The sequence below is a fragment of the Guyparkeria hydrothermalis genome, assembly GCF_023555375.1.
GTDB lineage: Bacteria > Pseudomonadota > Gammaproteobacteria > Halothiobacillales > Halothiobacillaceae > Guyparkeria > Guyparkeria hydrothermalis.
The window spans coordinates 55434-169814 of sequence record NZ_JAJSEE010000002.1 but is presented as its reverse complement, the minus strand read 5'-3'; the positions used below and the strand labels follow the sequence as shown (position 1 = coordinate 169814).

General features: G+C 67.1%; 103 protein-coding genes and 1 tRNA gene (2 of these 104 running past the window's edge). 33 read left to right on the top strand and 71 right to left on the bottom strand.

Going from position 1 to position 114381, the window contains the following annotated elements; translation table 11 throughout:
* From hyoA to phoB, 3 genes are all read right to left on the bottom strand, one after another.
* Positions 1-2088: the 5' end (the start) of an NACHT domain-containing antiphage protein HyoA gene (hyoA, locus tag LV475_RS03390; RefSeq protein WP_488592952.1), read on the bottom strand. 2250 nt of this gene lie to the left of the window's left edge; the window shows 2088 of its 4338 coding nt (coding positions 1-2088); it begins with the start codon at positions 2086-2088; its stop codon lies off the left edge, out of view.
* A gap of 425 nt (positions 2089-2513) precedes the next feature.
* Positions 2514-3905 carry a phosphate regulon sensor histidine kinase PhoR gene (gene phoR, locus LV475_RS03385; protein WP_250105762.1) on the bottom strand — a complete coding sequence of 464 codons (1392 nt, stop codon included), beginning with the start codon at positions 3903-3905 and terminating at the stop codon, positions 2514-2516.
* Positions 3906-3973: 68 nt separating this feature from the next.
* Positions 3974-4660 (bottom strand): phosphate regulon transcriptional regulator PhoB, encoded by a 687-nt coding sequence (phoB, locus tag LV475_RS03380; RefSeq protein WP_250105761.1) that lies wholly within the window; start codon positions 4658-4660, stop codon positions 3974-3976.
* Between the two features lie 265 nt (positions 4661-4925).
* Between phoB and nadC the strand changes: the two genes are divergently transcribed.
* Entirely contained in the window at positions 4926-5762 is an 837-nt protein-coding gene (nadC, locus tag LV475_RS03375; RefSeq protein WP_250105760.1) for a carboxylating nicotinate-nucleotide diphosphorylase, read from the top strand.
* A gap of 23 nt (positions 5763-5785) precedes the next feature.
* Here nadC and LV475_RS03370 read toward each other — a convergent pair whose 3' ends face one another.
* On the bottom strand, positions 5786-6070 hold the full coding sequence (locus LV475_RS03370; protein WP_250105759.1) for a cytochrome c: 285 nt from the start codon (positions 6068-6070) through the stop codon (positions 5786-5788).
* A gap of 187 nt (positions 6071-6257) precedes the next feature.
* On the opposite strand from LV475_RS03370, the gene LV475_RS03365 reads away from it, so the two are divergent.
* Both LV475_RS03365 and dapE read left to right on the top strand, forming a co-directional pair.
* Positions 6258-6602 (top strand): ArsC family reductase, encoded by a 345-nt coding sequence (locus LV475_RS03365; RefSeq protein ID WP_211238816.1) that lies wholly within the window; start codon positions 6258-6260, stop codon positions 6600-6602.
* A complete protein-coding gene (gene dapE, locus LV475_RS03360; protein ID WP_250105758.1) occupies positions 6599-7753 on the top strand; it encodes a succinyl-diaminopimelate desuccinylase in 1155 nt (384 codons plus the stop codon). The genes LV475_RS03365 and dapE overlap by 4 nt, the downstream gene beginning before the upstream one ends.
* A 61-nt stretch (positions 7754-7814) precedes the next feature.
* Here the strand turns inward: dapE and proB are convergent, their stop codons facing one another.
* The 5 genes from proB to LV475_RS03335 all read right to left on the bottom strand — a co-directional run bounded on the left by proB (position 7815) and on the right by LV475_RS03335 (position 12548).
* Positions 7815-8933 carry a glutamate 5-kinase gene (proB, locus tag LV475_RS03355; protein ID WP_250105757.1) on the bottom strand — a complete coding sequence of 373 codons (1119 nt, stop codon included), beginning with the start codon at positions 8931-8933 and terminating at the stop codon, positions 7815-7817.
* Between the two features lie 2 nt (positions 8934-8935).
* Entirely contained in the window at positions 8936-10006 is a 1071-nt protein-coding gene (gene cgtA, locus LV475_RS03350; RefSeq protein WP_250105756.1) for an Obg family GTPase CgtA, read from the bottom strand.
* A 128-nt stretch (positions 10007-10134) separates the two neighbouring features.
* Positions 10135-10392 (bottom strand): 50S ribosomal protein L27, encoded by a 258-nt coding sequence (gene rpmA, locus LV475_RS03345; RefSeq protein WP_136867311.1) that lies wholly within the window; start codon positions 10390-10392, stop codon positions 10135-10137.
* Positions 10393-10424: 32 nt separating this feature from the next.
* Positions 10425-10736, bottom strand: a complete 312-nt coding sequence (rplU, locus tag LV475_RS03340; protein ID WP_136867310.1) for a 50S ribosomal protein L21 — start codon at positions 10734-10736, stop codon at positions 10425-10427.
* A gap of 405 nt (positions 10737-11141) precedes the next feature.
* Positions 11142-12548, bottom strand: a complete 1407-nt coding sequence (locus LV475_RS03335; protein WP_250105755.1) for a KamA family radical SAM protein — start codon at positions 12546-12548, stop codon at positions 11142-11144.
* Positions 12549-12766: 218 nt separating this feature from the next.
* Between LV475_RS03335 and LV475_RS03330 the strand changes: the two genes are divergently transcribed.
* The 6 genes from LV475_RS03330 to LV475_RS03305 all read left to right on the top strand — a co-directional run bounded on the left by LV475_RS03330 (position 12767) and on the right by LV475_RS03305 (position 21424).
* Complete coding sequence (locus LV475_RS03330; protein ID WP_250105754.1) at positions 12767-13534, top strand: CPBP family intramembrane glutamic endopeptidase; 768 nt, start codon at positions 12767-12769, stop codon at positions 13532-13534.
* Between the two features lie 55 nt (positions 13535-13589).
* Complete coding sequence (locus tag LV475_RS03325) at positions 13590-14672, top strand: PQQ-dependent sugar dehydrogenase (protein WP_250105753.1); 1083 nt, start codon at positions 13590-13592, stop codon at positions 14670-14672.
* A gap of 59 nt (positions 14673-14731) precedes the next feature.
* Positions 14732-15064: a hypothetical protein gene (locus LV475_RS03320; protein ID WP_136867307.1), complete on the top strand. Its 333-nt coding sequence runs from the start codon at positions 14732-14734 to the stop codon at positions 15062-15064.
* A gap of 85 nt (positions 15065-15149) precedes the next feature.
* Positions 15150-16403: a TolC family protein gene (locus tag LV475_RS03315; RefSeq protein WP_136867306.1), complete on the top strand. Its 1254-nt coding sequence runs from the start codon at positions 15150-15152 to the stop codon at positions 16401-16403.
* Positions 16400-18139, top strand: a complete 1740-nt coding sequence (locus LV475_RS03310) for an efflux RND transporter periplasmic adaptor subunit (protein ID WP_250105752.1) — start codon at positions 16400-16402, stop codon at positions 18137-18139. The genes LV475_RS03315 and LV475_RS03310 overlap by 4 nt, the downstream gene beginning before the upstream one ends.
* Positions 18140-18148: 9 nt before the next feature.
* Complete coding sequence (locus LV475_RS03305) at positions 18149-21424, top strand: efflux RND transporter permease subunit (protein ID WP_136867304.1); 3276 nt, start codon at positions 18149-18151, stop codon at positions 21422-21424.
* Positions 21425-21498: 74 nt separating this feature from the next.
* On the opposite strand, the gene LV475_RS03300 is transcribed toward LV475_RS03305, so the two are convergent.
* The 5 genes from LV475_RS03300 to LV475_RS03280 form a co-directional block, all read right to left on the bottom strand.
* Positions 21499-21966 (bottom strand): DUF302 domain-containing protein, encoded by a 468-nt coding sequence (locus tag LV475_RS03300; protein WP_136867303.1) that lies wholly within the window; start codon positions 21964-21966, stop codon positions 21499-21501.
* 61 nt (positions 21967-22027) lie between these two features.
* The gene (locus LV475_RS03295) at positions 22028-23581 is read right to left on the bottom strand and encodes a DNA recombination protein RmuC (RefSeq protein WP_197039145.1); all 1554 of its coding nucleotides are present in this window, start codon (positions 23579-23581) and stop codon (positions 22028-22030) included.
* Positions 23578-24576, bottom strand: a complete 999-nt coding sequence (gene ribF, locus LV475_RS03290; RefSeq protein WP_136867302.1) for a bifunctional riboflavin kinase/FAD synthetase — start codon at positions 24574-24576, stop codon at positions 23578-23580. Before ribF ends, LV475_RS03295 begins: the two co-directional genes overlap by 4 nt.
* A gap of 39 nt (positions 24577-24615) precedes the next feature.
* On the bottom strand, positions 24616-26202 hold the full coding sequence (gene murJ / locus LV475_RS03285) for a murein biosynthesis integral membrane protein MurJ (RefSeq protein ID WP_136867301.1): 1587 nt from the start codon (positions 26200-26202) through the stop codon (positions 24616-24618).
* A 549-nt stretch (positions 26203-26751) separates the two neighbouring features.
* Positions 26752-27444 carry an arylesterase gene (locus LV475_RS03280; protein WP_250105751.1) on the bottom strand — a complete coding sequence of 231 codons (693 nt, stop codon included), beginning with the start codon at positions 27442-27444 and terminating at the stop codon, positions 26752-26754.
* Positions 27445-27449: 5 nt separating this feature from the next.
* On the opposite strand from LV475_RS03280, the gene LV475_RS03275 reads away from it, so the two are divergent.
* Together LV475_RS03275 and LV475_RS03270 are read left to right on the top strand one after the other, a co-directional pair.
* Positions 27450-28181 carry an ABC transporter ATP-binding protein gene (locus tag LV475_RS03275; protein WP_136867299.1) on the top strand — a complete coding sequence of 244 codons (732 nt, stop codon included), beginning with the start codon at positions 27450-27452 and terminating at the stop codon, positions 28179-28181.
* Positions 28181-30643, top strand: coding sequence for an ABC transporter permease (locus LV475_RS03270; RefSeq protein WP_136867298.1), 2463 nt, complete (start codon positions 28181-28183; stop codon positions 30641-30643). The genes LV475_RS03275 and LV475_RS03270 overlap by 1 nt, the downstream gene beginning before the upstream one ends.
* A 160-nt stretch (positions 30644-30803) precedes the next feature.
* On the opposite strand, the gene LV475_RS03265 is transcribed toward LV475_RS03270, so the two are convergent.
* The 7 genes from LV475_RS03265 to LV475_RS03235 form a co-directional block, all read right to left on the bottom strand.
* Positions 30804-31547: a ParA family protein gene (locus LV475_RS03265; RefSeq protein WP_250105750.1), complete on the bottom strand. Its 744-nt coding sequence runs from the start codon at positions 31545-31547 to the stop codon at positions 30804-30806.
* Between the two features lie 110 nt (positions 31548-31657).
* Positions 31658-33112 carry a nitrogen regulation protein NR(I) gene (gene ntrC, locus LV475_RS03260; protein ID WP_250105749.1) on the bottom strand — a complete coding sequence of 485 codons (1455 nt, stop codon included), beginning with the start codon at positions 33110-33112 and terminating at the stop codon, positions 31658-31660.
* A gap of 7 nt (positions 33113-33119) precedes the next feature.
* The gene (gene glnL, locus LV475_RS03255) at positions 33120-34223 is read right to left on the bottom strand and encodes a nitrogen regulation protein NR(II) (protein WP_156575135.1); all 1104 of its coding nucleotides are present in this window, start codon (positions 34221-34223) and stop codon (positions 33120-33122) included.
* 213 nt (positions 34224-34436) lie between these two features.
* Entirely contained in the window at positions 34437-35081 is a 645-nt protein-coding gene (locus tag LV475_RS03250; protein WP_250105748.1) for a DUF4124 domain-containing protein, read from the bottom strand.
* Positions 35082-35143: 62 nt separating this feature from the next.
* On the bottom strand, positions 35144-36337 hold the full coding sequence (locus LV475_RS03245; RefSeq protein ID WP_250105747.1) for a 5-(carboxyamino)imidazole ribonucleotide synthase: 1194 nt from the start codon (positions 36335-36337) through the stop codon (positions 35144-35146).
* A 4-nt stretch (positions 36338-36341) separates the two neighbouring features.
* The gene (purE, locus tag LV475_RS03240; protein WP_250105746.1) at positions 36342-36839 is read right to left on the bottom strand and encodes a 5-(carboxyamino)imidazole ribonucleotide mutase; all 498 of its coding nucleotides are present in this window, start codon (positions 36837-36839) and stop codon (positions 36342-36344) included.
* Positions 36836-37252 (bottom strand): SirB2 family protein, encoded by a 417-nt coding sequence (locus LV475_RS03235; RefSeq protein WP_136867292.1) that lies wholly within the window; start codon positions 37250-37252, stop codon positions 36836-36838. The genes purE and LV475_RS03235 overlap by 4 nt, the downstream gene beginning before the upstream one ends.
* A gap of 140 nt (positions 37253-37392) precedes the next feature.
* Between LV475_RS03235 and LV475_RS03230 the strand changes: the two genes are divergently transcribed.
* Together LV475_RS03230 and LV475_RS03225 are read left to right on the top strand one after the other, a co-directional pair.
* Positions 37393-38061 (top strand): energy-coupling factor ABC transporter permease, encoded by a 669-nt coding sequence (locus tag LV475_RS03230; RefSeq protein ID WP_250105745.1) that lies wholly within the window; start codon positions 37393-37395, stop codon positions 38059-38061.
* Between the two features lie 227 nt (positions 38062-38288).
* Positions 38289-38627, top strand: a complete 339-nt coding sequence (locus LV475_RS03225; protein WP_136867290.1) for a c-type cytochrome — start codon at positions 38289-38291, stop codon at positions 38625-38627.
* A 121-nt stretch (positions 38628-38748) separates the two neighbouring features.
* Here the strand turns inward: LV475_RS03225 and LV475_RS03220 are convergent, their stop codons facing one another.
* The 3 genes from LV475_RS03220 to LV475_RS03210 form a co-directional block, all read right to left on the bottom strand.
* Positions 38749-39549, bottom strand: coding sequence for an ABC transporter permease (locus LV475_RS03220; protein ID WP_136867926.1), 801 nt, complete (start codon positions 39547-39549; stop codon positions 38749-38751).
* A complete protein-coding gene (locus LV475_RS03215) occupies positions 39536-40138 on the bottom strand; it encodes an ABC transporter ATP-binding protein (RefSeq protein WP_156575145.1) in 603 nt (200 codons plus the stop codon). Before LV475_RS03215 ends, LV475_RS03220 begins: the two co-directional genes overlap by 14 nt.
* Positions 40139-40279: 141 nt before the next feature.
* Complete coding sequence (locus LV475_RS03210; RefSeq protein ID WP_250105744.1) at positions 40280-41539, bottom strand: c-type cytochrome; 1260 nt, start codon at positions 41537-41539, stop codon at positions 40280-40282.
* On the opposite strand from LV475_RS03210, the gene recG reads away from it, so the two are divergent.
* Both recG and LV475_RS03200 read left to right on the top strand, forming a co-directional pair.
* The gene (gene recG / locus LV475_RS03205; protein ID WP_250105743.1) at positions 41528-43771 is read left to right on the top strand and encodes an ATP-dependent DNA helicase RecG; all 2244 of its coding nucleotides are present in this window, start codon (positions 41528-41530) and stop codon (positions 43769-43771) included. The two genes, LV475_RS03210 and recG, sit on opposite strands and share 12 nt — an antisense overlap.
* Positions 43772-43977: 206 nt before the next feature.
* Positions 43978-46155, top strand: coding sequence for a transporter substrate-binding domain-containing diguanylate cyclase (locus tag LV475_RS03200; RefSeq protein WP_250105742.1), 2178 nt, complete (start codon positions 43978-43980; stop codon positions 46153-46155).
* Between the two features lie 6 nt (positions 46156-46161).
* On the opposite strand, the gene LV475_RS03195 is transcribed toward LV475_RS03200, so the two are convergent.
* Together LV475_RS03195 and LV475_RS03190 are read right to left on the bottom strand one after the other, a co-directional pair.
* On the bottom strand, positions 46162-47412 hold the full coding sequence (locus LV475_RS03195; RefSeq protein ID WP_250105741.1) for an MFS transporter: 1251 nt from the start codon (positions 47410-47412) through the stop codon (positions 46162-46164).
* Between the two features lie 212 nt (positions 47413-47624).
* A complete protein-coding gene (locus tag LV475_RS03190) occupies positions 47625-48479 on the bottom strand; it encodes a sensor domain-containing diguanylate cyclase (protein ID WP_136867921.1) in 855 nt (284 codons plus the stop codon).
* A gap of 148 nt (positions 48480-48627) precedes the next feature.
* Here LV475_RS03190 and LV475_RS03185 point away from each other — a divergent pair, with 148 nt between their 5' ends.
* Positions 48628-48954 (top strand): transcriptional regulator, encoded by a 327-nt coding sequence (locus tag LV475_RS03185; RefSeq protein ID WP_347709471.1) that lies wholly within the window; start codon positions 48628-48630, stop codon positions 48952-48954.
* The gene (locus LV475_RS03180) at positions 48951-49241 is read left to right on the top strand and encodes a helix-turn-helix domain-containing protein (RefSeq protein ID WP_250105740.1); all 291 of its coding nucleotides are present in this window, start codon (positions 48951-48953) and stop codon (positions 49239-49241) included. The genes LV475_RS03185 and LV475_RS03180 overlap by 4 nt, the downstream gene beginning before the upstream one ends.
* Positions 49242-50141: 900 nt before the next feature.
* Here LV475_RS03180 and LV475_RS03175 read toward each other — a convergent pair.
* The 7 genes from LV475_RS03175 to doeB2 form a co-directional block, all read right to left on the bottom strand.
* A complete protein-coding gene (locus LV475_RS03175) occupies positions 50142-50312 on the bottom strand; it encodes a hypothetical protein (protein ID WP_169303684.1) in 171 nt (56 codons plus the stop codon).
* A gap of 100 nt (positions 50313-50412) precedes the next feature.
* Positions 50413-50910: a PH domain-containing protein gene (locus LV475_RS03170; RefSeq protein ID WP_136867951.1), complete on the bottom strand. Its 498-nt coding sequence runs from the start codon at positions 50908-50910 to the stop codon at positions 50413-50415.
* 39 nt (positions 50911-50949) lie between these two features.
* The gene (locus LV475_RS03165; protein WP_136867950.1) at positions 50950-51399 is read right to left on the bottom strand and encodes an Sbal_3080 family lipoprotein; all 450 of its coding nucleotides are present in this window, start codon (positions 51397-51399) and stop codon (positions 50950-50952) included.
* Between the two features lie 188 nt (positions 51400-51587).
* Positions 51588-52964, bottom strand: a complete 1377-nt coding sequence (locus tag LV475_RS03160; protein ID WP_136867949.1) for an NAD-dependent succinate-semialdehyde dehydrogenase — start codon at positions 52962-52964, stop codon at positions 51588-51590.
* Positions 52961-54286: an ectoine hydrolase gene (gene doeA, locus LV475_RS03155; RefSeq protein ID WP_136867948.1), complete on the bottom strand. Its 1326-nt coding sequence runs from the start codon at positions 54284-54286 to the stop codon at positions 52961-52963. Before doeA ends, LV475_RS03160 begins: the two co-directional genes overlap by 4 nt.
* Positions 54287-54289: 3 nt before the next feature.
* Positions 54290-55564 (bottom strand): aspartate aminotransferase family protein, encoded by a 1275-nt coding sequence (locus LV475_RS03150; RefSeq protein ID WP_247709545.1) that lies wholly within the window; start codon positions 55562-55564, stop codon positions 54290-54292.
* Positions 55565-55677: 113 nt separating this feature from the next.
* On the bottom strand, positions 55678-56847 hold the full coding sequence (gene doeB2, locus LV475_RS03145; RefSeq protein WP_136867947.1) for a N(2)-acetyl-L-2,4-diaminobutanoate deacetylase DoeB2: 1170 nt from the start codon (positions 56845-56847) through the stop codon (positions 55678-55680).
* Positions 56848-57184: 337 nt separating this feature from the next.
* Here doeB2 and LV475_RS03140 point away from each other — a divergent pair, with 337 nt between their 5' ends.
* Positions 57185-58612 carry an MBL fold metallo-hydrolase gene (locus LV475_RS03140; protein ID WP_136867946.1) on the top strand — a complete coding sequence of 476 codons (1428 nt, stop codon included), beginning with the start codon at positions 57185-57187 and terminating at the stop codon, positions 58610-58612.
* A gap of 115 nt (positions 58613-58727) precedes the next feature.
* Here LV475_RS03140 and LV475_RS03135 read toward each other — a convergent pair.
* The 6 genes from LV475_RS03135 to ssb form a co-directional block, all read right to left on the bottom strand.
* A protein-coding gene (locus tag LV475_RS03135; protein WP_250105739.1) for an IS3 family transposase occupies positions 58728-59878 on the bottom strand; the annotation gives its coding sequence in 2 pieces (ribosomal slippage) (positions 58728-59629 and positions 59629-59878; 1152 coding nt in all).
* A gap of 91 nt (positions 59879-59969) precedes the next feature.
* Positions 59970-60380, bottom strand: a complete 411-nt coding sequence (locus tag LV475_RS03130) for a very short patch repair endonuclease (RefSeq protein WP_136868026.1) — start codon at positions 60378-60380, stop codon at positions 59970-59972.
* 12 nt (positions 60381-60392) lie between these two features.
* Positions 60393-61478 (bottom strand): DNA cytosine methyltransferase, encoded by a 1086-nt coding sequence (locus LV475_RS11170; RefSeq protein WP_136868025.1) that lies wholly within the window; start codon positions 61476-61478, stop codon positions 60393-60395.
* Positions 61475-62428 carry an O-methyltransferase gene (locus LV475_RS03125; protein ID WP_250105738.1) on the bottom strand — a complete coding sequence of 318 codons (954 nt, stop codon included), beginning with the start codon at positions 62426-62428 and terminating at the stop codon, positions 61475-61477. The genes LV475_RS11170 and LV475_RS03125 overlap by 4 nt, the downstream gene beginning before the upstream one ends.
* On the bottom strand, positions 62428-63786 hold the full coding sequence (locus LV475_RS03120) for an ATP-binding protein (protein WP_136868023.1): 1359 nt from the start codon (positions 63784-63786) through the stop codon (positions 62428-62430). The genes LV475_RS03125 and LV475_RS03120 overlap by 1 nt, the downstream gene beginning before the upstream one ends.
* A gap of 108 nt (positions 63787-63894) precedes the next feature.
* The gene (gene ssb, locus LV475_RS03115; protein ID WP_250105737.1) at positions 63895-64464 is read right to left on the bottom strand and encodes a single-stranded DNA-binding protein; all 570 of its coding nucleotides are present in this window, start codon (positions 64462-64464) and stop codon (positions 63895-63897) included.
* A 497-nt stretch (positions 64465-64961) separates the two neighbouring features.
* Here ssb and uvrA point away from each other — a divergent pair, with 497 nt between their 5' ends.
* Positions 64962-67793: an excinuclease ABC subunit UvrA gene (gene uvrA / locus LV475_RS03110; RefSeq protein ID WP_136867749.1), complete on the top strand. Its 2832-nt coding sequence runs from the start codon at positions 64962-64964 to the stop codon at positions 67791-67793.
* 226 nt (positions 67794-68019) lie between these two features.
* Here uvrA and LV475_RS03105 read toward each other — a convergent pair whose 3' ends face one another.
* The 5 genes from LV475_RS03105 to LV475_RS03085 all read right to left on the bottom strand — a co-directional run bounded on the left by LV475_RS03105 (position 68020) and on the right by LV475_RS03085 (position 71998).
* Complete coding sequence (locus tag LV475_RS03105; RefSeq protein ID WP_136867748.1) at positions 68020-68562, bottom strand: PRC-barrel domain containing protein; 543 nt, start codon at positions 68560-68562, stop codon at positions 68020-68022.
* A gap of 21 nt (positions 68563-68583) precedes the next feature.
* Positions 68584-68934: a TraR/DksA family transcriptional regulator gene (locus LV475_RS11125; RefSeq protein WP_136867747.1), complete on the bottom strand. Its 351-nt coding sequence runs from the start codon at positions 68932-68934 to the stop codon at positions 68584-68586.
* A gap of 6 nt (positions 68935-68940) precedes the next feature.
* Positions 68941-69438, bottom strand: coding sequence for a hypothetical protein (locus LV475_RS03095; RefSeq protein ID WP_136867746.1), 498 nt, complete (start codon positions 69436-69438; stop codon positions 68941-68943).
* Positions 69439-69848: 410 nt separating this feature from the next.
* Positions 69849-70847, bottom strand: coding sequence for an MBL fold metallo-hydrolase (locus LV475_RS03090; RefSeq protein WP_211238834.1), 999 nt, complete (start codon positions 70845-70847; stop codon positions 69849-69851).
* A 167-nt stretch (positions 70848-71014) separates the two neighbouring features.
* Positions 71015-71998 carry an aldo/keto reductase gene (locus tag LV475_RS03085; protein WP_136867744.1) on the bottom strand — a complete coding sequence of 328 codons (984 nt, stop codon included), beginning with the start codon at positions 71996-71998 and terminating at the stop codon, positions 71015-71017.
* Between the two features lie 136 nt (positions 71999-72134).
* On the opposite strand from LV475_RS03085, the gene LV475_RS03080 reads away from it, so the two are divergent.
* A complete protein-coding gene (locus LV475_RS03080) occupies positions 72135-72599 on the top strand; it encodes a phosphate-starvation-inducible protein PsiE (RefSeq protein ID WP_136867743.1) in 465 nt (154 codons plus the stop codon).
* A 66-nt stretch (positions 72600-72665) separates the two neighbouring features.
* On the opposite strand, the gene phoU is transcribed toward LV475_RS03080, so the two are convergent.
* Positions 72666-73388: a phosphate signaling complex protein PhoU gene (gene phoU, locus LV475_RS03075; protein ID WP_136867742.1), complete on the bottom strand. Its 723-nt coding sequence runs from the start codon at positions 73386-73388 to the stop codon at positions 72666-72668.
* 185 nt (positions 73389-73573) lie between these two features.
* Between phoU and ppk1 the strand changes: the two genes are divergently transcribed.
* The 4 genes from ppk1 to LV475_RS03055 all read left to right on the top strand — a co-directional run bounded on the left by ppk1 (position 73574) and on the right by LV475_RS03055 (position 79073).
* Positions 73574-75649 carry a polyphosphate kinase 1 gene (gene ppk1, locus LV475_RS03070; protein ID WP_136867741.1) on the top strand — a complete coding sequence of 692 codons (2076 nt, stop codon included), beginning with the start codon at positions 73574-73576 and terminating at the stop codon, positions 75647-75649.
* 123 nt (positions 75650-75772) lie between these two features.
* Entirely contained in the window at positions 75773-76051 is a 279-nt protein-coding gene (locus tag LV475_RS03065) for a PP0621 family protein (RefSeq protein ID WP_136867740.1), read from the top strand.
* Positions 76048-77718 (top strand): sensor histidine kinase, encoded by a 1671-nt coding sequence (locus LV475_RS03060; RefSeq protein WP_136867739.1) that lies wholly within the window; start codon positions 76048-76050, stop codon positions 77716-77718. Before LV475_RS03065 ends, LV475_RS03060 begins: the two co-directional genes overlap by 4 nt.
* Entirely contained in the window at positions 77715-79073 is a 1359-nt protein-coding gene (locus LV475_RS03055) for a sigma-54-dependent transcriptional regulator (RefSeq protein ID WP_430886861.1), read from the top strand. The genes LV475_RS03060 and LV475_RS03055 overlap by 4 nt, the downstream gene beginning before the upstream one ends.
* A 76-nt stretch (positions 79074-79149) precedes the next feature.
* Here LV475_RS03055 and sixA read toward each other — a convergent pair whose 3' ends face one another.
* The gene (sixA, locus tag LV475_RS03050; protein ID WP_136867737.1) at positions 79150-79656 is read right to left on the bottom strand and encodes a phosphohistidine phosphatase SixA; all 507 of its coding nucleotides are present in this window, start codon (positions 79654-79656) and stop codon (positions 79150-79152) included.
* Positions 79657-79932: 276 nt separating this feature from the next.
* On the opposite strand from sixA, the gene LV475_RS03045 reads away from it, so the two are divergent.
* Together LV475_RS03045 and LV475_RS11120 are read left to right on the top strand one after the other, a co-directional pair.
* Positions 79933-80469, top strand: a complete 537-nt coding sequence (locus LV475_RS03045) for an FHA domain-containing protein (RefSeq protein ID WP_211238833.1) — start codon at positions 79933-79935, stop codon at positions 80467-80469.
* Positions 80470-80476: 7 nt separating this feature from the next.
* Positions 80477-82174: a protein kinase domain-containing protein gene (locus tag LV475_RS11120; protein WP_136867736.1), complete on the top strand. Its 1698-nt coding sequence runs from the start codon at positions 80477-80479 to the stop codon at positions 82172-82174.
* 27 nt (positions 82175-82201) lie between these two features.
* On the opposite strand, the gene LV475_RS03035 is transcribed toward LV475_RS11120, so the two are convergent.
* The 13 genes from LV475_RS03035 to LV475_RS02975 all read right to left on the bottom strand — a co-directional run bounded on the left by LV475_RS03035 (position 82202) and on the right by LV475_RS02975 (position 96697).
* Complete coding sequence (locus LV475_RS03035) at positions 82202-83230, bottom strand: LysM peptidoglycan-binding domain-containing protein (RefSeq protein ID WP_197039154.1); 1029 nt, start codon at positions 83228-83230, stop codon at positions 82202-82204.
* A gap of 30 nt (positions 83231-83260) precedes the next feature.
* Positions 83261-84079 (bottom strand): PP2C family protein-serine/threonine phosphatase, encoded by an 819-nt coding sequence (locus tag LV475_RS03030; RefSeq protein WP_156575191.1) that lies wholly within the window; start codon positions 84077-84079, stop codon positions 83261-83263.
* 142 nt (positions 84080-84221) lie between these two features.
* Complete coding sequence (locus LV475_RS03025) at positions 84222-86138, bottom strand: ABC-F family ATP-binding cassette domain-containing protein (protein WP_136867734.1); 1917 nt, start codon at positions 86136-86138, stop codon at positions 84222-84224.
* A gap of 856 nt (positions 86139-86994) precedes the next feature.
* Positions 86995-87071 (bottom strand) — tRNA-Pro (locus tag LV475_RS03020).
* Between the two features lie 23 nt (positions 87072-87094).
* Positions 87095-88072, bottom strand: a complete 978-nt coding sequence (locus tag LV475_RS03015) for a polyprenyl synthetase family protein (protein WP_250105849.1) — start codon at positions 88070-88072, stop codon at positions 87095-87097.
* An 80-nt stretch (positions 88073-88152) separates the two neighbouring features.
* Positions 88153-89547, bottom strand: coding sequence for a hypothetical protein (locus LV475_RS03010; protein ID WP_250105736.1), 1395 nt, complete (start codon positions 89545-89547; stop codon positions 88153-88155).
* Entirely contained in the window at positions 89544-91373 is a 1830-nt protein-coding gene (locus LV475_RS03005; protein WP_250105735.1) for a tetratricopeptide repeat protein, read from the bottom strand. Before LV475_RS03005 ends, LV475_RS03010 begins: the two co-directional genes overlap by 4 nt.
* A 7-nt stretch (positions 91374-91380) precedes the next feature.
* Positions 91381-92337 (bottom strand): VWA domain-containing protein, encoded by a 957-nt coding sequence (locus LV475_RS03000; RefSeq protein WP_250105734.1) that lies wholly within the window; start codon positions 92335-92337, stop codon positions 91381-91383.
* Positions 92334-92837: a hypothetical protein gene (locus LV475_RS02995; RefSeq protein ID WP_250105733.1), complete on the bottom strand. Its 504-nt coding sequence runs from the start codon at positions 92835-92837 to the stop codon at positions 92334-92336. Before LV475_RS02995 ends, LV475_RS03000 begins: the two co-directional genes overlap by 4 nt.
* Positions 92834-93910 (bottom strand): DUF58 domain-containing protein, encoded by a 1077-nt coding sequence (locus tag LV475_RS02990; protein ID WP_250105732.1) that lies wholly within the window; start codon positions 93908-93910, stop codon positions 92834-92836. Before LV475_RS02990 ends, LV475_RS02995 begins: the two co-directional genes overlap by 4 nt.
* Positions 93907-94869, bottom strand: a complete 963-nt coding sequence (locus tag LV475_RS02985; RefSeq protein ID WP_156575205.1) for an AAA family ATPase — start codon at positions 94867-94869, stop codon at positions 93907-93909. The genes LV475_RS02990 and LV475_RS02985 overlap by 4 nt, the downstream gene beginning before the upstream one ends.
* Positions 94866-95567: an ArsR/SmtB family transcription factor gene (locus LV475_RS02980; RefSeq protein WP_156575207.1), complete on the bottom strand. Its 702-nt coding sequence runs from the start codon at positions 95565-95567 to the stop codon at positions 94866-94868. Before LV475_RS02980 ends, LV475_RS02985 begins: the two co-directional genes overlap by 4 nt.
* A gap of 20 nt (positions 95568-95587) precedes the next feature.
* Entirely contained in the window at positions 95588-96697 is a 1110-nt protein-coding gene (locus tag LV475_RS02975; protein WP_250105731.1) for a YeeE/YedE family protein, read from the bottom strand.
* A gap of 247 nt (positions 96698-96944) precedes the next feature.
* Between LV475_RS02975 and LV475_RS02970 the strand changes: the two genes are divergently transcribed.
* From LV475_RS02970 to LV475_RS02955, 4 genes are all read left to right on the top strand, one after another.
* Positions 96945-97670: an MBL fold metallo-hydrolase gene (locus LV475_RS02970; protein ID WP_250105730.1), complete on the top strand. Its 726-nt coding sequence runs from the start codon at positions 96945-96947 to the stop codon at positions 97668-97670.
* A 25-nt stretch (positions 97671-97695) separates the two neighbouring features.
* A complete protein-coding gene (locus LV475_RS02965) occupies positions 97696-98184 on the top strand; it encodes a rhodanese-like domain-containing protein (RefSeq protein ID WP_250105729.1) in 489 nt (162 codons plus the stop codon).
* A 131-nt stretch (positions 98185-98315) separates the two neighbouring features.
* Complete coding sequence (locus LV475_RS02960; protein WP_250105728.1) at positions 98316-99581, top strand: MFS transporter; 1266 nt, start codon at positions 98316-98318, stop codon at positions 99579-99581.
* A 180-nt stretch (positions 99582-99761) separates the two neighbouring features.
* Positions 99762-100355: a DUF4124 domain-containing protein gene (locus LV475_RS02955; protein ID WP_156575217.1), complete on the top strand. Its 594-nt coding sequence runs from the start codon at positions 99762-99764 to the stop codon at positions 100353-100355.
* Between the two features lie 36 nt (positions 100356-100391).
* Here LV475_RS02955 and argB read toward each other — a convergent pair whose 3' ends face one another.
* The 3 genes from argB to coaBC form a co-directional block, all read right to left on the bottom strand.
* Positions 100392-101279 carry an acetylglutamate kinase gene (argB, locus tag LV475_RS02950; protein WP_156575218.1) on the bottom strand — a complete coding sequence of 296 codons (888 nt, stop codon included), beginning with the start codon at positions 101277-101279 and terminating at the stop codon, positions 100392-100394.
* A 98-nt stretch (positions 101280-101377) separates the two neighbouring features.
* Entirely contained in the window at positions 101378-101833 is a 456-nt protein-coding gene (gene dut / locus LV475_RS02945) for a dUTP diphosphatase (RefSeq protein ID WP_250105727.1), read from the bottom strand.
* A 4-nt stretch (positions 101834-101837) separates the two neighbouring features.
* Positions 101838-103052 carry a bifunctional phosphopantothenoylcysteine decarboxylase/phosphopantothenate--cysteine ligase CoaBC gene (gene coaBC / locus LV475_RS02940; protein WP_250105726.1) on the bottom strand — a complete coding sequence of 405 codons (1215 nt, stop codon included), beginning with the start codon at positions 103050-103052 and terminating at the stop codon, positions 101838-101840.
* A 118-nt stretch (positions 103053-103170) separates the two neighbouring features.
* Between coaBC and LV475_RS02935 the strand changes: the two genes are divergently transcribed.
* Positions 103171-103752 (top strand): redoxin domain-containing protein, encoded by a 582-nt coding sequence (locus LV475_RS02935; protein ID WP_136867439.1) that lies wholly within the window; start codon positions 103171-103173, stop codon positions 103750-103752.
* Positions 103753-103784: 32 nt separating this feature from the next.
* On the opposite strand, the gene tal is transcribed toward LV475_RS02935, so the two are convergent.
* The 4 genes from tal to ykgO form a co-directional block, all read right to left on the bottom strand.
* On the bottom strand, positions 103785-104882 hold the full coding sequence (gene tal, locus LV475_RS02930) for a transaldolase (RefSeq protein WP_136867438.1): 1098 nt from the start codon (positions 104880-104882) through the stop codon (positions 103785-103787).
* 97 nt (positions 104883-104979) lie between these two features.
* Positions 104980-105882 carry a DnaJ C-terminal domain-containing protein gene (locus LV475_RS02925; protein WP_136867437.1) on the bottom strand — a complete coding sequence of 301 codons (903 nt, stop codon included), beginning with the start codon at positions 105880-105882 and terminating at the stop codon, positions 104980-104982.
* Between the two features lie 180 nt (positions 105883-106062).
* Complete coding sequence (locus LV475_RS02920; RefSeq protein WP_136867436.1) at positions 106063-106527, bottom strand: Hsp20/alpha crystallin family protein; 465 nt, start codon at positions 106525-106527, stop codon at positions 106063-106065.
* 148 nt (positions 106528-106675) lie between these two features.
* The gene (gene ykgO, locus LV475_RS02915) at positions 106676-106801 is read right to left on the bottom strand and encodes a type B 50S ribosomal protein L36 (protein ID WP_058574874.1); all 126 of its coding nucleotides are present in this window, start codon (positions 106799-106801) and stop codon (positions 106676-106678) included.
* Positions 106802-106966: 165 nt separating this feature from the next.
* Here ykgO and rdgB point away from each other — a divergent pair, with 165 nt between their 5' ends.
* Both rdgB and hemW read left to right on the top strand, forming a co-directional pair.
* Entirely contained in the window at positions 106967-107599 is a 633-nt protein-coding gene (gene rdgB / locus LV475_RS02910) for an RdgB/HAM1 family non-canonical purine NTP pyrophosphatase (RefSeq protein WP_136867435.1), read from the top strand.
* Positions 107600-107606: 7 nt separating this feature from the next.
* Positions 107607-108776, top strand: a complete 1170-nt coding sequence (gene hemW, locus LV475_RS02905) for a radical SAM family heme chaperone HemW (RefSeq protein WP_250105725.1) — start codon at positions 107607-107609, stop codon at positions 108774-108776.
* Between the two features lie 21 nt (positions 108777-108797).
* Here the strand turns inward: hemW and glmU are convergent, their stop codons facing one another.
* The 5 genes from glmU to atpA all read right to left on the bottom strand — a co-directional run.
* Positions 108798-110183: a bifunctional UDP-N-acetylglucosamine diphosphorylase/glucosamine-1-phosphate N-acetyltransferase GlmU gene (gene glmU, locus LV475_RS02900; RefSeq protein ID WP_250105724.1), complete on the bottom strand. Its 1386-nt coding sequence runs from the start codon at positions 110181-110183 to the stop codon at positions 108798-108800.
* Positions 110184-110277: 94 nt separating this feature from the next.
* Positions 110278-110721 (bottom strand): ATP synthase F1 subunit epsilon, encoded by a 444-nt coding sequence (atpC, locus tag LV475_RS02895; RefSeq protein ID WP_136867432.1) that lies wholly within the window; start codon positions 110719-110721, stop codon positions 110278-110280.
* 15 nt (positions 110722-110736) lie between these two features.
* The gene (atpD, locus tag LV475_RS02890) at positions 110737-112125 is read right to left on the bottom strand and encodes a F0F1 ATP synthase subunit beta (protein WP_136867431.1); all 1389 of its coding nucleotides are present in this window, start codon (positions 112123-112125) and stop codon (positions 110737-110739) included.
* Between the two features lie 42 nt (positions 112126-112167).
* Positions 112168-113028 carry a F0F1 ATP synthase subunit gamma gene (atpG, locus tag LV475_RS02885; RefSeq protein WP_136867430.1) on the bottom strand — a complete coding sequence of 287 codons (861 nt, stop codon included), beginning with the start codon at positions 113026-113028 and terminating at the stop codon, positions 112168-112170.
* Between the two features lie 15 nt (positions 113029-113043).
* Positions 113044-114381 carry the 3' portion of a F0F1 ATP synthase subunit alpha gene (gene atpA, locus LV475_RS02880; RefSeq protein WP_156575233.1) on the bottom strand. 201 nt of this gene lie beyond the right edge of the window, so only the last 1338 of its 1539 coding nucleotides appear in the window; its start codon lies beyond the right edge, outside the window; its stop codon occupies positions 113044-113046.

The window sequence follows — 114381 nt, the reverse complement described above, 5'->3', positions numbered from 1 at the left end:
TTCCATTCGACTATCAAGGCGCAGCCGCAGGGCGACGACGGACGAATGCAATAGCGCTGTGTCCTCAAACCCACCTTCCCGAATCAGCCGAAGACAGACTGAAGCGATAATCGAAACCAAATGGCCGTGATTTTTCGAAATTTGAACCTGCCGCTGCTCCCAGCCAAGTTCACTGATGACCTTGGTTGCCAAGCGCTCACGAAGGATCTCCAAGTAGCCCGGCCGAAAATCAGCCTGTGCAACAAGGCGAGGGATGTGCCATTCGAACTCATCAAGCACCCCATCTGAGCTCTCAACGACTTCCAGAAGGTCACACATCTGCTCTGCATCGATGTGCTGCGGAAACAAACGTGCAACCGCAGCCCTAACAAGAGCGCTGTTCCAGCGACTTTTAGAGTCCAGCATGGACTGCACGACGAGGCTGACCCTCGGATCACCAAGGCGGATCAGGGCATCAATGGCGGCCACACGCTCCACATTCTGGGCGAGCTGGTTCCGGGCAGTTTCATAAACCAGATCCGCCCCTTCGGGCATTGGTCCGGCACCAATCAGTTCAAGTAGAAACTCCCTAACCTCAAAGCTCTCTACATCTTCGAACCAAAGGTCCATCACGTCCCCCGCCAACTCTGGGGAAGCGAAGCGTTCCACTTGAACACGTGGCGTATGAATGCCCCACCACGAACCATCCCGGTAGCGATGCACATACGAACGCAAAGCCTCGGCACGTTGGGACAAAGAGAGAGACTCCGGATCAGCAAAGTCCAGTAAGACTTCAGGCTCACGCTGACACAGCTCTGAAAAAATATTTTGCTGCTCTCGAGCCAACCAGGCCGCCACCGGACGCATGGTTGGCCGAACCACTTGAAACCCATCCGAGGTGTCGGCAAACAGGAGCCGCTTAACTGAACGAATGGGCATACCTTGCGTTAAGCGACTCGCAAGCCATTTAGCTGCCAAAAATTCGGTGATCGAGCGGTGATGAAATCGAACACGCCCATAGCTCGCAAAACCGAATAGTGGGCGCTCCAGCAAGGCTTGGCGTTCTACTCGTGTCCAGTCACTCAGGATTAGCTCTGGATCAAGGGCAGTCCCCGGCTCTCCTCCCCGATCCGCCTCCACGCTAAACCGAATAGTTAATTTGCGACTCAGTAAGGTAGCGAAGGCCAGGCGGCAAGCCCCCGCTAAGGCCTTCTCTGGCGACAGTTCAGCTGGCTCACGGCGACCACTGCGAACCCTCAGCTTGGATTGAATATTCTGTAGAACTTGTTCCCGGTGAGTCGGGATAGAACGGTCTGCACGCCATGTCGCACATAATTCCACGAGGTCTTGCGGACGACGCGCAAACTCCTCGGCATTTGTTGCATGGATGTGGTCGAGCAGTGCTTTGGGATGCTCAACGCCCTCGCTCACCGCCATTTGCTCTATCTGAGCATCTGACAAGGGCATCAAGGTCACATGACGCCACTCAAGAACAACTTCCTCATCTGACTTTTTCTTCTGCCGTTTTCGCCCCATCACCACATCAGCAAAGGCATCCCCGCCGGTCATGACCAGTTCTTCTTGCGGCGGTATCGGCAGGTACTGCTCAATAAGGGCCTGATCGATCTCAATGGGGCGAGTTGTGATGATTACGCGCACACGACCGAGGCGACCAACCACAGCCCTTCGGAGCCGCCTTAGTGCCATTTCGAATGTACTGAGCGTCAGATTAAGTTCGTCGATCGAATCAAGAAAAAACGTAGCGACTTCAGACTGCGCCGATCGCCATGCCTCTAGCCGTTCCTCATATTCCGGGCATAGCAACTCCTCCAAGCGCTCATTTGCAAGCGCCGACAACTCCAGATAGAAGGCCGCTTCCCCTTGGTTCCAGAGCATCTCGGCCTGACGCTGGCACTCGAATGTCTTACCGGCCCCGGCTTCCGAAATGATCAGAACCCGGCGTGATTTGAGAAGTTCCTGCCATCCGAACGAATCCAACCACCCCATACGAGCCAAAGTTGTCGCACGCTCAACGTCAGCCATCTCGCGCTGGGATAGGTCACGAAAAGTTCGCTCGATGCGGGATGTCAACTCGTTTGACGGTTTCATCGGAGGTCACGGCTCGGAAAGCAATTGTCTCGGGAAAGCGTGAGGCGCATTAACCCTCTCGCGGAAGCCCCCCACCTTACCTTCAAGACCAAGCCTCTGTTCACATCGAGCTGGCAGAAAGATTCCGCTGCAAGTGAGACTTTTGTCTACACACAGCAAGACCGATGAGACTCGAGCTCAAGCTGGGAAGGCATTGACAAAGAGGTGCAGGGGCAAGTTACTCAGCCAAATGTGAGTAACGAAGTGAGTAACAAACGCTTCGCTCAGGGCTAACTTGCTGTTTCTAAGCGTTTATATCGACTATGTCGGAGTTCCGTTCCAGAATTCGGACATCGGCTGGCTCGCGCCCCTTGTGGCTAATCGGGTCAGTCTAGCGCATGTCCCCGGGGCGAACCCGGGTCACCCCCGGGTCCACTGATCGGCCGTCACGACCCCGGAAAGATCACGCGAAAACAGCTGCCCTCGCCCGGCGTGCTGTCGATCTCGAGCCGCGCCCCGTGGCGCAGGGCCACGTGCTTGACGATGGCCAGTCCCAGCCCGGTACCGCCACGCGAACGCGACCGCCCCACGTCGATGCGATAGAACCGCTCGGTCAGGCGCGGGATGTGGCGCGCCTCGATACCGATGCCCGAGTCGCACACGGAGAAGACCGCCCGCCCCTGCTCGTCGCGCCCCCAGCGCACCTCGACGCGCCCGCCGGCCGGGGTGTACTTGACCGCGTTGAAGACCAGGTTGGAGAGCGCCGACTGCAGCTCGCGCGGCACGCCCCACAAGGTCAGGGTCGGGTCGAGATCGGCGCGGATGTCGTGCCCCTCCTCGCCGGAGACCAGGCGCGCGTCATTGAGGATCGGCTCGAGCAGGCGCGCCACGTCGATGGTCTCGAACCAGTCGGCGTCCGGCTGCGAGGTCTCGAGCCGAGAAAGCAGCAGCAGGTCCTCGACGATGCGCCGCATGCGATCGGCCTGCTGGTGCATGTTCGACAGGATGCGGTGCATCTGCGGATCCTGTCCCTCGTCGGTGTCGAGCAGGGTCTCGACGTAACCGGCCAGCACGGTAAGCGGGGTGCGCAGCTCGTGCGAGACGTTGGCGACGAAGTCCTGGCGGACCCCCTGCAACCTGTGCAACGCGGTCACGTCACGGCCGATCAGCAGGTAGCGGTCCGAGCCGTAGGGCTCGATCCGCAGGCTCAGGGTGCGGGTCTCGTCTGCCGGCGCGACCAGCTCCAGGGCCGGCCGGTCACTGCCCTGCTTGAGCCAGGCGATGAAGGCCGGGGTGCGCCAGAGATCGTCGAGGCGCAGGCCGATGTCGGAGCGGTTGAGGCCCAGCATGTCGATGGCGGCGCGGTTGAGCCACTCGATCTCGCGCTCGGTGGTGAGCACCACCATGGCGTCCGGCACGGTCATCGCCGAGTGGTGATAGCGCTTGAGCAGACCGATCAGGCGCCGCTGGCGTCGCGACCATCGCCGGCTCAGGCGTCGCTGGCGCACCTGAATCAGCCCGGGTAGCCCCCAGACGCGGCGCGGCTGCGAGGTGATCGGCAGGGCGCGCGCCAGGTAGATCACCCGCCAGAGCAGCGCGGCCGTGTAGATCACCAGCGCCGTGACCGGCGCCAGCACCCAAGCAAGCCCCCAGCCGGTCACCGCACCGACCCAGGCGACCACCGAACCCAGCGCCAGCACGGCCAGCACGAGGATGCCCTCCTCGCGCCAGGCCCGCTGGCGGGCCTCGACCAGGCGCAACTGCCGCAATTGGGCGCGACGCTCGACTCGCGTCGCGCGGGCGGCATGCTGGGGATGGGAGGATTGCGGGTCGGTCATGGACGGCTCAATGCAAGAACGGTCGGGCCAAGTCTCACCGGGTCGGCCCGGGGTGCGGGCCACGCGCCTCAGCGGGGCGAGAGTCGGTAGCCCACGCCACGCACGGTCTGGATCAGGCCATCATAACCGCTGGGCGCGAGCACCTTGCGCAGGCGCAGGATGTGCACGTCGACGGTCCGCTCCTCGACGTAGGCGTTCTGCCCCCAGACGCGGTCGAGCAACTGCGCCCGGGTGAACACCCGATCCGGGTGCTTCATGAAGAAGGCGAGCAGGCGGAACTCGGTCGGGCCGATGTCGATCGGCTCGTCGGCGGCCGTCACGCGGTAGCTTTCCTGGTCGAGCTTGAGTCCCGCGACGTCCAGCACCGGGTTCTCGGTCTCCGGGGACACGCGACGCAGCACCGCCTTGATGCGGGCCATCAGCTCACGCGGCGAGAACGGCTTAGTGACGTAGTCGTCGGCGCCGGCCTCCAGTCCGCTGACCTTGTCCTCTTCCTCGCCACGCGCGGTGAGCATCACGATCGGCACATCGCGGGTGAGCTCGTCGCGCTTGATGCGTCGGGCGAACTCGATGCCGCTGGCACCCGGCAGCATCCAGTCGAGCAGGATCAGGTCGGGCTGCTTTTCCGCCAACCGCTCGTAGGCCTCCTGCACGTCGGCGGCCTCGACTAGGTCGTAGCCGGCGCGCCCCAGCGCGAAGGCGACCATCTCGCGGATCGGCTTCTCGTCCTCGACAATCAATATGGTCTTCTGCATTCGGTCATCCCGGCCAACGCCGGTCCTCGCAACAATCGATGTGAGCGGGACGTCGGGGCACCGGGCGGCACCCCGACCATCTGCCGGCATTAAACGCCGCCGCGATGACAGCAGCATGACAAGATGACAGCGTGACGGGAAGCCTACGAATCCGTCACCGCAGGTGGCCAGGCGTCCGGATGGAAGGGGCAGCGCTTGCTTGCGGAAAGAACTTGCTAGACTTGCCAACCCGATCAATCGAGCCTCGACAGCGACCAGGAGCCCCATGAGCAAAGCCGACCCCGACATCGTCGCCCTGGACGTGGCGCGCGCGCTGGCCGAAGACATCGGCAGCGGTGACGTCTCGGCGCAATTGATCCCGGCCGACGAGACCGCGCATGCCCGCATCATCAGTCGCGAGCCGGCGATCCTCTCCGGGGTCGACTGGGCGGATGCCGCCTTCCGTCGCGTCTCGCCAGCCGTGCGGATCGAGTGGGCCGCCGCCGACGGCGACAGCCTGTTCCCGGAGCAGAGCCTGTGCCTGCTCAGCGGCCCGGCGCGCGCCCTGCTGACGGCCGAGCGCGTCGCGCTCAACTTCCTGCAGACGCTCAGCGCCACGGCCACGGTCACCCGCCGGTTCGTCGAGGCGGTCGAGGGCACCGGCGCGCAGATACTCGATACCCGCAAAACCTTGCCCGGCCTGCGTTACGCGCAGAAGAAGGCGGTGATCGACGGCGGCGGGGCCAACCACCGCATGGGTCTCTACGACATGGTGATGATCAAGGAGAACCACATCCGTGCGGCCGGGTCGATCGAGCAAGCCGTTCGTGCCGCCGGGGTGGTGGCACGTGACCTGCCGCTGGAGGTCGAGGTGGAGAACCTCGAGCAGCTGGATGAGGCGCTGGGCGCCGGGGTCAAGCGGGTGCTGCTGGACAACTTTGCGCTGGATCAGCTGCGCGAAGCCGTCCGGGTCACCGCCGGCCGGGCCAAGCTGGAATCCTCCGGCAACGTCTCGCTGGCGACCGTGCGCGACGTGGCCGAGACCGGGGTGGATTACATCTCCATCGGCGCGCTAACCAAGCACGTCGAGGCGATCGACCTGTCGATGCGATTCATCGACTGATCGCACCTCGAGCGCCGCTCAGGTCACTCGAACCCGTAATATTCCTGGTTCATCCAGGCGGTCACCGCCTCGACTTCCTCGTCGAACCACGGCAGACCGAAGTTGTTGGCACAACCCTGGACCATGGTGCGCAGGCTGTCGTAGCTGCCCATATTTCCGGCGTCCGCGCGCGCTTTGAACCACTCGTCGTTGTGCGGAACCATGTGGCACTCGGCGCAATTGTCGGCGAACAGTTCACCGCCCCAGGCGATGTCGGGCTCGGCGGCGACCGGGGCGGCGAGCATCAGCCCGGCGACAAGGCCAAGCATTCGAGTCGGGTTTGCGTGCATCATCGTCTTCCTGGTTCGCATGGCATTGCCACTCCTTTTCTGCTGCAATTTCGAACGCGCGGGCCATTTCCACGGCCGCATCGAGTTTGAGTGTAGGACGCCGGCACTCATAGGAAAATCAATTTTTCCTATCCGGAACAACTATTTTCACTTGTTAGGACTATCGATGATCACCGTCTACGGCATCCCCAACTGCGACACCGTCAAGAAGGCCCGGGCCTGGCTGGCCGAACAGGGGCTGGACTACCGCTTTCACGATTTCAAGAAGGCAGGCGTACCGGAGCAGCGACTGGACGACTGGCTGGAGCGATTCGGCTGGGAGACGGTGATCAACCGCCGCGGCACGAGTTGGCGGCGCCTGCCGGCCGAGGAACGCGAGGCGATGGACACCGCGCAGGCCCGCGAGGCGGCCCTGGCCAACCCCAGCCTGATCAAGCGCCCGGTGGTGGAACACGACGGCGACACCCTGATCGGCTTTTCCGCCGACGACTGGCAGGAGGCACTGGCATGACCGACCCGACCATCGATCTCGCCCGCGATCTGATCCGCCGCCCCTCGGTCACGCCCGACGACCAGGGTTGCCAGGCGTTGATCGGCGGGCGCATCGCCCCGCTGGGCTTTGCCATCGAGTCGCTGCGCTTCGCGGAGGTCGACAACCTCTGGGCCGTGCACGGCGACCAGGGCCCGCTGTTCGTCTTCGCCGGTCACACCGACGTGGTGCCGACCGGCGAGGCCACGCGCTGGACCTACCCGCCGTTCGGCGCCGAGGTCCACGGCGGTCGGCTTTATGGCCGCGGGGCGGCGGACATGAAGGGGTCAGTGGCCGCCTTCGTCACCGCCACCGAGCGCTTTCTCGCCCGGCAGCCCGAGCCGGCCTTCCGGCTGGGCTACCTGATCACCAGCGACGAGGAGGGCCCGGCCCAGCACGGCACCAAGCGCGTGATGCAGTGGCTGCGCGAGAAGGGGATCTCGATCGACTGGTGCCTGGTGGGCGAACCGTCGAGCCGCAACCGGCTGGGCGACGAGTTCAAGATCGGCCGGCGCGGCTCGATTACCGGCAATCTCGTCATCGAGGGTCGCCTGGGGCACGTAGCCTACCCGCACCTGGCCGACAATCCGGTGCATCGCGCCGCGCCGTTCCTGGCCGAGCTGGTGGAAATCGAGTGGGACGAAGGCAACGCGCACTTCCCGCCCTCGACGCTGCAGATCGCGAACATCCAGGCCGGCACCGGCGCGAACAACGTCATCCCCGGCGAGCTTAATGTCCAGTTCAACCTGCGCTTCAACACCGAGACCTCGGTCGAGGCGATCCAGGCGCGGGTGGAGGAACTGCTCAAGCGCCACGGACTGGCCTATCGAATCGACTGGCAGCTCTCGGGCGTGCCGTTTCTCACCCGCGACGACGGGCCGATGGTGGGCGCGGTCGAGCGCGCCGTGGAAGGGGCGCTGGGAACGGCGCCGACGCCGTCGACCGCGGGCGGCACCTCGGACGGGCGCTTCATCGCGCCGACCGGCGCGCAGGTGATCGAGCTCGGCCCGCTCAACGCCACCATCCACCAGATCGACGAGCATGTCGCGGTCGAGGACCTCAAGACGCTGTCGACGATCTACGAACGGCTGCTCGACGAACTGGACACCGAGGCGCGGCGACTGGCCGGATAAGGCGAACAAGAAAGGACGGACCGCCCGACGAGATTGGCCGGGCGGCACGAACCGAAGGCACTTAGAGCAGGACCAGGTTGTCCCGGTGCACCAGTTCGTTTTCCTCGCGGTAACCGATGGTCTCCGCGATCGCCTGGCTTGAGCAACGCACCAGCCGCGCGGCGTCGCTGCTCGGGTAGTTGACCAGCCCGCGCGCGAATTCATGACCGTCGGCATCGACGATCGAGACCAGCTCGCCACGGGCGAACTGGCCGGAGACGGCCGTCACGCCGACCGGCAGCAGCGAGCGCCCCTGCTCGGCCACCGCGCGGGCGGCGCCGGCATCGACCCGTAACTGACCCCGCACCCGCAAGTGCCCGGCAAGCCACTGCTTGCGCGCGGCCAGCCGGTTGGTGGCGGGGTGGAAATGCGTTCCCAACGGCTCACCGGCGGCCAGTCGGCAGAGCACGTCCGCCTCGCTGCCCGCGGCCACGATGGTCGCCGCCCCGGAACGGGCGGCGCGCTTGGCCGCGAGCACCTTGGTGTACATGCCGCCCCGACCGAGACGCCCGCCCTCGGGCGAGGCCATGGTTTCGAGTGTCGGATCGCCGGCGTTCACCTCGGCCAGTAGCTTCGCCTCCGGCCGCTTGCGCGGGTCGGCCTCGAACAGGCCCGGCTGGTCGGTGAGGATCACCAGCATGTCGGCCTCGACCAGGTTGGCAACCAGCGCGGCGAGCGTGTCGTTGTCGCCGAAACGGATCTCGTCGGTGGCGACCGTGTCGTTCTCGTTGACCACCGGCACCACGCCCAGCTCGAGCAGGGTGCGCAGCGTGCTGCGGGCGTTGAGGTAGCGCTCGCGGTCGACCAAGTCCTCGTGGGTCAGGAGGATCTGCGCCGAATGGGTGTCGAAGCGGGCCAGCCCCTCGGCATAGGCCTCGACCAGGCCCATCTGCCCAACGGCGGCGGCCGCCTGCAGCTTGGGCAGCGACTCGGGACGCTCCTCCCAGCCGAGCCGCGCCATGCCCTCGGCCACCGCGCCCGAGGTGACGATGACGATCTCGCGGCCCTCGCGGCGCAGTTCGGCGAGCTGGCGGGCCCAGGCGGCGATCGCCTCGCGATCGAGACCGCGACCGTCACCCGTGACCATCGCCGAGCCGATCTTCACCACCCAGCGCTGATAGCCCCTGACCTCGTCACGCATGATCAGCCCTCCGTCGCCCCCGAACGGCCACCCTGCTCCTCGCGCTCGCGGGCCCACTCGGCCTCGAGGTATTCGAGGATCGCCCAGACCAGCGGCTGGGTGCCGGTCTTGTCGAGCGCGCTGATGGCGAACACCGGCCCGGTCAGCCCGATTTCGTTGGCAAAGCGTTGCTTGAGCGCCTCGATATTGACCTCGCGTTCCTCGTCCGCCCAGACATCGATCTTGTTGAGCACCAGCCAGCGCGGCCGCTCGGCGAGCGACTCGTCGTACTTCTCGAGCTCGGCCTCGATCGCCGCGACGCTCTCGACCGGGTCGACCTCGTCGTAGGGCGCCACGTCGACCACGTGCAGCAACAGGTTGGTGCGCGCCAGGTGCTTGAGGAAACGAATCCCCAGGCCGGCGCCTTCGGCCGCGCCCTCGATCAGCCCCGGGATGTCGGCGACCACGAAGCTGCGATGCGGCTCCGGGGCGACCACGCCCAGGTTGGGGTAGAGCGTGGTGAACGGGTAGTTGGCGACCTTGGGACGGGCGTGCGAGATCGCGCGGATCAGGGTCGACTTGCCGGCATTCGGCTGGCCGAGCAGGCCGACGTCCGCCAGCACCTTGAGCTCGAGCCGCAGGCGGCGATCGTCGCCGGGGGTGCCGTCGGTCTTCTGCCGGGGGGCGCGGTTGACCGAGCTCTTGAAGCGGGAATTGCCCAGCCCGTGCCAGCCACCCTTGGCCACCAGCAGCTCGGCGCCGGCCTCGACCACCTCGCCGATCACCTCGCCGGTGTCCTCGTCGTGCACCACCGTGCCGAGCGGCACGTGGACGTGCAGGTCGTGGCCCTTCTTGCCGGTCATGTTGCGCCCGGCGCCATTCCGGCCGCGCTCGGCCTCGTAATGGCGCTGGAAGCGGAAGTCGGCCAGGGTGTTGAGGTTGACGTCACCAACCAGGTAGACCGAGCCACCATCGCCGCCGTCGCCCCCGTCGGGACCACCGTAGGGCACGTATTTCTCGCGGCGAAAGCTCACCACGCCATTGCCGCCGTCTCCGGCCTTGACCTTGATGGTGGCTTCATCGACAAATTTCACGACACGTTCCCCGCAATTTCCCGCACGTAGGCGAGTAGACCACAAACACGAAAGCCCCGCTCGCAGGCGGGGCTCGGACAGCAGTTACCGGCCAGCCACGCTGACCGCCAACTCACGTCGGGCCGGCGTTACGCCGGCTCGATGCTGACGAAACGGCGGCTCTTCGGACCCTTGGTCTCGAACTTCACCTGGCCGTCGGTCAGGGCGAACAGGGTGTAGTCGCGGCCAACGCCCACGTTGCTGCCGGCGTGGAACTTGGTGCCACGCTGACGAACGATGATGCTGCCGGCGGAGACGGCTTCGCCACCGAAACGCTTCACGCCGAGGCGCTTGCTTTCACTGTCGCGACCGTTCCGGGTAGAGCCCGCTGCTTTTTTATGTGCCATGGTTCAAGTCTCCTGGTCTGGATACCGGGCGCTTAGGCGCTGATACCGGTGATCTTGAGTTCGGTGTAGGCCTGGCGATGGCCCTGACGCTTCATGTGGTGCTTGCGGCGGCGGAACTTGAGGATTTCCACCTTCTTGCCGCGACCCTGGCCGACGATCTCGGCGGTAACGCTCGCGCCATCGACGGTGGGGGTGCCCACCTTGATGTCAGAGCCGTCGCCGACCATCAAAACCTGATCCAGCGTCACGGTGCTGCCGGCTTCGCCAGAGAGCTTCTCGACGCGCACCTTGCTGCCTTGCTCGACGCGGTACTGCTTACCGCCGGTAACGACCACTGCGTACATGCTGTAAAACCCGAATGTTTATGCGTAAAGGAGCCGATGACGCATCGCAGTCACCGGCAGGCGTTGTTAACGGAAGGTCTGCACGAATTCGATGCCACTCTGGCCAGTCGAGCCGCTCGTGATCAAGGCGCCGACGTCGCTGGCGTGCCGGCGGCCACGTCAAGACGGCGCAACGAAGAGCACGGGCGGCTCGACTGGCCCCGAAGGGCGGGCCTTGAGCCGGCCATCTGCCGCGTTGCCGCCCTTGGAAAGGGAATCACCCTGTCCGGCGGACGGTCGCCTTGCATCTGCCCGGCTCAAGGCCCGCAGAGCGGTATCGAATTCGTGCAGGCCTTCCGTAAAGGCGCGCAATCTTAGCGACCCGCGCACCTTTCGTCAAGGGAGATCTGCCGACCGCCCAACGGGTTATGCCTCGACCTCGGTGGCGTCGATCACCTTGAGGCCGCTGTCGGCCTGCATTGCCTCGTACTCGTCCTCGAAGAAGAACTTCTCTTCACCGAAGGCCGGCGTCAGCTCGTTGAGCCAGGTGGCCTCCTCGTCGTACTTGGCGAAGAACGGCCGCTGCACCCAGTCCGGGTTGCGACCCTGGACGAAGCGCAGCACGAATACCTTCTCGCCATGGATCTCCGTCACGCCCTGCACCTCGACCTTGCCGGGGCCGGCGGACATGGACGGACCGCGCGCGGTGCGCGCGAGGCCCGAGACGCGCTTCATCGCGTCGCGGTAGATGCGGTGCGCCTCGGCCAGCGGCACCTCGAAGCGGTACTTCGCGCCGGTGTCGCGCTCGACGAACATGTAGTACGGAATCATGCCCAGGCGCACCTGCTCGCGCCACATGCGCGCCCAGACCTCGCCCGAGTCGTTGATGTGCTTGATCAGCGGGCTCTGGGTGCGGATCTCCGCACCGGTCGCCCGGATGCGCTTGACCGCCTCGCGGAAGATGGGGTTCTCCATCTCCTGGTAGTGGTTGATGTGCGCCATCACCGCGACGTGCTTACCGGACTCGACCAGCCGCTCGAACAACCCCAGCAGCTCGTCGGCATCCTTGTCGGTGACGAAACGGTACGGCCAGAACGACAGTGCCTTGGTGCCGATGCGTACGGTCTGCACGTGCTCGAGGCGCTCGTCGAGCAGGCCCTCGAGGTACGGCGCCAGGTGCTTGGTCTTCATCACCATCGGATCGCCGCCGGTCATCAAGAGGTCGCTCAGGTTGGGGCGCTCGGCGAGGTAGTCGAGCAGCTGGCCAGCCTCCTTGGAGGCGATCTTGAGGTCCTTGTCGCCGACGAACTGCGCCCAGCGGAAACAGAAGGTGCAGTAGCTGTGGCAGGTCTGCCCCTGGCTGGGGAAGAACAGCGCGGTCTCGCGGTACTTGTGCTGCACGCCCTCGACCGTCTCGCCGTTGACCTCGGGAAGGTTCATCTCCATCTGGCCGGCCGGGTGCGGGTTGAGCTGGTGGCGCAGTTTCCAGGCCAGCGCGGTGATCTCTTCCTTGGGCGCCTCGCGGCGGTGCAGCTCGGCCATCTGCTCGTACATCTCGGGGCTGAGCATGTCGCGCTGCGGGAAAGTCAGGGCGAAGATCGGGTCGTCGGGGGCACGGTCCCAGTCGATCAGGTTCTCGATGACGTAGTTGTTGACGCGAAACGGCAGCACGCTCGCGACCACCTTCATCTCGAACAGCGCCTCCTCGCCGAGACGCTTCAAGGGCTCGATCTTGTCGAGATGACGGTCGGTGAAGACCTGCAGCTTGGGCGCCTGCCCGTCCTGCGTACCCGGCTGGGTCCCGGGAATGCTTCGCTTGGCAACAGTCGTCATAAAACCTCGTCTGGTGCGCATGGATTGGGGCCGTGCCGACCACAAGGCCGGCGAATTCTAGCCCATTTCCCGACAAAAACAACCGCTTATACGTGCGCATGCCAACCAAACCCGGGTGGATCCATGGTCACGACCTCCATCCCGGCCGGCCTCTCGACGACAATGTCATCTCCTTGATCGACGCCACCCGAGAACCCAGCGGAAACCGCAAAGCACCCATGATCGATCTTCGCCACTGGCGCCTCGCCCTGACTCTTTCCCTGGCTACCGGCGCGGGCGCGCTGCTCGCCGGGCACGCCGAGCCGGCGGGCCTGGCGGTGTTGCTGCCATTGCTGGGACTGGGCTTGATCGCCGCCACCCGCGGGACGATCGGCCCGATAACCGCGGCCATCGCCATCGGCCTGGGCGTGATGCTCAGCCTTCATTTCTGGCCTGGCTTTGACAATCCACTCCTGTGGCAGGACCGACGCTTCTGCCGCGACTGCCTGCCGCACAGCCTCTACCTGTCGGTCGACCAGGCCCTGCTGGTGACGGCCTGGCTGCCGTTGGTCATCGGGCACTGGCGAGCAGCCAACCCGATGCCCCTGCTGATGGCCAGCGTGGTAACCATCGCCGCGGCGGTCGCGTTGGGCATCGCCACCGGCCTGTTCCACTGGCAACCCGGCTGGCCCGGCTTGTCGCTACTGACCCTGTTTGCCGCAGCGAACCTGGTCACGGTCGCCGCCGAGGAAGTACTGTTTCGCGGCCTGCTCCAGCGCCACCTGCTGACCCGACTGGGCGCGACACATGCCTGGTGGCTCACCGCCCTGATCTTCGGGCTGGCGCATCTGCCCTTCGGCATCGAATTCGCTGCCGTGGCCACCGTCGCCGGCCTGGGCTACGGCTGGATCGCCTGGCAAAGCGGATCCCTCTGGCCGGCCATTGCCCTGCACTGGCTGGTCAACCTGCTGCACTTCTCGCTATTCAGCTACCCGATGCTGGCCTGAGACGGGCGACAGGCTGGTCTAATCTGGCGGAAAGGATTCGCCGGAGATCGTCGCCATGAGAACCCATACCGTCCTGTTCGCCCTTCTCTTGGCATTCGCCACCCCGACACTCGCCGAGCCGACCGTCAAGACGGTCGTCGATGACCTGCACCACCCCTGGGCCCTGACCTTTCTTCCCGATGGCGACCTCATGGTCACCGAGCGACGCGGGCGGCTCTGGCATATCGACCCGGCGACGGGAGAGCGCCGGGCGATCGACGGCGTGCCGGAGGTCGACCACCGCAACCAGGGCGGCCTGCTCGACGTGCTCGCCCACCCGGCGCATGCCGACAACCGATGGATCTACCTCACCTGGGCCGGGCGCTGCGACGGCGGCAACGCCACCCACCTGGGACGCGGGCGACTGGAGGGCGACCGGCTGGTCGATTTCAAGACACTGCATGTCGCCACCCCCTGCGTCGATTCCGGCATCCACTTCGGCTCGCGGTTGGCCTTCGATCGCGACGGGTACCTGTTCATGACAGTCGGCGACCGCGGCGAACGCAATCGCGCCCAGGATCTCGCCGACCACAACGGCTCGGTCCTGCGATTCCACGCCGATGGCCGCATTCCCGAAGACAACCCGTTCGTCGACCGCCCCGATGCCGAGGCCGCCATCTTCAGCTACGGACACCGCAACCCGCAGGGGGCGGCCACCCACCCGCAGACCGGTCGCGTCTGGATTCATGAGCACGGCCCGCGCGGCGGCGACGAGGTCAATATCCCGGCGGCCGGTGAAAACTTTGGCTGGCCGATCCAGACCTACGGTCGGGAATACGCCGGCCCGGAAATCGCCCCCGACGAGGTCGAGGGCGTCACCGGCCCGATTCATCACTGGACGCCGTCGATCGCCCCCTCCGGCATGGCCTTCTACGATCATGCGGCCGCACCCGACTGGCAGGGCAGCCTGTTCGTCGGCGCCCTGGCCAAGCGCCACCTCGCCCGACTGCGGCTGGATGGCGAACGCGTGATCGGCGAGGAACGCTGGCTAGAGGAACGCGAATGGCGTATCCGCGATGTGGAGGTCGGGCCGAATGGCGCGCTCTGGGTGATCACCGATCATGCCGACGGTCGACTGCTGCGGCTGACGCCCGGCTGACCGCCCCATCCGCGGGAGGGCTTGCGCCCGCCAAAAGAAGCACCTATAGTCCCGACACCATGAAATTCATGCACCTGGTCACCCTGCTGCTCGCCTTCTGGGCACCGCTCAACGCGGTGACCGCCGGCGTGGCCATGCTCGATTGCCCGATGGAGGAAATGATCGAGCATGGCGCCGACTGCCCGAGCATGGGCGGCTCGATCGACGAGCCCACCGCCTCGGCCGGCTGTGACCACTGCGGCAATTGCGTGCTCCTGGGTGGCTTCTCCCTGCCGACCCAGTCCACGGTCGCCGCCATTCACCTGCCCAACGGCACCCTCGACGCCTCCCTGACCGATTCGATGGCCGCAGGGGTTCCCAACACCCCGTTCCGCCCCCCCCTCTCGGCCTGACACGGCCGAGTCGACGGGGCACCACGCCCCGCTCACCTCGGCCGACCCAGCTCTCCGCTGACCGTCTTCAACCGAGGAAACTTCCATGAACCCATCGATTCTCTCGCGGACCGCCGTGGTCCTGCTGACGATCGCCGTGCCGCTCACGCCGAGCCTGGCCGACTCATCGGCACAGGCCGGTCAACGGCTGACGCTGGACGCGGCCGAACAGGCCGCCGTGCAAAGCGACGAGGGACTGCAGGCCGCCGAACGCCGACGCGCAGGCCAGGCCGCCAGTGCCGAGGCCGCCGACGAACTGCCGGACCCGCGGCTGTCCGTCGCCCTGCAGAACGTACCCACCGACAACTACAGCCTGAGCGACTCGCCGATGACCCAGACGGTGGTGACGCTCTCGCAGAGCCTGCCGCCGGGCGACACGCTCGTCTTCCGCGGGGAAGCGGCCGAGGCGCGCATTGCCGGCGCCTCCGCCGCCCTGGCCACCGCCGACCGCCAGCTCAAGCGCGAGGTGCGTCGCCTGTGGCTGGCCGTCTACCGCGAAGAGGCGCTCGCCCGGCTGCTCGAGCGCGAGCGCGCGCTCTACCGGGAATTGCTGGACAGCGCCCGTACCGCCTACCAGGTCAACGAGGCCAGCGGCAGCGATCTGGTCATCCTGCAATCCCGGCTGTCGCGGCTGGGCGATGCCCTCGATCGCCGTCATGGCGAGGCCGAGGCCGCCCGGGCTCGGCTGGAACGCTGGGTGGGCGATGCCGCGCGCCTGCCGCTGCCCGACACCCTTCCCGCCCGGCTGACCGACCTCCCCCGGGGGGAGATCGACCGGCAACCCGAAATCGAGCGGCTGCGCGCCGAACTCGAGGCCGCTCGCGCCCGGGTCGGCGAGGCCGAAGCGCAGTTCGCCCCGGAGATCGGCCTGCAGGTCGGCTACGGCCTGCGCGCCGGCAGCGAACCCAACACGCTGTCCGCGGGCGTCAGCGTGAGCCTGCCGATCTTCAGCGAGCGTCGCCAGTCGCCTCGACTGCGCGGGGCGCAACAGTCCGCCCAGGCCGCCCAACTCGAGCTGACCAAGCGCGCGCGCGATCTCGCCGCCCAGGCCGACGGCATCCGCGCCCGCCTGGCGGCCCTGGATCGCCGCATCACGCGTTACCAGAACGACATCATTCCCGAACTGCAACAGGTCGCCGAGATGATCCGCGGCGAGATCGGCGCCGGAAGGGGCGAGTTCGACGCCCTGATCGAGGCCGAACGCGCCGTCATCGAGGCCCGCCAGGAACTGCTCACCCTGCGCCTCGACCGTGCCGACCAACTCATCGACCTGCGCTACCTGCTGGAGCCGACCGCATGAACACCCGCACCTTCCGCATCAAGCGACTCACCCGCGTCACCCTGCTGGGCTCGGCCCTGGTCACCCCAGCGGTGCTGATGGGCGTCAACCCGGCCATCACCTCGGTAATGGCGGCCGAGAACGGCGACCAGACCGACCACGACGGTCACGATCACGCCCAGTCCGCCAGTGACGGCGGTGACTCCGTCACTCGCTGGACCTGCCCGATGCACCCGCAGATCGTCGAAGAGGAACCCGGTAGCTGCCCGATTTGCGGCATGGACCTGGTCGAGAAGGAATTCCCGGCCGAACAGACCTCTCAGGCGGCGAGCGAGAGCCAGGACCGCGCCGCGCCAGACGAGGGCCATGAGGGTCAGACTCTTGTCGAGTCGTCCGATGAAACCGGCGAGACCGTCACCCGCTACACCTGCCCGATGCATCCACAGATAGTTGAGGAGGAACCCGGTTCCTGTCCCATCTGCGGCATGGACCTGGTCGAGAAGGAATACCCCGCCCAGGAGGCTGCCGCCGAAACGAGCGACAGCGCCTCGGGCGGTGCGAGCGCCCAGGGTGGCAATAGTGCCTCGAGCGCGGCCAGCGGTGGCGAGACAGTGACCCGTTGGACCTGTCCGATGCACCCGCAGATCATCGAGGAGGAGCCCGGCTCCTGCCCCATCTGCGGCATGGATCTGGTCGAGAAGGAATACCCGGCCTCCGAGGTTGGCGCGGCCAGCGCCGAAAGTAGCGGTGGAAACGCCAGTCGTCCCAAGGCGCCAAGCTTCCCGGCCGTCTCGGTCAGCCCGATCACCGTGCAGCACATGAACGTGGTGATCGAAGAGGCCAAGAAGCGGCCGCTGGTGGAGACGATCCGCACGGTCGGCACCGTGGGCTACGACGAAGACCTGCTAGCCCACGTCCACCCGCGGGCCAAGGGCTGGGTCGAGCAGCTCAAGGTCGCCTCGGTGGGCACCACCGTAAAGAAGGGCGACGTGCTGTTCGAGTACTACTCGCCGGACATCGTCGCCGCCCAGCAGGACTACCTGGTCGCACTGCGCCGCGGCATGAGCGATCTGATCGAATCATCCCGCGCCCGGCTCGAACTGCTCGACGTACCCGAATCGGTGATCGACACGGTCCGCCAGAAAGGCAAGGTGCAGCGCACCATCCCGTTGCTCGCCCCGCAGGACGGCTACGTCGCCGAGATCAACCTGCGCGAGGGCATGTACATCCAGCCCGGCCTCGACCTCTACACCATCGCGCGGCGGGATCGCGTCTGGGTGAACGTCGACGTGCTCGAGCGGCGCATGCAGTCGGTCAGCGAGGGGCAAGAGGCCACCATGCGGGTCGACGGCATCCCCGGGCGCACGTTCGAGGGCACGGTCGATTTCGTCTACCCGGAGCTCGACCCGCAATCGCGCACCCTGCGCGTACGACTGGCCTTCGACAACGAGGACGGCCAGTTGCGACCCAACCAGTTCGCCGAGGTGACGCTCACGCCGGAGAAGACCCCGCCGGTGCTCGCCGTGCCGGCAACCGCCATCATCCCATCCCCGGGTGGAGCCCGCGTGGTGGTGCGCACCGGCGAAGGTCGCTTCCGGCCGGTGGCCGTGGAAACCGGCGCCGAGGCGGGCGGCTACACCGAGATCGTCTCGGGGCTGGAACCGGGCGAACAGGTGGTCGCCTCGGGTCAGTTCCTGATCGACTCCGAGTCCAACGTCCAGGCGGCCTTCTCGCGCCTGTCGGGCAACGAGCAGTAAGGGGGCCACATGATCGAGCGCATCATTCATGCCAGCATCCGCTTCCGGGTGCTGGTCTTGTTGCTGTCCGCCCTGCTCGCCGCAATCGGCTGGGCAGCCTGGAAGGCGACGCCGCTGGACGCCATCCCGGACTTGTCGGACACCCAGGTGATCGTCAAGACGACCTTCCCCGGCCAGTCGCCGCAGGTCGTCCAGGACCAGGTCACCTATCCGCTGACCACGCGGCTGCTGGCCGTGCCCGGCTCGACGGCGGTACGGGGCTACTCGTTCTTCGGCGACTCGTACATCTACGTCACGTTCAAGGAGGGCACCGACCTCTACTGGGCGCGCTCGCGGGTGCTGGAGTACCTCAACCAGGCCTCGGAGGATCTGCCATCGGAGGTCACGCCGAAGCTGGGGCCGGATGCGACCGGCGTCGGCTGGGTGTTCCAGTACGCGCTCAACGACCCGACCGGGCAGCATGATCTCTCCGAGCTGACCACGCTGCAGAACTGGTTCCTCAAGTTCCAGCTCGAGTCGGTCGAGGGCGTCGCCGAGGTGGCCACCGTCGGCGGCATGGTCCGCGAGTACCAGATCGTGGTCGACCCGCAGCGTCTGCGCGCCTTCAACATCTCGATCAACCGCCTGCGCGAGGCGATCTCCCAGGCGAACCGCGAGGTCGGCGGCGGCGTGATCGAGCGCGGTGGCGCCGAGTACATGATCACCAGCCGTGGTTATCTCAAATCCGCCGAGGACATCGAGCAGATTCCGGTGGGCGTGACCGACAAGGGCACCCCGATCACGGTCCGCGATCTAGGTCGGGTCGAGGTCGGGCCGGCCGAGCGCCGCGGGGTGGCCGAGCTTGACGGCAAGGGCGAGGTCGTTGGCGGCATCGTGGTGATGCGCAGCGGCGAGAACGCCCGCGAGGTGATCGCGGCGGTCAAGGAGAAGCTCGATGACGTCAAGCCGGGCCTGCCCGACGGCGTCGAGGTGCTGACCACCTACGACCGCAGCGGCGTGATCGAACGTGCCGTGGCCTTCCTCGAGACGAAGCTGATCGAGGAATTCCTGGTCGTGGCCCTCGTGAGCCTGATCTTCCTGTTCCACCTGCGTTCGGCGCTGGTGGCGATCGTCAGCCTGCCGCTGGGCATCCTGACCGCCTTCATCGTCATGAACTGGCAGGGCATCAACGCCAACATCATGTCGCTCGGCGGCATCGCCATCGCCATCGGCGCGATGGTCGACGCGGCGATCGTCATGATCGAGAACGCTCACAAGCACCTGGCACGCTACCGGGAGACGCACGGCAAGCCCCCCGAGGGCGAGGTCCACTGGGGGCTGATCGCCAAGTCGGCCAGCGAGGTCGGCCCAGCGCTGTTCTTCTCGCTGTTGGTGATCACGCTCTCGTTTGTGCCGGTATTCGCGCTGGAGGCACAGGAAGGTCGACTGTTCGCGCCGCTGGCCTATACCAAGACCTACGCGATGGCCGCGGCCGCGGGTCTCGCGGTCACGCTGATCCCGGTGCTGATGGGCTACTTCATCCGCGGGCGCATCCCGTCGGAGGAGTCCAACCCGATCAACCGCTTCTTGATCTGGGGTTACCGGCCGCTGCTGTCGAACGCGCTGCGCTTCCCCAAGACCGTGCTGGTGATCGCCTTCGTCGCTCTGTTCTCGATGGTGCTGCCGTTTGCCGGCGTAACCGGCTTTCTGGCCCCGCTCAAATGGGCCGGTGACACCGACTGGCAGGCGACGGTTACCGACTGGCAGTCGGATCTGGAGGACCAGTGGAGCGATTGGTTCGACGGCTCGCCGCGATTGGCCAGCCTTGGTAGCGGCCTGGGCTCGGAGTTCATGCCCCAGCTCGACGAAGGGGACTTGCTCTACATGCCGACTACCCTGCCGGGTCTGTCGATCGGCGAGGCCCGCATCCTCCTGCAGCAAGTCGACAAGCTGATCAGCGAGGAGCCCGAGGTCGAGCGCGTGTTCGGCAAGATCGGCCGGGCCGACACGGCCACCGACCCGGCGCCGCTGACCATGATCGAGACCAGCATCACCCTCAAGCCGCGTGACGAGTGGCGCGAGGGCGTGACGCTGGACGACCTGATCGAGCGACTGAACGAAAAGGTGGATTTCCCCAGCCTGAACAACGCCTGGGTCATGCCGATCAAGACACGGATCGACATGCAGACCACCGGCATTCAGACGCCGATCGGCATCAAGATCACCGGCTCGGACCTGGACCAGATCGAGGACGTCGGCAAGCAGGTCGAGACCGCGCTGAAGAAGCTGCCGGGCACCCGCAGCGCCTTCGCCGACCGCACCTCGGACGGGCGCTACGTCGTGATCACCCCGGACCGCGAGAAGGCCGCCCGTTTCGGCCTGAACATCGGCGACATCCAGAAGGTCATCAGCCTGGCCGTCGGCGGGGTCAAGGTAACCGACACCGTTGAAGGGCTGGAGCGCTATCCGGTCAGCCTGCGCTACCCGCAGGCCGATCGGCACTCGGTGGAAAAGCTGCGCGATTTGCCGATCGTCACGCCGGGCGGCTCATCGGTCGCACTGGGGCAGGTGGCCACCGTCGAGATCCAGTCCGGCCCACCGGTGATCAAGTCGGAGAACAGCCGACCGGCCGGCTTCGTCTTCGTCACCACCAGCGGCGTCGATCTGGGCGGTTATGTCGCCCGCGCCAAGGAGGTACTCAAGGAAGAGGTCGACCTGCCGCCGGGCTATGCGATCGAGTGGGCCGGCCAGTACCGCTACATGGAACGCGCCGCCGAGCGACTCAAGCAGGTGGTGCCCCTGACGCTCGCGATCATCTTCGTGCTGCTGTATCTCACCTTCCGTCACGGCGGAAAGGCGGTGATGATCATGGCCAGCCTGCCATTCGCCCTGATCGGCAGCTTCTGGCTGCTGTGGGCACTGGGCTACAACCTCTCGATCGCGGTGGCCGTCGGCCTGATCGCGCTGGCCGGCGTGGCCGCTGAGTTCGGCGTGGTGATGCTGATCTACCTCGACCAGGCGATCGAGCGCTACCGGCGCGAGGAGTTACTCAATACCCGGGCCGACCTCAAGGAGGCGCTGATGGAAGGCGCGGTATTGCGGGTTCGCCCCAAGGCAATGACCGTGGCGGTGATTCTCGCCGGTCTGATGCCGATCATGATCGGCCACGGCACCGGCTCCGAGGTGATGTCGCGCATCGCCGCGCCGATGGTGGGCGGCATGATCAGCGCGCCGTTCCTGTCGATGGTCGTCCTGCCGGTCATCTACTGGCTGTGGCAGCGACGCAAGCTGCCCGAAACCGCGTAGGCGCGGCCCGTTAATCGAAACCAAAAAAGGCCGGGATTTTTCCCGGCCTTTTCTTTTGCCTGCCTCGGAACGGTTCAGTCACCGGCGGCGGTATGTGCCAACCCATCGAGTGTCTTTTTCATCGTCTCCTGTACCGGCGCGGCACAATCGCCGATGCCGTGTCGCTCGACCAGGTAATCGACCCGGTTGTAGCCTACCTTGACCGTCTCGCCGTCCTGCCAGATCAGCATCTTCATCGGCAGGTCGATGGCGACGGTCGGGGCGCACTTCATCAGCTGCGTGCCGCCCTGCGGGTTGCCGAAGATCACGACTCGGGTCGGCGGCATCTCCAGGTCGACCGTCTGGGCATTGGCCTGGTGATCGACCTGGGCCATCACCGTCAGCCCCTTGCCCTCAACCGCCTCGACCAACCGCTCTTCGGTCTCGGCCACGCCGTGCTGGCTCTCGATCACATTCAGGCCGTTCGCCCCCTGGGCGGCGAACGGCAGCAGGAACGCCGCCCCGATCAGGCCGCGACCCAGCCACTGGCTACCATGTTTCATGCGTCATCTCCTCTGATGGTGATTGCCCCACCACCCTAGTCGACGACGTGACTCGCTGCCGTCAGCCTTGCGGCGATTTGCCCTCATCGGCTTCCGACAACGCCTCCGTCAATTCGGCGGCCGTCAGCGAGCGCGGCTCCTGGGTCACCGGGTCGAGCGAGGCGATGTCCTTCTCGGCGGAAACGGTCTTCAGATCGCGGAACTTGCGCGCGCTGGGCAGCACGCGGGATTCGAGCGTACCCACCGAGCTGTTGTAGGCATCCACCGCCTGGTTGAGCCGGTTGCCGACCTTGTTCCAGTGATCGGCGAGCGTGCCGATGCGCTCGTAGAGCTCCTTGCCCAGTGCGGCCACCTCGGCGGCGTTCTGCGCCATGGCTTCCTGGCGCCAGCCGTAGGAGACGGCCTTCAACAGCGCGATCAGGGTGGTGGGACTGGCGGGGATGACGCGGTTCTCGGCGCCGTACTCGATCAACCCCGGGTCCTCGGCCAGCGCCGCGGAGAAGAAGGCCTCGCCGGGGACGAACAGCACCACGAACTCGGGCGACGGGTCGAACTGGTCGAAGTAGCTCTTCTTCGCCAGCTGACCGACGTGGGCGCGCACCTGCCGGGCGTGACTGACCAGGGCGGCCTTGCGCGCGGTCTCGTCGTGCGCCTCGACGGCCTCGAGGTAGGCATCCACCGGGGCCTTGGCGTCGACCACCACCTGCCGGCCGCCCGGCAGGTGCACGATCATGTCGGGGCGCAGGCGACCGGCCTCGGTGGTCTGGCTGACCTGCTCTTCGAAGTCGCAGTGCTCGAGCATGCCGGCCATCTCGACCACGCGTTTGAGTTGCAGCTCGCCCCAGCGCCCGCGCGCCTGCGGCTGGCGCAGCGCCTTGACCAGATCGGCGGTCTCGCGGTGCAGGCGCGGCAGGTGGGTCTGCAGCAGGTCGTTGACCTGCTGGTTGAGCGCCGAGTAGGCGCTGGTGCGCGCCTGCTCGAGCCCGTCAAGCTTGGTGTCGAACTTCTCCAGGCGCTCGCGAATCGGGCCGGTGAGCTGCTCGATCGCCTTGTGGCGGGCGGTGAGATCATCCTTTGCCTGGTGCTGGAAGCGTTCGAGGTTTTCGCGGGCGAGCTTGAGGAAGGATTCGTTGTTGCGCGACAGCGCATCGGCCGACAGCCCCTTGAAGGCATCCGCCAGCTTCTCGCGCGCCTCGTCGAGGAGCTTGAGCTTCTCCTCGGCCGCCTCGCGTTCACGCTCGAGCCGTTCGGTCAGCTCGGCCTTCTCCGCCTTGAGCGTGGCGGTCATCTCCCGCTCGGCGTCCAGTGCCGCCTGCGCCTCCCGGCGGCGCATCTCGAGGGCATCGCGCATCTCCACGAGGTGCTGGCGCTCGGTTTCATGGCGGGCCGCCATGGTGCGTGCGTCCGCCAACGTCTCGCGGGCGGCAGCGAGCGATTCGGTCTCCGCCTCCAGCAGGGTCTCGAGACGCTCCTGTTCGGTGGTCAGGCGATCGCGCTCGCGCGTCTCGGCCCGCAGTCGCGCCGCCAGCCAGGCGGTCGCCACCAGCATGACCAGGGCGAACCCCGCCAGTCCCCAGGCGATCGGGTTGTCGATCAGCACGTCGATGGACGTCATGCGGTCTCTCCTTCATCCACCGGCCAGGGCGTGCCTGCCCGGCGGTGCGTGTCGATTAGTCGGCGCGCCTCGGCCACGTCCGCCCCGATCTGCTCGACCAGGGCCTCCAGCGAATCGAAGCGCCGCTCGTCGCGGATATCGGCGAGAAACTCCACCGTCGCCGACTGCCCATAGAGATCGCCGTCGAAGTCGAGCACGAACACCTCGAGGCGCGCTTCGCCGCCGTCGACGGTCGGACGGGTGCCGATATTGGCCACGCCGAAGCGCGGCCCGCCGTCGATGCCGCTCATCCGCACCAGGAAGACACCACGCAACGGCGACAGACGGCGTCGCAGCGCGATGTTCGCGGTGGGAAAACCCAGCTGGCGGCCGCGCTTGTCGCCGTGCATCACCCGCCCACAGAGAAAGAACGGATGACCGAGCAGGCGCGCGGCGCCAACCACGTCGCGGGCCTCGAGCGCCGCGCGCACCCGCGTCGAGGACACCCGCTCGCCGTCGAGGGTGACGGTCACCGCCCGCTCGACGCCGAAGCCGAGTTCCGGTCCCATCGATGCCAACAAGGCGAAATCGCCGGCGCGTTTGGCGCCGAAGCGAAAATCGTCGCCGATCACGACGTGGCGCGCACCCAGCGCCTCGACCAGCAACTCGTTGACGAAGTCTTGTGCCGACATGCTGGCCAGCTGCGCATTGAAGGGCATCAACACCAGCCGGTCGACCACGCCAAGCGCCTCGAAGGCCTGGAAGCGCTCGCGCAGGCGGGTGAGCCGCGCCACGGGCGGAACCCCATGGCGTTCGGCGAAAAACTCCCGCGGCAGCGGCTCGAAGATCACCACCGTCAGCGGCAGCCCCAGCTCGTCGGTACGCGCGGCGGCCTGCCGGATCACCGCGCGATGCCCCCGGTGCACGCCGTCGAAATTGCCGATGGTGACCACCGCGCCGGCGCTCGAGGCGGCATCGGTGGACGATGTCCCGGGTGACAGGCGGACGAGTTGCATGCGGGCTTCCTTCATTACCGTTCCGTCATTGCCATTCCGTCATTGGTGTTCGGGCGGCACCTGCCGATCGAAGGCGACCACCGATACCAGGCGGCGCGGCGTCTGCCCGAGGATCGCGGCCGCCGCGAGGAAGATGCCCACGCCCAGCGCGATCAGGCCAAGCACGGCGCCAAGCCGTTCGAACCAGGCCCAGCCGGTCCAGATCTCGGCGGCCGGGCTGACCCAGAGGAGCAGGCCGGCCATGACGAGCGCGGCAAGCGTGATGTGGCCGATAAACCGCCGCGTGCCCGCCTCCACCTGCCAGGCACCGCGCTGGCGCAGGGTCCAGCCCAGCAACAGGGCGTTGACCCAGGCGGCCATCACGGTGGTCAACGCCAGCCCCACGTGGGCAAGGTTACCGCCCAGCCAGAGGATCCACGGCAGCACCAGCAGCGCCTTGAAGACCAGATTGGCGACCACCGAGATCACCGCGATGCGCACCGGGGTGACCGTGTCCTGCCGGGCAAAGAAACCCGGGGCGAAGATCTTGATCAGCAGGAACGCCGGCAGGCCGAGCGCGTAGGCGACCATCGCCATCGACACCATCTGGGTATCGGTGGGGGTGAACGCGCCGTACTCGAACAGGGTGACCAGAATCGGTACCGACAGGCCGATCAGCCCGGCCATCGCCGGCACGCCGATCAGCAGGGTCAGGCGCAGGGCGCCGTTGACGGTGCGATTGTAATCCTCGTCGCTGCCCCGGGCGAACGCGCGCGACAGGGCGGGCAGGATGACCGTGCCGATCGCCACACCAAATACCCCCAGCGGCAGCTCGACCAGCCGGTCGGAGTAGTACAGCCAGCTCACCGAACCGGCCACCAGCAGGGAGGCGAGGATGGTGTCGACCAGCAGATTGATCTGCGTGACCGAGGCACCGAACATCGCCGGCAGCATCAGCCGCAGCGTCTTTCTTACCCCGGGGTGATGACCGAGGCGCGGGCGCGGCAGCAACCCCAACCGGGCGAGGAACGGCAACAGGAAGAACAGCTGCAGGATTCCGGCGATGAATACGCCCCAGGCCAGCGCCATCACCGGCTCGTCGAAGAACGGCGCGGCGATCAGTGTCGCGGCAATCAGGCTCAGATTGAGCCAGATGGGCGCGAGCGCCGGCATGGCGAAGCGGCCGAAGGCGTTCAGGCTGCTGGCGACGAAGGCGGTCAGCGAGATGAACAGCAGGTAGGGGAAGGTGATCGCGAGCATCGTCTCGGCCATCTCGAGCTGGGCCGGGTCGTCGGTGAAACCGGGTGCGAACAGCATCACCAGCAGCGGCGCGCCGGCGATTCCCAGCGCGACGACCACCGCGACGATCGCCGCCAGCGTGCCGAACATGTAATCGACGTAGCGCTTGAGCTCCTCGCGCGTCGAGGTCTCGCGGTACTCGGACAGTACCGGCACGAACGCCTGCTGGAAGGCGCCCTCGGCGAACAGCCGGCGCAGGAAGTTCGGAATCTTGAAGACGACGAAGAAGGCGTCCATCGCCGCGCTGGCGCCGAACACACGCGCGAGCAGCATGTCGCGGACGAAACCCAGCACCCGCGAGATCATCGTCATCCCACCGAAGGCCGCGCTGCTCTTCCAGATGCTCAACGGGTTACCTCCTCGCTCGCGCCACGAACACCCACGGCGTTTGAACCAGCACGTAGGAGCGCCTTAAGGCGCGAATTGAGGCGCGAAGCAGCCGAACCTCGAACCGCACACCGTGCCCCTTCGCGGCTAAAGCCGCTCCTACGACCAGCCGAGGCGACGAAAGTCGGAAAAGCATCGGTCCTGCTCGAAAAGCCCACCAGCGCTCGGCCGTTCCGTATGTCTCGCCGAGTATCGCAATGGAAGCCGGAAACGCCCGAAGGGTGGCGCGCAGGGACGCGCGCCATCGCGCCGTCGGGCAGGGATGCCCGTCGGCGCGGCCCGGCTGGAATGAGAAACGCAGGGGATCGCCCGCAGGGCGACGAGACATTCGGCGCGTTTCTTTTCGGCGGTTTTCTTTCGCGCGAGCAAAGAAAATCGCCCCGACCGCCGCGCACGGCGATCAAGGAGATCGCACCACGCAAGCGGCGGGCGGAAACCGCCCCCAACGCCAACAAGGGCATCAGCTCGACATCCAAAATCGGCTGTCGGCTCATCCGTGACACGTTCCCGTCAATCTTCACTCCCGTGACTGTCCAGTCCCCACAACGGCGCCACCACCTCCCAGACATTCTCCAGCACCCGCTTCTGCCCCTCGGCATTCGGGTGCAACCCGTCATCGAACATCAACTCGCGATCGTCGGCCGCTCCTTCCAGGAGGAAGGGCAGCCCCGGGAGGTCGTTCTCCTCCGCGAGTCGGGCGTACATGGCGGCGAAGGGGTCGGCGTAGGCCGGGCCGTAATTGCTCGGCAGCATGATGCCCAGCAACACCACTGCCGCGCCGTGGGCCTCGGCCCGGTCGATCAGGGTCTGCAGGTTCGCCTCGATCACGTCTAACGGCAGGCCGCGCAGGCCATCGTTGGCGCCCAGTTCCAGGAGCACCCAGTCGTAGTCACCGGTCTCGAGCACCTCGGGCAAGCGCGTCAGCCCGCCGGAGGTGGTCTCGCCACTGGCCGAGGCGTTGGTGACCTCGAAACGGCCGGGCTCACGCGTTTCCAGCCGCTCGCGCAGCAGTGCGACCCAGCCCTCGCTGGCCGGCAGCTTGTACGCGGCCGACAACGAATCGCCGAACACCAGCACCTGGGTCAGCCCCTGGGTTGGCGCGTGGCTCGGCGCAGGTGGGGTGTCGTCACCTATACTCGCGCCGACTCCGAAACACAGCAGCAACAGCCCGGCGATGCCTGCCGGCCAGCGACGTCCGAGCATTCCCCATGTCCTCATTGAAAACTCCCGCAGACGACAGCCAGCCCATCCTGACCGTCGAGGGCGTCACGCAGACCGTGCGCACGCCCGAACCGCTGACCATTGTGCATGAGGCCTCACTGCAAATCTTCCCCGGCGAGGCCGTCGCGCTGGTCGGCCCATCAGGGGCCGGCAAGTCGACGCTGCTGGCGCTGATGGCCGGGCTGGACACGCCCACCGCCGGGCGGATCACGCTGGCCGGCCAGTCGTTGGAGGACCTGGACGAAGACGGCCGAGCGGCGGTGCGCGCCGGGCATGTGGGCTTCGTGTTCCAGTCCTTCCAGCTGATCGACGGGCTCAACGCGTTGGAGAACGTCGCCCTGCCGCTGGAACTGGCGGGCGAACGCGGTGCGGAGGCTCGGGCACGCGAGGCACTGGTGGAGGTCGGCCTGGGTGAGCGACTTGCCCACATGCCCCGCCAACTCTCCGGCGGCGAGCAGCAGCGTGTCGCGCTGGCGCGCGCCTTCGTGATCGAACCGGACATCCTGTTCGCCGACGAACCCACGGGCTCGCTGGACACGGCCACCGGCGAGCACGTCATCGACCTGCTCTTCCGCCTGCGCGAACGCCACCAGACCACGCTGGTGCTGGTGACCCACGACCCGGCACTAGCCACCCGCTGCGATCGGGGCTTCGAGGTGAGTGCGGGCCGGGTCAGCGACTGGCAACCCGATCCAGATGCGCTGCGGGGTCCGAAATAATGGCCGGGGCCATGCACAACGCCCGACTGGCCTGGCAGGGCCTGGTACGCGAGGTGCAAAACGGGCTGCTCACGCCCATGCTGCTCGCCCTGCTGGTGGCCGTGTCGGCGGTGACGGCGGTGGGTTTCTTCGTCGACCGCGTCGACGGGGCGATGCGTGCACAGGCCGCCCAATTCCTGGCCGCCGACGCCCGGGTGGAATCGCCCGATCCACTCGACGAGGTCGTCGGGATCGCCCGGGAGCTGGAACTGACTACCAGCCGGCACGTCACCTTTCCCACCGTGGCACTCGCCGGGCAGCAGAGCCAGCTGGTGGGCGTCAAGGCAGTCGACGGCGCCTACCCGCTGCGCGGCGACCTGCGCATCGACGACGGCGAGACGGTGAGCACGGTCGAGCACGGCCCGCCAGCGGGGCAGGCCTGGATCGCCCGACGCGCGCTGCTCTCGCTGGACGCGGCGATCGGCGATTCGATCGCGGTGGGGCAGTCAGAGCTGACGATCGGCGCGGTGCTCGAGCGCGAGCCCGACGTGGGTAACGTCTTTGCCCAGGCCGCGCCCAGGCTGATGATCCACCGTGACGATCTGGCCGCCACCGGGCTGGTGACCGAGACCAGCCGCGTCGAACACGCCCTACTGCTGGCCAGCGATGCAAACGATCGCGACGCCCGGTTCGAGCGACTCGCCGAGCGCCTCCCCGACCGCTTGCGGCTGGAACGCCCGGAATCCAGCCAACCGGCGTTCGAGACCGCCTTTGACCGCGCCGCGCGCTTTCTGGGTCTCGCCTCGGTGGTCGCCGTGCTACTCGCCGGCGCGGCACTGGTAATCGCGGCACGACACTACAACCGCGTGCAGCAGGGGGCGGCCGCACTGATGCGTGCGCTGGGTGCCTCCTCCAAGCAGATCGGGGCGATCTACCGCTGGCGCCTGCTGATGCTGGCGCTGCTGGCGGCCATCCCGGGCATCGCGATCGGCGCGCTCACGCAGCTGCTGCTCGCTGACCTGATGGCGCAGGTACTGGAGGTCGACCTGCCACCACCGGGATTCACACCGGTGGCGCTGGGACTGGCGGTCGCGCTGGTCGCGCTGTTCGGCTTCGCCCTGCCCAGCCTGGTGCAGCTCAAGCACACCCCGCCGCTGCGGGTACTGGTCGAGCACGCAGTCGCACCCAGCCCCGCGGCGACACTGCTGTTCGGCGCCGGCATTGCGGCGATCACGCTGCTGGTCTGGTTCCAGGCCCGCGATGCCGCACTGACGTTGTGGGTACTGGTCGGGCTGGGAGCGAGCCTGCTGGTCTTTCTCGCCGTCGCCTGGCTGCTGGTGACGCTGCTGCGCCGCTGGCCGGCCCGGGGCGTGGCCCGCTTCGGGCTGGCTCGGATGGCGCGCGCCCGCTGGATGTCTGCCACCCAGATCGCCGCGCTCGCGCTGGGCGTAACGGCGGTGCTGCTGCTCTCGGTGGTCCGTTCGGACCTGATCGATGCCTGGGAGCGCCAGATCCCGGCCGATGCGCCCAATATCTTCGCCATCAACATCCAGCCCGAACAGGTCGATGGCATGCGCGCCTTCCTGCAGGAGGCCGGCATCGAGAACGCCAGCTTCTACCCCATGTTGCGTGCCCGCTGGACCGAACTGGACAACGAGCCGGTGGACAAGGCGCGCTACGAGGGGCGCGCGCATCGACTGGCCACGCGGGAATTCAATCTCTCCGTGGGCGAGGAAGCCGCCGCGCACAACCGTGTCACCGCCGGCGATCTGGGCACGGAAGGCTTTTCGGTCGAAGAGGGCATCGCCGAGACGCTCGGCTGGTCGCTGGGCGACCGGCTGACCTTCACCGTGGACGGCCGGGAGGTGAGCGCCCCAATCACCTCGCTGCGTGAAGTCGACTGGGATTCCATGCGACCGAACTTCTTCGTCATCGCCAGCTCATCGCTGATGGACGGCGTGGCCACGCAGTACATCACCAGCTTTCACTTCCCCGACGGCGCGCCGGAGACGCAGGTGGCACTGCTGCGCGAATTTCCCACGGTAACGCTGTTCGACGTCTCGCGGATCCTCGACGAGGTGCGCACGCTGATCGACCGGGCCAGCCAGGCGGTGGAGTACGTGTTCGCCTTCACGCTGGCCGCCGGACTGGTGGTGCTGCTTGCCGCCTTCGGTGCGAGCGAGCGCCAGCGCATTCATGACGCCGCCGTGCTGCGGGTGATGGGCGCGAGTCGCGGCAAGGTGATCGCCGCGCTGTGGATCGAATTCCTCGCCCTGGGACTACTGGTGGGGCTGCTGGCGGCGGTGGCCGCCATGGCCGTCGGCGCGACCTTGTCTGCGCGGGTCTTCGACCTGCCGCTGGCATTCAACCCGCTGCTCTTGCTCTGGGGGCTGGGTGCCGGGCTGCTGTTGGCCGCACTGGTGACGCCCCTGCTGGGACGGCGCATGACGCGGGTCGCGCCGGCGAAAGCATTGCGCAGCTAAAGGCGCGACGGGAAATCTCGTGGGAGCGGGCCGTGCCCGCGACGGCAGCGGCCGCGCCGGCGTCAGCCCATCCACCGATCGATCAGCCGGACGTCGGGACTCGCGCTTGCCGCGCGATTCGCGGGCAAGGCCCGCTCCCACAATGTGGCTTGATCGACGCTCAGGCGAAGAGGCCGTCAATCTCGTCCCAGAGGGCGCGGTAGGCCTGGTTGGCCGGATGGCGCGGCTCGCGGTAGACGCTGGGCTGCTGGTCCTCGCCCATCTGCTCGACGACCGAGGCGTAGGGGATTTCGCTGTCGAGTAGCTCGGGGATGTCGTGGCGATGGCGCTCGGCGAACTCGCGGTGCATGTGTCGGCGACGGTCGACCAGGGAGAGGAAGGCGCGCAGCCGTTCGGGGTTGATGTGGCGCTCGTCGAGGTGGCGCTTCAATTGGAACCAGGTGCGTTCGGACAGGTGGGTGGGCACCATCGGCACCAGCACCATGTCGGCGGCGCGCAGCACGTTGTCCGCCAGCAGCGACAGCCCCGGCGGCGCATCGATCCAGATTTCCTCGAACTGCTCGGCGAGCGGGTCGATCAGCTTGGCCAGCCGGTAACCGGCGTCCTTCTTGTCGGCGAGATGGTGCTCGATCGCCTGCTGGCCGGGTAGGGCCGGCAGCACCCAGAGGTGGTTGTGGATGGTGGGGCGCACCGAGGCGGCCAGGCCCTTGGGCTTGAGGAGCTTCTTGACCGAGCGCTCCGCACCCGCCTCCGATTGCAGGTACCAGGACGCGGCGCTCTGCGGGTCGAGGTCCCAGACCAGCACCCGCCGACCGGCGGCGGCCGACAGTGCCGCGAGATTGACCGCTGCGGCGGTCTTGCCGACCCCGCCCTTGACCGAATACAGCGCCACCGTCTGGGCCATGCCTCTCCTGCTCCTGCCTCGATTGAACGTCCAACCGAGCATAGCATCGGGCGGGCGCGGACTTTGTGACAGCCGCCCCCGACGGACATGACCGACACGCTGGTCTCTCGTCAGTGCTCGCCCAGTTCCTTGAGCTTGCGGGTGACGGTGTTGCGTCCCCAGCCGATCAATGCGGCGGCCTTCTGCTTGTGCCCGCCGGTGAAGGCCAACGCGGCCTGCAACAGGGTGCGCTCGAAGGCCGGCCCGGCGGTGGCGAGCAGGTCCTCGTCACCGGCCTTGAGCCGGGCATCGGCCCAGCGCGACAGGTCGCTGGTCCAGCGCGAGAGCAACTGGTCGTCGCCCGCGGCGGCATGCTCGCCGTCCAGCCCTTCGGTGATGGTGTCGGGCAGATCGTCGATGCTGATCTCGTTGCCCGGCGCCATCACGGTCAGCCAGCGGGCGATGTTTTCCAGCTCGCGGACGTTGCCCGGCCAGGGGTAGTCGCACAGGCGGGCCTCGGCGGCGCGCGTGAGGGTCTTGACCGGCACGCCCAGTTCCTCGGCGGCGCGCACCAGGAAAAAGCGCATCAGCTGCGGGATGTCCTCGACCCGCTCGCGCAGGGAGGGCAGCTTGAGGCGAATGACGTTCAGTCGGTGGTAGAGGTCCTCGCGGAAGCGCCCCTCCTTGACCAGTTCCTCGAGCCGCTGATGGGTCGCGGCGATAACGCGCACGTCGCTCTGGATCAGCGAGGTGCCGCCGACGCGGTAGAAGTGCCCGTCGGAGAGCACCCGCAGCAGGCGGGTCTGCAACTCCAGCGGCATGTCGCCGATCTCGTCGAGGAACAACGTGCCCCCCTGCGCCTGCTCGAACCGGCCGCGCCGCTGGGCAGCCGCGCCGGTGAACGCGCCCTTCTCGTGGCCGAAGAGCTCGGATTCCAGCAGGTCCTTGGGGATGGCGGCGGTATTGAGCGCGACGAACGGGCCGTCGCGGCGCTGACTGTGTCGGTGCAGGGCCCGGGCGACCAGCTCCTTGCCGGTGCCCGATTCGCCGTTGATCAGCACGGTCACCGACGAACGCGCCAGCCGGCCGATGGCACGGAAGATCTCCTGCATGGCTGGGGCGTTGCCGATCAGCTCCGAGCCGGACTCGGCCTCCTCCGGCACGGCGGCATGCTGCGCGCGTTCCCGCGAGGCGTCATAGGCGCGCTCGGCCAGGCGCACCGCCTCGTCGATGTCGAACGGCTTGGCAAGATAATCGAACGCCCCCTTCTCGAAGGCGCCCACCGCGCTCTCGAGGTCCGAGTGCGCAGTCATGATCACCACCGGGATTTCCGGGTGTTCGACGGCCAGCCGGGTCAGGAAGCTCAGGCCGTCCTCGCCGGGCATGCGGATGTCGGAGAAGATCACGTCCGGCAGGTCGCCGCGATCGAGCCGGGCCTGGGCGCTGGCCACCTCGTCGAAGGACTCCACGGCGAAGTCGGTGGTGGCGAGCGCTCGTTCCAGCACCCAGCGGATGGCCTGATCGTCGTCGATCACCCACAGGCGGGGGATGGGACGTCCGTTGTTCGGCTTGTCGGCGGCTTGCATGGTCGGCTCACTCGTTAGGTGCTTTGCGCCCCGGGGCATGGTCGCCGTCGGGGTGGATGGGCAGGATCAGGGAAAACCGCGTCAGGCCACGCTTGGGCACGAACTCGATCATGCCCTGGTGGCGTTCGGCGATGGTTTGGGCCAGGGACAGCCCCAGCCCGCTGCCGCCGGCCCGGCCGCTGACCATCGGCAGGAACAGGGTCTCGACCAGGTCCTCGGGCACGCCGGGACCGTTGTCCTCGACGTCGATCCGCACCGCCAGACGGTGGCGCTTGCCGTGGATGGTGAACTGGCGCAGCACGCGAGTGCGGAAGGTCAGCCGCGGTTCGGGCGTGTTGCCCTCGCGCATGGCCTGGACGGCGTTGCGGGCGAGGTTGAGCAGCACCTGCACCAACTGGTCGCGGTCGGCCCAGACATCCGGGATCGACGGGTCGTAGTCCAGCTGCCAGTCGAGCGGCTTGTCCCCGGCCTCGATCCGCAGCAGCTGGCGGACCTGCTCGAGCGGCTCGTGGACGTTCACCCAGTGGCAGTCCGGCCGGTCGATCGGGCCGAGCATGCGGTCGATCAGCCCGCGCAGGCGATCGGTCTCCTGCAGGATGATGCGCGTGTACTCGGTCAGGCGCTCGTCGGGCAGCTCGCGCTCGAGCAGCTGCGCCGCCCCGCGCAGGCCGCCCAGCGGGTTCTTCAGCTCGTGGGCCAGCCCGCGCATCATCTGCCGGGTGGTCATCTGCAGGGAGTTGATGCGCGCGTCGCGGGAGATGCGCAGGTGGCGCTCGATGTCGTTGAATTCCAGCATCACCCGGGCGCGGGGATAGTCCGGGCGCGGGGTGATCGCGCAGTCGGCCACGCGGGTGGACTCGTGGGCCAGCACCAGCTCGATCTCGCGCAGGGTCATGACCTGCTGGGTGGCCAGTGCCTCGCGGATGGTCTCGGCCAGCAGGGGATTGGCGGCGAAGACCGTGTCGAAGCCCGACTTGAGCGCGGCGCTGTAGCTGGTGCCGAGAAACTGTTCCGCCGCCGAGTTGAGATAGATCGGCCGATTGCGCTCGTCGAGCACCACGATCGCGGTGTTCAGGGTATCGGCAAGCCGGGGCTCGGATCTCGGGTTCATGCACTGCTCCACCGGGCGCGAAACGATCGACAGGGCTGACCTGTCGGGCGGCTGACGATTTTGGTGCAAGTAGCGTGCCCGGCCGGGAACGCGGGCAGGAATCGCGACGGGGCGCATGCTGGCGCGGATCGCCATGGGCGCAGCCCCGAAGCGGCGGACCGATCAGGCCGCCAATTGCACCAGGTCAGTGCATGAGAATAGCCGATCGCACCGTTATTGGGAGGGCAGCATCAGCTGGAAGCGTACCGGCGCGCTTTCCTTGACCACCTCGCCGTCGCGATGGATCTGCGCCACCAGCACGTGCTCGCCGGGCGTCAGCCCGTTGATCAGGTGGCGTCGACCCGTCGAGTCGCGCACGCGCGCCTCGCCGTCGACCAGGATGCGAATCCGGTCGCCGCCACGCAGGTTCGGCTGCATGACCAGCGCGACGGTGATACTGCCCTGCAGCCGGCTGGCCACCTCGCCGTCGGTGGGTTCGACGATTGCCAGGTTCTGGTAGCCGGCGGGTTCGTCGGCTGCCTCGCGCGCTGCGGCCTCCCGGCCGTCCTCCGCGTCCGCCGTCTCGCCCGATCCGGCCGGTGCGTAACTGGGGACGTCGGCGGACGGCTCGGCCCGGTCCGTCGTGGCGGACTCGTCCGTACGCGGTTCGGGCATGTCGACCGGGGTCATGGGGATCACCGGGGCATCCTCGACCTCGTGGACGGTCGCGCCCTCGACCGGCTCGTCGGTGAACACCGTTTCGCCGGCGCTGTTGGTGTACTGGTAGATCTTGGCGGCCGACAGGGGCTGGGCCAGCACCAGGAGCAGGGGCCAGAGCAGGTGGACGCGATGCGGCGATCTTCCGGTGACGACTCGCATGGGCATTCCTCGATGATTGGCGGCGAATGACGCCCCGGGGTTAGGCCCCAGGTGACCCCCGGTCAGCCCCCGGGCGGCCGGATGACGGCCCGCAGGCGATCCAGCCGGGACTCGAGCGCGGCGCGATCCGGCGCGGTGACCGTGACGTGGCCGAGCTTGCGCCCCGGACGCGGGGTCTTGCCGTAGTCGTGCCACTGGGTGCCCGGCACGGCCAGCACCGCCGCCGGGTCGGGCAGGGTGCCGACCAGGTTGAGCATGGCGACCTCGCCGATCGGGTCGGTGTCGCCCAGCGGCCAGCCGATCACCGCGCGGATGTGGTTCTCGAACTGCGAGGTGCGCGCCCCGCCCAGGCTCCAGTGGCCACTGTTGTGCACGCGCGGGGCCATCTCGTTGATCACCAGCCGGCCATCGACGACGAAGAACTCGATCGCCAGCACACCGACGTAGCCGAGCTTCTTCATCACCAGCCGCGCGGCACGCTCGGCATCCGCCTGCAGCGGGTCGCCGGTGTGGGCGCTGGTCTGCCAGAGGATGCCGTCGCGGTGCTCGTTGGTCACCAGCGGATAGACCCGTGCCTCGCCGTTGCGACCGCGCACGGCGACGATGGAGACCTCGCGCTCGAAGTGCTGCAGCTTCTCCAGCACGGCCGGGGCGCCGGCGAGCGCTTCCCAGGCCGAGGCGGCCTCGCCGGGGTTGCCCGGGCCACCCTCGTGGGCGGCGTGGGCGGGATCGGCGATGCGCACCTGACCCTTGCCGTCGTAGCCGAAGCGACGCGTTTTGAGGATCGAGGCACCACCGAGGTGCGCCACGCCCTGGACGATGTCGCGCACCGAGTCGACCTGCACCCAGGGGGCGACCGACAGGCCCAGCCCCTCGAAGAACTGCTTTTCCTCGACGCGGTCCTGCGCCACGGCCAGCGCCTGCGGGTTGGGCATCAGGCAGTTGCGCGCCGCGATCCGCTCGGCGGAGGCCTGCGGCACGTTCTCGAACTCGAGCGTGACGAGATCACACTCGACGGCCAGGCGCTCGAGGGCCTCAGCGTCGTCGAACTCGGCGCGCAGGTGGCGGCCGACCGAGGCGGCCGGCGGCTCCATGGCCGGGTCGAGGAAGGTGAAGCGATGACCCATCGCCACCCCGGCAAGGCCCAGCATCTGGCCGAGCTGGCCACCACCGATCACGCCGATGTGCAGCCCGGCCGACTCGCCGGTGCGCCCCTCGACGCGTGGCACCTCGCACTGCTCCTGAACGCCGCCCATCGGCTCAGCCCTCGCCCGGCTCGGGCTTGTCGAGCACCATTTGCGTCTGGCGCTCGCGCCAGGCATCCAGTCGCTCGGCCAGCGCCTCGTCGTGGGTCGCCAAGGTAGCGGCGGCCAGCAACGCGGCGTTGATGGCGCCGGAACGGCCGATCGCCAGCGTACCTACCGGCACGCCGGCCGGCATCTGCACGATCGACAGTAACGAGTCCATGCCCGAGAGGGCCTTGGACTGCACCGGCACGCCAAACACCGGCAGGCGGGTCTTGGCCGCGACCATGCCCGGCAGGTGGGCCGCGCCGCCGGCCCCGGCGATGATCACCTTTAGCCCGCGCCCGACGGCCGTCTCGGCGTAGTCGAACAGCTTGTCGGGGGTACGGTGCGCCGAGACCACCTCCTTCTCGAAGGGGATGCCCAGTGCCTCGAGGGTTTCGCAGGCGTGGCTCATGGTCTCCCAGTCGGACAGCGAGCCCATGATCACGCCAACCAGCGGTTGCGCACTCATACGCCCGTCACCATGGCCGGCAGGACGTCCTGCAGCTGCGGGTGCGTGTTGGCGACGCCCACGGCCGCCACGTACAGGAAGACCAGGATGGCCAGCACCCAGGCACTGGCGCGTACGCCACGGGTCTTGCCGAAGCGCATCGCCATCAGCCCCAGCCCGATGTAGACGATCAGGCCGACGATCTTGACGGTCAGGAACTGCGGATGAACGCCATTGCCCCAGAACAGCAGCCAGGCGGCGACCAGCGCGCTGACCAGCAGCACGGTATCGACCACGTGCGGGGTGATCTTGACCCACTTCTTCTTGAGCATCGACGAGCCGGAGAGCATCCAGATGCCGCGCACGATGAAGCCGGCGAGCGAAAGCACCGCCGCCAGGGCATGCAGGTGAATCCAGAGGGAGGCGTTGGCCATGGGGTATCTTCCCGATTGATGTGTCCGTGGTGACCGCAACAGACGAACCGTGCTGCGGAAAGGCCCAAAGCATAAATCATCGGCGCCCACCCCCCAAGATCGCTACACTGGGGCACCCTCGAACGCCTTGAGGTGATGCCATGCAGCTACCCAACCACCTGGTCTCCCTGCCCGTGGGCGCGGTCGGCTGGCTGCTGGCGCTGGCCAGCCTCGCCTGGGCGGTACGCGCCGCGCCGTGGCCCGCGCTGCGCGCCGACCCGACCCGGATTCACCTGGTGTTGCTGTCGGCCGTGTTCCTCACGGGCATGTGGTCGCTCTCGGCCACGCTGATGCCGGGGCTGACCCTGCATTTTCTCGGCGCGGCCACGGTGACCCTGGTCATCGGCCTGGAGCTGACCCTGATCGCCGGCCTGGTCGCGGCGGTTGCCTCGGCCCTGCTCTTCGGCCACGGCCTGGCGATCGCCGGCTGGACCTTCCTGCTCAGCGCCGCCCTGCCGGCGGCGATCACCTACGCCATCACACGCGCGTCACAACGCTTCCTGCCGCCGAATTTCTTCATCTACCTGTTCATCGGCGTGTTCCTCTCCGCGGTGCTGGGTGTCATCGCCCACGGCGGCGCGACCGCGCTGCTGGTGATGACGCTCGGGCTCTACGACGCGGACATCGTCTGGAACAACTACCTGCGCATCCTGCCGCTGCTCGCCTTCCCGGAGGGGGTGATCAACGGCATGCTGATGACGGCACTCGCCCTGGTCAGCCCGCAGCTGGTGATCTCCTTCGACGACCACCGCTACATCGACGGGCAATGACGCCCGGGCCAGGCCGCGTCGATCCGCCGCCGCATTGCGTCCTGACGTCGCGCGCTTGCAAGATGCAACTCTCGGCGGGGTCATCAGTCGAACGAAAGTCGGGTAAGCGTTTGTTTATGAAGGCCCACGAACGCCCAGCCGAATGGCATGGAACCTGCTTTACCCAGCCCCAGCCGAGCAGGAGTGAGCTCGGGTAATTAAATGACACGAGATATCAGGAGTTCCCCATGAAGAAACTGACCGCGATTGCATTCGCCTCCGGTCTGGCCGTTGCCTCCGCGCAGGCCATGGCCGCCGACGTCAAGGCCGGCAAGAAGCTCTACGAGCAGAGCTGCGCCTCCTGCCACGGCCAGCAGGCCCAGGGCCAGGGCATGTTCCCGGCACTGGCCGGCAAGAGCGCCGACCGCGTCGTCACCGCGCTGGGCCACTACAAGAACGGCAACCAGGACGCACTCAAGGAAATGGGCGACCTGGGCGGCTCGAACTTCGCCATCATGGCGCCGAACGCCGCCGGCCTGTCCGATGGCGACATGGAGAACCTGGGCGCCTACATCGAGAGCCTCTAAGCGCCGGCGCCAGGCCCCCGGGCACATGCCCGGGCAAACGCAAACCCGGACCATTTGGTCCGGGTTTTTTTGTGGTCGACACCGGGGCCGACGGGCCGGCTCCGTCTCGAGCCGCGCGGTGTCAGCGTCCGCTGCGCAGGCGGTCGAGGCGGAGGCGATCACGCGCATCGAACAGGCGGCGCGCGCCCAGCTGCACGGCAACCAGCGAGCCGAAGCCGGTCGCGGCCGTAATCAGGAACATGATCAGGATCTGGTACTTGACCGCCTCGACTGGCGGCGAGCCGGCCAGGATCTGGCCGGTCATCATCCCCGGCAGGCTGATCACGCCGGCGGCGGCCAGCATGTTGAGCGTCGGGATCAACCCGGCGCGCATCGAATCCGACCTCAGCTCGGCGGTGGCATCACGCACCGAGTGGCCCAGCACCAGCCTTGCCTCGATCTCGACCCGACTCTGCCACGCCGTCTGCGTGAGGTTGTTCAGCGCAAGCCCGATCCCGGTCATGGTGTTGCCGAGGATCATCCCCAGCAGCGGGATGGCGTACTGCGGCTCGTACCAGGGATCGGTCTCGATCATCAGAGTCAGGGCCAGCACGGTGACGATCAGCGCGGTAGCGCTCATCGCCGCCAGCCCGATGCCGTAGCCGTGCCAGCCACGAATGGCACGTTTCTGCCGGGCGACCACCTCGTAGCCGGCCAGCCCCATCATCACCATCGCGATCAGCAGGATCCAGGGCAGGGTCGCGGCATCGAAGACCGCCTTGAGGATCACGCCCACCAGCAGCAGCTGCAGCACCATGCGCACGCTGTTGAAGGCGAGCGTGCGGAACAGGCCCAGCCCGAGGATGATCTGGACCACGCCCAAGGCCAACACCAGGCCCGCGGCCACCATCAGGTCGATCGGCGTGAGGCTATACAGATCCATGCAGCAGCCCTCCCTCGGCGGTCATTTCCAGCCAGCGCTCGCCGCGCGAGTCGATCTCGTGCGGGTCGTGGCTGATCCACACGGCCGCGGCCTGCCGCTCGCGGAGGTAGTCGAGCAACAGTCCGGCCATCGCCTCGGCGTTGTCGCGATCGAGGTTGGCGGTCGGCTCGTCGAGCAGCAGCACGCGTGGCTCGAGCGCCAGGGCGCGCAGCACCGCCAGTCGCTGGCGCTCGCCGGAGGACAGGCGCTCGACCGGCGACTCCCAGAGCGCGTCACGCAGGCGCAGACGCGTCCACGACGACTCGGGTGGCCGGGCCGGGAAATGCTCGGCCACCGTTTCGGCCCACCAGCCGGATTCCGCCGGCACCAGCACCACCTGGCGACGCCAGTCGGTGGCCGGCATGGTCTGCTGCTCGGTGCCGTCCAGGCAGACCTCGCCCTCGTGCGGGGAGAGATCCGCCAGCGCGCGCAGCATCTGACTCTTGCCCACGCCCGACTCGCCGCGCACCGGCAGCACCTGGCCGGCAGCGAGCGCGAACGAGACGGGCGGGACGTTCGGCCCGCTCAGCTCCTTTACCTCGAACAACATAGTTCTCCCCTTCTGGAAAATGCCGTCCCGCAAACAAAACGCCGGCCCAGGGGCCGGCGTCTTTCGTGCCACCCGGATCGCTGGGCAACCCGAGTGGCTGAGGCGATGAAGCGGGTTACCGCGTCACCTTAGTGGGCCAACTTACTGGGCCGACGCGCCTGCCGGGGCATCACCCTCGGCTTCGGCCGGCAGCTCCTCGTCGTCCATGACCTCGATGTAGGCACCCAGGGCCTCAATGTCATCGTCGGTCAGGCCCTTGGCCTGCGGGATCATCGCGTAGGAGTTCGGGCCCATTTCCTGGCCCTTGCGGTAGATCTTCAGCAGGCTGATGGTCTGGTCCATCTTGGTACCGACCAGCTTGGGCGCGTTGAAGAGCTCGCCACCCTCGCCCTCGGCGCCGTGACAGATGGCGCAGGAGGAGTACAGCGCGGCACCGCGGTTGATCAGCGACTCGCTGACGATGCGCGGCTCGGCGGACTTCTCTTCCTTGGCGCCGTCGTCGCTCTCGGCCTTGGCCGAGTCGCCACCGTTGGAGCCGGCATCGCCGCCACCGTTGGTGCCACCGAACTCGTCGGCGATGTAGACCGACAGGTTGGCGATCTGCTCGTCGGAGAGGTTGGCCGCGTTCGGCGCCATGGTGCCGTAACGATCGCCCAGGCCGACCGACTTCAGGTACTCCTGGTCGCCTTCACGGTAGGCGGTCAGCTTCTTCTGCACATCGGCCGCGTCCATCTCGGTCAGTACCGGGAACGCACCGCCCTGGCCGTTGCCGTCGGCGCCGTGGCAGGCCGCGCAGGAGGCGTAGGCCTCCTTGCCGGCCGCGACGTCACCGTCGACCGCACCGCCGCCGTTGCCGCCAGCGCTGTCGCCGCCGTCGGCCGAACCACCGGCACCACCGCCGAAGGCGTCGCCGATGTAGGCGGCCAGGTCAGCGATGTCGGCGTCGGAGAGGTTGGCCGCGTTCGGCGCCATGGTGCCGTAGCGATCGCCCAGGCCGACCGACTTCAGGTATTCCTGGTCGCCTTCGCGGTAAGCGGTCAGCTTCTTCTCGGCCTCGTCGGCCGGAATGCCGGTCAGCACCGGGAAGGCGCCGCCCTGACCCTTGCCGTCGGCACCGTGACAGGCCGCGCAGGAGGCGTACTTTTCCTTGCCGGCGGCAATGTCGCCACCGGAACCACCAGAGGACGTCTCGTCGCCACCCGACTTCTCGTCCGCCGAGGCAGTCTTGGTTTCCTCTTCCTTGCTTTCCGGCTTCTCGACCACCTGCCCTTCGAGCGAGTTCTCGTCGACGGTGTTCATCAGCGAGCTGATGAAATAGAACACGACGACCAGCAGGACCAGCGCCGAAGCGAAGCCCACCAGCTTCGACATCGGATCGACCTTGGGGGTATGTTGAGCCACGAGAGTCCTCCAGAATCTTTATCGTTTTGGCATGCGCAACGGCGCGTAGTATATCGGCAAAAATCCTCGTTTGACAGAACCGGCGCCCGCATGTCTCCCTCCGCACCCAAAAAAAACCGCACATCCGGCAGGGCCACTGGCTCGGGGCGCACCAGAAAGCCATCTCCGGGGCTTTCCTCGCCCGTGGCCGACCTGCCCGGCGTCGGGCCGAAGGTCGCCGAAAAGCTCGCGCGCCTGCACATCGAGACCGTCGGCGACCTGCTCTGGCACCAGCCCCTGCGCTACGAGGACCGTGGCACCCGGCAACCGCTCTCGCCGGAACACCTGGGCGAGGCGGCGCTGTTCGAGGTCCGGATCAACGAGGTGCGCCCCCTGTTCCGCGGCAAGGCCCGGCTGGTCTGCCAGGGCGTGGGCGAGGGACCGCAGGGCCCCGTCGCCGTGACCATCTGGTTCTTCGGTCGCTTCGGGCCCACCCCGCAGGCCGGGCGCAGCTACCTCGTGTTCGGCGAGCTGCAACAGGGCCCGCACGGGCTCGAGATGGCCCAGCCGGAGCTGGTCGCCCCCAACCAGATCGGCCAGATCCGCCCGGTCTACCCGGCCACCGAGGGCATCGCCCAGCCCAAGCTGCGCCAACTGGTCGAGGCCGCCATGGAGGTGGCGGTGCGCGATCTGTCCGACCCGCTGCCCGGCGCCATCCGCGAGGCCCGCGGCTGGCCGTCACTGATGCGCGCCCTGCAACGCATCCACCTGCCCAAGCGCAACGACGGGGTGCCCGCACGCGGCGAGCCGGCGCTGCAACGGCTGATCACCGAGGAACTGGCCACCCACATCCTCGCCCTGCGCCAGCGCCGGGCGGTCACCCGCCAGGTCGCCGCCCCGGCCATCCCGCCGCGCGACCACCTGTTCGCTCAACTGCTCGGACACCTGGGCTTCACGCCCACGGGCGCGCAGCAGCGGGTGATCGGCGAGATCAAGACGGACCTGGCCCAGGCGTTGCCGATGCTGCGGCTGGTGCAGGGCGACGTCGGCTCGGGCAAGACCCTGGTGGCCGCGGCAGCGGCGCTGGACGTGATCGACGCCGGCTACCAGGTCGCGCTGATGGCGCCGACGGCCCTCCTCGCCGAGCAGCACGCCCGCAACTTCGCCCAGTGGTTCGAGCCGCTGGGGCTGTCGGTGCTGCTGCTCTCCGGCCAGCAATCGGCGGCCAACCGACGGGAGGGACTCGCGCAGCTGGCCGACGGGCGGGCGCAGATCGTGATCGGCACCCACGCCCTGTTCCAGGAGTCGGTGGACTTCCACCGACTCGGGCTGGTAATCGTCGACGAGCAGCACCGCTTCGGCGTGCACCAGCGCCTGGCGCTGACCGACAAGGGCGCGAGCCAGCCTGGTTCAGCGGGCTCTGGTGGCGCCCGTCGCCCGCACCAGCTGATCATGACCGCGACCCCCATCCCGCGCACGCTCGCGATGACGCAGTTCGCGGATCTCGATGTCTCGGTCATCGACGAACTGCCGCCGGGGCGGACCCCGGTGACCACCGTGGTGGTGCGCGCCGACCGCCGTGGCGAGGTAATCGAGCGCATCAGCCAGGTCTGCGCCGAAGGCCGCCAGGCCTACTGGGTCTGCCCGCTGATCGAGGAGGGACAGATCGAGGCGCAGGCGGCCGAGACCACCTTCGCCATGCTGGGCGAGGAGTTGCCGCATTTGAACATCGGCATGGTGCACGGGCGCATGAACGCCGCCGAGAAGCAGCGCGAGATGGCCCGCTTCAAGGCCGGCGACTACCACCTGCTGGTGGCCACCACCGTGATCGAGGTGGGCGTGGACGTGCCCAATGCCTCGCTGATGATCATCGAGAACGCCGAGCGCATGGGGCTGGCCCAGCTGCACCAGTTGCGCGGTCGCGTCGGTCGCGGCGCGACCGCCAGCCACTGCGTGCTGCTGTTCGAGGAGCCGCTCTCGGATCGCGCCCGGGCACGGCTGGGGTTGATGCGCGAGACCGAGGACGGCTTTCGACTGGCCGAGGCCGACCTCGAGCAGCGCGGCCCCGGCGAGGTGCTCGGCACCCGCCAGGCCGGCATCGCCAAACTCAAGATCGCCGACTTGCAGGAAGACCAGGGCAAGCTCGAGGAGGCCGGGCGTCTGGCCGACGAGCTCCTCGAGCGCTTCCCCGAGTCGGTCCACCCGTTGATCGCACGCTGGGTAGGCGCGGCCGGCCAGTACGGGCAGGTATAGCGGCGCGGCCTCGTCACCCCCTTGCCCGCGCCCGACGGCTGACATACAGTTTTCCTTATACCCCGATCCAGGCACGACCCAACCGGCACGACCCAACCGGCACGCCGGGCAGCCGCATGCCGCGGCGGCCGGATCGCAAGGACTCTCTCGCAACCGGCCCCACGGCCGGAACGCACCCCTGGCACCGACGGAACCACGCCCCGGCCATGAAGCGACTCTGCCTTACTCTCCTCGGGACCTGGTTCCTGCTGATCGCCCCGGTGATGACCCAGGGAGTCATGGCTCAGGGCGCGACTACCCAGGACGCATCGGCCGTGACCCTCAGTGCCGACGAAAAGGCGTTCCTCGACGACCACCCGACCGCCCGCATCGCCATGATGGTCGAGCATCCGCCGTTCACCGTCCTCGGCGACGGCTCGGGCAACGGTTTCGAGCACGACCTCCTGCACCTGATCGCCGCCAAGACGGGGCTCAGGTTCGAGAAGACCTTCGGCGCCTGGGGCGATTCGTTCCGTCGCTTCCGCGACGGCGAGGTCGACGTGATCTCGAGCATCTCCTACCGCGAGGACCGCACCCCCTTCACGCTCTACACCGAGCCGTACTACGAGCTGCCGATCTTCGTCTTCGTGCGCGACGACTTCGGCAGCTACGACGGGCTGGAAGACCTCGAGGGGAAACGGGTCGGGGTGATCGAGGACATCTTCTACGTCAAGGACCTCGAGGCCGTCGACGGCATGGAGCTGCGGCGCTACGGCACCTACCAGGAAATGACCCGTGCACTGGTGCTGGGCGAGATCGACGCCCTGGTCCAGAACCTCACCAACATCAACGCCGTGATCAAGCGCCGCGCCTACACCAATATCCGCATCGCCGGCGAGCTGGACCTGCCCGGGGTGAACGAGGAAGACCTGCGCTTCGGCATCACGCCGGACAAGCCCGCGCTGCGCTCGATCATGCAGAAGGGCCTGGATGCCATCACCCCGGCCGAGTGGCAGGCCCTCACCGCCCGCTGGCTGGATGTGCGCGGCGCGGCCACACCGGGGGCGTTGCCGGCCATCGACCTGACCGAGGCCGAGCGCGCCTACCTGGATCGGGCACGCCACATCGACATCTGCATCGATCCGAACTGGATGCCCTTCGAGCGCTTCGACGAGCAGGGCGAGCACGACGGCATCAGCGCCGACTACTTCGCCCTGTTCGAGCAGGCGCTGGGCGTGGATTTCCGCCCGCTGCCGGTGGCGACCTGGTCGGAATCGGTCGAAGCGCTCAAGGCCGGGCGTTGCGAGCTGTTCAGCCTCGCCATGCGCACGCCCGAGCGCGAGAGCTATGCCGAGTTCACCGACAGCTACATCCGGACCCCGCTGGTGATCGCGACCAAGGCGGACGTCGCCTTCATCGACGGGCTCGACGACCTCAAGGGACGCAAGATCGCGATCCCGGCGCTGTACGCCTTCGCCGAGCTGCTACGCCACGACTTCCCCGACCTCGAACTGGTCGAGGTGACCGACATCGACGCCGGCCTGGCGATGGTGCGCCGCGGCGAGGTGTTCGGCTACATCGGCACGCTCGCCACCATCGGCTACAAGCTGCAGACCGAGTACACCGGCGAACTGCGCATCACCGGCGACACCGGCAAGTCCTGGGACATGGGCGTGGCCGTGCGCGAGGACCGGCCGGTCCTGCACGGCATCATGCAGAAGGCCGTCGCCAGCATCACCGAGGAACAGCGCCGGGACATCAACAACAAGTGGATCGCCATCCGCTACGACCAGCGCGTCGACTACACCCTGCTCTGGCAGGTGAGCGCGGTGTTCGTGCTGCTGATCGTCGCCGGCGGGCTGATCTACTGGAAGCAGGCCAATCTCAAGCGCCAGCTCGAGGCCGCGTACCGGCAGTCCGAGCGGCTGGCCGTCACCGACAAGCTCACCGGCGTGTTCAACCGCCACCGCCTCGACCTGGCGCTGGGGGAGGAGACGCGCCAGGCCGAGCGCTACGGCGAGGGCTTCGGCGTGATCATCCTCGACATCGACCACTTCAAGGCGATCAACGACCGTTACGGTCACCGTGCCGGGGATGCCGTGCTGCGCGAGTTCGTCGATGTGCTGCGTCGCAACTGCCGCCAGACCGACCTGCTCGGCCGCTGGGGCGGCGAGGAATTCCTCATCATCGCCCCGCATGCCGACAGGGCGAACCTGGTTGCCTTCACCGAAAAGCTGCGCGAGGCGATCGAGACCACGCCCTTCACCGAGGCCGGCCGCGTGACCACCAGCATCGGCGCCAGCCTCTACCGCCCGGGCGACACCCCCGACACGCTGGTCAAGCGCGCCGACGACGCCCTCTACGACGCCAAGCGCCAAGGGCGGAACACCGTCGCGTTTCGCTAGGACTGCCTAGGAGGCCCGCGCCTCGCTCGCGTGGGGGTCCAGCGGCTTGCCATCCCCGTCCAGGAGCTGATGGTCGTAGGCCGCCTGCAGGCCGGTTTCCCTCTCGTTTTCCGCCGCCGCTTCACCGAGGGGGCGCGGGTACAGGGGCGAGAGCATGGCGACCACCACGCCGATCGCGGCGAACATGGCGAACGCCTGGTTGTAACCGAACTGCTCGACCAGCACGCCCACGACCGGTGAGCCCGCCGCCTGACCGAGCGAGACCGCCACGAAGGGCAGCACCGGCCCCAGCGACAGGCGCCCGGGCAACAGGCGGATGCCGGTCATCAGGTAGAGCCCCGTCAGGCTCATGTAGGCCAGGCCGAAGACCAGGGCGGAGAAGGCCGCCAGGAACAGGTTGCCGGGGCTGGCGGCGAGCAACGCCAGGCTGGTCGACAACATCATCAGCATCAGTGCCTGGGTGATCGGCGGGTTGTTGCGGTCGGCGAGATCCGCCACCACCGCCCCGCCGAGACCGGCGATGCCGACGGCCAGCCACAGCCAGCCGGTGGCACCGGGCGGCAGATCACCCAGCGTGACCACGAGGTCCGGCGCGAAGATCCAGTAGGCCGCCGAGACGAAGCCCATCAGGAAGGCGAACACCGACAGCCGCCCGAGGCGCCACCACTGCAGCGAGGTGATCGGCGGCGGGGTCTCGGCCTCCCTCGGCGTGACCCGCGACACCGATGGAATGACGAACCACGTGGCCACCAGCCCGATGACGGCCAGGAAGGCAAACGAGCCGTAGGCGATCCGCCACGCGTCGGCCAGCAACAGCACCGCCGGCACGGCCACCGCCACACCCACGCTGGTGCCCGCGTTCATGATCGAGCTCACCCGCCCGTGCATCGAGCGATCGACCACCGCCTGCATCGCCCCCGACAGCGCCGGCATCATCAGGCCGGTGGCGACACCGCAGGCAAACACCCCCACGCCCAGCGACACCGCATCCGGCGACTGGCTGATCACCAGCAGCCCACTGGCCGCGAGCGTGCCCGAGAGCATCGCCGTGTAGCGGGCGCCCATCCGCTTGGCGAGCGTTGGCGCGGCGAACGAGGCGAGGATGAAGCTGATCAGCGGCAGGGCACCGATCACGCCGACCACGTCCGGCGACAGCCCCAGATCGGCGCGGATCGGCGGCACAAACAGGCCGAAGGCAAAGCGCGCGAGCCCGTAGGTGATGGCGATCAGGCCGGCACCGAACAGCGCGAACCTCATGCTCGAAGGGAATTGCATGTCACCCCCGCCGGACTCGCATCGAGAAAGTGTGGTCCTCGGCGGCCTTGTCGCACGCCGCAAACCGAACCTTCAGAGCCTAGGATTCTCCCGGGCCAGGTTCAAGCCGGCCTGCGTCCGCCCCCACGCGGGCCGAAACGGTCGGCAGCCGCGCCACCAGCCGAAGACGGCAATTTGTCAGCGCGTCAGCCGGTTTACGATCGGCGCCCCTTCAGCCGGTACATTTCGTCGTCCGCATGGCTCAGCAGGGTATGGGCATCCTCTCCGTCCGCCGGATAACAGGCCATGCCGATGCTGCAGGCGACGGTCTTCATCCCGTCGAACTCGGCGCCCAGCGGCTCGGCCAGGACCGCGGCAATCTCGTCGACCTTCATGGCGACGGCATCCGCCGACGGGATGTCCGTCAACAGCACAATGAACTCATCACCCCCCATGCGGGCCACCGTGTCCGTCTCGCGCACGCAGCGTTCCAGCCGCCGGGCGATCGTGCAGAGCATGCGATCCCCCATCGCGTGGCCATGGCTGTCATTGATCGACTTGAAGTCGTTGACGTCCAGGAACAGCAGGGCGAGCCTGCGCTGATGGCGATGGGCCGCACGCAGGGCCGAGTCCAGGCGGTCGTTGAACAGCGATCGGTTGGTCAGCCCCGTCAGCGGATCGTGATGAGCAAGGAAGCGCAACTTGTCCTCGGCCAGCCTGAGCGCCGTCACGTCCCGCGCCACGCCGATACGCACGCCGTCCTCCTCGGACCAGCGGGCCGACCAGAGGATATCGACGACCGAGCCGTCCTTGCGGATATACCGGTTGTGGAAATCGTTGTGCGACTGACCGCTCATCACCCGGCCAATCGAGTCGTGTGTCGCCTCCAGATCGTCGGGATGCATGTAGTCGGTGATCGGCGTGCCAATCAGCTCCTCGGCGCGGTAGCCAAGCAGCGCCTCGCAGGCATCGCTCACGAAGACGATCTGGTTGTCCGCGTCGACCACGAAGACCGCGTCCATCATCAGGTGGATCAGCTTCGGGTAGAGCGCATCGATATCCACGGGCATGGTTTCGGGCTTCGGCTAGGTCAGGTGGCTGCCAGTGTAGCCTCAACAGGGCGGGAATCCGGGACAGAATCCCCATCGCCGGAATCCGAACAGTACGCGGGCTGGGTAAGGTGCCGCCCCTTCTCCACGAGTTGCCCAGAGTACGCCATTGGCGTATATTTTTGCCATGCACACGGTGGCCGAAACACCCATCTTCCAGAAGTACGCCAAGGAAATCTGGTCGGAAGACGAACGCATGGCTTTCATCGAGTGGATCGCCGCCAACCCATGCGCCGGTGACGTCATCCCGGGCTCGGGAGGTTGTCGCAAGGTGCGCTGGTCTCGCTCGGGGATGGGCAAACGTGGCGGTGCCCGGGTGATTTACTTCAACGTAACCGACGGACGGATCTGGTTACTCATCGCGTATACCAAGGCCAAATTCGACAACCTGGAACCGTCGTTTCTGGCGAAACTGAAAAACGAGGTGGAACCATGACCGCCAAGCATGATGCCGAGATGGAGACGTTCCAGAACGACCTGCTCGAATCGGTAAAACAGATGAAAAAAGGCGAGGCCACGAGGGTGACCGAGGTAGAACTCACTCCAGTCGCCTCGTTGCGGGCACGCATGGGGCTCTCGCAAACTCAGTTCGCCCGACTGCTCGGCGTGTCCGTCCGCACGCTCCAGCAATGGGAACAAGGCAGACGTCATCCCACGGGGCCGGCCAGGCGATTGCTCGCGATTGCCGAGAAGCGTCCCGACGTGTTGCTTGAGGATTCCTGATCGTTCGGAGATTCAAGCCACGGCAATGCCCTAACCTTTTTTGCGGGGAGCCTTGTCGCGGAGGCGGAACGGTTTCGGGCGTTTGTCACGTCCGGAGGTTTCGATCACACCGCCTTGCCAACGCCCGAGGCACTTTCTATTGCTTGTCCAATAGAAAGTGCCCAAAGACAAGGACACCCCGGCGCCTTGGCCCTTCGGGCTTCCCTCGTCACCACCGGGTAGCGGACGGGTCGGTTCGACGCGACATCGTGTCGCGCAGAACCTCGGAGCGACGTCCATGTCGCTCCGACCCTGCAACCCGGCGGTAACGAGGCAAGGCGCAGGGGCCCCGGGGATTGCCAGCCGAGAATCCCTCGTTGAAAAACTACCTTTTCTGCCCGCCCGAACGCAGGACAGCCGCACCGCGGCTTTCGCGGCCAAGGGCCGCTCCCACAACCACCCGATCCCCGGTGAGCGAGCCCCGCTCGCGAAACGCGCCAACGGCGCGTGCCCCGCCAGCAATCCCTCACCAATCCATCGCGCCTAAAGGCGCTCCTACACAATGCACACCCCGTAGGAGCGCCTTCAGGCGCGAATCTCCATCAGGAGCAACGAATCATCAGCCACCCACCCCCCCTTCGCCCTTGCCGAGCGGCCGGGGTGCCGCAGGGTCAGCGCCACAAGGCCGTGGCGCTGAGGTTCGCCGCGACAGGACGTCGCGTCGAACCGACCCGTCCGCGGCACCCCGGACGGGAGGGAAGCCCGCAGGGCCAAGGCGAGGGGTGCCCTTCTCTTTGGGCACTTTCTCTTGGGCAAGCAAGAGAAAGTGCCTCGCGCGCCTGGCAGCTGAGCCCGCTCAAGATGCACAGCAGATCAAGCGTGCGAAAACCCAGTTGATCAAAAAAGGTTTTCCCCCTTTCGCTAACCAAGCTCGAGAAACCCTGAGGTTATAGTCGCCAGCAGTAGCCAAGTAGTAGCCACCATGCCAGCACGCCACCCATCACCATGATGGATGTGGCCTAGTAGCGCCTTGTAAAGATAGAAGATCATCACGATGCCAAGGAACCACTGAATAATTTTGAGAATGATCATCGCCTCTCCTTGGCTTCATGAATATCTACTCTGCCCCCTCAGATCAATTGAACAAAAGGGGTCAGAACCCTTTCATCCTGACCCATTTCTCTATAAAAATCTACAAATCCATTTTGTCCCGGAGAGCTGCTCGCAAAATCGCTTTTATGTCATCTGGTTTTCCTTCGTAAAGCCATAAGTCAGCGAGCGGCTCGCCTCCACCTGCCAACCCTCTGGCCAAACTTCTCCAAAACCCCACTCGCTCTTCTCTATCCTTTAGCAATACCCCCACCCATCTTCGAGTAAACGTAAAGTCTCTTATTTCATCCCATCGATAGAATATGTCTTTTCTTCCCTCAACCAGAATCCCCTCGTCCGAAAGTTCAATGACCTTATTTCGAATCAGAAAAAGCTTCCAGGTCAAGAACGCAAACAGAACAGACAACGGCGAAAGCAGCACGCCCACAGCAACCGAAGTTGGCGAAACCCCCACCATCCATATAGGAGCAAAACTTGCCATTGAGAATGCAAAGGCGGGCATCATAATAGAAAAGTGGTAAACCTGATCTCTTTTAATAACCGTTTTCATTTTTAAAACAACATTGTTATGACGCGCCATGGAAAGAGAAAAAGGGGTCAGAACCCTTTATCTCTTTCCTCAATCCTGACCTTCGGTATCCGCACCACCAAACAACTCCTCAACCAATGGCTCAATCTTGCTACGCGTCGGCCCAAACTTGTCCATCCGACCACCCCCATTCCGGGCGTCATAGGTCGCACGCCCCTCAAGCCCATCCTGGCCAAATACCTTGAGATCGGCATAGGACAGGTACATCGCCATGTCCCAGCGCCAGTTGGCGGTGTACTCGAGGTAATGGGAGCAGCCGACCGGTCGTTCGTCCTTGTACACCTCGGTAGAAAGTCCCTGCTCCTCGATCAGCTCGCAGACGGCCGGTTCGAAGCCGTCCATCAGGACGTCGGGGTTGTGTTCGACGCAGATGCGCTCGATGTCGTTGTCGGCGACCGGGTCAACGGTCTGGGTGATGGAGCAGCCGCTCAGCCCGAGCAGCAGGCCGAGGCCGGCGATGACTTTCGCTTGCGGTGACATGACACCTCCTTGGTCAGTGGTTATTCCCTGTGGGGCATTGCGCCCGAATGCGCATGGTCGCATGTTTGAAAGGCCGGGTGCGCACCCGGCGCGGGCGGCCACACAAACAAAAAGGCCAGCGCCCGGCGGGGGTCTCCCCGCTCGGCACGCTGGCCTCTCTCTTCCAGCTTCCAGCTGTCCGCTTCGAGTTAGCCTTGCTTCGGCCCCACCCAGACCTGCTGGGCATTGACGAACATCTTGATGCCATGCGGGCCGAGTTCGCGGCCGTAGCCGGAGCGCTTGACGCCGCCGCTGGGCAGACGCGGGTCGGTCTTGACGATGCCGTTGATCGACACCTGGCCGGCCTCGATGTCGCGGGCCATGTGGATGGCGCGGGCGGTGTCCGCCGTCCAGACGGCGGCGCCCAGGCCGTACTGGGTGCTGTTGGCAATCTCGAGGGCGTGGTCGGCGTCGCGCGCGGACATGGCCACGGCGATGGGACCGAAGGTCTCCTCGCAGAAGGCGACCATGGTGTCGTCGACGTCGGCCAACAGGGTGACGGGGTAGAAGAACCCGTCGCCCTCGGGCATCTCGCCGCCCATCAGGCAGCGCGCGCCGGCCTCGACGGAGGCCCGCACCTGCCGATGCAGCCCGTCGCGCAGATCCGCGCGGGCGATGGGTCCGACGTCGGTGGATTCCTCGCGCGGATCGCCCATGGTCAGCTTTTCGAGACGCACCTTCATCATCTCGAGGAAGCGCTCGTAGACGGACTCCTCGATGATGATGCGCTTGGCCGCGATGCAGGACTGCCCGGCGTTGATGATCCGCGAGAGCACCACGGTGTCGGCGGCGGCCTCGAGATCGGCGTCCGCCAGCACGATCACCGGGTCGGAACCGCCCAACTCCAGCACGGCCGGCTTGATCTGCCGGGCGGCCGTGGCCGCGACGATCGAGCCGGCACGGTCGGAGCCGGTGAACGAGACGGCGCGTACGCACTCGGTCTCGATCGCGCCCTGGATGTCCTCGGTTTCCAGCGGCAGGTTCTGGAACACGCCCTGCGGGAAGCCGGCCTTTTCGAAGCTCTCGGCGATGCCCGCCGCGCAGGCCGGCACGTGGGCGTCGTGCTTCATCACGCAGGTGTTGCCGGCCATCAGGGCCGGGGCGGCGAAGCGGAAGGCGAGCCAGAACGGCGCGTTCCACGGCAGGATGCCCAGCACGGTGCCGATCGGCAGGTACTGCACGTAGCTGACCGTGGCGTCCGAGCCGAGCATCTCGCTGGCCAGGTATTCCTCGGCGTGATCGGCGTAGTGCTCGGCGCACCAGGCGGCCTTGTCGACCTCGCCGCGCGCCTCGCGAATCGGCTTGCCCATCTCGTCGGTCATCAAGAGCGCCAGGCGCTCGCGGTCCTCGCGCATCACCTGTGCCACGCGCCGCAGCAGGTCGGCGCGCTCGGCAAAGCTGGTCTTGCGCCAGTCGCGATAGGCGACGTCACTGCGCTCGAGTACCGCGTCACGCTGGGCCGGGTCCATCACCGGGAAGTCGTGCAGGGTCTTGCCCGTGGTCGGGTTGATGACGGTCTGGCTCATGAGGCGCGCGACTCCTTCGAGTTCTTCTGGTTCGACTGTTTCTGGGAATGCTTGTGGTCTTTCTTGTGGTCGGACTTGGCCTTGGCATCCGACTTGTCATCGTGGCGCGAGGCGAGCAGCTCGATCACCGGCTCGTCGGGGATCTCGCGCTTAGCCTCCTCGCGCTTGACGGTGAAGTCCTGCTCCATGTCGAAGAACGACTTGCAGCCGTCACTGGTGATGTAGATGGTGTCGGAGATGCCGCAGGTCTTGTCGCCGTCCACGCCCCAGGCCCAGGGGATGATGTGGAAGGTCATGCCCTCGCGCAGGACGGTCTTGTCGCCGTGCATCAGGCTGAGGATGTACCCCTCGTCCCAGCTGGGCGGGAAGGCGATGCCGATCGAGTAACCCGAACGGGTGATCAGCTTCCCGTGGGCATCGTCGACGGTCATGATCGAGCGGACCAGGTTGTCGGCGTCCGAGACGGTGACGCCCGGGCGGATCAGCGCCTTGACCCGCTCGAGCGCCTCCTTCATGCGCTCCTGGGCCTTCCACATCAGCTCGGTGGGCTCGCCCAGCACGGCGGTGCGCATCATGGCGGTGTGGTAACGGCGGTAGCAGCCGGCCACCTCGAGGAAGACGTGCTCGCCCGGCTTGACCACGCGCCCCTCCCAGGTGGCGTGGCCGATCATGGTGCGCGGGCCGGAGGTGACGTAGGGCAACACGGCGGGCGGTTCGCCGCCGGCGCGGAACATCGCCGCGCAGACCTCGGCGCCGATCTCGTTCTCGGTCACGCCCGCCTTGCAGGCCTCCAGCCCCGCCTTCATGCCCGCCTCGGTGGCGATGGCGGCGCGGCGCATGATCTCGATCTCGTGCTTGGACTTGGTGCGCCGGCCGCACTCGACGATGCCGAAGCAATCGAGCAGCTTCGCGCCGGTCAGCGTGGTGTGCAGCGCGTCCTGCTGGTAGGCGGGGAAGAAGTAGCTGTTGCGCTCGTAGCCGATGTACTTGTTGGCCAGCCCGAATTCCTTCAGCGAGGAGACCAGCATCTGGATGGCATCCCCGGTGTCCGGGTAGGGCCGGGTGATCTCCACCCAGGTCCGCGCGTGGACGTTGGACTCTTCCATCGTCCGCGTGATCATGAACGGCTTGTCATCCAGCGGCACCACCAGCGCCTGGAAGAACGAGTACCCCGTCGTCTGGTAGTCGGTGAGGTACATCAGGTTCTCGGGGTCGGTGATGATCACCGCGTCGAGCAGCCGCTCGGCCATGCGCATGCGCAACTCGCCGAGCCGGCGCTCGTATTCCTCCATCGGGAAGGTCATGTCGTCGCGTTGGCGCATGGGTCAGCCCTCCACCTGTGCATCGACGGCCTGCTCGAAGAGGTTCAGTCCTTCCTCGAGGTCGTCGTCGGGAATGGTCAGCGGCGGGATCAGCTTGATCACCTGCCCCTTCGAACCACAGACCGCCGCCAGCAGGCCGCGATCGAAGCATTCGCGGGCGATGCGCTTGGAGAGATCGCCGTCGATGAAGTCCAGCGCCTGCATCATGCCGCGGCCGCGCACGGCGAAGCGCGGGTATTTGCCGGCGATTTTCTCCAGGCGCTTTCGGATCACCTCGCCCTTGCGGCGGGTCTCGTCCATGAACGCCGGGTCGTCGAAGTAGCCCAGCGCCACGGTGCCGGCGATGAACGACAGGTCCTGGCCGCGGAAGGTGCCGGTGTGCTCGCCGGGCAGCCAGTGCTTGTCGTGCTCGGGCTTGTTGAGGTTCATCGCCATGGGCGTGCCGAAGCCGCCGATACCCTTGGCCAGCGTGATGATGTCCGGGTCGAGGTCCATCTCGTCGAATGAGAAGTACGGCCCGGTGCGGCCGCAGCCGACCTGGATGTCGTCGACGATGAACAGCGCGCCCAGTTCGCGGGCGAGGTCCTGGATGCCCTTGAGCCATTCCTCGGAGGCCACCCGCACGCCGCCCTCGGCCTGGATGGTCTCGACCAGGAACGCCGCCGGCTTCGGGAAGCCCGAGGACGGATCGGCGTAGATGTCGCGCAGGCGCTCGAGCGAGGGCATGCCGCAACCGAGCTGGCAGTTCGGGCACGGGCTCTCGCAGCCGAAGGCCTGGTGCGTGACGTTGTCCAGCGGCACGCCGGCGGCGTTGCGGAAGTGGGCGTTGGTGGTCGCCGCCAGCGCGCCCAGCGTCATCCCGTGGAAGGCGTGGTGGAAGGAGACCACCTGCTGGCGGCCGGTGACGCGGCGGGCGAGCTTGAGTGCCGCCTCGACGGCGTTGGTGCCGGTCGGGCCGACGAACTGCAGCCGGTAGTCCATGTCACGCGGTTTGAGGATCGTGTCGACGAACTTGGTGATGAAGGCGCGCTTGGCGCTGGTGTACATGTCCAGGCTGTGCGCGACGCCATCGTTCTGGATGTAGTCGATGATCGCGTCCTTCATCTTCGGGTCGTTGTGCCCGAAGTTGAGCACCCCGGCGCCGGCGTAGAAATCGATGTAACTTCGCCCCTGCTCGTCGGTCTGGCGGGCGTTGCTCGCCGAATGAAAGACCGTGGGCGCGGCGCGACAGTACGCGCGGATCTCGGATTCCCACTGCTCGAACACCTGCATGTGCATTGGCGCTTTCTCCCCTTCGTTTCGGGTGTGAACGGGCCCGCCACCGCGCGGCGGGCCAAAAGGCCGGTTCGTCCGGCAAGCCTCTCGGTCGACAGGCCGGGCCTGTCGACAGTTCAGTCCGTCGCGACCTCGATCGGCGCGCCGACGATGTCGGCGAAGATGCGCCCCACCGGGTCGATCAGCCGGTCGTTGAAGTCGTAGCGCGGGCTGTGACAGGGCTCGTGGTGGCCCTGCCCGTCGTCGGCGCCGATCAGGGCAAAGGCGCCGGGGACTTCCCGAAGGTAGTAGCTGAAATCCTCCGACGCCATGATCGGCACCGGCAGGGAGGTATCGCGCCAGCCGGCACCCAGGGCGCGCGCCAGGGCGCCGCGGTAGTGCGCCGCAGCCTCCGGGTGGTTGACGGTGGCGTGGTAGCGGGGGGTGAACGTCACGCGCGCCTCGACCCCGTAGGCCGCCGCGGTATCGTGAGCGATCTGTTCGAGATGCTCGGCCACCGCGTCGCGCTGGTCGGTGCGCTCGACGCGCACGGAACCGGCCAGACGGGCGGTGTCGGGGATGGCGGTGATCGCGCCGCCGGCCTCGAAGGTGGTCACGCTGACCACCGCGGCGGTCTGCGGGGCCAGTCGGCGCGAGACGATCTGCTGGATGGATTGCACCAGCGCGGCGCCGGCGAGTAGCGGGTCGCGGCAGGCCTCAGGCTGGCTGGCGTGCCCGCCGCTGCCGGTCAGCCGGATCTCGAAGGTGCCGTTCGCGCCCATCACCGGGCCGTCCGGGCAAACGGCCTGGCCGAAGGGGATCGCCGGCCAGTTGTGCCAACCGAACACCCAGTCCACGCCCTCGAGCGCGCCGTCGCGGATCATCTCGCGTGCGCCGTGCCCGCCTTCCTCGGCGGGCTGGAACAGCAGGGTGACCGGGCCGGGCAGGTGGTCCTCGCAGGTCTTGAGCCAGCGGGCGACCGCCAGCAGCGTGGCGGTGTGCCCGTCGTGGCCGCAGGCGTGCATGATCCCGGGCGTGCCCGAGGCCCACTCGGCGCCGGTGATCTCGTCGATGGGCAGGGCGTCGATGTCCGCGCGCAGGGCGATGTGCCGCCCGGTGGCTTCGGGGGCCAGCGTCCCGACGGTGCCGGTGCCGGCGCAGGCGCGCCAGGGGATGCCGAGGTGATCGAGCTCGGTGCGAATCACGCCGGCGGTGGCGTGTTCCTGCCAGGTCAATTCCGGCGCCTGGTGCAGCCGGCGACGAAAGGCGGTGGCCTGGGTGGCGATGTCGGTCCAGATCGAGGGCACCGGGGCCTCCTGTCGGCGACCGGCGCGAGACCGGTCGCAGGTGGTTTCAGGCGGATCGACGGGCCGCAACCGCCGCGCAGGGAGCGGCGCGTGGGCGGCCCGTCGACTTCGAGCTAAGCACAGGTGTCGGCGCGGGCGCAACAACCACCTTGCCGCACTGTGGCGCCGACGCCACGCCCGCCCTCAACTCGTCCATCCCGACCCGCCCGATCGCCGGCCGAGGGTTGAGAAACTCGTGGCCCATCCCAAGGTCGGACAGTCAGTCAACAATTTATCTGATAGATTCCCAAGTCAGACTTATTCATACCCACGCTTATTCATCTCCGAGGGAGTACGCATGCTGTTCGAAGCGTTCGAAGAATCCGGCCTTTCCCAACTGAGCTATGCCGTCGGCTGCCAGCAAAGCAAGGAGCTGGCGATCGTCGATCCGCGCCGCGACATCGACCTCTATCTCGATTTCGCCGAACAGGAGGGCTACGTCATCCGCCACGTGCTGGACACCCACATCCACGCGGATTACGCCTCCGGCGCACGCGAGCTGGCCGAGGTGACCGGCGCCAAGCTGCACCTGTCCGCCTACGACGACAACGAGGTCTTCGAGGTGGGCTTCGACCACCTGCCGATGCAGGAAGGCGACTCGGTGCAGATGGGCAACGTCCGCATCGAGGCGTTACATACGCCGGGGCACACCCCGGAGCACCTCACCTTCCTGGTCTATGACGGCGCGCGCTCGACGGACGTCCCGGCCGTCGCCCTGACCGGCGACTTCCTGTTCGTCGGCAGCCTCGGCCGCCCGGACCTCCTGGGCGAGGAGGCCACCCGCGGGCTGGCCAAGCAGGCATTCCACAGCGTGCGCGAGAAGCTCCACGGCCTGCCCGACGGCCTGGAGATCCGCCCGGGGCACGGCGCGGGCTCGGCCTGCGGCGCCGGCATGTCCGGGCGCACCGTCTCGACGCTGGGTTACGAGCGCGCCGCCAACCCGCTGCTCGACCCGTCGCTCACGGAAGACGAGTTCATCGACACGCTGCTCGGCAACCTGCCGCCGGCGCCGGACTTCTACCCGCGCAACAAGGTCACCAACTCCGAGGGGCCCAAGCCGGTGCAGGGCATGGTCGACCTGATTGCCGAGGAGATCGAGGTGTTCGACATCGACGACCTCAAGGCCCAGATGGCCAACGGCGCGGTGGTGATCGACATCCGCGACCGACTGGCCTTCAACGCCGCACACATCAAGGGCTCGCTGGGCATCGAGTTCGGTGACAACCTCAGCACCTGGGCCGGCTGGATCGCCCCGGCGGACCAGCCGCTGATCCTGGTCGACCACGACGGCGACGACGAGCTGATCAGCGATGCCATTCGCGCACTGGTACGCGTCGGCCAGGACAACGTGGTCGGTTTCCTTGACGGTGGCTTCGATGCCTGGCTCAAGGCCGGCGAGGCGTTCGACAACCTCCCGCTGGTCGATGCCGAGACCGCCAAGACCGACCTCGACCACGACCGCCGCGCGCTGTGGGACGTGCGCGAGACCAGCGAATGGAACGAGGGCCACGCGCTCGGCGCGCGCCACACCCCGGCCCACGATGCCCGCGACGGGCTCGACGGCGTGGGCAAGGACGAGCCGGTCACGCTGGTCTGCGGCTCGGGCATGCGCTCGACCGTCGCCGCGAGCCTGCTGCGACGCGTCGGCTACACCAACGTCGCCAACCTGATGGGCGGTATGGACGCCTGGGAAGAGGCCGGCCTGCCGGTGGTCGCCAAGGACTGATCACACCGCTCGGCCCAAAACGAAAAACCCCGCTCAAAACGAGCGGGGTTTTCGTGCGACCTTTAACAACAGTCCCCGCCTCGCCCATCGAGACAAGTGAATCGCCCCCGGTTTTCTAGACACTCGCGAGCCGGTTGAAATAGCGCTTCTCGAACTCGACCGGAGACAGCCCGCCGATGTAGCCATGACGGCGGCGGGCGTTGTAGAAGAGCTCGATGTAATCGAACACGTCTCGACGGGCTTCTTCCCGGTCCGGATAGATCCGGCGTCGGATTCGCTCACGCTTGAGCAACTGGAAGAAGCTCTCCGCCACGGCGTTGTCGTGACAGTTGCCCCGCCGGCTCATGCTGCCCACGAGACCGTGGGCCTTGAGGAAGTCCTGCCAGTCGTGACTGCTGAATTGGCTTCCCTGGTCGGAGTGGACGACGACCGGGCCATCAGGCTGGCGTCGCCACACGGCCATCATTAACGCATTCATGGCCAGCTCCCGGTCCATGCGTGGGCGCATGGACCAGCCGATGACTTGCCGGGAGAACAGGTCCAGGACCACCGACAGGTACAGCCATCCCTCGTGGGTGCGGATGTAGGTGATGTCCGTCACCCAGGCCTGGTTGGGGGCGGAAACGTCGAACTGCTGCTGCAAGTGATTCGGCGCCACGACGGCAGGGCGTCCACCACGAAAACCGGGGCGGCGCCGGTAGCCGGTCTGTGACTTCAATCCTTCTCCACGCATCAGCCGGGCCACACGGTGCTTACCGCAACGCTCGCCCAGGTCCCGCAGGTCGTGGTGGATCTTGCGATAGCCGTAGACGCCACCGCTCTCCAGCCAGGATTGCTTGATCACGCCCAGCAGCCGTCGGTCTTCCCGCTGTCGCCGGGAATCCGGCTGCCGCTTCCAGGCGTAGTAACCACTCGGATGGACATCCATCAAACGGCAAAGGCGGCGCACCGGATGGGCGCGTTCATGGTCCTTGATGAACGCGTACCTCACCCGGACTGCTTGGCGAAGTACGCGGCCGCTTTTTTTAATATGTCGCGCTCCTCGGTGACTTCCCGGAGTTGCGCATTCAGGCGGCGGATCTCGTCGGCTTGGGCCTGCTGCTTCTGCCTTTCTTCATCCGGCTGCTGATAACGCCGGATCCATGCATAAAGACTGTGCTGGGAGACGCCGAGATGCTCGGCCACCTCCTTCACCCGGCGGCCTCGTTCGGTCACCTGCTTGACCGCCTCGACCTTGAATTCGTCTGGATAACGTCGACTGCTCATGGCACCTCCTCGGAACCCTCAGTGTGAGGCTCTTGAGGTGTCTAAGAAAGTCGGGGCTATTCAAAGATCCTCGTCGACTAAATCGCAAAATTCACCTCAAGCCAAAAATGTCACGCAATTTTGCGAGCAAAACAGCTCGATCCTTAGTTTCGCACTCCCAGACAACCTCGACTCGCCAACCCAAGCTCTCTAACTCTCCCGCGACGCGGCGATCACGCTCCACGTTCGAACGGAATTTTTCCTTCCAGTATTCCACCCGGGACTTCGGCGTGCTGGTCTTCCCGCATCCCGGATGCCTGTGCCAAAAGCAACCGTGCACAAAAAGCACCACATGATGCTTCGGAAAGACCAAATCCGGCGAGCCGGGCAGATCTTTGCGATGCAACCGGAAGCGCAAGCCCAACGAATGAGCCGCCTTTCTGACCCGAATCTCGGCAGACGTATTCGTGGACGGCACACGGGACATCAGCCACGAGCGTCGATCAGGTGTTAGCCGGTCCAAGCTCCGCCGCCCTCATGACGCCTCAGCGTAGTCTTGCAGCTTCGAGGCAACCGCCCTAAAGATTGCCTCGGACATAAGCGGAGATACGCTGTTCCCGATCATTCGAAAAGAATGCCAAATCGTAGGGTGGAACAGGTGTGCGTCCGGAAAACCTTGCAGCCGCGCCGCCTCGCGCACCGTAATCACCCTCGGCTCTTCCGGGTGAATAGGCCTTACGGATTGATAGGACCCGCGATCAGCCCCGGTACCCGCTCTCAACGTTGGACACAATCCGCTCCAAGCAAGCCGAGGATGTCTGCCCACCTTGTCAAGCTCACCTTGAGAAAGGGCTTTGAACCGGTCGACAACCGCACTAGTGTGCCTCGTCCTAAGGTGCCCCGTGAATCGTCTATCCAAGCGCGACAACGAACTCGCATATTCCGACCGAGCAACAACCTCCGGAACCTCCCAAACATCGAAGCCCCCACAATCCTCCACGCGCTCGGCACCGACGAGGTCGGCAATTGCGTCCCGAACAGTCTTTGATGGCCTTTTTTGAGACTCTATATCTTCTGCGGTCACCGCGTCCCCGAAGTCTCTGTGAACCCCTATCACAAAGAGCCTCGGTCTCTTGGTTGCTGCACCGAAATCGGACGCGTCCAAAATGACCGGCCCGTGTAGCGCGTACCGATCAGAAACAAGACCCATCGCAGATTCGAGCACCTCTATGGAATCAGCGTTTCCCAAACCTCGCACGTTTTCCATTACAAAGAAGACTGGCCGAGCCTCGGAAACCAAACGGAAGAAATGGACGAGCAAGTCTCGACGAGGGTCGTTTGGGTCTCGCTTGCCAATATCACTAAATCCTTGACAAGGAGGCCCGCCAAAAAGACCGAAACGTGAACCGCCAACGGACTCCCTAAGGGCAGCGGCGGTCAAGGACGACACATCCTCCAAGAAAAACTGCGTGTCAGGGAAGTTGCGCCGATACGAAGAGGTAAGAACCGGGTCATTGTCGAAAGCCGCGGCGACCCTAAATCCAGCCTTATGAGCACCTAACGAAAACCCGCCGGTCCCTGAAAACAACTCGATCAGCGGAGGAAGAGCTGGTCCGGTCATGCGGAAATCTGCGCGAACAACGGGAAGTATTTGTAGTACTTCTGGAATGATTGCACTTGCTCATCACTAAGATCAAAGCCCAGGGTTTGGACCTCCTGCCTCGTGATCGGAGCACTTGAGGGAAGAAGCTTCTGTAGGTGCGCCACTTCCAGCAACGTCAAGTTCGGAGCTGCAATTAGTGCCTCGGAAATATAGTCCCAATGCTCGCTTTTCACGAGCTCCTCGGCGGCTGCCCTATTCTGCTTGCTCGGCAAAATCCCACCGACGGTCACCATAGGGGAGCCATCTTTATATCTTAAATTGAACGCAGGAACGGCACCACCCTCACGACCACACTTAACCGCGTCGGAAATCATGTGATCGATAACAGCTTTTGCAAGCCTTTTCTCAAAAGCACCGTACTTATTTTTGAAGCTTGCTGGCGGCTCATCCTCCGAGACGACCCGACCGAGGAGCTCAATTACCCGGGAGCGCCTCTGAGCAGCTGGCTTTCCATAATTACCTTCATGAGCATTGAAGGTAAAAATAATCACACTATTTTCCGGCGCATTTCGATTGAGATAGGCCAGGTCTTGGCAAACGCTCTCATCCAACTCGGAGTCATAATCCAACCACACCATCCACGGCCTTTGGCTGTACTCAGCCCCATTTTTTAGATCCTGGATCACAACCCCGGCCTCACCTTTTTTAACCTTTACAGTCGCAAAAGGGCAGTTAAACTTCGCACGCTCAAACCCGATTTCGTCAGACTCAATGGACACCATATCCCAAACATCGAGAGCCGAGTGAGCCATAAGGAAATCAGAGAACCAAACCGAACCAAGCCCAATATAAACAGGGTCAGCCAAAGCAAGGCGTTCTTTTATTGCGCGAAGCCCCTCGAACACCAACCCCCTCTGGATTGACTTGCTGGGTCGCAAACTATAGTTAACTTTTTCGAAAGAAGGCATTAATCTTCTCCGACATAATCTTCATAGGCATACTCAAATGATTTCTGCCCAACGTCTCGGTAGGACATCGTCACGTTGCCCATCTCCCTAGCCAACTTTTTTAGTTTTGTTTTCGGGACTGAGTAGCTGACATTTGCCATTGGCACAACGGGCTTTTTCTCTATCTCTGGTAGCTGCACCTGCTCACGTGGGGCAATATCGTATATCGAAACGGCTCTTGAGGCCTCTTCATTATGCCGCGCCGATTCGGTATCCCGCTTGCGCTGGTTCGTGTAATCAATCCACGCCCGGCTAACTTCTTGCATCCGGGCTCGGGCTCTTCGGTAAAGGTCTGCGGACGAATTAACGTTCCTCTTTGTCGTTGTCAGTGGTAGGGCGGCGGCATTCTGTGCGGAGAACAAAACGATACCGATGAAGCCGGAATACTGTTTGTGCCAACTTGGAAAGCCCTCAGCACCCCACCCTGTTGTCTCGGTTTTATCTGCCGCCAACACGATTCGTCCATTGCAGGCTACATACCAGCCTGACAACCGGTCCCCTTTCGAATCTTCATCCGGATCCACGCTCTCCGGAGGAGGTGCAACCATGCCCCCCACCATCTCAACAACGACTTCGTTATCGCGACTGATGTCGTTGTACTCGGCACGCATAGGACGGAAATTTTCGCTCTGGCGAAGCTCGACCCGCCACCCAGTCAGCCTCTTACCGTTCAAAAATATATTCAATCCCTTGTGCAGGTGCAGCGTGTAGTCACGCTCAATAACCCACCTGAGGTCAGCCAAAAACTCTGGTGAGGAAAATTCCGACTCAGCCTCCTCAGTCAGTTCTTGGATTACTATTTCGACGCCATTTTCACCCAAATCCGAGGACTCTTCTATGTCGAAATCCCAAGGGGGTGCATCATCGTGAACCCACTCGTCAACATTAATGGGGACTTTAAACGACGACCTTTCCCCACCCTCATCGTACGTGCTCCTTACTTCGGCTTCTCTACCTATTTTGAATACAGCTCGTTTCATCCCAATGCCGTAGACACCAATACTATAATTGTCATTCGGGCTGAACTCTTTTCGCCCAAAATTGAAAGCGTGGTCGACAGCACTATCAAGCGTCATTCCACCGCAATTATCCCTGATCGAGAAACAGTCGTTCGTAATATTTATATGAATTTCAAAGTCCGAGAGATCAGTTGTATCACGCAAACTCATGATGTGGCCGCCCTTCTCGGCCCATGCGTTATCTACACTGTTGTCAATGAGATCGAGTATGCAGTCCTTTAGATCTATGTCTCGCGTAATCATCCTCACGAAGAACTTTTTCGTCGGATATGCGTGAGCGTGCGATTTAACTTCATCCATAAAGAAATCCCTTAGAATAGCCAGCGAAACAAACTAGTATTGAAAAAAGCCAGCGGTCCCGCTGGCTTCAGTTCGATTTGCAATGTTTCCATTTATAGCGGCCACCCGCTAAAACGGAATATCGTCCTCGCCGAAGCCGTCGTCGATCGACTTGGCCGGGCGCTGGTCCTGGCTCGGCGGCGGGGGCGGCGCGCCGTAGTCGGACTGGCCGCCAGCGTAGCCCGCGCCGGCACCGGCCGCGGCACCACCGCCGTAACCGCCACCACCGTAGCCACCCTGGCCACCTTGGCTGGCCTGACCGCCGCCGTAGCCGCCGCCCTGGCCGCCACCGGCACCCGGACGGCCGCCGAGCATCTGCATCTCGTTGGCGACGATCTCGGTGGTGTAGCGGTCCTGGCCGTCCTGGCCCTGCCACTTGCGGGTCTGCAGGCGACCTTCGATGTAGACCTGGCTGCCCTTCTTCAGGTACTCGCCGGCGATCTCGGCGAGCTTGCCGAAGAAGACGATGCGGTGCCACTCGGTGTTCTCGCGGTTCTCACCGGTGGTCTTGTCGCGCCACTGCTCGGAGGTGGCCACGCGGATGTTGGTGACCTGGCCGCCGGACGGCAGGTAGCGCACGTCCGGATCAACCCCGAGGTTGCCGATGATGATTGCCTTGTTCACACCGCGGCTCGCCATATTCACACTCCTTACTGGTTCCTGCCGACCGGTCGCGTCGTCGGCCAAACCGTCACTATAAAGGAAACGCTGCACGATTCGATAGCGCCTCTGCGGGACCGCCAAGGGCCCAGTTGCAAGGCGCAGTCCGCCGTGAATGGCGGATGTCCTTTACAAGGACTGCAACGCGGCAAATGGGTCCTTGGCGGCCCGCCCACATGGGGCTTGCGGGTTTGTCCGCACTCGGCGTTGCCATCCCTCGACGGGCAACAAGCCCGTCTTCGGCCCGGCGCCTTGCTTGCGAACAAACCCGCGAGCCAGAGACGCCATCGAATCGTGCAGCGTTTCCTTGAGCATCCGGGAAGAGGGGGACCACTCACCGGCGCGATTCATCTAACCGCCTGGCAGGTCAATGAGATCTCCCCCCTTTCGACTACAATGACCGGTTCCGTTCGCGGCGGGGAGCACGCCTCTTCGCCGCGAGCGACGTCCATTCAATCGAGCGACAATCGCACACCATGGCCGATCCGTTTATCCGCATTCGCGGTGCCCGCACGCACAACCTCAAGAACATCGATGTCGACCTGCCACGCGAGAAGCTGATCGTCTTCACCGGCCTGTCCGGCTCGGGCAAGTCGTCGCTCGCCTTCGACACGATCTTCGCCGAGGGCCAGCGCCGCTACGTCGAGTCGCTGTCGGCCTACGCGCGCCAGTTCCTGTCGATGATGGACAAGCCCGACGTCGACACCATCGAGGGCCTGTCGCCGGCGATCTCGATCGAGCAGAAGACCACCTCGCACAACCCGCGCTCGACGGTGGGTACGGTCACCGAGATCTACGACTACCTGCGCCTGCTGTATGCCCGTGCCGGCATCCCGCGCTGCCCGGAGCACGACATCGACCTGACCGCGCAGACGGTCTCGCAGATGGTCGACCACGTCATGGACCTGCCGGAAGGCTCGAAGTGGCTGCTGCTCGCGCCGGTGATCGAGAACCGCAAGGGCGAGCACCACAAGCTGTTCCAGGAATGGCAGTCGCAGGGCTTTCTGCGGGTGCGCATCAACGGCACGGTCTACGAGATCGACGAGATCCCGACCCTCGATCCCAAGACCAAGAACACCATCGAGGTGGTGGTCGACCGCTTCAAGGTGCGCGACGACCTCCAATTACGTCTGGCCGAGTCCTTCGAGACCGCGCTGCGACTGGCCGACGGGCAGGCGATGGTGGTCTCGATGGATTCCGACGAGGAGCACGTCTTCTCCTCGAAGCACGCCTGCCCCAAGTGCGGCTACTCGCTGGGCGAGCTGGAACCCAGGCTGTTCTCCTTCAACAACCCGGTCGGCGCCTGCCCCAGCTGCGACGGGCTGGGCGTGAAGCAGTTCTTCGACCCGCAGAAGGTGATCATCAACCCCGAGCTGTCACTGGCCGCCGGCGCGGTGCGCGGCTGGGACCGGCGCAATGCCTACTACCATGCGCTGCTCTCGTCGCTGGCCCGCCACTACGAGTTCGACCTCGAGACCCCGTGGGAGGAGCTGTCCGAGGATCTGCGCGAGATCGTCCTGCACGGGTCGGGCAAGGAGAAGATCGCCTTCACCTACATCGGCCCGCGCGGTCAGGCGAAGGAGCGCACGCATCCCTGGGAGGGCGTGCTGCCGAACATGTCGCGCCGCTACCGCGAGACCGAGTCGCAGGCGGTGCGCGAGGAACTGGCGCGCTATATCTCCGAACAGGCCTGCCCCAGCTGTCACGGCACGCGTCTGAACCGCGCCGCGCGGCACGTGTTCATCGACGGTTACAACCTGCCGACGGTGACCCGCTGGTCGATCGGCCACTCAGCCGGCTTCTTCGACGAGCTGGCACTGGAGGGCGCCCGCGGCGAGATCGCCACCCCGATCGTGCGCGAGATCCGCGCGCGGCTGAAGTTCCTCAACGACGTCGGCCTGAACTACCTGTCGCTCGACCGCAGCGCCGAGACGCTTTCGGGCGGCGAGGCGCAGCGCATCCGACTGGCGAGCCAGATCGGCTCGGGGCTGGTGGGCGTGTCCTACATCCTCGACGAGCCGTCGATCGGCCTGCACCAGCGCGACAACGATCGCCTGCTGGGCACGCTCACCCACCTGCGCGATCTGGGCAACACGGTGATCGTGGTCGAGCACGACGAGGACGCGATCCGCGCGGCCGACTTCGTGCTCGATATCGGCCCGGGCGCCGGCGCGCACGGCGGCCAGGTGGTCGCGCAGGGCACCCCGCAAGAGATCGAGGCCAACCAGGACTCGCTCACCGGCCAGTACCTCTCCGGCAAGCGCGAGATCGCCGTGCCCGAGCGCCATCGCGCCGACCCGGAGAAGATGCTCACGCTCGAGGGCGCGACCGGCCACAATCTGGCCGGTGACCCGCTGCACGTCCCGCTGGGGCTGTTCACCTGCATCACCGGCGTGTCCGGCTCGGGCAAGTCGACGCTGATCAACGACACGCTCTACAAGATCTGCGCCCACCAGCTCAACCGGGCCAGCGCGACCGCCTCCCCGTACAAGACCATCCACGGGATCGATCAGCTCGACAAGGTGATCGACATCGACCAGTCGCCGATCGGACGCACCCCGCGCTCCAACCCGGCGACCTACACCGGCCTGTTCACCACCATCCGCGACCTGTTCGCCGGCACGCAGGAGGCCCGTTCGCGCGGCTACACGCCGGGGCGGTTCTCGTTCAACGTCAAGGGTGGGCGCTGCGAGGCCTGCCAGGGCGACGGCGTGATCAAGGTCGAGATGCACTTCCTGCCGGACGTGTACGTACCCTGCGACGTCTGCGGCGGCGCGCGCTACAACCGCGAGACGCTCGACATCCGCTACAAGGGCAAGACCATCACCGACGTGCTGGAAATGACCATCGAGGAGGCGGCCGCGTTCTTCGAGGCGGTACCCAGCCTGCACCGCAAGCTGACCACCCTGATGGACGTCGGGCTGGGTTACGTGAAGCTGGGGCAGAACGCCACCACGCTCTCCGGCGGCGAGGCGCAACGGGTGAAACTGTCACGCGAGCTGGCCAAGCGCGACACCGGCCACACCCTCTACATCCTCGACGAGCCGACCACCGGCCTGCACTTCGAGGACGTCGCCCAGTTGCTCCGTGTGCTCTACCGCCTGCGCGACCACGGCAACACCGTGATCGTGATCGAGCACAACCTCGACGTGATCAAGACCGCCGACTGGATCGTCGACCTCGGCCCCGAGGGCGGCTCCGGCGGCGGGCGCATCATCGCCTCGGGCACGCCCGAGCAGGTCGCCGAGGTCGAGGGTTCGTACACCGGCCATTACCTCAAGCGGATGCTGGCGCCGGCAACGGCCTGACCACCCCGAGGGGAAGTCGGCCCGGTGGCCGACGTCGGGCTGAAGCCCGACCTTAAGGGGCATGTGCCCCGGGGCATCCGATTGTGGGAGCGGGCCTTGCCCGCGAAAGCCGCCTCAGCGGCTGTCCCGCCAAACGGCATGCCGGCGAATCAATTCGGGCGAGACCACCCACGCCGGGACACGCGCCCACGGCGCGTTTCGCGAGCGAGGCTCGCTCCCACGGGGATTACTCGAGCGTGCGCTGCAGGCTCTCGAGCACGTCGCGGGTGGTTTCCTTGGTCTTGTCGATGACGTTGGAGGTGGTGTCCTTGGTCGCCTGCCAAGCGCTGGAGGCGCCGGACTTGGTATTCGACCAGATGTTGGCCGCGGCCTCCTTGGTCTGGGCCCACCAGTCGTTGTCGACGCGCGGGTAGTCGCGCACCTGGTCGAGGTCCTCGTTGAGGAACACGGCGTAGGAGACGCGATCGAGCCGGTCGCCGGAGCGCGTCGCCACCGAGAACTGCCGCACCTCGACGAAGCGGTAGTCGTCATTGCCGACGCCATCGAGGTCGTCGTCCAGCTCGACCACCAGCCCGTGGACCTTCATGTTCTCGGCCACGAGCACGTCCTCGACCTCGCCTACCTCGCGGTTGCGATCGGTGGCCAGAAAGACGTCGGCGCCGATCAGGGCATCCATGGAATACAGCCCCTCCGGCGCCGTTTCCGCCAGCACGGGCTGGCACAGGGTCACGGCCATGGCACTGGCCAACAGGGTATGCGTGCGTTTCATCGAATCTCTCCTGATCGGTGGCTATTCGTCTTCAGCGCATTCGACGCAGCGCGTCACGCTGGGATCGTTTTGGAGTCGACGGGCGGGAATGGGTTCCCCGCAGACGAAGCAGTTGCCGTACTCCTCGTTTTCTATCCGTCGCAAGGCGCCGTCGACGCGGCCGAGTTCGCGTTTCCAACGGGCGCGGAGCGCCCGAGCCATTTCCCGCACCTGCGCTGACTCGGTGCGCGACAGCTGACTCTCCTTGCTCTGGCACGCGCTGTCGATTTCCACCCGCTCGGTGGATTCGTCACTGCCGCTCAGCCGTTCTCGCAACGCCTCGCGCCTCTCAAGCAACTGGGCGCGGAGTGCCTCGCGCAGGGCGTCATCCACGGGCGGTCAGTCGATCTTGATCTTGGTGTAGCCCCGCTGGGCGTAGGCCGCGGCGGTGACGAAGGTGTTGCCGACCTCGACCAGCGGCTCGACCAGATCGGCCTGGGTGATGCCCGAGCGGCGACTGGCGATCGAGCAGACCTCCATGCGCTCCACGCCATCGAGCCGAGCCAGCTCGGCCAGCTTCGACTGGATCTGCAGGATGGTCTGGGCATGCTCGATGTCGCGCTCGGCGGCATCGCGGGTCAGCAGCCGGACCGAGCCGCCACGAAAGCCGAACACCATGCGCGGCGTCACGCCCTGGCGTTCGAGATCGCGCCAGGTCTGCTCGATCACGCCCAGGCGCGCGAGCAACGTGTCGGGTTCGGCGGCCGTCACGTCCCAGAGGATGCGTGCCTCCTCCAGGCCCTGCAGCGATCGTGAATCGTCCGGACGCGGCACGTCGGTGGCGGCCGCCAGCCCCGGCAGCAGCACGAACAACAGACCCAGCATCAATCGGCGCATGGTCGTTTCCCCCTTGAGCGCGATGGCAGACCTTTAAGGAAACTTTGCACGATTCGATGGCGCCTCTGGCTTGCGGGTTTGTTCGTAATCAAGGCGCCGTGCCGAAGGCGGGCTCGTTGCCCGGCGAGGGGCGGCAACGCCGAGTGCGGGCAAACCCGCAAGCCCCATCCGGGCGGGCCGCCAAGGACCCATTTGCGGCGTTGCAGTCCTTGTAAAGGACATCCGCCATTCACGGCGGACTGCGCCTTGCAACTGGGCCCTTGGCGGTCCCGCAGAGACGCTACCGAATCGTGCAAAGTTTCCTTAACAGTAAAGCCCATCGACATCACGGTTCCAAGCGGGCGGGCAAAAGAAAGCCGCCCGCGGGTACCCCCGGGGCGGCCTCGACGGATCGACGGCTCGTCGGTCGATCAGAACTCGAATTCCATCTTCTGGAAGACGCGCCCGGCGTTCTGGCCGGCGAGCTCGTCGAAGGTGTGCCAGTGCGAGAACTGGCTCTGATCAAGCTCGTAGGCATCCTGCAGCGTGCCGCCCTCGTCGATGAGCCGGCCAATCTCGGTGCGCAGGAAGGTCAGGTAGTCCTTGGTGTAATGCTCGACCGTCTCCAGGTCGGTCGGCCCGCCGTGGCCCGGGATGATGGTCTTGCCCTCGGCGACCTCGGCGAACTTCGGCCAGGTCTCCAGCCAGGCGGCCGTGTCGGTGTACTCGAAGATCGGCAGCATGCGGATGTTGAAGGCCATGTCGCCGGCAATCACGACGTCGCGCTCGGGGATGACCACCGAGATATCGCCCGGGGAGTGCGCCTCGCCGAAGTAGATCACCTCGGCGGTCATGCCACCCAGGTCGAGCTCGATGCGGTCCTCGAAGGTCCGGCTGACGGAGACCGCCTCGTCGGTGCCTTCGGCCTTTTCCTCGGCGATGCGCTGGAGCGTGTCGAGGTAATCGGCCTTGTGGTTGTCGTAGTACTCGGCGGCATCGACGTGCGCGATCACCTCGGCGCCCTGGTCGATCCAGTAGCCGGTGGCCATGGCCGCGTGCAGCTGGCCGTTCTCGTTGACCACGTACTTGACCGGCACGTCGGTGCGCTTCTTGATCTCCTCGTGCAGCGCCTCGGCGAGCTGGTAGGAGGCGCCGGCGTTCATGACCAGCACCGCGTCCTCGCCGATTACGAACGAGAGGTTGTTGTTGTGCAGCGAGTTCTCGTAGGTGTAGGGCTGGGTCGCGCCGATCGCCGACCAGACGTCATCGGCGACCTTCTGCGGCATGTCGTAGAGCATCGAGTCCGGCGCCTTGTCGGGCGGATTGTCGTCCTCGGCCATCGCCGGGCCGGCGATCAGCCCGGTGGTCGCCATCGCCAGCAGCGCGCTGCCGGCCAGGTTGCGCGTGTCTCTCATCCATTCGGTCAACATACGAGTCCACTCCTTGCTTGGGCGGAGAACCCATAAGCATTTTGGGTTTATTTATTAGCGAGCTAACCATCTCGCCGTTGCCCTCGGAAAACAACCCCCGGATCCATTCAGGTTTTTGATTCCAAAGAACATGCGCTAATCATCATTCAACCAACCAGTTGATCGTGTTAGTTCCAGTCCAACCCGCCGCGGGTCCGCCAGTAGTCCTGGGGGCGCTCCGCCAGCCCGGCCAGCGCTTCGCGGTCCGCCGGCGCGAGGGTAACGTCCAACGCCCGGAGGTTGGCGGCCAGCTGCGCCTCGCTGCCGGCGCCGGACAGCACCATGTCGACGAACGGGTGGTCCAGCAGCCAGCCGATCGCCAGCGCATCCCGGCCCACGCCATGCCGCCCGGCCACCGCATCCAGGGTCTGCAGGGCCGATGCGTCCCCGGCCCGGTCGTTGCGCGCGGTCAGCCGACCGTTGGCCACCGCCTCCTTGATGATCACGGCCATGCCGGCTTGGGACGCCTGCTCGAGTTGACCTAGCACCGAAGGCTCGAACAGGTTGGCGGTCGCCTGCACGGCGTCGAACAGGGGGCGACCGTCGATCTCGACCGCCATCGCCCGAGCCAGGGTCTCGGCTTGTGCCGGACCGCTGGTGGTCAGACCGATGGCCACGCCCTGATCGCGCAGCTCGCCCAGGCGGTCGAGCACGGCGGCGTTGTCCAGCACGCCCGAGTCGAGCGTGGCCGAGTGGATCTGGTAGAGCGCCGGCGGGAAGCCGAGTGCCTCCAGGGTCTCGCCCCACTGGCGGTCGAGCACCTCGCGACTGTGCTCCTTGACCTCGTGAACGTCGGCATCCACCTGCCAGCCGGCCGTGTAGGTGTAGCCCCACTTCGAGCCCACCACGGGACGCTCGTCGGCCGGTCGACCGGCCAGCCAGTCGCCCAGGAACGCCTCGGCCCGACCGTAGGAACGCGCGGCATCGACGTAGCGGATGCCATGCCGCCAGGCGGTCTCGAGCATGGCGTGGCAGTGCGCGCGCATGGCCTCGACGTCCCGACCGTCGGGCATGTCCTCGCCGTGGCCGAGGTTGATGTAGCCGGGACGACCCAGGGCGGCGAGCCCCAGACCAATGCGTGGTTGCGGGAGGGTGAGACGGGTTCGCGGCATGGGCAAGCTCGTTGTCGAGTCGTGAGCGGATATCATCAATGTTCGCGCGCCAAGCGGTTACAGTTGGCGCAACGGAACGGACGGCCCGGGCCTGGCCGAACCAGGCTGGGCCGCCGACACACGAGGAGAGGCTAGCATGCAGCAATTTCGTCTGGGGCCACCGGTTCACCGCGTGGTCAGGGGGCTGGAGCTCGTCGGCCTGGTGGTGATCCTGATCGCCACCTTCATCGCCGCCGGCCAAGACATCGCCGAGATGATCGAGGCGCGGCGCGTCACGCTCGCCGACCTGTTGCTGCTGTTCCTGTACCTCGAGGTGCTGGCGATGATCGGCGCCTACCTGCAGACCGGACGGCTGCCGATCCGCTTCCCGATCTACATCGGCATCATCGCGCTGGCGCGCTACCTGGTGCTGGAGGTGAAGGACCTCGAGGCCTGGAAGATGATGGCGGTCGGCGCGACCATGCTGATCCTGGCCGGCACGGTGCTCTTGTTGCGCTACGGGCACCTCAAGCTGCCCTACCCGGAGAACGAGGCCGAGACCATCACCGGCGACGTCGACGATTCGAGACGACGGCAGGGCGTCGAGCATGACGGCAGCTGAACGCAAAACGGGCCGGCATGATGCCGGCCCGTCTCGTTCCCGCCCGTCGACCGGGCTGGCACGCCCTCAGATCTGGGTGCGTTCCTTGTCGTCGACACGGCTCTGGCGGCAGACGCCCACGCCGCGCTGCTGGAAGATGACGTACTCGGCGATGTTGGCGCAGTGGTCGCCGATGCGCTCGATCGCGCGCATGCAGTAGAGCATCCGCAGGCTCAGGTCGACATTCTGCGGGTTGTTTGCCATGTACTCGAGCAGCACCTCGTGGACGGCGTTGTACTCGTGGTTGACGTGCGTGTCGCGGCGGATGATCTCCTCGGCGGCGACGCAATCCTGGCGGACGAAGGCGTCGAGCGCGTCGTGCAGCATGCCCTTGACGATCCGCCCCATCACGCGGAAATGGGTGGAGAAGGCCGTCTGCTGCAGGGTCGGCCCGACTTCCTCGGCGATGCGCGCGAGCTTCTCGGACTTGTCGCCGATGCGCTCGAGGTCGGTGATCGCCTTGACGATTGCCATGATCGCGCGCAGGTCGCTGGCGGTGGGCGCGTAGCGGGCGATGATGTGGATGGCCAGTTCGTCGATGGAGGTCTCGAGACGGTCGATCTCGTAGTCCTGCTCCATGGCCACGCGGCCGCGCTCGGCGTCCCCGTCGAGCAGGTAGGCGAGCGCGTCGTCGAAATGCTGCTCGGCTACCCCGCCCATGTTCATCAACAGCGACCGCAGCGCGCCGAGATCGTCGTCGTAACGGGTCAGGGTGTGCGGCGTCAGGTTGGGCGTGTCTTTCTCGCTCATTTGCTCGGGATCTCCTTGAAGCGGCTTGTCTCGACCCGGTTGCTAGGGTTTACTCGTGGCAGGGGTGGCCGGTCGTCAAGGCCGTAACGGCCCTGTCATGCCCACCGGGCAGACTGGGCGACCGCCAGACGCAAGGACTGGCTGCCCAAATGCGCATACTCTAACCGACTTTACGTTGCAGAATAATGACAACCACCGACGAGAAAGCCCTGCCGTTCATCAACCGCGAACTGAGCCTGCTCGGCTTCAACCGCCGCGTGCTCGAGCTGGCGCAGGACCGTAACGTGCCGCTGCTCGAGCGGCTCAAGTTTCTCTGCATCTCCTCGTCGAACCTCGACGAGTTCTTCGAGGTGCGCGTCGGCACGCTCACCCAGCAGATCCGCGCCGGCATCAGCCGCCCGGACGACGCCGGGCTCTCGCCGCAGACCCAGCTCGACCTCGTGCTCGAACAGGCGCATGCCCTGGTCCACGACCAGTACGAGACGCTCAACCGCGAGATCATCCCGGCGCTGGCCAAGGAGAACATCCACTTCCTGCGCCGTACGCACTGGACCGAGGCGCAGGCGCTGTGGGTCAAGCAGTACTTCCGCCGCGAGCTGCTGCCGCTGCTGACCCCGCTGGGCCTGGACCCGTCGCATCCCTTCCCGCGGATTCTCAACAAGTCGCTCAACTTCATCGTCTCGCTGGAAGGCAACGACGACTTCGGCCGCGAGGCGTGGCTGGCGATCGTGCAGGCACCGCGCGCCCTGCCGCGCATCATCCAGATGGACGAGGACGCCGCCGGCGGACCGGCCGGCTTCGTGTTCCTGAGCTCGGTGATCCACGCCCACGTCCACGAGCTGTTCCCCGGGATGACCGTCACCGGCTGCTACCAGTTCCGTGTCACCCGCAACAGCGACCTGTCCGTGGACGTCGACGACGATGACGACCTGCTGCAGACCCTGCAGGGTGGGCTGTTCGAGCGCAACTACGGCGATGCCCTGCGCCTCGAGGTGGCCGACAACTGCCCGGCGGACATGATCGAGTTCCTCTGCGAGCGCTTCGCGCTGGAGGAACGCCAGGTGTTCCAGGTCCACGGTCCGGTCAATCTGCACCGACTGATGGCCCTGCCGGGCCTGATCGACCGCCCCGAGCTCAAGGACCCGCCGTTCACGCCGCGCCTCGAGGCGGACTTCGATCCGGACCGCAATATCTTCGAGACCATCGAGCAGCAGGGCAGCGTGCTGCTGCATCACCCCTACCAGTCGTTCATGCCGGTGGTGGAGTTCATCCGCCAGGCGGCCACCGACCCGCGGGTGGTGGCGATCAAGATGACGCTTTACCGCACCGGCAAGGACTCGGCCATCGTCGACGCGCTCGAGAGCGCGGCGCGCGCCGGCAAAGAGGTCACCGCGGTGGTCGAGTTGCGCGCGCGTTTCGACGAAGAGGCCAACATCAACATCACGACAAGGCTGCAGAAGGCCGGCGCTTACGTCGCCTACGGCATCGTCGGCTACAAGACCCACGCCAAGATGGCGCTGGTGGTCCGCCGCGACGGCAACCGCCTCAAGCGCTTCGTGCATCTCGGGACCGGCAACTACCACCCGGGCACCGCGCGGCTGTACACCGACTTCGGCCTGATGACCGACGACCGGTTCGTCGGCGAGGACGTCAACAAGCTGTTCATGCAGCTGACGGGCCTGGGCCGCGGCATCCACTTAAAGCGCCTGCTGCAATCGCCGTTCACCCTGCACGACGGCATGCTCGAACGCATCCGCCGCGAGACGGCACACGCCCGCAACGGCCGGCCGGCGCGCATCCGCGCCAAGATGAACGCGCTGATCGAGAAGCGCGTGATCGAGGCGCTCTACGAGGCCTCGCAGGCCGGGGTGACCATCGAGCTGGTCGTCCGCGGGGTCTGCTGCCTCAAGCCGGGCATCCCGGGCGTGTCCGAGAACATCCACGTGCGCTCGGTGATGGGCCGGTTCCTCGAGCACCCGCGGGTGTTCTACTTCCACAACGACGGCGACGAGGAGCTGTTCCTCTCGAGTGCCGACTGGATGCCGCGCAACTTCTTCGCCCGGGTGGAGACCGCCTTCCCGGTCGACACCCCGGAAATCCGCGCCCGGGTGATCGACGAGGCCTTCGACCGCTATCTCGCCGACAACACCGGCGCCTGGGAGTTGACCGCGGCGGGCGACTATCGCCGCATCACGCCGGCCAAGGGCGAGAAGCCGTTCAATGCCCAGCAGTCGCTGATCAGCGACTTGGGCAAGGCCTGACCCAGTCGTGACGGCGACCGTCCCGCGCCGGGGGTCCGCTCCGCCGGGGCGGTCGACGGCATGCGATACTCTCGGCCGTCACCCGCCCGATTATTCCCTGTTCATCCGTCCCGGTCCGCCCCAATGCTCAAGCTGCTGTTCTGGCTCATCGTCGCGCTCGTCATCGGCCTGTTCTTCGCCATCCGCCAGGCCAACCGCCTGCGGGCCGAACAACAGGCCGACGAGTCGACCGAGACCCGCTCGCTGGAATCGGTGCGCTGCGCCCACTGCGGCGTGTTCGTGCCCGAGGACAAGGCGGTGCGCCGCGAGGGCCATGACTTCTGCAGCTGGGAGCACGCCCAGGCCTGGGCCGACGCGCGGGCCGAATCAGGTCGCAAGCCAGGGCGGCGGGAGTCGGAATGATCCAGCCGGCCGGCACGGAGAACTGGCGCGGGCTGCGGCTCGCCAACGCCTATCGCCTGCTGCTCGCCCTGGCCCTGACCGCCGCGGCCCTGACTGGTCGCGGCCCGGCCGTCTTCGGCCAGGCGGATGCCTCGCTGTTCATGGTCACCGCCTGGGCCTACCTGTTCCTGGCCATGGCCTTCGAGTGGCTGCTGGAACTGCGCATCCTGCCGTTCCGCCCGCAGGCCCACCTACACACCGCCGGCGATCTCGCCTGCCTGATGCTGATCGCCCACGCCTCGGGCGGGCCGGAGGGCCCGATCGCGCTCGCCCTGGTGATCGCCATCGGCATCGCGGCGGTGCTGCACGGCGGGCGGGCGGCGATCGGCTACGCGGCGGTCGGCGTGCTGCTGGTCCTCGGCGAGGCGATCTACGCCTCGTGGACGCAGACGGACGCCAACCACCTGACCAACTCCGGCTTTCTGGGCGCGGCGCTGCTGCTGATCACCGTGCTGGTGATCGCCTTCGAGCGCCGCGCCGCGCTCTGGGAGCACCAGAGCCACGCCCGCGAGCGCGAGGTGCGCTATCTCTCGGAACTGGCCCTGCGGGTCATCGAGCAGACCGACAACGGCATCATCGTCTCCGACCCGGACGGGCGGATCGAGTACATCAACGCCGCCGCGCGCCAGATGCTCGGCGAGCGCGGCGCGGCCGACCTGGCCAACGACCACCGCCTGCCGGACCTGCACCCCGGTGTCTGCGATGCCCTGCGGGCCTGGCACGCCGGCCACGGCGGCCAACAGCAGGACTTCGACCAGCCGCGCCGCCTGCGCGCGCAGTTCCACCGCATCGAGACCGCGCTGGGCCCGCGTGCCCTGATCGTGCTACTGGACCTCTCCGCCGAGGACGAGCGCGTGCGGCGCGACAAGCTCGCCGCGCTGGGCCGGCTGATCGCCTCGATCGCCCACGAGGTGAGAAACCCGCTCTCCTCGATCCGGCAGGCCGCCGAGCTGTTGCCGGAATCCGATACCGCGGAGGAACGCGAGCAGCTGACCGGGATGATCACGCGCCACAGCGACCGCATCAATCGACTGGTCGAGGACGTGCTGGGCGCGGCCCGCGCCCCGGTGGTCCACACGCAGGACGTCGACCTGGTCGACTGGCTGGCGCGCTTCGCCGAGCGACGTCGCGAGGCCTGGCGGGCCGCCGGCGAAGCGTTCACGATCCAACTGGATGCCGATGTCGAGCGCGCCCCGGCCCAGGTCGACACGACCCACCTGTGGCAGGTGATGGACAATCTCTGTGACAATGCCGAACGCCACGGACGCCCCGCGGACGGGCAACTGGCGATCCGGCTGCGGGTGACCGCGGCCCACGGGCGCTGGCAGGTCCAGCTCTGCGACAACGGCCCGCGCATCCCGGCCGCCGAGCGCGATGCCCTGTTCGAGCCGTTCTACACCACGCACTCGCAGGGCACCGGGCTGGGCCTGTTCGTCTCGCGCGAACTGGCCCTGGCCAACCGGGGCGAGCTGACCCTGGTCGAACCCACCGCCGACACCGCGGGCAACTGCTTCCGGCTGTGCCTGCCCATGGCGGATGGGGCCGGGGCAGAAGGAGCGTGGGGAGACGAAGCCCGGGCGGACGAGACCGGGCCGAGCGAGCCGGCAACGACACAAGCAAGGGAATGAGACCGATGGCGTATTGCCTGATCGTGGACGACGAGCCGGACATCCGCACGCTGGTCGCCCTGTTCATGAAACGCGAGGGTGTGCCCACGCTGGAGGCCGCCGACCTGGCCGAGGCCCGCGAGCAGCTCGACCGGCAGGGCGAGGCGATCGACCTGTGTCTGGCCGACATGCGTCTACCCGACGGCAACGGGCTGGACCTGGTCGACGAGATCCGCCGCCAGCGCCCCGACCTGCCGGTGGCGGTGATCACCGCGCATGGCCAGGTGGAGGCCGCGGTGCGCGCACTCAAGGCCGGCGCCTTCGACTTCATCAACAAGCCGATCGAGCAGGACACCCTGCGGCGCCTGCTGCGCGATGCACGCAACCTGCAGCCCGCCCGGCCCTCGACGACACCCGCCGCCGAGACGGATGGCAGTGACTCGTCCCTGATCGGCCAGTCACGCGCCATGCGCCAATTGCGCGAGATGATCGGCCGGCTGGCCCGTTCGCAGGCGCCAATCTTCATCCAGGGCGAGTCCGGCACCGGCAAGGAGCTGGTCGCCCGCGAGATCCACGCGCACAGCAGCCGCGCGGGCGGGCCGTTCGTGCCGGTCAACTGCGGCGCGATCCCCGGCGAACTGATCGAATCCGAGCTGTTCGGCCACCACAAGGGCTCGTTCACCGGCGCGACCCGCGACAAACCGGGCCTGTTTCGCGCCGCCGAGGGCGGCACGCTGTTTCTCGACGAGATCGCCGAGCTGCCGCTGCCGCTGCAGGTCTCCCTGCTGCGGGTACTGCAGGAGCGCCGGGTGCGGCCGGTGGGCGGCACCGAGGAGGTGCCGGTGGACGTGCGCATCGTCTCGGCCTCGCACCAGGACCTTCACCAGGCGGTGGAGGCGGGACGCTTTCGCCAGGACCTGTTCTTCCGTCTCAACGTGATCGGCCTGCGCGTGCCGCCGCTGCGCGAACGCCTCGACGACCTGCCGGCGCTGTCCACGACGATCGTCGCCCGGCTGGCCGCGCGCGACGCGCGCCCGGTGCCGTCGATCGACCCGGCGGTCTTTCAAACACTGGCGGCGCAACCGTTCCCGGGCAACGTGCGCGAACTGGAGAACCTGCTCGAACGGGCCATGGCCCTGACCGACGGCGATCGGATCACCGAGGAGGCCGTCGCGCCGCACCCGATGATGACCGGCGAGGAGGAACCCGCCTCGGCGCTGGCCGCTTGCCCCGGCTTCATCCCGGAGACCGACGAGCAGCGCAACGTGCTCACCGCCCTGCAGCAGACCCGTTGGAACCGCAGCGAGGCCGCCCGCCAGCTGGGCATGACCCTGCGCCAGCTGCGTTACCGGTTGCAGAAGTGGGGTGTCGAATAGAGAGGGCAGAAATGGAGAGGTCAGAAGTCAGAAAGGCAGCCGCTAACCTCTCAACGCTCAATTCTGATTTCTTGCGTCAGTCCGCCAACGCCCGCAACACCGCCGGCGGCAGGGCCCAGACGAGCTTGCCGTTGCCGTAACCGACCGCGTTGTCGAAGCGGATCAGGATCATGCCGCCCTTTTTCATCGGCAGGTTGCCCGACGGGCGGCCGGCGATCAGGCATTCGGCCAACTGACCGAGGCTCGGTTCGTGGCCGACCACGGCCATCCCGTCGACGCGGGGTTGCTTGCGCAGCCATTCGACCGCCGCACCGATCGGCGCGTCGGGGGCGAACACCCCCTCCTGCTCGACCCGGCGCTGCTCGAGGCCGGGCGCGACGATCTCGGCGGTCTGCACGGCGCGCACCGCCGGGCTGGTCACCAACCGTTCGATCGGCAGGGCCATGGTGGTCAGGCCGCGCGCCGCCATCTGCATGCGCTCGATGCCGCGCTTGGTCAGCGGGCGCTCGATGTCGGGGTGCCCCTCGCGGGCAAAGGCCTCGCGATCCTGCGCGGCGGCGTGTCGAATGAGCAACAGGTCCATGATCGGGTCTCGCGGGTTATCGGTAGCGGCATGCTGAACCCGTCAGGCTACCGGATTATGACAATGTGACTGACGGGAGATGGACCGTGATCCGGCGGGGAGGTTCACAAGGGACACTCTGCCCCAATGCCATACCGCTTGCGTGCCTTGATCACGAACGAGTCGCCGAGCCCGAGCGGCATGGCATTCGTGCAGGATTTCCCAAGCGGCGCGCATCTGGCAACCACGGTGCTCTGGGCTATGATGGTGGCCCAACTCACTTTGCGAGGAGACGACATGGAAGGCCGCGACGCGCAGGATGCCCGCTCCACTCCCCATCACCGCCCGAACCGATCGGCCGGCCCGCAGGGCACCATGCTCTTCCAGGCCGACGAGATGCGCCAGAAGGCCGAGGCCGCCCAGCCGCAGGGCAACGAGCGTGCGTCGGTGGCCGAACCGATCCTCGAGGGCACGAGCGAGGGGATCGAGGGGCGACGGTTCACCCTGCGGGCCGGGCGGCAGACCATCGGCCGGCGCGAGGACAACGACATCGTCCTCGACGAGCCCAGTGTCTCCTCCTCGCACGCGTGGATCCTCAACCAGCAGGGCCACCACGTGATCATGAACATGCTGTCCACCAACGGCACCTTCGTCAACGACCAGCGGGTGCACGAGGCGACCCTCAAGCACGGCGATCGCGTGCGCCTCGGCCAGGCGGCGTTCGTGTTCCTCACCCGTGAGGCCGGCGAGGGCCGCATCGGACCGCGCCACTGGCTGGTCGGCGCCCTGCTGCTCGCCGCCATGGCGCTCGCCTTCTCCCTGATCTGGAACTGAGTCGGCCGTGACGGCCCGCGAGACCCCGACGACCATCGGCCGCTATCGCATCGAGGGAGTCCTCGGGGAGGGCGCGATGTCGATCATCTACGCCGGCTTCGACCCCAGCATCAATCGCCACCTGGCGATCAAGTGCCTCAAGGACGAGGTGGCACGCGACGACGCCTACCGGCGCCGCTTTCTCACCGAGGCGCGCGCCGCCGGCACGCTCACGCACCCCAATATCGTCACCATCTACGACGTCGGCGAGGCGGACGGTCGACCCTACATCGCCATGGAACGCCTGCGCGGCGACACGCTGGCCGACCGGGTTGCCGCAGAGGGCTTCCCCTCGATACCGGTGGTCATCGACCTGGTCGGACAGATCGCCGCCGCCCTGGAATTCGCCCACCGGCACGGCGTGGTCCACCAGGACATCAAGCCCGACAACATCATCCTGGTCGAGGGCTGGACCCACGCCAAGGTCAACGATTTCGGCGTGGCGCGCCTGCCCGAGGGCGACGAGCACCATGACGGCATGGTCGCCGGCACCCCGGCCTACATGTCGCCCGAGCAACTGCGCGGCGCGGCCACCGACGGGCGCAGCGACCTGTTTTCCCTGGGCGTGCTGCTGTTCTGGCTCCTGACCGGGGACAAGCCGTGGCGGGAGTCGGAGATCGACCGGCTGATGGCCGAGCGCCACGACAACCCCCAGCCCGCGCTGATCCCGCGCGAGCCGGGGACGCCCGAGGTGCTGCTGGAGATCACCCGCAGCCTGCTCCAATCGGATGCCAACCAGCGCTACCAGCACGCCCACGAGGTGATCGACGACCTGCGCCACGCCCGGCGCGAGCTCGAGCGCCTGCGGGCCGACCCGATCGCCACCCGCATCCTGCCGATGCGGGTGCGCTGGGCCGCGATCCTCGGCGGCATCCTCGCCGTCACGCTGCTCACCGGCCTGGGCTCGGTCTACGTCAAGCAGGACCAGGCACTCACCGGCCTGGCTCTGGACTTCGGCGCCTCGTTGGGGCGCACCATCGCCCAGGAAACCGCCGAGGACCTGCTGCTCAACGACCGGGTTGCCGTGCGCGCGCTGGTCGAGGACATGCGTCGCAACGACCAGATCCGCTATCTGGCCGTTGCCAACCGCGAAGGTCAGGTGATCGCAAGCGCCCGCGGCGAGGAAGTGGGCGCGAGACTGCCCGCCTTCCCCGAGGCCGGGCAACGCCATCTCGACGACGGCATCGCGAGCCACCACGGCACGCTGGCCTCGAGCGAAACCGACGAGTCCCTGCTCCTGTTCGACGTACCCATCCGCTACCAGGCGCACCCGATCGGCACGCTGCGCCTGGGGGTGGACAGCCACCCCCTCGAGGCGGCGAACCAGACGACATTGATGGCGATGATCACCGCCCTGCTGGCGACGCTGGTGGTGGTCCTGGGCGCGGCGTGGTGGCTGTTCCGCCGCCTGCTCGCCCCGCTCGACGTGCTGCGCGATGCGCTGATGCGGGTGGCCCGCGGCGAGACCGGTCATCGCATCCGGCTGGTGCGGCGCGACGAGTTCGGCCGCCTGTTCACGGCCTTCAACCTGATGAGCGAATCGCTCTCCCGGCGCGAGCCCGCCGCGTCGACCGACCCGCCGACACCGCCCACCGACACCGACCCGACGCGCGTGATCGAGCCGAGTGATACCTCGGGCGAGGCGCCGACCGACGCCCCGCGGTAACCCCCGCAACAACCCCGGGGCGCGTCGTTACAACTGGTCGACGCGCCGCTGCAGCTCGCGGGCACGCGCCCGGTAGGTGCGGGCCGGCTCGAAGGTCGGATCGATCGCCAGCACCCGATCCCACAGCGCGATCGCCTCGTCGAGTTGCTGGTTGCGATAGCGCAGGATGGCCCGCTCGTGGTACTCGTCCACCAGCCGTTCGCGCAACGCGGGCGCCCGGCTGGCGGCCGGCTCGATGCCCTCCTGTTCGGCCAGCGCGGCCTCGAACCGTTCGAGCGCGGCCTCGGGCCGATCGTCGGCGAGCAGGGCAAGCCCCTCGTCCTGCAGCCGTTCGGCACGGCTGTCCCCCTCCTCGGACGACGCGGCCGACGCGTTCGCGTCACGTCCCACACCGCTCGACTGGAACGACGGCAAGGGGGCGTCCGGCAAGGCCAGTGCCGCGGCCGTCTGGCGTGACGGCATCGGGGCGCGGTCGAGCTGCCGGCGTGCCGGCTGGCCGTCGTCCGCCGACGCCGTCGGCTCGGCCCGGGTGGAGCGCGCCGGTCCCGGCAGGCGCAGGGTTTCGCCGACGCGCAGGTCGGAGGGATTTTCCGAGCCGTTGTAGCGAGCGAGGATCAGGAACAACCCGGCATCGCCGAGGTGACGGGCGGCCAGGGCGCTGTAGGAGTCGCCCGGGCGCACCGTGTACGAATGCGACTGACGACCGAGCACCTCCTCGGGGTCGGCGGTCAGCTGGCGCATCACGGCCCGGGCCACCATGTCGTCGGGGTGGCGTTCCAGGTACCGGGCCAGATCCCGGCGGCCGCGCGGGTAGCCACCGCGCTGGAGGTCCTCGAGGATCGCGTCCAGCGAACGGCGATCGGCCGGCGGGGCGACGGTCGATTCCTCGACCGGCCGGGACTCGGCCGCCTTGCCGTCACCGTCGGCCAACCCCTGCAGGCGGGCATCGAGCTCGCTGAGCTGGGCACAGCCGCCCAGTACTGCCGCCCCCGCCAAGAGCGCGACGAGTCGGATTAGGTTCCCTACGGAATCGGAGCGTCCACCGAAAATCTTCATGGTTCGGTTGCCGTGAGTCGAGAAATGGGTTCAGGTGAGCGACAGTCGCCCGGCCAGGCGACCCAGCCACGAGGTGGGGCGATCGGAGCGCGCCAGGATCAGGCCGAGGTTGTCTCCCGCCTCGCCACCGCGTTCGGCACCCAGGGCAAGCCCGTCGTGCAGCGCGGCGGACAGGTCCGGGGCGCGCAGCAACCCGGCGAGCTCGGCGCGGCTCAGGGTCTCCCAGATGCCGTCGCTGCACAGGGCAAAGCCGTCGCCGGGCCGGGGCGCCGCGTAGCCGTGTTCGACCTCGGGCGGCTCGCTGCCGCCCAGCCCGCGCAAGAGCACGTGCTGGTCTGGGTCATGGGCCAGGTCGACCTCGCGGATCTCGCCACGCTCGAGCTTCAGGCGGGCCAGGCTGTGGTCCCGGGTGACGCTCAGGCAGCGCCGACCTCGAAAGTGGTAGAGGCGGCTGTCGCCGACGTGGGCCCAGTAGGCCTGCCCGTCGCGCAGCAGGAGCGCGACGATGGTCGAGTGCGGCTCGGCGGCCACCCAGGCATTGCGCCGGCGTATCTCGTCGTGCGCGGCCTGGCAGAGGGTCTCGAGGAACAACGCGCCGGGTTGGTCGCGCCAGGCCCGCTCGTCCCACAACTCGCGGGCGGCGTGGATGACCCCGCCCGAGGCGAGCTCGCCGGCACCGTCGCCGCCCATGCCGTCGGCCAGCACCATCAGGGAGGTCGCCTCGCGCGCGTCGTGCAGGCAGATCAGGTCATCCTGCTGTGACGGCCGACCGCCGAGCGCGCGCCCACAGGCGATCCCCGGGGCCACCCCGGGGGCCACGCGGATATCGAACTGGCCGTCCCTGTTCATGCCTGCGAGCGCTCCTGGTTCGCCTGTCCCGTGTGTCCAGCCGGCAATCCACCACCGGCCGCAATCGACATCACCTCAATCAATTATCGAGGCAGTATAGACCCGGCATCGGCCGCCCGGAAACGCCCGGCACCCCGATCGATCAGCCCTCGTCCTGCGCCTCGAGCCACTCGGTCTCGGCGGTCTCGAGTCGGGCGGCGATCTCGGCGCGCTCGGCCTGCCATTGCGTGACCTCGGCCTCCCGCTGGCCGTCGTACAGGGCCGGGTCGGCCAGGGCCGAGTCGATCTCGGCCAGCTGGTTGCCCAGGCGCTCGACCTCGGCCTCGAGGCGATCGAGGCGTTTTTGCCGCTCCTTGGCCTTGGCGCGCGAGGCCTTGTCGCGCGGCTTGCCCCAGCTGGACGGGTCGGCCGGTGCCTTCTTGTTGGCCTTCCCCTTGGGCTTGTCGGCCGCCTGCCCTCGATCCTCGCGATTCTGGGCGCGGCGCCGCTCGGTGACCGCCTCGCGGTAGTCGTCGAGATCCCCATCGAACGGCAGGGCGGCGCCGTCGCGCACCCACCAGAATCGGTCACAGACCAGCTCGATCAGGCTCTTGTCGTGCGAGACCACCAGGATCGCGCCCTCGAAGGTCTGCAGCGCTTCGGCCAGCGCCTCGCGCATGGCGAGATCGAGGTGGTTGGTCGGCTCGTCGAGGATCAAGAGGTTGGGCGCCTTCCAGACCAGCAGCGCGAGCGCCAGCCGCGCCTTCTCGCCGCCGGAAAACGGCTCGATCGACTCGAAGATGCGGTCGCCGACGAAACCGAACCGGCCGAGGAAATCGCGGTACTTCTGCGTGCTGCCACTCTTCTCCGCCACCCGTTCGAGCGCGACCATGGGCGTATCGCGCGGGTCGAGCTGATCGAGCTGGTGCTGCGTGTAGTAGCCCACCTGCACGCCCGGGGCGACGAAGCGGTCGCCCGAGAGCCAGGTCGGCCCGCCGTCGGCGATCACGCGGATCAGGGTGGTCTTGCCCGCGCCGTTCGCCCCCAGCACGCCGATGCGATCGCCGGCGCGGATCTGCAACGACACGTCCTCGATCAGCGGCGTGCCGTCGTAGCCGATGGAGACATCCTCGAGGGTGACCATCGGGTCCGGGGCACGCTTGGGCGTGGGGAAGTAGAAGGAGAAATCGTCGCGGTCGGCGTGACTGGCGGCGATGGTCGGCAGCCGTTCGAGGGCCTTGACCCGGCTCTGCGCGGCGCGCGCCTTGGTCGCCTTGGCCCGGAAGCGGTCGATAAAGCCCTGCAGGCGCTCGCGCTCCTTGGCGATCTTGTCCGCCAGCGCGGCGTTCTGCGCCAGGCGCTCGGCGCGCATCGCCTCGAAGTCGCTGTAGTGCCCGGTGTAGAGGTTGAGCTTCTGGTTCTCGATGTGCGCGATGTGCGTGCAGACGTGATCGAGGAAATCGCGGTCGTGCGAGACCACGATCAGGGTACCCGGATAGCTGACCAACCAGTCGGCCAGCCAGAACACCGCGTCGAGATCGAGGTGGTTGGTGGGCTCGTCGAGCAGCAGGATGTCGGAAGGCGCGATCAGGGCGCGCGCCAGGTTCAATCGCATGCGCCAGCCGCCGGAGAAGCTCGAGACCGGGTTGTCGATCGACGCCGGCGCAAAGCCCAGCCCGTCGAGCAGGCGGGCGGCGCGCGCCCGGGCGGTGAACCCGCCGATCGCCTCGAACTCGGGGTAGATCTCGGCCATCCGCATACCGTCGTTCTCGGCCTCGGCCTCGAGCAACGCGGCATTCAGCCGGGCGTAATCACGATCGCCGTCGAGGACGTAGTCGACCGCCGAGGCCTCCAGCGCCGGGGTTTCCTGCTCGACGGTCGCCATGCGCTGACCACCGGCCCACTCGATGTCGCCCGCATCCGGCGCGATTTCGCCCTCGAACATCGCCAGCAGACTGGACTTGCCGGTGCCGTTCTTGCCCACCAGGCCCATGCGCTGGCCCGGCAGCAAGGTGAGATCGGCATCCTCGAGCAGCAACTGCGTGCCGCGTCGAAGGGAGACGGACTTCAACTGGATCATGTGGTCTCCAATCGGAATTGACGCCGTAAGGATTTGCAGCGTCGGAAATGAGCATGGCAAGGGGCGCCGAGAGCGCGAACCCTTTCAGGCGCCTCAGCGAGACAACGGAGGTCGGGTTCCCCTTGTGCCTTGCCTCGCGAGCGAGGGGTTGCAGGGTCTGGCCGGCAGGGACGCCGGCCAGAGGTTCGCCGCGACAGGATGTCGCGTCGAACCGACCCGTCCGCAATCCCTCGTTCGCGAGGCTGATCGTCGCGGATGCAATCCGCGGCGATCAGGCCCGCAGGGGCCAAGGCACCGGGGTGTCTTCTTTTCGTCGGTTTTCTTGGACAAGCAAGAAAATCGACTCGCGCGACCATCGACACCGCCGCGAATGAGTCACCGATTCGGCGGGTCGCGCGAAAACCAGCCGCATCGTCCATGCGAGACCAGGACTTTTAATCACACGATCAAGCCAGCGTGGATCGTTTTCGCACGCCTCCTGGAGCTTGACGACCGACTCACCGCCCGGTGCCGGGCGCGCGAGCCCCTTTTCTTGCTTGTCCAAGAAAAGGGGCGAAAAGAAGGACACCCCGCGCCTTGGCCCTTCGGGCCCGGGAGTCTCGAGAGCGAGACTCCCGGGCTCGCGAGCCGCAGGTGGCTTTTCGGGTACGGTTCGACGCGACATCCTGTCGCGGCGAACCTCGGAGCGACTTCCCTGTCGCTCCGCCCCGGCCACCTGCAACTCGCGAGGCAAGACGCCAAGGGGCTCTGTCCCTTCGATTCGCCTCGGTAGATCAAGTCATCGACCCGACCCACAAAACGTCGTGCCCAAAACCAAAAAGGCCGGGACCCCAAACGGGGCCCCGGCCGGGGAATTTGGTCGGAGTGGCAGGATTCGAACCTACGACCCCTACGTCCCGAACGTAGTGCTCTACCAGGCTGAGCTACACTCCGAAAGACCGTCGACGCCTGAAACGTCAGTGGTCGCGCTGAACGCTGATGTCCGCCAGGGCGGCCATCGCTCGGGAATGGTCACTGTCGGGCAGAACCCCCAGTGCCTGCTTGGCCGCATCGGCCTCGCGTTCAGCGAGCGCCGAAGTATACGAGAGTGCGTCGGTCCGTTCAACTACTTCGAGCACCTCGTCGATCCGATCGGCCGACTGCGACTCGAGCGCCTCGCGCACGAGCTCCGCACCGGCCGCATCCGCGCGCGCCATGGCGATGATCAGGGGCAAGGTCGGCTTGCCCTCGGCGAGGTCGTCACCGACGTGCTTGCCGGTCTGCGCCTCGTCGCCGCGGTAGTCGAGCACGTCATCGATCAGCTGGAAGGCCACGCCCAGCCGGTAGCCGTAGTCGCCCAGCGCGCGCTCGGTGGCCTCGTCGCGATCATTGAGCACCGCGGCCAGCCGGCAGGCGGCCTCGAACAGGGTGGCGGTCTTGCGGCCGATCACGTCCATGTAGCGCGCCTCGGACACCCCGGCATCGCCGATGTTCATCAACTGCATCACCTCGCCCTCGGCAATGCGGTTGGTGGCATCGGCGAGGATCGACATCACACGCGGGCGCTCGACCTCGACCATCATCTGGAAGGCGCGCGAGTAGAGGAAATCGCCGGTGAGCACCGAGGCGGCGTTGCCGAAGCGGGCATTGGCGGTGTCGCGGCCGCGGCGCAGCGTGGACTCGTCGACCACGTCGTCGTGCAGCAGGGTGGCCGTGTGGATGAACTCCACCACGGCGGCCAGCTGCGCCGAGCCGGCCACATCCGTCTGCTCGCCGCGCAGCGCCCGGCTGGCGAGCATCAGCAGCAACGGCCGAAAGCGCTTGCCGCCGGAGTGGACGATGTAGCTGCCCAGCTGGTTGATCAGGGCGACGTCCGAACCGAGCCGATGCAGGATCACGCGGTCGACGGCCTGCATGTCGTCGGCCATCAGTGCGCGGATCTCGTTCAACTGCATGCTCATCGTCTCGCTCGGCTGGGGTGGGATCGCGGCCATCGCGGGCCGCCGCCAACCTTACACCAAGGTTCCATAGCGAACTACCGGAACCACCGTGCCGGCAGGGCACCGGCCAACGTGGCGCGCACGCGGCGGAAGGCCTCGTCCTCGCCCGCCACGCCGGCAAAGCAGAGTCGATCGAGGCCCGCGCGGGCTGCCAGCCAATCGTCGGGGGCGCCACGGGTGGCCAGCTCACCGCGCGAGGGGCTGGGCATCGGGCGGGGCAGCCCGGCGAGCTGATGGTTGAGCCGGTCGCGCAGGGCGCGCGCATCCGGTGCCGCGCGCAGGTCGCGCTGGGCCTGACGCCAGGCGTGATGGGCACGCCAGCGCCGCCAGCCGAACCGCCCCAGGGTGACGATCACCAGCAGCGCCAGCGCCCCGCCGATCACCCAGGGCAGCGCGGCGCGGATGGTCGCCCAGCGACGTTCGGCCGGCTCGGCCTGCCAGGCCACCGTGCGGGCATCGCGACGGGCGTAGTCGAGCGCCACCTCGGCCAGGTTGGCGCTCGCCTCGAGGCGGCGCGGGTCGACGAAGGGCAGCGTCAGGGCGGGCAGTCGCGCCTCGCGTGTTCCATCGCCGCCTCCCTCGACCGCCGGCAGGAGGGAGAGGCGCACCTCCCAGGCCTCCGCCAGCGGCCCCATCGCCTCGGCGGGTGCCTGCTCCGGGGCGAGACGGATCGACGGCTCGTCGATGCGCAGGCCGGGCGGCGCGGTCAACTGGGCGCGCAGCAACTGCTCGATCGCCTTGGCCGACAGCCCCTCGCCGACGAGGTTGAATCGCCATTCCCCGGGCTCGCCGGCGACCAGGTCGCTTACCTGCTCCTCGCCGAACGTCAGCGCCGGCGTGACCGGCAGGTACTCCGGCCAGTGGGCCGGCAGACGCGTCACCTCGAGACGGCGGGCGACCGGCAGCCAGGCGTACTCGCTCTGGGCGCGGCCGACCACGTCGAACTCGATACGCTGGAATTCCAGGGTCACCTCGCCGGGACGCAGCGCCTGGACTGCCCAGCGATAGTGGCGGCGGTTCACGCGCCGGCCATCGATCTCGACCGTGTCCTGGCTGGCCTCCAGCACCTGCGTATCGATGCCCTTGCCGGCGGGACGGTGGACCTCGACACCGCGCAACTGGCGGGCCGGGTCGAGGATGGTCTGGGTGACCAGGATGGTTTCACGCTGCACCGGGTCGATGGCCGCCACCTCGGTCTCGACGATCACGCCCCTGGGCAGGCGCCCGGCGCCATCGCGGCTGATCGGCTCGGCAACGGCAGGCAGCGGCTCGATCGGCCCGAGCTCGATACGCTCGGCCAGACCGCCACTATCGCGATCCCGATCGGGGCGCGGGATATCCGCGAGCGCCGGGACGCTTGCGGCCAGGAGCAGCGCGATCGCCGCGACCCGGCTGGTCGGCCGCCCGTTGAGCAATCGTGTCGCCATCATTCGTCGCCCCCCGGCTCGCGGTCGACCAGCCCCTGGCGGACGGTCGACTTGTAGGGCTGCTGGCGCAGCAGGCCGTCGAGCGGCGGCACCGGCCGGTCCTCGATCCGCTCGAGCTTCTTGCGCGCCCCGCCGAGCAGATTCTCGTCGAGCACGAACGACTCGCCGTCGCCCGGCGGCTGCTCGGCCACGGCACCACCCTGGCCGCTGCCCTCGCTCTCGAGCATCTCCTCGGCCATCTCGGCGCCGTCGTCCTCGACGATCTCGCGGCGCAGGATCGACTCGTAGCCCTGGAACTCGGGCGTCGGCTCGAGTGATTCCTCCTGGGCCCCACCGCGCAACGCCTCGACCAGGTCGCGGTTGGTCCGGGCGTCCTCGAATTCCGGGTCGATCCGCAACGCGGCCTCGAAGGCGTCCACCGCGCCGCGATACCGCCGCGCCAGGGTCAGCGCGTTGCCTAGATTGAACAGCGCGAGCAGCCGCTGCTCGTCGGTTTCGGCCAGCCAGGTGGCGGCCTGCAGCCGTTCCACCGCGTGCGGGTAGTCGGCGCGGCGAAACGCCGCCAGCCCGCTGCCCAGCCGGGCGTTGAAGCCGGCGGCACGGTCGAATTCGATCTGCGCGCGGGCGAACTCGCCGGCCTCGAAGGCCTGCCAGGCCTGATCGAGGTGGGCCTCGCGCTCGACCTCGTCGACCAGCGGGGCCGCCCCGGCGACGGTGAAGACCACCGGGGCGAGCACGGCGACCAGCACGATCGCGGCCAGACGCCAGCGGCGGGCACTCGGCAGCCCCCAGTCGAGCACCAGGTGGATCACCAGCGCGACCATCGCCACCCACAGGGCGAGCACCGCCAGCGAGCGGTAACCCTCGACGCTCTCGAGCGAGCGCGACGGGGCCGGCAGCGCGTCGATGCGCTCGCGCAGGAAGGCGGCGTCCTCGGCCAGCACGCCGGTCTGGCGTGCCACGCCATCGGTGAGCGAGGCAAGCTCCGCGACGCGCGTGACGTCGGGCTCGGAGACGATCACCTCGTTGTCGTCGTTGCGCCGCGGCTGGCCGTCCCGGAACAGCGGCGTGCGCTCGCGTGCCATGGCCACGGCGAACAGGGGAATGTCCCGCTCGGCGAGCCGCTCGGCCGCCGCGAGCAACCGGCTGCCGCGCTCGCCGGCAAACTGCCGGCCGTCGGCCGCGGTCAGCCAGATCACCGCGCCCCCGTCCATGGCCGACATCTCGGCGGCCAACTCGAAGGCGCGGTCCGGGCGGGCGACCAGGTGATCGCTGACCAGCCCCGGCAGGTGTTGCGCGTAGAAGGCCAAGAGATTGCCGTCCGGGCTCGGTGGCAGCATCAACCCGGCGGTATCCACCGAGCGCAGCAGGCCCGTCGGGTGGGCGGAGATCGACTCGCCCAGCAGCTCGATCAGCATCACCGCGCGTTCGATCCGATTCGGCTCGACGTCCCGGCCGCTCATGGCCGACGAACCATCGACGACGAACAGCAGCGGCGCACGCGATTCCTGCGGCGATTGGCTTTCCTCGGGCACGCGCGGATCGGCCAGGGCCAGCACGGCAAACAGCCAGAAAAGGGCCCACAGCAACCGGCCGACCCACGGCAGCCCCCGCCGCCGTTGCCTGCCGGTCGTGCCCGCAAAGGCCCAGTCGTGCAATTCGGGGTCGGCGTAGGCATCCAGCCGCGCGCGGCGTTGACGACGCCACAGGGCCAGCCCCAGGGGCAGAACAAGCAGCCACAGCGCCTCGGGGCGGGCCAGCACGGGCCAGGTATCGGTGCCCAGCAACTGCCCCCAGAGATCGATCAGGCTGTCGACGGATGCGTTCATGCTCACCTCAGGCCGTCAGCCGCACTTTCAGGAATTGGGCGACCAGCAAGGCCGCCAGCCCCAGCGCGAGGAACCAGGCGATCAGCGGGTGACGCTCGCGCCGGGTATCGGGCGCGTCGCTCTCGGGCTGGTGGCGCTCGATCACGTCGGTCACCGCGAGCAGGGCCTCGCGGTCGCCGGCGGCGATCGCCTCCCCGCCGGACAGCCGTGCCAGATCCTCCAGCGTGGGATCGCCACCGGCCGGCCCGGCATCTCCCGGGGCGAGGTTGATGGTGAACAGCTCGATGTTCTCCGCGCGCGCCAGCGTCAGCGCCTCGGCCGGGCTCATCTCACCGCCGGTGTTGACCCCGTCGGTCCAGACCAGCAACTGCGGCGGGGCCTCGCCCCGTTCGCGCCGGTCGGCGATCGACTCCATCGCCACCGCCAGCCCGTCGCCGAGCGCGGTGGCACTGCCGTCGAGTCCCGGTTCGAGCTGGTCGATCCAGAAGCGCAGCGCGCCGTGGTCGTCCGTCTCCGGCACCAGGGTGCCGGCCGAGTCGGTGACCACCATCAGGGAAAAGCGATCCTCCGGGTGCGCATCGATAAACGCCTCCAGCGCCTCGCGCATCACCGCCATGCGCGAGACCGGCTGGTCCTCGGCGTCGCGGAAATCGCGCGTCGACATGCTGGGGCTGGCATCGACCAGCAGCACGATCGAGCGGGCCGGGGCCTGGCGATCCACCGACTCGCCCACCCAGACCGGTCGCGCCAGCGCGACGATCAGGGCCGCCAGCGCGAGCAGCAGGGCGGCCAGCAGCCAGCGCTGCCCCCCGCGCGGACCATCGCCGTCCGTGTCGCGGCCCAGCGCCGGGTGACGCAACAGCCGCGCGGGCGGCCGGTCGCGCACGCGACGCGACCACGCCGGGTAGACCAGCGGCAGGCCCACCAGCAACAGCAGCACCCAGGGGGAATCGAAACCGATCATGTCGCCTGCCCCCGCCAGACTTCCCGGCGCATCGTCCGCAGTCGCTCGACCAGCGTCTCCCGGGGCTCATCCGCCCCGCCAAAGCGGCCATGGTCGATCTCGCGCACCCAGGCCGCCCAGGGCTCGGCGAGTCGGTCGCGCCACGGGGCCCGACCGCCGTGCTGCCAGGCACCGATCGCGGCGACCAGCTCGTCGAGCAACTCGCGCCGGGCACCCGCATCCATCTCGGCCGACGCCCGCCGCTCCAATCGGCGCAGGATCGCCCACAGTCGCAACGCGGCGCGATGGCGCCAGGCCCACCAGCCCGCCAGCGCGAGCAGGGCCACCACGGCGACCGTCACGCCCACCACCCAGGCCGACGAGCCGTCGTTCGTGGCCACCGCCGTCTCGCCGGCACGCTGGACCAGCCAGGGGGCGGTGTAGATATCGACCAGCCCCTCGGGCGCCTGCTCGGGCAGGCCGCCGTCGGGGTGGTGCCAGTCACGGTACCCGTCCGTCATGAGGCCGTCCCCGCGGCACGCGCCAGGGCGACCGGCGCCTCGGCGAGCCAGTCGGCCGGCTCGGCCTCGGCGGGCAGGGCGAGAAAGGCGGCGCCCAGGGCCTCGGCCGATTGCCGCCAGGCCTCGAGTCGCTCGTGTTGGCGAGTCGAGAAGGCCTCGCGCCAGCGGCGGCTGCCGGTATCCAGCCAGCGCGCGCCGTGGCCGGCCTCGAAGGCGACCAGCCCGAGATCGGGCATGTCCAGCTCGACCCGGTCGGCGACCGAGACGAAGATCAGGTGATGGGCGGCGGCCAGCGGCGCCCAGTCCATCGGCCGGCCGGGCCCGGTATCCGAGAGGCAGTCGGAGAGCACGACCACCACCGACCCGGCGGGCAGGCGCTGCAACAGGCGTTGGCGCAGGCCGGGCCAGTCGACCGGCTGGGTCTCCTCGCAGGTCTCGCCGGCGGCCTCGGCCAGCTCGGCGAGGCGTTGCAGGATGGCCGCCTGCCCGGTGACGGGGCCGGCGGCGTGGTGCCCGGGACAGAGCGATTCGCCGATGCCGTGGATCTCCACGGCCAGGTTCTGGCGCAGCGCGCCGGCGGCGAAGGCGTGGGCGGCGAGCAACCCTTGGGTGAGCTTGAGTCGGCGACGGGTGCCGAAGCGCATGGCCGCGCCGCCGTCGATGACCAGGTGCGCCTGGCGCTGGGCCGGTTCGCGGTGCTCGCGCACCACCGGCTCGTTGGCGCGCGCCGAGATGCGCCAGTCGATGCGCGCGGCCGACTCGCCGGGCTGGTAGGCGCGCAACTGTTCGAAGTCCAGCCCCTCGCCGAGGCGGCGGGCCAGCTGGTCGCCCGACAGCCGAGTGGCGGTGGGAAAGCTTTCCTGCACCAGGGCCGGCAGGCGCTCGCCGCCCGCCCAGGCCATCGCGATCTCGTCGGTCGACGGCGCGATCGTGGCGCGCGCCGTCGTCTCGCCGGCGGATCGCGCCCGGTCATTGTCGCGACCGGCGAGCGCGCCCACGAGCCGGCCGAGCCACCCGCGGCCACGACCGGGGGCGGCACGACGGGACAGGCTGTCGAGGCCGCGAGGGCTCACGGCGCCGGGATCAGCTCGAGCAGTCGGTCGATCACCGCGTCGCGGGTCAGGCCGCTGACCATCGCGCGCGGACCGAGGATGATGCGGTGACGCAGGGCGTCCCTGGCCAGCCCGATCAGGTCGTCGGGGACGATGTAGTCACGTCCGTCGAGGAAGGCCGCGGCGCGGGCGGCCTGCACCCAGGCGAGCGCCCCGCGCGGCGAGGCGCCCACCAGCACCTGGTCGGCGAGGGCCGGGTCGAGCTCGCCCACCTTGCGGGTGCCGGCGACCACGTCGACCACCCAGTGCTGCAGGGCCTCGTCGCAGCGCACCTGGCGCACGGTCTCGCGCGCGGCGAGCACCTGGTCGACGGTGATGTTCTTCGCCTCGCCCACCGGGTTGGTCCCAAGCGTGCCGTCGAGGGTGCGCTTGAGGATGTCGTACTCGTCCTCGCGCTCGGGGTAGTCGAGGGCCACGTGGAGCATGAAGCGGTCCATCTGCGCCTCGGGCAGCGGATAGGTGCCCGACTGTTCCAGCGGGTTCTGCGTGGCCATGACCAGAAACAGCTCGGGCAGGTCGCGGCTGTGGCCGGCGACCGTGACCTGGCGCTCGGCCATCGCCTCGAGCAGGGCCGACTGGACCTTGGCCGGCGCCCGGTTGATCTCGTCGGCGAGCACGATCTCGTTGAACAGCGGACCCGGCTCGAAGGTGAATTCGCGGGTCTCGGGGTGGTAGACCTCGTTGCCGAGCAGGTCGGCCGGCAGGAGGTCCGGGGTGAACTGGATGCGCTTGAAATTGGCGTGCACGCCCTCGGCCAGCGCCTTGATCGCGGTGGTCTTGGCCAGCCCCGGCAGGCCCTCGACCAGCAGGTGACCGCCGGTCAACAGGCCGATCAGCAGCCGGTCGACCAGCTCGGTCTGGCCGACGATGTAGTGCCCGAGGTGGGCGCGGAGGTTCTGGAGGGGCATCTGTTCGGTCATGGCTCGACTCGGCTTGTCCGCGGTTCGGTTTCGGTGTCGTCAATGCTGGTGGGCAGGCCGGCGAGCTTCCACTCCGGGAAGCCCGATTCCAGCCTCCGGGTCTGGAACCCCGCCTCGCGCAGGCGGGCGACCGCCTCGAAGGAAAAGGTGCAGTAAGGGCCGCGGCAGTAGGCGATCACCTCGCGCTCGGGATCGAGCTCGGCCATGCGCCGCTCGAGGTCCTTGACCGAGACGTTGATCGCCCCGGGGATGTGACCCGCCTCGTACTCCTCTTCCGGGCGCACGTCGATCAACGTGACCAGCCCCTTGCGGCAGCGCTCGATCAGCTCTTCGGCGGAAACTGGCTCGAGCGCGTCCTTCTGGTGCAGGTGGGCGTCGACCATCTGGCGCACCTCGGCGAGATGCCGCTCGCCGACGCGTCGAAACACGTCCAGCAGTTCGACCACGTCATCGGCGGCGATGGCATAGATCACCTGCTTGCCCTCGCGGCGGGCGGTCACCAAACCCGCCTGCTGCATGCGCTGCAGGTGCTGGGAGGTGTTCGCCACGGACAGGCCCGCGACCCGCGCCAGCCCATCGACCGAGCGCTCGCCCTGCGCCAGGTGCTCGAGCAGCTCCAGCCGGCGCCCGTTGGAGAGCACCTTGCCCAGCCGGGCGAACTGGTCGTTGAGATCCTGCTTGAATCGTTGCGTCGTCACCTGATCCTCTCTCGGGGTGGTCACCCGGCGCAGCCGGCATCGGCGCGGCGGCGCTGGATACGAAGCGTAATCCACGCGCCCAGCATGATCGACGCGATCGACAGCATCGAGCCCAGTGCCAAGGTCGACAGCCCGGTCAGGCCGTGACCGACCGTGCAGCCCATCGCCAGCACGGCGCCGACCCCGACCATCGCCGCGCCGATCACCGTGCGCAGCCATTCCCCAATGGCCCGCGGGGCCGCGAACTGCACATCGCGCCGCACCAGGGCACTGACGAGGCTGCCAAGGAACACGCCGACCACCGCCACCACGCCGAAGGTAATGGTGGAGGTGTTGTCGACATTCTGCAGGAAATACACCACGTCACCCAGCGGCGCGCTGAAGGTGAACGACTGGGTGCCCAGGCCCTCCTGCGGCATCGTCTGCATCATCGAGGCCATGTCCGCGGCCTGGCCGGGCGCCCCGCCGGTGACCCAGAACCCCAGCCCGACCGCCGTGCCCAACAGCAGCACGCCGAACCAGGCAAGACCGTTGCCGCCCAGCGGCAGCCAGCGCCAGCTCACCGCCAGCAACAACGCGGCCAGCGCGGCGGCGATCAGGCCGTAGACGAGGGGGCCTCCACCGACCAGGGCGGCCAGGTCCTGGTGCGGGATGCCGATGGCCGTGAGATCGACGCTCAGGGCGCCCACCCAGGGCAGGAAGGCCGTCTGGAACAGGCTGGTGCGCGTCATGGCGTAGGCCGCCACCGCCATTACCACGATGGCGACCAGTGCCTGCAGGCTGCCCTGCGAGGTCCGCACCAGGCTGCGCACCGGGCAGCCCCTGGCGAGCACCATGCCCGCGCCGAACAGCAACCCGCCGATCAGGTAGCGCCCCCAGGCGAAGTCGGCGGTGCGATACGGCGGCCGGGTCTGGTCGAGATCGATGGCGGCGAACCACTGCACCAGCGTGGTCACCACGATGGCCACGCCGATCGCACCCAGGTAGACGGCCATGCGTCCGCCGTCGCGCTCGCCCATGTAGGCGCTCATGCCGCCAAGCAGGCAGAAGCGCGTGAATTGTGCCGCGGCCCCGAACACCACGGACAGCACCAGGACGTACAGCAGGTACTGGGAAATCGCCGGATCCATACCCGAGCCCTCTTCTTCGTTGACACGCCGATCCGCGCCACGCCGACCGGCCATTGATCCATTGCCATCCCGCCTCGCGACGCGTGGCAAGAACCGCCCACTCGACCGCGGCCACCGCAAGCCGGCAAGACAGCCGGCAATGATTCAATCAGTCAATTGATTCTTCTGTCAAGCAGCGCGACCTCGCTTGACTTTAATTCAATTGAGTAATTGAATGATGCCCGTACACACCAGTGGAGGGCAACCCATGTTCCTGATCCAGCACCCCTGCGAATTCAGCTCACTCGCCTATCTGTTCGGCTGCACCGGCAAGGGCCGGGCCATGGCCGTCGACGTGCATCTCGATGACGTCGACCGCTTCGTCGAGATGGCCGAGGAGAAGGGCGTGGACATCACCTTCGTGGTCGACACCCACGTCCACGCGGATCACAAGACGGGCGGCCCGGAGCTGGCCAAGCGCACCGGCGCGGAATACGTGCTGCATGAATCCGCGCCGGTGAAGCACCCGTTCCGCGGCGTGGCGCACGGCGAGCGCCTGGAACTGGGCAACGTCAGCGCGCAGGTGCTGCACACCCCGGGACATACCGACGACAGCATCTGCCTCTTGGTGACCGACCACTCGCGCACCGACGAGCCGTGGTTCCTGATCACCGGACACACGCTCTTTCCCGGCGGCGTCGGCCGCCCCGACCTGCACGGGCGCGAACGCGAAATGGCGGAAAAGCTCTACGACTCGCTGTACGGCCCGATCCTCTCCCTGCCGGATCACATCGAGATCCTCGCCGGCGCGCAGGCCGGCAGCGTCTGCGGTGGCGGCATCAGCGGCAAGCCCATGTCCACGCTGGGCTTCGAGAAGCGTCACAACAACGGGCTGATCCGCGAGCGCGGCAATTTCGTCGAGACCATCGCCTCGATCGAGCTGCCGCCGGTCGAGGAAATCAAGGCGTTCTACACCTTCAACACCGGCAACTGATGCCGCACCGGAACAGGGACACAGCATGAAAATCACACCGACACACAAGTCCGGCCTGATCGCCGGCGCGATAGCCTGCGGCCTGATCCTCGGCGCCACCTCACCCGTCATGGCGGAAAACGAGGCGCTCATCGATGCGATGGAGGGCTACGTGATGTTCGCCGACTACCAGGGCGCAACCATCCGGCCCGAGCAGATCCCGGCGGAACAGTGGGAACAGATGACCGTCGTCGACACCCGCGACGCGGGCCAGTACGAGGAAGACCACATCCCCGGCGCCATCAACATCGAGTGGCGCCAGATCCTCGAGCGCCGCGACAAGCTCCCGCGCGACGAGATGGTCTTGGTCTACTGCAACACCGGCACGTTGTCGGCGCAGGCCGGCCTGATGCTGCGCCTGGCGGGGATGGACAACGTGCGCACCCTCCAGGACGGCTTTACCGGCTTCAAAGCGGCCGGCGGCTTCGAGGCGAATGCCCGGGCCCAAGAAGAAAGCCAGGAAGAAGCCGAGTAACCCGTCGCACCACGCCCCGCCCTGGCGCGGGGCGCCTTGCCCGATTCGGCCCGCTCGCTCGGACCGCATCCGGCAAGGCGTGTAACACCCCGATACGGGACCAAGTCACCCCAAGGGACAAGAGGTAACCCATGGATATCACTCACCGGGATCTCACTCACGGCATAGCCGCCAACCGCGGCCAGTTCGTCCAGTTTCTGCTGCAAGTTTTCTTCGTCGGTGCCCTGGTGGGCATGACCCGTACGGTGCTGCCGGTCCTGTCCGAATCCGATTTCGGCCTGGCCGCGGGGGCGTTCACCACGTTGGCGAGCTTCGTGGTGATCTTCGGCGTGATCAAGGCCACCCTCAACCTGCTCGCCGGGCGTTTTTCCGACCGCTACGGGCGCAAGCGCGTGCTGATCGCCGGCTGGCTATTCGCGATTCCCGTGCCGTTCCTGCTGCTGATCGCCGATTCCTGGGGCTGGGTGCTGCTGGCCACGGTGTTCCTGGGCATCAACCAGGGGCTGGCGTGGTCGATGGCGCTCAACAGCAAGCTCGATCTCACCCACGCCCACCAGCGCGGGCTGGTCAACGGCGCCAACGAGTTCGCCGGCTACGGCGGCGTGGCGGTGGCGGGCTATCTCGCCGCGATTGCCGCCGAACAGCTCGGCGCACGCGAGGGCCTGTTCTGGTTCGGCCTGGCTGTGATCATCCTGGCCCTGGCCCTGGCCCTCTGGATGGCGCGCGACACCCTGCCCTGGGCGCACGCCCAGCAGAAGGCCCAGCAACGGACCCGGGGCAACGGCAACGCCCCGGCACGCCGCTCCGGGCTGGGCTTCTTCCTGCATGCCACCTGGGGCAATCGCAGCCTGCTAGCGATCAACCAGGCGGGCCTGGTCGAGAAGTTCACCGACACCATCATCTGGCTGTTCGTGCCCATCCTCTTGGTCGCCCGCGGCGCGGATCTGGTGACGACCGGTTTCCTGGTGGGTATCTACGGCGTGGTCTGGGGCGCCGGCCAGCTGATCACCGGGCCGGCCTCGGACAAGCTCGGCCGCCGCGGCCTGATCACCTGGGGCATGTGGCTCTGCGGGGCGGGGATCATCGCGATCGTCCTGACCCACTCGGCCTGGGCCTGGGCGGTGGCGCTGGCAGTGACCGGCGTGGGGATGGCGATGCTCTACCCCACCCTGGGGGCGGCGGTGGCCGACCACTGCGAGCCGGTCGAGCGCGCCGGCATCCTGGGCGTGTACCGCTTCTGGCGCGACTTCGGCTATGCCGTGGGCGCGCTGGCGCTGGGGCTGGTGGCGACGCTCACCGGCGGCATCGAGGCGGGCTTCTGGTTCGTCGGGCTGAGCATGGCGCTGTCCGGACTGTGGGTGGCGCTGGGGCTCGCGCCGCGCGGCCAGGACGACTGACGTCCGACCCGAGGGCATCCAGGCGTCCGGCCAGCCAGGCCCACCGCGCTGGCCAACTGGCATCGTGCTTGCAGAACTGTCCAAGTGAACGCCCACCCCCGACCCGGGGCAGGGCGTATTGTCACTTTCTGACCCTGCGACCAGGCAGGTCGTAGCCATCTTGGACACAAGGAGATCAGCATGCAGGTCCGCCATCGCGCCATTCTGGCCGGTCTCGCTCTCACCCTGCTTTCGGGCCTTGCCTTGCAGGCGGCCCAGCAAGTTGCCGGGGCCGCCGACGTCACCTATCGCTGGGTGAACGGCGACGGCAATCTGCAATTCAGCGACACCCTGCCCTCCGGCGCGGCCGCCAACGGTTACCAGGTGATCGACCCGCATACCGGCGCGGTCGTCCGCGAGGTCGCGCCGCGCAAGACGGCCGAAGAGAAGGCACGCGAGGCGGCGGCAAGAGAGGCCGCGGAGCGCGCCGAGCGCGAGGCCCGCGCCCAGGCGGAGCGCGACCGCATCCTGCTGTCGCTGTACAGCAGCGAGGCGGACCTGAAGCAGGCACGCGATCAGCGCCTCGAGCGGATGGACGCACGCATTGCGCAGATGGAAGGCTCGATCCAGCGGATGCAGGCGAACATCGATGCCGGGCACGACGACCCGGGGTATGCACGTGATCTCGAACGGATGAAACAGGCGGTGATCGAGGTGCGCGCGGAGCGCGAGGCACTGGCGGAAGAGTTCGAGGCCGACCTCAAGCGCCTGCGCGAGCTCCGGTCGAACGGCTAATGCCAACCGAACACGCTGGCCGCGAGGTTCGCCGGGTCAGCCCCGGATCAGCGTGCCGACCCCCTGGTCGGTGAGCAGCTCGAGCAGCACGGCGTGCGGCACACGCCCGTCGATGATCTGCACCGTCTTGACCCCGCCGCGCACGGCATCGAGCGCGAAATTGATCTTGGGCAGCATGCCGCCGTAGATGGTGCCGTCCTCGATCAGGGCCTCGACGTCACCGGCGGTCAGCCCGGTCAAGAGCTTGCCCTCCTTGTCCAGCACCCCGGCGATGTTGGTCAGCAGCAGCAGTTTTTCCGCCTCGAGCACCTGGGCGACCTTGCTCGCCACCACGTCGGCGTTGATGTTGTAGGCCTCGCCGTCCTCGCCCACGCCGATCGGCGCGATCACGGGAATGACGTCCGAGGCGTCCAGCGTGCGCAGGATGCCGGCGTCGATGGAGGCGACCTCGCCGACGTGGCCGATGTCGATGATCTCGGGCTCGTCGAATTCCGGGTTCTTGCGCGTCACCTTGAGCTTGCGGGCGCGCACCAGGCCCGCGTCGCGGCCGGTCAGGCCCACGGCCCGGCCGCCGTGGCGGTTGATCAGGGCGACGATGTCCTTGTTGACCAGCCCGCCGAGCACCATCTGCACCACGTCCATGGTCTCGCGGTCGGTGACCCGCATGCCCTCGATGAACTCGCCCTGCTTGCCCAGCTTTTCCAGCACCTGGTTGATCTGCGGCCCGCCACCGTGAACGATCACCGGGTTCAGACCCACCTGCTTTAAGAGCACGATGTTGCGGGCGAAGGCGTCCTTGAGGTCCTCGTCGACCATGGCGTTGCCGCCAAACTTGATCACCACGGTCTTGTCGAACAGGCGCTGGATATAGGGCAGCGCCTCCATCAGCACGTCGGCGGTCAGGGCGGGGTCGAATCGAGGCATGTCGGAATCTCTGTGTGCGAAATTAAGGGAAAACGGGCATTCGGAACCGGCGGGACAAGGCCGGGCACCGCTCGGCGCGGTCGACCGAGCCGAAGGGCTCAGGAACGGCCGGTGTGGCCGAAGCCGCCGGTGCCACGCTCGGTCTCGCCAAACTCGTCGACCGCCTCGAAGGCCACCTGCACCACGGGCACGACCACCAGCTGGGCAATGCGCTCGCCCACCTCGACGGTGAACGGGCGGTCGCCGCGGTTCCACATCGAGACGAACAACTGGCCCTGGTAGTCCGAGTCGATCAGCCCCACCAGGTTGCCGAGTACGATGCCGTGCTTGTGGCCCAGTCCCGAGCGCGGCAGGATCATCGCCGCGAGCTCCGGGTCACCGAGATGGATCGCCATGCCGGTGGGCACCAGCTCGGTCTTGCCGGGCGCGAGCGTCAGCGGCTCGTCGAGGCAGGCGCGCAGGTCCAGGCCGGCCGAACCGTCGGTGGCGTAGTCCGGGCGCGGAATCTCGTTGCCCAGTCGGGGGTCGAGCCATTTGACCTCAACGCGATGCATCGTCTCAATCCTGTTTTATCTGGTGATAGGTGTCGAATATCTCGCCGGCAAGGTGGCGTTTGTCCGCCTGCGCCAAGTCGCGCTCACCACCCTCCCACAGGAGCAGCAAGGCATTGTCCGGCCGGTCGAAGCCCCGGCCCTCGCCCACCTCGTTGGCACAGATGAGATCCATGCCCTTGGCCACGCGCTTGGTGGCCGCATGCTCGCGCACATGCTCGGTCTCGGCGGCAAACCCGATGACGAACGGCCGGTCGGCGCGCGCGGCCACGCCACGGATGATGTCGGGGTTGGGCACCAGCTCCAGGCGCAACGGCTCGCCGTCCTTCTTGAGCTTGTGGTCGGCGGGTGCCGCGACGCGGTAGTCGGCCACCGCGGCGGCGCCGACGAAAATATCCATCGACTCGATCGCCTCGACCGCCGCCTGCATGTCGGCGGCCGTCTCGACGTCGACCCGTGTCACGCCCGATGGGGTGGCCAGGGTCGACGGGCCGGCGATCAGCGTCACGGTCGCGCCGCGGCGGGCGGCCTCGGCGGCGATGGCGAACCCCATGCGCCCGGACGAGCGATTGGCAATGAAGCGCACCGGATCGATCGGCTCGCGGGTGCCGGCCGCGGTGACCACCACCCGTTGTCCCGCCAGGTCCCGACCGCCCTGGCGCGGCAGGGCCTCGAGGATGCCCCCCGCGATGGCCTCCGGCTCGAGCATCCGTCCCTCGCCGGTCTCGCCGCAGGCCTGCGCGCCGGCCGCCGGCCCCAGCAGGGTCACGCCGCGCGCGAGCAGGGTGTCGCGGTTGGCCCGGGTCGCCGGATGGGCCCACATCTGCCGGTTCATGGCCGGGGCCAGCTGAACCGGCGCCTCCGTGGCGAGACAAAGGGTGGTCAGCAGATCGTCGGCCATGCCGGCGGCCAGCCGCGCCATCAGGTCGGCGCTGGCCGGGGCGATCACCACGGCATCGGCCCAGCGGGCCAACGCGATATGATCCATGCCCGACTCGGCCTCGGCATCCAGCAGCGTGGTGCGCACCGGATGACCGCTGACCGCCTGAAAGGTGAGCGGCGTGACAAACCGGGTGGCCGCCTCGGTCATCACCACGCGCACCTCCGCACCGGCCTCGACCAGGCGACGCACCAGCGCCACGGCCTTGTAGGCCGCGATGCCGCCGGAGACGCCGACGAGGATGCGCTGTCGGGATGGCTCGTTGGATGACGGGGCGTTCATGGGCGCAGTTTATCAGGGAAGACCGGCAGGCAGCCGATACCACTATCCGAGCGCGTCATGAAGCGGCGCGCCAGTGCCATCATCCACAATCTTTAATCGGATACCTTCGAGACAACGTATGTCAGACGACCCAGGCAACAAGGCCAACAAGCCGGACAGTGATCCCGGTGACACCCCGCCGCCGAAACCCAAGCGCCGCCTGCCGCGCTGGGCACGCTGGACGCTGGAGGGCCTGGTGTTCGTCGCCGCGCTGCTGGCCGTGCAGGCCTGGATGGGCCCGGACCTGCCCGATGGCGAGATCCCCGGCATGGCCGTGGAAACCATCGAGGGCGAGCAACTCACCCTGGGCGGGCCGGCGGACGAGCCCACCGTGGTGGTCTTCTGGGCTACCTGGTGCGGTTACTGCGACCTGGAGATGCCTTGGCTGGTCGATCTGGTCGACGACCACCGCGTGATCACCGTGGCGATGCAGTCGGGCGATGCGGCCACGGTGCGCGCCCACATGCGGGAAAACGATCTCGAAAAGCTGCCGGTGATCAACGACCCCGACGGACAGATCGCCTCGAGCCTGGGCGTGAACGTCACGCCCACCTTCCTGTTCTTCGATCAGACCGGCCGGGTGGCCCATTCGACCACCGGCCTGACCAGCCCCTGGGGCGTGCGCCTGCGGATGTGGTGGATGAACCGCGCCGCCGAGTGAGGCGCGTCTCGACCTGATTCACCAGGAATCGATCAGGCCTGGTCGATGGCGGCGAGCAACTCGTCGAAGGCCGTCTGGAACTGCTCGAGCCCCTCGTCGAGCAGCTGGTCGCGCACCGCGCCGTCCATGTCGATGCCCAGATCGGCCAGCTCGGCCCAGACCTCGCGATCCTCGTCGAGGCGCGGCTTCAACAGGGAGGCGATCCGGCCATGGTCGGCGAACGCCTCGAGGGTCGCGTCCGGCAGCGTGTTGATGGTGCGCGGCGCGATCAGGTTCTCGACGTAGAGCAGGTCCGAGTAGGCCGGGTTCTTGGTGCCGGTGCTCGCCCAGAGCAGGTACTGCGGCCAGGCGCCTCCCTGCTCGAAGCGGTCGAACGACTCGTCCTCGAACACCTCGCGGAAATGCGCGTAGGCCATGCCGGCCAGGGCCAGCGCCGCACGCCCCTTGAGCGCCTCGGCGCGCTCGCCGCCGATGGCCTCGAGCTGCTTGTCGACCAGGGTGTCGACCCGGCTCATGAACAGGCTGGCCACCGCGCGCACCTCCGCGACCTTGCCGCCGTTCTTCTCCAGCTGCTCGATGCCGCGTCGATAGGCGGCGAACACCCGCCGGACCTGATCGAGGGAGAACAAGAGGGTGACGTTGACGCTCACCCCGTCGCCGATCAGGCGCTCGAAGGCCTCGATGCCCTCGACCGTGCCCGGCACCTTGATCAGGACGTTGGGCCGACCGACCAGTTCGCGCAGGCGGTGGGCGGCGCGCACCGAGGCCTCGGCGTCGTGGGCGATGCCGGGCGATTCCTCCCAGGAGACCCAGCCGTCCTCGCCGTGCGACTGGTCCCAGACCGGGCGCAGCAGGTCGCAGGCGCGCTGGATATCGGTGACCACCAGGTGCTCGTAGACCGACTCGACGTCCGAATACCGGCGCTTGCCGGCGGCGATGTCCTCGCTGTAGAGGTCGCTGCCGACGATCGCCTTCTTGAAGATCGACGGATTTGAGGTCACGCCGCGGATGCCGTAATCGCGGATCAGCCGCGGCAGGCCCTCGTCGGTCAACAGGGCCCGCGACAGGTTGTCCAGCCAGAGGCTCTGGCCCTGCGATTGGTGGAGCTGGCTCAAGGCATGCGCGGTCATCGGCGACCCCTCCCGGTTGCTGGCGCGTGACACGGACGAGGCACCGCGGCGGCGCCCCTACCCGGAGCTTAGACGCTCAGGCGCCGCCCACGTGCCCTTATCGCGGATCGTAGGGCATCGAGGCGCGCATTTCCTCGTAGAACTCGCGCGCCTCGTCGGTCTTGGCCGGCGGGGTGTGGATCATCAGCTCGAGGAAGAGATCGCCACCGGCAAAGCCGCGCTTGGGGATGCGCAGCTTGCGACCGGATTGCGACCCGGCGGGCACGCTCATGTTGATGCGCTTGCCGTCGGGCAGGGTGACCGGCACCTTGGCGCCCAGCGCCGCCTCCCAGGGCGTGATCGGCAGTTCCTGGATGATGTGGTTGCCATCGACCCGGTCGCGATCCTCCTCGCGCAGGGTCAGCACCAGGTAGAGATCACCCGCCGGCCCGCCCATCGGGCTCGGCTGGCCCTGGCCGGACAGCCGGATACGCCGCCCCGGCGCGGAGCCGGCCGGCACGTTGACCTTCAGCGAGCGGGCGCCGCCACGACCATCGGAGACCCGGATGGTGTGTGCCCCGCCGGTGACCAGCAGCTCCAGCGGCACCGGCGCCTCGGCCTCGACATCCTGGCCGCGTACGCTGCGGCCCTGGCCGCCACCCGGACCACCCGGGCCACCGAAGCCGCCGCCGAAGAACTGGGAGAAGAAATCGGAAAAGCCGCCGGCGCCGAAGTCGTCACCGCCGAAGCCGCCCCCGAATCCACCGGGGCCGCCGGGGCCGGCACCGAACTCGTCGCCGTGGTGATAGCCCGAACCGAGGGCGTCGTAGCGCGCCCGTTTCTGCTGATCGCCGAGCACCTCGTAGGCCTCGTTGATCTCCTTGAACTTGTCCTCGGCCTCGGCGCTCTTGTTGCGGTCCGGGTGGTATTTCTGCGCGAGCTTGCGGTAGGCCCGCTTGATCTCGTCCTGCGAGGCATTACGCGCCACGCCCAGGGTTGCGTAGTAGTCGTGATATTTCACGCCTGCACTCCTCCGAGTGATGTTCGGTTTGCCGTCTGGCCGGCGTCTCGAAAACCCGCCCCGGGCCGTCGGGGTTGGGTCGGGCTTTCGGCACGCCGGAAATTAAAGAAAAGCCCAAAGAGGAAAAGCCCGGGGCCGCCGGGCTTTTCGCGTGCATCCGCGGCCGGCGGCCGGAGCGGATCAGCTCACCTCGATGCGCCGCGGCTTGGAGCTTTCCGCCTTGGGGATCGTCACGGTGAGCACCCCGTGCTCGGAGCTCGCCTTGATGCCGTCGGCATCCACCTGCTCGGGCAGGGTGAAGCGGCGATAGAAACGCCCGTAGTGACGCTCGATGCGCGAGTAGCCATCCTGGGACTTCTTCAGCTCCGAGTTGCGCTCGCCCTTGATCTCGAGCACGCCGTTGTCGGCCGTGACCTCGACGCTCTTCGGGTCGACGCCCGGCAGGTCGACGTGCAACTCGTAGGCGTTTTCGTTTTCCTTGATGTCGACCGCCGGCGCCCAGTCCGCGATCTCGAGCTTGCCCTCGTCGCCCCCCTCGCTGAGGCTCGGCTCGAACAGCGAGTTCATCTCGCGATAGAGCTGATCCAGCATACCCCAGGGGTGGTTGCGGGTCTGACCTTCCGGCTTGTAACGCACGATAGCCATGTTCAACACCTCCTCTCGATGTTCAATGACTGGCCAATGCCTTGTTCATGCGTTCGATGTAGGTCGAGCTCGGGAATTTTCAAGCCCCGGACACGACAAGGCCCCGCCGAGGCGGGGCCTTGTGTCACGCATCAGTCCGTCGGTCGCCTTAGCGCTGACGGGCCTTGAAGCGCGGGTTGGTCTTGTTGATGACGTAAACCTTGCCGCGACGACGAACGACCTGGCAGTCCTTGTGTCGCTTCTTGGCTGACTTGAGAGAAGACAGAATTTTCATGGACGCCCCTTTCGCTAATCCGCTCGGTTCCACACAAAGCGCGGCAATATAGCCGATCCGGCCCGCTTTGGCAACCACCGCCTTGCCCGAGGCGACCCGGGGCACTGCAGGAGTGCCCGGTTGCAGGTATCCTCGCTGCCTGCATCAACCGACCGGGACGCCCGAATGACCGACATCGTGATCGCCACCAACAACGACGGCAAGATGGCCGAGTTCGAGGAAATGCGCCGGGTGCTGGCTGAAAGCCACCCCACGCTGACGCGGCTGCGCTTCGTCTCGCAGCGCGGCTGGAACGTCTCCTCCCCGACCGAGGATGCCGACAGCTTCCGCGGCAATGCCCTGATCAAGGCGCGACACACCGCGGCGATCACCGGCCACCCGGCGATCGGCGACGATTCCGGGCTGGTGGTCGATGCCCTCGACGGCCGGCCGGGGATCTTCTCCTCGCGCTTTGCCGGCGAGGACGCCAGCGATGCCGAGAACAACGCCAAGCTGGTCGACGAACTGGCGCGTCGCCCGGATGCCCCGCGCAGCGCGCGCTTCGTCTGCGCCCTGGCCTTCGTCCAGAACGCCGGGGACGAGGCGCCGATCGTCGTCGAGGGCACCTGGGAAGGCGAGGTGCTCGATGCCCCTCGCGGTACGCGCGGATTCGGCTACGACCCGCTGTTCTTCTCCCCGGAGCACGGCATGAGCGTCGGCGAGATGGATCCGGACGAGAAGCACCGCGTCAGCCACCGCGCCCGCGCCTTGAAGCAACTGATCGAGCAACTCGCCTCGATCGACATCCATTCCGCGTGAGCCACCGATGAGCCTGCTGCAATTCACCGACAACCCGCCGCTCTCGCTCTACGTCCACCTGCCGTGGTGCGTGGAGAAGTGCCCTTACTGCGACTTCAACTCGCACGGGCTCAAGGGTCGCGAGCTACCCGAGGCCGAGTACATCGACGCGCTGCTGCGCGACCTCGAACCCGAGTTGCCGCTGATCTGGGGCCGGCCGATCGAGACCATCTTCCTCGGCGGGGGCACGCCCAGCCTGTTCTCGCCGGAGGCACTGGACCGGTTGATGTCCGGCCTGCGCGCCCTGCTCGACCTGCGCTTTACGCGCGAGGTGACCCTCGAGGTCAACCCGGGCACCGACATGGCATCAAGGCTGGCCGAGTACCGCGCCATCGGCTTCAACCGGGTCTCGATCGGCGTGCAGAGCTTCAACGACGACTCGCTTGAGCGACTGGGCCGCATCCACGACCGGCGCGCGGCCTGGCGTACCATCGAGGCGGCGCACGATGCCGGTCTCGACAGCTTCAACATCGACCTGATGCACGGCCTGCCCGGGCAGACGGAAGGCGATGGCCTGGCGGACATCGACACCGCGATCTCGCTCGAGCCACCGCACCTGTCCTGGTACCAGCTGACCATCGAACCCAACACGGCCTTCGCCTTCAGCCCGCCGGCCTTGCCGGCCGATGTCACCCTCGAGGCGATCGGCGAGGCCGGCCGTGAGCGACTGATCGGCGCCGGCTACGGTCACTACGAGATCTCGGCCTTTGCCCAGCCCGATCACGTCTGCCAGCACAACATGAACTATTGGCAGTTCGGCGACTATCTCGGCATCGGTGCCGGCGCCCACGGCAAGCTGACGATCCCGGCGGAGAACCGTATCGAGCGACGCGTGCGCAGCCGCCACCCCAACCGGTACCTGGAGCTGGCGGGTCAACCGGAGAACGTCGACGCCCACGACATCGGCCGCAAGGAAATCCCGTTCGAGTTCATGCTCAACGCCCTGCGCCTGACCGAGGGCTTTCCGGTGAGCCTGTTCCAGGAGCGCACCGGCATGCCCATCGCCGTGGTCTCCGAGACCCTGCGTGGGCTGGAGGACGACGGGTTGATCGAGTGGGACATCCAGACCATCCGGCCAACCGAGCGCGGCCTGCGCTTTCTCAACGACGTACTCGGGCGTTTCCTGCCGGAGGGATAAGCCCCCGGTCGAAAGCCTCGTTCAGTCGCGCTTTTTCTGCGGGCGTCGCCAGCCGGCGATGCCCTTCTGTCGGCTGCGCGCGATGGCCAACTCCCCCTCGGCGACGTCGCGCGTGATGGTCGAGCCTGCCCCGACGGTCGCGCCGCGGCCGACGGTCACCGGCGCGACCAACTGCACGGCCGAACCGACGAAGACCCCGTCACCGATCTCCGTGTGGTGCTTGTTCGCGCCATCGTAGTTGCAGGTGATCGTGCCGGCGCCGAGGTTGCAGTCGTCGCCGACGCGGGCATCGCCCACGTACGACAGGTGATTGACCTTGGAGCGCTCGCCGATCCGGGCGGCCTTCACCTCGACGAAGTTGCCGATCTTGGCGGCCGAGTCCAGCGCCGCGCCGGGTCGCAGACGGGCGTAGGGACCGATCGCGTTGTCGCCCGCGGTCACCACCCCGTCGAGGTGGCTGAAGGCCTCCACGATCGAATTCGGACCGATCTCGCAGTCGCGCAGCACGCAGTGCGGGCCGATGCGCACGTTGTCGCCAAGGCGCACCTCGCCCTCGAACACGCAATCGACGTCGATCGAGACGTCCATGCCGCAATGCAGCCGGCCGCGGATGTCCAGGCGGGCCGGGTCCATGATCGTCGTGCCGGCCAGGGCCAGCACCTCGGCCTGGCGCGCCTGGTAGACCCGCTCCAGGCGGGCAAGGGCGAGCCGGTCGTTCACCCCGGTCACCGCCCAGACATCCTCGGCGACCAAGGCCTCGACTGCCTTGTCCTCGCTCGCGGCCATCTCGACGATGTCGGTCAGGTAGAGCTCGCCCTGGGCGTTGCCGGACTCGAGACGGTCAAGCCAGGCAACCAGGTCCCCGTAACGCGCCATGAGGATCCCGGTGTTGACCTCGCGCACCTCGCGTTCGGCCGCGCTGGCATCCTTCTGCTCGACGATGCGCTGCACCCGGCCGCGCTCGTCGCGGATGATGCGGCCATAGCCGGTCGGGTCGTCCATCCGCACCGTCAGCAAGCCCACCGCCGCAGGGGAGCCGGTCAGCTGCCCGAGGAGGTCGGCGCCCAGCAGGGGCACGTCGGCGTACAGCACCAGTACCCGGTCGTCGGGCCCGGCCGCCAGGCCCTCGATGCCCAGTTGGACCGCGTGACCGGTCCCGTTCTGCTCGCGCTGCCAGACCCACTCGACCTCGCGACCGGACTGCGACTCGCGCACCGCCTCGCCCTGGTGGCCGATCACCACCCGGATCGTGGCCGGATTGAGCGCTGCGGCGGTGTCCAGGCAGTGGCTCAGCATCGATCGCCCGGCGATCTCGTGCAGCACCTTGGGCTTGCTCGAGCGCATGCGCGTGCCCTTGCCCGCGGCAAGCACCACCACGTGCAGTCGGCCGGTTGCGGAATCCTTCATTGCGTACGTACCTCTGGTTTCGTGCCGATCGAAACGGCGGAAACAAAAAAGGAGCCCGAAGGCCCCTTTTCAACACGTCTGCCGACGCGTCGCCTTAGTGGCGACCGCCCGCGGAACGCATGGACTTGATCCACTTGAGGCGTTCTTCCGCCTCGACCATGATCATCTCGGCCGAGGTGAAGTCGAGCTGCCCGCGCTGCTCGTACTCCTGAACGTAATCCTCCTCTTCACCCATGCGGGCTTCGAGTTCGTTCGGATCCAGGTTCTTCGCGTCCTCTTCCGTCAGCGCCCAGTCAGCAATGATGCTGACCACGTGGGGCTGGACTTCGACCACCCCGAAACCGACGAAATAGCGCACGATCGAGCCGTCGTCCTGATGCACCCGGACTTCGCCCGGACGCAGTACCGACAACGTCTGCGTGTGGCGGGCGGTGACGCCCATTTCGCCGGCTTCGGTCGGGATGGTGACGAAGGTCGCCTTCCCGGTGAAGATCGGCTTTTCCATGCTGACGATGTCGACTCGGGTAGTCATAGCCATTGTCGACCTCCGTTATCAGGCCTTCTCAGCCATCTTGTTGGCCTTCTCGACGGCTTCGTCGATGGTGCCAACCATGTAGAACGCCTGCTCCGGCAGGTGGTCGTATTCGCCGGCCACGATGCCCTTGAACGCGCGGATCGTTTCCTTCAGCGGAACGTAGCGGCCCGGGGCGCCCGTGAACACTTCGGCAACGAAGAACGGCTGCGACAGGAAGCGCTGGATCTTACGAGCACGGGATACGACCGCCTTGTCGTCGTCGGACAGCTCGTCCATGCCGAGGATGGCGATGATGTCCTTGAGCTCCTTGTACCGCTGCAGGGTGGTCTGCACGCCGCGGGCGGTGTTGTAGTGCTCTTCACCGACGACCTGCGGGTCGAGCTGGCGGCTGGTGGAGTCCAGCGGATCGATCGCCGGGTAGATACCCATGGCGGCGATGTCACGTGCCAGTACGACGGTCGCGTCGAGGTGGGCGAAGGTGGTGGCCGGGGCCGGGTCGGTCAGGTCGTCCGCCGGTACGTAGACCGCCTGGACGGAGGTGATCGAGCCCGTCTTGGTCGAGGTGATGCGCTCCTGGAGAACGCCCATTTCCTCGGCCAGCGTCGGCTGGTAGCCCACCGCGGCCGGCATGCGGCCCAGCAGTGCGGAAACCTCGGTACCCGCCAGGGTGTAACGGTAGATGTTGTCGATGAACATCAGGACGTCACGACCCTCGTCACGGAAGAACTCGGCCATGGTCAGACCGGTCAGCGCGACGCGCAGACGGTTGCCCGGCGGCTCGTTCATCTGGCCGTAGACCAGGGCGACCTTGTCGAGGACGTTGGAGTCCTTCATCTCGTGGTAGAAGTCGTTGCCCTCACGGGTACGCTCGCCCACGCCGGCAAAAACCGAGTAGCCGCTGTGCTCGACGGCGATGTTGCGGATCAGCTCCATCATGTTGACGGTCTTGCCGACGCCGGCACCGCCGAACAGGCCGACCTTGCCGCCCTTGGCGAACGGGCAGAGCAGGTCGATGACCTTCACGCCGGTCTCCAGCAGCTCGGTGCCCGAGGCCTGCTCGTCGAAGGTCGGCGCCTTGCGGTGGATCGACCACTTCTCGTCGCTCTCGACTGCGCCGGCCTCGTCGATCGGCTCGCCCAGGACGTCCATGATGCGACCCAGGGTGCCCTTGCCGACCGGTACCGAGATCGGCTTGCCGGTGGAAGTCACGGACAGGCCGCGCTTGAGACCGTCGGAGGTGCCCATGGCGATGCCACGAACGATGCCGTCACCGATCTGCTGTTGAACCTCGATCACCAGACCGTTCTCGTCAACGCGCAGCGCGTCGTAGACGGAAGGCACCTGGTCATGCGGAAATTCGACGTCGATCACCGCCCCGATGATCTCGACAATTTTTCCAGAACTCATGTGTGTTCCTCTTTCAATTCGAAAAATGGGTTGGTGCCGTCGTCACACGGCGGCCGCGCCGGACACGATCTCGGAGATCTCCTGAGTGATCGCCGCCTGACGCGCCTTGTTGTACTGCAGCTTGAGGTCCGTGATCATGTCGCTGGCGTTGTCGGACGCGTTCTTCATCGCGATCCGGCGTGCCGCCATCTCGCATGCCACGTTCTCGACGGCCGCGGACACGATCTGGCCCGACAGGTACCGCTTGAGCACCGCATCCAGGACAATCTCCGAGTCCGGCTCGTAGATGTAGTCCCAGTGATGCTTGAGGCTCTCGTCCTCCTGGTACCGCAAGGGCGCGATCTGCTCAACGACCGGGTTCTGGCTCATCGAGTTCACGAACTCGTTGTGGGCCAGATCGATCCGGTCGATGTCGCCGTTCTCGAACGCGGCCAGTGCCGCGTTGATCGCCTTGCGCATCGCCGCGTAGTTCGGCTTGTCCCCCAGACCGGTGACGGAGGTCAGGATGTTGCCCCCGTACCGGCGGAAGAAAGCGCGGCCCTTGCTGCCGACCGGGATGACGTCGACCTCGACACCATTCTTCTCGTATTCCCGAATCTTGTCGGCCGTGCGCTTGAGCAGGTTGACGTTCAGCCCGCCGCACAGGCCCCGATCCGTGGTCACCACGATCATCAGAACGCGTTTGACTTCACGCTCGACCATCAGCGGATGGCGGTACTCAGGATGCGCGTTGGTGATGTGACCCACTACCTCGAGAAACTTCTCGGCGTAGGGACGGGTCGCCTCCATCGCTTCCTGGGCGCGCCGCATCTTGGATGCGGCCACCATTTCCATCGCCTTGGTGATCTTGCGCGTGTTCTGGACGCTCTTGATCTTGGTGCGAATCTCTTTGCCTACGGCCATGATTTCGCCCCCCGGTTAATAGACGCCTTTGGCCTTGAAGTCCTCGACGACCTTTTTCAGCTCGGCGGCGATCTCATCGCTGTAGTTGCCCTCGTCACCGATCTTCTTCGCCAGCTCGCCGGCGTTGTCGGCGGCAAAGGCGTGCAGAGCGGCCTCGAAGTCGTTGACCTTCTCGACCGGCACGTCATCGAGGAAGCCCTCGTTGGCGGCGGTGAGCGACAGGGACATCTCGGTGACCGACAGCGGCTTGAACTGCGGCTGCTTCATCAGCTCGGTGACGCGCTTGCCGCGCTCGAGCTGCTTGCGGGTCACTTCGTCGAGATCCGAGGCGAACTGCGAGAACGCCGCCAGCTCACGGTACTGGGCCAGATCGGTACGGATACCGCCGGCCAGCTTCTTGACCGCCTTGGTCTGCGCCGAGCCACCGACACGGGATACGGAGATGCCCGGGTTGATCGCCGGGCGGATGCCGGAGTTGAACAGGTCGGTCTCGAGGAAGATCTGACCGTCGGTGATCGAGATCACGTTGGTCGGAACGAACGCGGAGACGTCGCCGCCCTGGGTCTCGATGATCGGCAGCGCGGTCAGCGAACCGGTCTTGCCCTTGACTTCGCCGTTGGTGAACTTCTCGACGTAGTCCTCGTTGACGCGGGAGGCACGCTCCAGCAGACGCGAGTGCAGGTAGAAGATGTCACCCGGGTAGGCTTCGCGGCCCGGCGGACGACGCAGCAGCAAGGAGATCTGGCGGTAGGCCCAGGCCTGCTTGGTCAGGTCGTCGTACACGATCAGCGAATCCATGCCGCGGTCGCGGAAGTACTCGCCCATGGTGCAGCCGGCGTAGGCGGCCAGGTACTGCATGGCGGCCGGGTCGGCGGCGGAAGCGGAAACGACGATGGTGTATTCCATCGCGCCGTGCTTCTCGAGCTCGCGTACCACGTTGGCCACGGTGGAGGCCTTCTGGCCCATCGCGACGTAGACGCAGTAAACGCCCTTGCCCTTCTGGTTGATGATCGTGTCGATCGCGACCGCGGTCTTACCGGTCTGGCGGTCGCCGATGATCAGCTCACGCTGGCCACGGCCGATCGGCACCATCGAGTCGATGGCCTTGATACCGGTGAGGATCGGCTGGTCGACGCTCTGACGCTCGATGACGCCCGGCGCGATCTTCTCGATCGGCGCGGTGGTCTCGGCGTTGAGCTCGCCGCGACCGTCGATCGGCTGACCGAGGGTGTTCACGACGCGGCCCAGCAGCTCCTTGCCGATCGGCACTTCCAGGATGCGCTGGGTGCACTTGACCTGGTCGCCTTCCTTGAGGTGCTCGTAATTGCCCAGAACCACGGCGCCGACCGAGTC

Bases quoted from the DNA above. Each gene is read 5' to 3' on its own strand.
- phoR (WP_250105762.1), bottom strand. From the start codon at position 3,905: ATGACCGACCCGCAATCCTCCCATCCCCAGCATGCCGCCCGCGCGACG.
- phoB (WP_250105761.1), bottom strand. From the start codon at position 4,660: ATGCAGAAGACCATATTGATTGTCGAGGACGAGAAGCCGATCCGCGAG.
- nadC (WP_250105760.1), top strand. From the start codon at position 4,926: ATGAGCAAAGCCGACCCCGACATCGTCGCCCTGGACGTGGCGCGCGCG.
- LV475_RS03370 (WP_250105759.1), bottom strand. From the start codon at position 6,070: ATGCTTGGCCTTGTCGCCGGGCTGATGCTCGCCGCCCCGGTCGCCGCC.
- LV475_RS03365 (WP_211238816.1), top strand. From the start codon at position 6,258: ATGATCACCGTCTACGGCATCCCCAACTGCGACACCGTCAAGAAGGCC.
- dapE (WP_250105758.1), top strand. From the start codon at position 6,599: ATGACCGACCCGACCATCGATCTCGCCCGCGATCTGATCCGCCGCCCC.
- proB (WP_250105757.1), bottom strand. From the start codon at position 8,933: ATGCGTGACGAGGTCAGGGGCTATCAGCGCTGGGTGGTGAAGATCGGC.
- rpmA (WP_136867311.1), bottom strand. From the start codon at position 10,392: ATGGCACATAAAAAAGCAGCGGGCTCTACCCGGAACGGTCGCGACAGT.
- rplU (WP_136867310.1), bottom strand. From the start codon at position 10,736: ATGTACGCAGTGGTCGTTACCGGCGGTAAGCAGTACCGCGTCGAGCAA.
- LV475_RS03335 (WP_250105755.1), bottom strand. From the start codon at position 12,548: ATGACGACTGTTGCCAAGCGAAGCATTCCCGGGACCCAGCCGGGTACG.
- LV475_RS03330 (WP_250105754.1), top strand. From the start codon at position 12,767: ATGATCGATCTTCGCCACTGGCGCCTCGCCCTGACTCTTTCCCTGGCT.
- LV475_RS03325 (WP_250105753.1), top strand. From the start codon at position 13,590: ATGAGAACCCATACCGTCCTGTTCGCCCTTCTCTTGGCATTCGCCACC.
- LV475_RS03320 (WP_136867307.1), top strand. From the start codon at position 14,732: ATGAAATTCATGCACCTGGTCACCCTGCTGCTCGCCTTCTGGGCACCG.
- LV475_RS03315 (WP_136867306.1), top strand. From the start codon at position 15,150: ATGAACCCATCGATTCTCTCGCGGACCGCCGTGGTCCTGCTGACGATC.
- LV475_RS03310 (WP_250105752.1), top strand. From the start codon at position 16,400: ATGAACACCCGCACCTTCCGCATCAAGCGACTCACCCGCGTCACCCTG.
- LV475_RS03305 (WP_136867304.1), top strand. From the start codon at position 18,149: ATGATCGAGCGCATCATTCATGCCAGCATCCGCTTCCGGGTGCTGGTC.
- LV475_RS03300 (WP_136867303.1), bottom strand. From the start codon at position 21,966: ATGAAACATGGTAGCCAGTGGCTGGGTCGCGGCCTGATCGGGGCGGCG.
- LV475_RS03295 (WP_197039145.1), bottom strand. From the start codon at position 23,581: ATGACGTCCATCGACGTGCTGATCGACAACCCGATCGCCTGGGGACTG.
- ribF (WP_136867302.1), bottom strand. From the start codon at position 24,576: ATGCAACTCGTCCGCCTGTCACCCGGGACATCGTCCACCGATGCCGCC.
- LV475_RS03280 (WP_250105751.1), bottom strand. From the start codon at position 27,444: ATGCTCGGACGTCGCTGGCCGGCAGGCATCGCCGGGCTGTTGCTGCTG.
- LV475_RS03275 (WP_136867299.1), top strand. From the start codon at position 27,450: ATGTCCTCATTGAAAACTCCCGCAGACGACAGCCAGCCCATCCTGACC.
- LV475_RS03270 (WP_136867298.1), top strand. From the start codon at position 28,181: ATGGCCGGGGCCATGCACAACGCCCGACTGGCCTGGCAGGGCCTGGTA.
- LV475_RS03265 (WP_250105750.1), bottom strand. From the start codon at position 31,547: ATGGCCCAGACGGTGGCGCTGTATTCGGTCAAGGGCGGGGTCGGCAAG.
- ntrC (WP_250105749.1), bottom strand. From the start codon at position 33,112: ATGCAAGCCGCCGACAAGCCGAACAACGGACGTCCCATCCCCCGCCTG.
- glnL (WP_156575135.1), bottom strand. From the start codon at position 34,223: ATGAACCCGAGATCCGAGCCCCGGCTTGCCGATACCCTGAACACCGCG.
- LV475_RS03250 (WP_250105748.1), bottom strand. From the start codon at position 35,081: ATGCGAGTCGTCACCGGAAGATCGCCGCATCGCGTCCACCTGCTCTGG.
- LV475_RS03245 (WP_250105747.1), bottom strand. From the start codon at position 36,337: ATGGGCGGCGTTCAGGAGCAGTGCGAGGTGCCACGCGTCGAGGGGCGC.
- purE (WP_250105746.1), bottom strand. From the start codon at position 36,839: ATGAGTGCGCAACCGCTGGTTGGCGTGATCATGGGCTCGCTGTCCGAC.
- LV475_RS03235 (WP_136867292.1), bottom strand. From the start codon at position 37,252: ATGGCCAACGCCTCCCTCTGGATTCACCTGCATGCCCTGGCGGCGGTG.
- LV475_RS03230 (WP_250105745.1), top strand. From the start codon at position 37,393: ATGCAGCTACCCAACCACCTGGTCTCCCTGCCCGTGGGCGCGGTCGGC.
- LV475_RS03225 (WP_136867290.1), top strand. From the start codon at position 38,289: ATGAAGAAACTGACCGCGATTGCATTCGCCTCCGGTCTGGCCGTTGCC.
- LV475_RS03220 (WP_136867926.1), bottom strand. From the start codon at position 39,549: ATGGATCTGTATAGCCTCACGCCGATCGACCTGATGGTGGCCGCGGGC.
- LV475_RS03215 (WP_156575145.1), bottom strand. From the start codon at position 40,138: ATGTTGTTCGAGGTAAAGGAGCTGAGCGGGCCGAACGTCCCGCCCGTC.
- recG (WP_250105743.1), top strand. From the start codon at position 41,528: ATGTTGAGCCACGAGAGTCCTCCAGAATCTTTATCGTTTTGGCATGCG.
- LV475_RS03200 (WP_250105742.1), top strand. From the start codon at position 43,978: ATGAAGCGACTCTGCCTTACTCTCCTCGGGACCTGGTTCCTGCTGATC.
- LV475_RS03195 (WP_250105741.1), bottom strand. From the start codon at position 47,412: ATGAGGTTCGCGCTGTTCGGTGCCGGCCTGATCGCCATCACCTACGGG.
- LV475_RS03190 (WP_136867921.1), bottom strand. From the start codon at position 48,479: ATGCCCGTGGATATCGATGCGCTCTACCCGAAGCTGATCCACCTGATG.
- LV475_RS03180 (WP_250105740.1), top strand. From the start codon at position 48,951: ATGACCGCCAAGCATGATGCCGAGATGGAGACGTTCCAGAACGACCTG.
- LV475_RS03175 (WP_169303684.1), bottom strand. From the start codon at position 50,312: ATGATCATTCTCAAAATTATTCAGTGGTTCCTTGGCATCGTGATGATC.
- LV475_RS03170 (WP_136867951.1), bottom strand. From the start codon at position 50,910: ATGGCGCGTCATAACAATGTTGTTTTAAAAATGAAAACGGTTATTAAA.
- LV475_RS03165 (WP_136867950.1), bottom strand. From the start codon at position 51,399: ATGTCACCGCAAGCGAAAGTCATCGCCGGCCTCGGCCTGCTGCTCGGG.
- LV475_RS03160 (WP_136867949.1), bottom strand. From the start codon at position 52,964: ATGAGCCAGACCGTCATCAACCCGACCACGGGCAAGACCCTGCACGAC.
- doeA (WP_136867948.1), bottom strand. From the start codon at position 54,286: ATGCGCCAACGCGACGACATGACCTTCCCGATGGAGGAATACGAGCGC.
- LV475_RS03150 (WP_247709545.1), bottom strand. From the start codon at position 55,564: ATGCACATGCAGGTGTTCGAGCAGTGGGAATCCGAGATCCGCGCGTAC.
- LV475_RS03140 (WP_136867946.1), top strand. From the start codon at position 57,185: ATGCTGTTCGAAGCGTTCGAAGAATCCGGCCTTTCCCAACTGAGCTAT.
- LV475_RS11170 (WP_136868025.1), bottom strand. From the start codon at position 61,478: ATGACCGGACCAGCTCTTCCTCCGCTGATCGAGTTGTTTTCAGGGACC.
- LV475_RS03125 (WP_250105738.1), bottom strand. From the start codon at position 62,428: ATGCCTTCTTTCGAAAAAGTTAACTATAGTTTGCGACCCAGCAAGTCA.
- LV475_RS03120 (WP_136868023.1), bottom strand. From the start codon at position 63,786: ATGGATGAAGTTAAATCGCACGCTCACGCATATCCGACGAAAAAGTTC.
- ssb (WP_250105737.1), bottom strand. From the start codon at position 64,464: ATGGCGAGCCGCGGTGTGAACAAGGCAATCATCATCGGCAACCTCGGG.
- uvrA (WP_136867749.1), top strand. From the start codon at position 64,962: ATGGCCGATCCGTTTATCCGCATTCGCGGTGCCCGCACGCACAACCTC.
- LV475_RS03105 (WP_136867748.1), bottom strand. From the start codon at position 68,562: ATGAAACGCACGCATACCCTGTTGGCCAGTGCCATGGCCGTGACCCTG.
- LV475_RS03095 (WP_136867746.1), bottom strand. From the start codon at position 69,438: ATGCGCCGATTGATGCTGGGTCTGTTGTTCGTGCTGCTGCCGGGGCTG.
- LV475_RS03090 (WP_211238834.1), bottom strand. From the start codon at position 70,847: ATGTTGACCGAATGGATGAGAGACACGCGCAACCTGGCCGGCAGCGCG.
- LV475_RS03085 (WP_136867744.1), bottom strand. From the start codon at position 71,998: ATGCCGCGAACCCGTCTCACCCTCCCGCAACCACGCATTGGTCTGGGG.
- LV475_RS03080 (WP_136867743.1), top strand. From the start codon at position 72,135: ATGCAGCAATTTCGTCTGGGGCCACCGGTTCACCGCGTGGTCAGGGGG.
- phoU (WP_136867742.1), bottom strand. From the start codon at position 73,388: ATGAGCGAGAAAGACACGCCCAACCTGACGCCGCACACCCTGACCCGT.
- ppk1 (WP_136867741.1), top strand. From the start codon at position 73,574: ATGACAACCACCGACGAGAAAGCCCTGCCGTTCATCAACCGCGAACTG.
- LV475_RS03065 (WP_136867740.1), top strand. From the start codon at position 75,773: ATGCTCAAGCTGCTGTTCTGGCTCATCGTCGCGCTCGTCATCGGCCTG.
- LV475_RS03060 (WP_136867739.1), top strand. From the start codon at position 76,048: ATGATCCAGCCGGCCGGCACGGAGAACTGGCGCGGGCTGCGGCTCGCC.
- LV475_RS03055 (WP_430886861.1), top strand. From the start codon at position 77,715: ATGAGACCGATGGCGTATTGCCTGATCGTGGACGACGAGCCGGACATC.
- sixA (WP_136867737.1), bottom strand. From the start codon at position 79,656: ATGGACCTGTTGCTCATTCGACACGCCGCCGCGCAGGATCGCGAGGCC.
- LV475_RS03045 (WP_211238833.1), top strand. From the start codon at position 79,933: ATGGAAGGCCGCGACGCGCAGGATGCCCGCTCCACTCCCCATCACCGC.
- LV475_RS03035 (WP_197039154.1), bottom strand. From the start codon at position 83,230: ATGAAGATTTTCGGTGGACGCTCCGATTCCGTAGGGAACCTAATCCGA.
- LV475_RS03030 (WP_156575191.1), bottom strand. From the start codon at position 84,079: ATGAACAGGGACGGCCAGTTCGATATCCGCGTGGCCCCCGGGGTGGCC.
- LV475_RS03025 (WP_136867734.1), bottom strand. From the start codon at position 86,138: ATGATCCAGTTGAAGTCCGTCTCCCTTCGACGCGGCACGCAGTTGCTG.
- LV475_RS03015 (WP_250105849.1), bottom strand. From the start codon at position 88,072: ATGCAGTTGAACGAGATCCGCGCACTGATGGCCGACGACATGCAGGCC.
- LV475_RS03010 (WP_250105736.1), bottom strand. From the start codon at position 89,547: ATGATGGCGACACGATTGCTCAACGGGCGGCCGACCAGCCGGGTCGCG.
- LV475_RS03005 (WP_250105735.1), bottom strand. From the start codon at position 91,373: ATGAACGCATCCGTCGACAGCCTGATCGATCTCTGGGGGCAGTTGCTG.
- LV475_RS03000 (WP_250105734.1), bottom strand. From the start codon at position 92,337: ATGATCGGTTTCGATTCCCCCTGGGTGCTGCTGTTGCTGGTGGGCCTG.
- LV475_RS02995 (WP_250105733.1), bottom strand. From the start codon at position 92,837: ATGACGGACGGGTACCGTGACTGGCACCACCCCGACGGCGGCCTGCCC.
- LV475_RS02985 (WP_156575205.1), bottom strand. From the start codon at position 94,869: ATGACCGAACAGATGCCCCTCCAGAACCTCCGCGCCCACCTCGGGCAC.
- LV475_RS02975 (WP_250105731.1), bottom strand. From the start codon at position 96,697: ATGGATCCGGCGATTTCCCAGTACCTGCTGTACGTCCTGGTGCTGTCC.
- LV475_RS02970 (WP_250105730.1), top strand. From the start codon at position 96,945: ATGTTCCTGATCCAGCACCCCTGCGAATTCAGCTCACTCGCCTATCTG.
- LV475_RS02965 (WP_250105729.1), top strand. From the start codon at position 97,696: ATGAAAATCACACCGACACACAAGTCCGGCCTGATCGCCGGCGCGATA.
- LV475_RS02960 (WP_250105728.1), top strand. From the start codon at position 98,316: ATGGATATCACTCACCGGGATCTCACTCACGGCATAGCCGCCAACCGC.
- LV475_RS02955 (WP_156575217.1), top strand. From the start codon at position 99,762: ATGCAGGTCCGCCATCGCGCCATTCTGGCCGGTCTCGCTCTCACCCTG.
- argB (WP_156575218.1), bottom strand. From the start codon at position 101,279: ATGCCTCGATTCGACCCCGCCCTGACCGCCGACGTGCTGATGGAGGCG.
- dut (WP_250105727.1), bottom strand. From the start codon at position 101,833: ATGCATCGCGTTGAGGTCAAATGGCTCGACCCCCGACTGGGCAACGAG.
- coaBC (WP_250105726.1), bottom strand. From the start codon at position 103,052: ATGAACGCCCCGTCATCCAACGAGCCATCCCGACAGCGCATCCTCGTC.
- LV475_RS02935 (WP_136867439.1), top strand. From the start codon at position 103,171: ATGTCAGACGACCCAGGCAACAAGGCCAACAAGCCGGACAGTGATCCC.
- tal (WP_136867438.1), bottom strand. From the start codon at position 104,882: ATGACCGCGCATGCCTTGAGCCAGCTCCACCAATCGCAGGGCCAGAGC.
- LV475_RS02920 (WP_136867436.1), bottom strand. From the start codon at position 106,527: ATGGCTATCGTGCGTTACAAGCCGGAAGGTCAGACCCGCAACCACCCC.
- ykgO (WP_058574874.1), bottom strand. From the start codon at position 106,801: ATGAAAATTCTGTCTTCTCTCAAGTCAGCCAAGAAGCGACACAAGGAC.
- rdgB (WP_136867435.1), top strand. From the start codon at position 106,967: ATGACCGACATCGTGATCGCCACCAACAACGACGGCAAGATGGCCGAG.
- hemW (WP_250105725.1), top strand. From the start codon at position 107,607: ATGAGCCTGCTGCAATTCACCGACAACCCGCCGCTCTCGCTCTACGTC.
- glmU (WP_250105724.1), bottom strand. From the start codon at position 110,183: ATGAAGGATTCCGCAACCGGCCGACTGCACGTGGTGGTGCTTGCCGCG.
- atpC (WP_136867432.1), bottom strand. From the start codon at position 110,721: ATGGCTATGACTACCCGAGTCGACATCGTCAGCATGGAAAAGCCGATC.
- atpD (WP_136867431.1), bottom strand. From the start codon at position 112,125: ATGAGTTCTGGAAAAATTGTCGAGATCATCGGGGCGGTGATCGACGTC.
- atpG (WP_136867430.1), bottom strand. From the start codon at position 113,028: ATGGCCGTAGGCAAAGAGATTCGCACCAAGATCAAGAGCGTCCAGAAC.